At 62.8% G+C, this 113,900-nt stretch carries 109 protein-coding genes, 2 tRNA genes and 1 pseudogene (2 of these 112 running past the window's edge); 62 read left to right on the top strand and 50 right to left on the bottom strand.

The annotated features are described in order from the left end of the window. From BM045_RS11980 to BM045_RS11990, 3 genes are all read left to right on the top strand, one after another. Nucleotides 1-140 carry the end of an aspartate-semialdehyde dehydrogenase gene (locus tag BM045_RS11980; RefSeq protein ID WP_092183580.1) on the top strand. 904 nt of this gene lie to the left of the window's left edge, so the window shows 140 of its 1,044 coding nt (coding positions 905-1,044); its start codon lies beyond the left edge, outside the window; the stop codon is at nt 138-140. 441 nt (nt 141-581) lie between these two features. Beyond that, complete coding sequence (locus BM045_RS11985) at nt 582-1,463, top strand: EamA family transporter (protein ID WP_092183582.1); 882 nt, start codon at nt 582-584, stop codon at nt 1,461-1,463. After that, nucleotides 1,463-2,341 carry an EamA family transporter gene (locus BM045_RS11990; RefSeq protein ID WP_092183584.1) on the top strand — a complete coding sequence of 293 codons (879 nt, stop codon included), beginning with the start codon at nt 1,463-1,465 and terminating at the stop codon, nt 2,339-2,341. Before BM045_RS11985 ends, BM045_RS11990 begins: the two co-directional genes overlap by 1 nt. Before the next feature lie 30 nt (nt 2,342-2,371). Here BM045_RS11990 and BM045_RS11995 read toward each other — a convergent pair whose 3' ends face one another. From BM045_RS11995 to BM045_RS12005, 3 genes are all read right to left on the bottom strand, one after another. Continuing rightward, nucleotides 2,372-2,665, bottom strand: coding sequence for an EF-hand domain-containing protein (locus BM045_RS11995; RefSeq protein ID WP_092183586.1), 294 nt, complete (start codon nt 2,663-2,665; stop codon nt 2,372-2,374). Nucleotides 2,666-2,746: 81 nt separating this feature from the next. After that, complete coding sequence (locus BM045_RS12000; protein ID WP_092183588.1) at nt 2,747-2,995, bottom strand: hypothetical protein; 249 nt, start codon at nt 2,993-2,995, stop codon at nt 2,747-2,749. Nucleotides 2,996-3,382: 387 nt separating this feature from the next. Continuing rightward, nucleotides 3,383-4,024: a carbonic anhydrase gene (locus BM045_RS12005; protein WP_092184167.1), complete on the bottom strand. Its 642-nt coding sequence runs from the start codon at nt 4,022-4,024 to the stop codon at nt 3,383-3,385. Between the two features lie 50 nt (nt 4,025-4,074). Between BM045_RS12005 and BM045_RS12010 the strand changes: the two genes are divergently transcribed. Next, nucleotides 4,075-4,281, top strand: coding sequence for a DUF1737 domain-containing protein (locus BM045_RS12010; RefSeq protein WP_092183590.1), 207 nt, complete (start codon nt 4,075-4,077; stop codon nt 4,279-4,281). Between the two features lie 78 nt (nt 4,282-4,359). Here the strand turns inward: BM045_RS12010 and BM045_RS12015 are convergent, their stop codons facing one another. After that, the gene (locus BM045_RS12015) at nt 4,360-4,932 is read right to left on the bottom strand and encodes an NUDIX domain-containing protein (protein ID WP_092183592.1); all 573 of its coding nucleotides are present in this window, start codon (nt 4,930-4,932) and stop codon (nt 4,360-4,362) included. 126 nt (nt 4,933-5,058) lie between these two features. On the opposite strand from BM045_RS12015, the gene BM045_RS12020 reads away from it, so the two are divergent. The 6 genes from BM045_RS12020 to BM045_RS12045 all read left to right on the top strand — a co-directional run bounded on the left by BM045_RS12020 (nt 5,059) and on the right by BM045_RS12045 (nt 9,317). Further along, nucleotides 5,059-5,409: a hypothetical protein gene (locus BM045_RS12020; RefSeq protein ID WP_092183594.1), complete on the top strand. Its 351-nt coding sequence runs from the start codon at nt 5,059-5,061 to the stop codon at nt 5,407-5,409. Between the two features lie 193 nt (nt 5,410-5,602). Next, complete coding sequence (gene sdhC / locus BM045_RS12025; RefSeq protein WP_092183596.1) at nt 5,603-5,989, top strand: succinate dehydrogenase, cytochrome b556 subunit; 387 nt, start codon at nt 5,603-5,605, stop codon at nt 5,987-5,989. Continuing rightward, complete coding sequence (sdhD, locus tag BM045_RS12030; protein WP_170848485.1) at nt 5,989-6,381, top strand: succinate dehydrogenase, hydrophobic membrane anchor protein; 393 nt, start codon at nt 5,989-5,991, stop codon at nt 6,379-6,381. The genes sdhC and sdhD overlap by 1 nt, the downstream gene beginning before the upstream one ends. A gap of 4 nt (nt 6,382-6,385) precedes the next feature. Beyond that, nucleotides 6,386-8,197 (top strand): succinate dehydrogenase flavoprotein subunit, encoded by a 1,812-nt coding sequence (gene sdhA, locus BM045_RS12035; protein ID WP_092183600.1) that lies wholly within the window; start codon nt 6,386-6,388, stop codon nt 8,195-8,197. Continuing rightward, the gene (locus BM045_RS12040; protein ID WP_092183602.1) at nt 8,197-8,484 is read left to right on the top strand and encodes a hypothetical protein; all 288 of its coding nucleotides are present in this window, start codon (nt 8,197-8,199) and stop codon (nt 8,482-8,484) included. Before sdhA ends, BM045_RS12040 begins: the two co-directional genes overlap by 1 nt. Nucleotides 8,485-8,531: 47 nt before the next feature. Continuing rightward, nucleotides 8,532-9,317, top strand: coding sequence for a succinate dehydrogenase iron-sulfur subunit (locus BM045_RS12045; protein ID WP_092183604.1), 786 nt, complete (start codon nt 8,532-8,534; stop codon nt 9,315-9,317). Between the two features lie 353 nt (nt 9,318-9,670). Here BM045_RS12045 and BM045_RS12050 read toward each other — a convergent pair whose 3' ends face one another. The 3 genes from BM045_RS12050 to BM045_RS12060 all read right to left on the bottom strand — a co-directional run bounded on the left by BM045_RS12050 (nt 9,671) and on the right by BM045_RS12060 (nt 12,939). Beyond that, entirely contained in the window at nt 9,671-10,807 is a 1,137-nt protein-coding gene (locus tag BM045_RS12050) for a hypothetical protein (RefSeq protein WP_139198783.1), read from the bottom strand. An 86-nt stretch (nt 10,808-10,893) separates the two neighbouring features. Then, nucleotides 10,894-11,832, bottom strand: coding sequence for a DMT family transporter (locus BM045_RS12055; RefSeq protein WP_092183608.1), 939 nt, complete (start codon nt 11,830-11,832; stop codon nt 10,894-10,896). 96 nt (nt 11,833-11,928) lie between these two features. Beyond that, nucleotides 11,929-12,939, bottom strand: coding sequence for a tyrosine recombinase XerC (locus BM045_RS12060; RefSeq protein ID WP_244522977.1), 1,011 nt, complete (start codon nt 12,937-12,939; stop codon nt 11,929-11,931). On the opposite strand from BM045_RS12060, the gene BM045_RS12065 reads away from it, so the two are divergent. The 10 genes from BM045_RS12065 (at nt 12,938) to BM045_RS12110 (ending at nt 24,659) form a co-directional block, all read left to right on the top strand. Next, nucleotides 12,938-13,927 carry an omptin family outer membrane protease gene (locus tag BM045_RS12065; RefSeq protein WP_170848486.1) on the top strand — a complete coding sequence of 330 codons (990 nt, stop codon included), beginning with the start codon at nt 12,938-12,940 and terminating at the stop codon, nt 13,925-13,927. The genes BM045_RS12060 and BM045_RS12065 overlap by 2 nt on opposite strands. An 86-nt stretch (nt 13,928-14,013) precedes the next feature. Then, nucleotides 14,014-16,182, top strand: coding sequence for a primosomal protein N' (locus tag BM045_RS12070; protein ID WP_092183614.1), 2,169 nt, complete (start codon nt 14,014-14,016; stop codon nt 16,180-16,182). A 60-nt stretch (nt 16,183-16,242) separates the two neighbouring features. After that, nucleotides 16,243-16,515, top strand: a complete 273-nt coding sequence (locus BM045_RS12075; protein WP_092183615.1) for a BrnT family toxin — start codon at nt 16,243-16,245, stop codon at nt 16,513-16,515. Further along, nucleotides 16,499-16,777, top strand: a complete 279-nt coding sequence (locus tag BM045_RS12080; RefSeq protein WP_092183617.1) for a BrnA antitoxin family protein — start codon at nt 16,499-16,501, stop codon at nt 16,775-16,777. The genes BM045_RS12075 and BM045_RS12080 overlap by 17 nt, the downstream gene beginning before the upstream one ends. A gap of 453 nt (nt 16,778-17,230) precedes the next feature. Further along, nucleotides 17,231-17,791: a F0F1 ATP synthase subunit delta gene (locus BM045_RS12085; protein ID WP_092183618.1), complete on the top strand. Its 561-nt coding sequence runs from the start codon at nt 17,231-17,233 to the stop codon at nt 17,789-17,791. Next, complete coding sequence (atpA, locus tag BM045_RS12090) at nt 17,791-19,326, top strand: F0F1 ATP synthase subunit alpha (protein WP_092183620.1); 1,536 nt, start codon at nt 17,791-17,793, stop codon at nt 19,324-19,326. The genes BM045_RS12085 and atpA overlap by 1 nt, the downstream gene beginning before the upstream one ends. A gap of 125 nt (nt 19,327-19,451) precedes the next feature. Next, the gene (locus BM045_RS12095) at nt 19,452-20,339 is read left to right on the top strand and encodes a F0F1 ATP synthase subunit gamma (RefSeq protein WP_092183622.1); all 888 of its coding nucleotides are present in this window, start codon (nt 19,452-19,454) and stop codon (nt 20,337-20,339) included. A gap of 21 nt (nt 20,340-20,360) precedes the next feature. Next, nucleotides 20,361-21,800: a F0F1 ATP synthase subunit beta gene (gene atpD / locus BM045_RS12100; protein ID WP_092183624.1), complete on the top strand. Its 1,440-nt coding sequence runs from the start codon at nt 20,361-20,363 to the stop codon at nt 21,798-21,800. A gap of 59 nt (nt 21,801-21,859) precedes the next feature. Next, nucleotides 21,860-22,285, top strand: coding sequence for a F0F1 ATP synthase subunit epsilon (locus BM045_RS12105; protein WP_092183626.1), 426 nt, complete (start codon nt 21,860-21,862; stop codon nt 22,283-22,285). 211 nt (nt 22,286-22,496) lie between these two features. After that, nucleotides 22,497-24,659, top strand: a complete 2,163-nt coding sequence (locus BM045_RS12110; protein ID WP_092183628.1) for a methyl-accepting chemotaxis protein — start codon at nt 22,497-22,499, stop codon at nt 24,657-24,659. On the opposite strand, the gene BM045_RS12115 is transcribed toward BM045_RS12110, so the two are convergent. From BM045_RS12115 to BM045_RS12195, 17 genes are all read right to left on the bottom strand, one after another. After that, nucleotides 24,656-25,342: an aspartate/glutamate racemase family protein gene (locus BM045_RS12115; RefSeq protein WP_092183630.1), complete on the bottom strand. Its 687-nt coding sequence runs from the start codon at nt 25,340-25,342 to the stop codon at nt 24,656-24,658. The genes BM045_RS12110 and BM045_RS12115 overlap by 4 nt on opposite strands. Then, nucleotides 25,339-25,875, bottom strand: coding sequence for an RNA pyrophosphohydrolase (locus BM045_RS12120; RefSeq protein WP_092183632.1), 537 nt, complete (start codon nt 25,873-25,875; stop codon nt 25,339-25,341). Before BM045_RS12120 ends, BM045_RS12115 begins: the two co-directional genes overlap by 4 nt. 9 nt (nt 25,876-25,884) lie before the next feature. Continuing rightward, the gene (locus BM045_RS12125; RefSeq protein WP_092183634.1) at nt 25,885-27,009 is read right to left on the bottom strand and encodes a divergent polysaccharide deacetylase family protein; all 1,125 of its coding nucleotides are present in this window, start codon (nt 27,007-27,009) and stop codon (nt 25,885-25,887) included. A 91-nt stretch (nt 27,010-27,100) separates the two neighbouring features. After that, nucleotides 27,101-28,528 (bottom strand): S41 family peptidase, encoded by a 1,428-nt coding sequence (locus tag BM045_RS12130; protein WP_092183636.1) that lies wholly within the window; start codon nt 28,526-28,528, stop codon nt 27,101-27,103. Nucleotides 28,529-28,535: 7 nt separating this feature from the next. Next, complete coding sequence (locus tag BM045_RS12135; protein ID WP_092183638.1) at nt 28,536-29,945, bottom strand: murein hydrolase activator EnvC family protein; 1,410 nt, start codon at nt 29,943-29,945, stop codon at nt 28,536-28,538. Between the two features lie 108 nt (nt 29,946-30,053). Then, nucleotides 30,054-30,536 (bottom strand): 23S rRNA (pseudouridine(1915)-N(3))-methyltransferase RlmH, encoded by a 483-nt coding sequence (gene rlmH, locus BM045_RS12140; protein ID WP_092183640.1) that lies wholly within the window; start codon nt 30,534-30,536, stop codon nt 30,054-30,056. Nucleotides 30,537-30,587: 51 nt separating this feature from the next. Next, entirely contained in the window at nt 30,588-30,971 is a 384-nt protein-coding gene (gene rsfS / locus BM045_RS12145) for a ribosome silencing factor (RefSeq protein ID WP_244523001.1), read from the bottom strand. Between the two features lie 187 nt (nt 30,972-31,158). Next, the gene (locus BM045_RS12150; RefSeq protein ID WP_348271248.1) at nt 31,159-31,800 is read right to left on the bottom strand and encodes a nicotinate-nucleotide adenylyltransferase; all 642 of its coding nucleotides are present in this window, start codon (nt 31,798-31,800) and stop codon (nt 31,159-31,161) included. A 6-nt stretch (nt 31,801-31,806) separates the two neighbouring features. Then, complete coding sequence (locus tag BM045_RS12155; RefSeq protein ID WP_092183644.1) at nt 31,807-33,087, bottom strand: glutamate-5-semialdehyde dehydrogenase; 1,281 nt, start codon at nt 33,085-33,087, stop codon at nt 31,807-31,809. Beyond that, complete coding sequence (proB, locus tag BM045_RS12160; RefSeq protein ID WP_092183646.1) at nt 33,074-34,216, bottom strand: glutamate 5-kinase; 1,143 nt, start codon at nt 34,214-34,216, stop codon at nt 33,074-33,076. The genes BM045_RS12155 and proB overlap by 14 nt, the downstream gene beginning before the upstream one ends. A 160-nt stretch (nt 34,217-34,376) precedes the next feature. Beyond that, a complete protein-coding gene (gene obgE / locus BM045_RS12165; protein WP_092183648.1) occupies nt 34,377-35,420 on the bottom strand; it encodes a GTPase ObgE in 1,044 nt (347 codons plus the stop codon). After that, the gene (locus BM045_RS12170) at nt 35,417-36,007 is read right to left on the bottom strand and encodes a GNAT family N-acetyltransferase (RefSeq protein ID WP_170848487.1); all 591 of its coding nucleotides are present in this window, start codon (nt 36,005-36,007) and stop codon (nt 35,417-35,419) included. The genes obgE and BM045_RS12170 overlap by 4 nt, the downstream gene beginning before the upstream one ends. Then, entirely contained in the window at nt 36,004-36,522 is a 519-nt protein-coding gene (locus BM045_RS12175; RefSeq protein WP_092183652.1) for a GNAT family N-acetyltransferase, read from the bottom strand. The genes BM045_RS12170 and BM045_RS12175 overlap by 4 nt, the downstream gene beginning before the upstream one ends. Before the next feature lie 227 nt (nt 36,523-36,749). Next, nucleotides 36,750-37,016: a 50S ribosomal protein L27 gene (rpmA, locus tag BM045_RS12180; RefSeq protein WP_092183654.1), complete on the bottom strand. Its 267-nt coding sequence runs from the start codon at nt 37,014-37,016 to the stop codon at nt 36,750-36,752. A gap of 11 nt (nt 37,017-37,027) precedes the next feature. Further along, entirely contained in the window at nt 37,028-37,570 is a 543-nt protein-coding gene (rplU, locus tag BM045_RS12185; RefSeq protein WP_092183655.1) for a 50S ribosomal protein L21, read from the bottom strand. Nucleotides 37,571-37,810: 240 nt separating this feature from the next. After that, nucleotides 37,811-38,581: an MBL fold metallo-hydrolase gene (locus tag BM045_RS12190; protein WP_092183657.1), complete on the bottom strand. Its 771-nt coding sequence runs from the start codon at nt 38,579-38,581 to the stop codon at nt 37,811-37,813. Between the two features lie 82 nt (nt 38,582-38,663). Further along, nucleotides 38,664-39,116, bottom strand: a complete 453-nt coding sequence (locus tag BM045_RS12195; protein ID WP_092183659.1) for a gamma-glutamylcyclotransferase family protein — start codon at nt 39,114-39,116, stop codon at nt 38,664-38,666. 122 nt (nt 39,117-39,238) lie between these two features. On the opposite strand from BM045_RS12195, the gene BM045_RS12200 reads away from it, so the two are divergent. After that, a tRNA-Ser gene (locus tag BM045_RS12200) sits at nt 39,239-39,328 on the top strand. 18 nt (nt 39,329-39,346) lie between these two features. Here BM045_RS12200 and BM045_RS12205 read toward each other — a convergent pair. From BM045_RS12205 to BM045_RS12215, 3 genes are all read right to left on the bottom strand, one after another. Further along, on the bottom strand, nt 39,347-40,465 hold the full coding sequence (locus tag BM045_RS12205; RefSeq protein ID WP_092183661.1) for a PLP-dependent cysteine synthase family protein: 1,119 nt from the start codon (nt 40,463-40,465) through the stop codon (nt 39,347-39,349). A gap of 93 nt (nt 40,466-40,558) precedes the next feature. Beyond that, entirely contained in the window at nt 40,559-40,933 is a 375-nt protein-coding gene (locus tag BM045_RS12210) for a YciI family protein (protein WP_092184171.1), read from the bottom strand. 68 nt (nt 40,934-41,001) lie between these two features. Beyond that, complete coding sequence (locus tag BM045_RS12215; protein ID WP_244522980.1) at nt 41,002-41,868, bottom strand: EamA family transporter; 867 nt, start codon at nt 41,866-41,868, stop codon at nt 41,002-41,004. Between the two features lie 277 nt (nt 41,869-42,145). On the opposite strand from BM045_RS12215, the gene BM045_RS12220 reads away from it, so the two are divergent. Genes BM045_RS12220 through BM045_RS12235 form a run of 4 tightly spaced genes read left to right on the top strand, consistent with a single transcriptional unit; the run spans nt 42,146 to nt 45,861 of the window. Next, nucleotides 42,146-43,207 (top strand): aldo/keto reductase, encoded by a 1,062-nt coding sequence (locus BM045_RS12220; RefSeq protein ID WP_092184174.1) that lies wholly within the window; start codon nt 42,146-42,148, stop codon nt 43,205-43,207. Continuing rightward, on the top strand, nt 43,200-43,883 hold the full coding sequence (locus tag BM045_RS12225) for a fumarylacetoacetate hydrolase family protein (RefSeq protein ID WP_244522981.1): 684 nt from the start codon (nt 43,200-43,202) through the stop codon (nt 43,881-43,883). The genes BM045_RS12220 and BM045_RS12225 overlap by 8 nt, the downstream gene beginning before the upstream one ends. After that, entirely contained in the window at nt 43,883-44,971 is a 1,089-nt protein-coding gene (locus tag BM045_RS12230) for an ATP-dependent DNA helicase (RefSeq protein WP_092183665.1), read from the top strand. The genes BM045_RS12225 and BM045_RS12230 overlap by 1 nt, the downstream gene beginning before the upstream one ends. Beyond that, a complete protein-coding gene (locus tag BM045_RS12235; protein WP_092183667.1) occupies nt 44,968-45,861 on the top strand; it encodes a transglutaminase family protein in 894 nt (297 codons plus the stop codon). The genes BM045_RS12230 and BM045_RS12235 overlap by 4 nt, the downstream gene beginning before the upstream one ends. Nucleotides 45,862-45,886: 25 nt before the next feature. Here BM045_RS12235 and BM045_RS12240 read toward each other — a convergent pair whose 3' ends face one another. Next, a complete protein-coding gene (locus BM045_RS12240) occupies nt 45,887-46,723 on the bottom strand; it encodes a transglutaminase-like domain-containing protein (RefSeq protein ID WP_092183669.1) in 837 nt (278 codons plus the stop codon). Nucleotides 46,724-46,971: 248 nt separating this feature from the next. Here BM045_RS12240 and BM045_RS12245 point away from each other — a divergent pair. Continuing rightward, nucleotides 46,972-48,741, top strand: a pseudogene (locus BM045_RS12245) (cation:proton antiporter); the annotation flags it as partial. Between the two features lie 699 nt (nt 48,742-49,440). Beyond that, complete coding sequence (locus BM045_RS12250) at nt 49,441-49,869, top strand: RrF2 family transcriptional regulator (protein ID WP_092183673.1); 429 nt, start codon at nt 49,441-49,443, stop codon at nt 49,867-49,869. Nucleotides 49,870-50,094: 225 nt separating this feature from the next. On the opposite strand, the gene purU is transcribed toward BM045_RS12250, so the two are convergent. The 5 genes from purU to BM045_RS12280 all read right to left on the bottom strand — a co-directional run bounded on the left by purU (nt 50,095) and on the right by BM045_RS12280 (nt 55,375). Further along, nucleotides 50,095-50,949, bottom strand: coding sequence for a formyltetrahydrofolate deformylase (gene purU, locus BM045_RS12255; RefSeq protein ID WP_092183675.1), 855 nt, complete (start codon nt 50,947-50,949; stop codon nt 50,095-50,097). Between the two features lie 306 nt (nt 50,950-51,255). Beyond that, nucleotides 51,256-52,065 (bottom strand): ABC transporter permease subunit, encoded by an 810-nt coding sequence (locus tag BM045_RS12265; protein ID WP_092183679.1) that lies wholly within the window; start codon nt 52,063-52,065, stop codon nt 51,256-51,258. 1 nt (nt 52,066) lies between these two features. Further along, nucleotides 52,067-53,014: an ABC transporter permease subunit gene (locus tag BM045_RS12270; RefSeq protein WP_092183681.1), complete on the bottom strand. Its 948-nt coding sequence runs from the start codon at nt 53,012-53,014 to the stop codon at nt 52,067-52,069. Continuing rightward, entirely contained in the window at nt 53,011-54,159 is a 1,149-nt protein-coding gene (potA, locus tag BM045_RS12275; RefSeq protein WP_092183683.1) for an ABC transporter ATP-binding protein, read from the bottom strand. Before potA ends, BM045_RS12270 begins: the two co-directional genes overlap by 4 nt. A 133-nt stretch (nt 54,160-54,292) precedes the next feature. After that, nucleotides 54,293-55,375, bottom strand: coding sequence for a polyamine ABC transporter substrate-binding protein (locus BM045_RS12280; protein ID WP_092183684.1), 1,083 nt, complete (start codon nt 55,373-55,375; stop codon nt 54,293-54,295). 420 nt (nt 55,376-55,795) lie between these two features. Between BM045_RS12280 and BM045_RS12285 the strand changes: the two genes are divergently transcribed. Genes BM045_RS12285 through BM045_RS12300 form a run of 4 tightly spaced genes read left to right on the top strand, consistent with a single transcriptional unit; the run spans nt 55,796 to nt 58,545 of the window. After that, nucleotides 55,796-56,743 carry a pseudouridine-5'-phosphate glycosidase gene (locus tag BM045_RS12285; protein ID WP_092183686.1) on the top strand — a complete coding sequence of 316 codons (948 nt, stop codon included), beginning with the start codon at nt 55,796-55,798 and terminating at the stop codon, nt 56,741-56,743. Further along, on the top strand, nt 56,740-57,624 hold the full coding sequence (locus BM045_RS12290) for a carbohydrate kinase family protein (RefSeq protein WP_092183688.1): 885 nt from the start codon (nt 56,740-56,742) through the stop codon (nt 57,622-57,624). Before BM045_RS12285 ends, BM045_RS12290 begins: the two co-directional genes overlap by 4 nt. Before the next feature lie 58 nt (nt 57,625-57,682). Next, complete coding sequence (locus BM045_RS12295) at nt 57,683-58,186, top strand: hypothetical protein (RefSeq protein WP_092183690.1); 504 nt, start codon at nt 57,683-57,685, stop codon at nt 58,184-58,186. A 2-nt stretch (nt 58,187-58,188) separates the two neighbouring features. Beyond that, the gene (locus BM045_RS12300; protein WP_170848508.1) at nt 58,189-58,545 is read left to right on the top strand and encodes a DUF1304 domain-containing protein; all 357 of its coding nucleotides are present in this window, start codon (nt 58,189-58,191) and stop codon (nt 58,543-58,545) included. On the opposite strand, the gene BM045_RS12305 is transcribed toward BM045_RS12300, so the two are convergent. Continuing rightward, nucleotides 58,542-59,939: a M20/M25/M40 family metallo-hydrolase gene (locus BM045_RS12305; RefSeq protein ID WP_092183694.1), complete on the bottom strand. Its 1,398-nt coding sequence runs from the start codon at nt 59,937-59,939 to the stop codon at nt 58,542-58,544. The genes BM045_RS12300 and BM045_RS12305 overlap by 4 nt on opposite strands. A 181-nt stretch (nt 59,940-60,120) precedes the next feature. On the opposite strand from BM045_RS12305, the gene BM045_RS12310 reads away from it, so the two are divergent. The 5 genes from BM045_RS12310 to BM045_RS12330 all read left to right on the top strand — a co-directional run bounded on the left by BM045_RS12310 (nt 60,121) and on the right by BM045_RS12330 (nt 66,011). Then, nucleotides 60,121-60,885: a FadR/GntR family transcriptional regulator gene (locus tag BM045_RS12310; RefSeq protein WP_244522982.1), complete on the top strand. Its 765-nt coding sequence runs from the start codon at nt 60,121-60,123 to the stop codon at nt 60,883-60,885. A 3-nt stretch (nt 60,886-60,888) separates the two neighbouring features. Further along, nucleotides 60,889-62,820 carry a DUF5054 domain-containing protein gene (locus BM045_RS12315; protein ID WP_092183696.1) on the top strand — a complete coding sequence of 644 codons (1,932 nt, stop codon included), beginning with the start codon at nt 60,889-60,891 and terminating at the stop codon, nt 62,818-62,820. A gap of 201 nt (nt 62,821-63,021) precedes the next feature. Then, the gene (locus BM045_RS12320; protein ID WP_092183698.1) at nt 63,022-63,966 is read left to right on the top strand and encodes a Bug family tripartite tricarboxylate transporter substrate binding protein; all 945 of its coding nucleotides are present in this window, start codon (nt 63,022-63,024) and stop codon (nt 63,964-63,966) included. Continuing rightward, nucleotides 63,963-64,448 (top strand): tripartite tricarboxylate transporter TctB family protein, encoded by a 486-nt coding sequence (locus BM045_RS12325; RefSeq protein WP_092183700.1) that lies wholly within the window; start codon nt 63,963-63,965, stop codon nt 64,446-64,448. The genes BM045_RS12320 and BM045_RS12325 overlap by 4 nt, the downstream gene beginning before the upstream one ends. Before the next feature lie 15 nt (nt 64,449-64,463). Further along, nucleotides 64,464-66,011 (top strand): tripartite tricarboxylate transporter permease, encoded by a 1,548-nt coding sequence (locus BM045_RS12330; RefSeq protein ID WP_092183702.1) that lies wholly within the window; start codon nt 64,464-64,466, stop codon nt 66,009-66,011. A 70-nt stretch (nt 66,012-66,081) separates the two neighbouring features. On the opposite strand, the gene BM045_RS12335 is transcribed toward BM045_RS12330, so the two are convergent. From BM045_RS12335 to BM045_RS12360, 6 genes are all read right to left on the bottom strand, one after another. Continuing rightward, the gene (locus tag BM045_RS12335) at nt 66,082-67,512 is read right to left on the bottom strand and encodes a sensor histidine kinase (protein WP_092183704.1); all 1,431 of its coding nucleotides are present in this window, start codon (nt 67,510-67,512) and stop codon (nt 66,082-66,084) included. Between the two features lies 1 nt (nt 67,513). Next, a complete protein-coding gene (locus BM045_RS12340) occupies nt 67,514-68,593 on the bottom strand; it encodes an ABC transporter substrate-binding protein (protein WP_170848488.1) in 1,080 nt (359 codons plus the stop codon). Nucleotides 68,594-68,600: 7 nt separating this feature from the next. Continuing rightward, the gene (locus tag BM045_RS12345) at nt 68,601-69,275 is read right to left on the bottom strand and encodes a response regulator transcription factor (protein ID WP_092183708.1); all 675 of its coding nucleotides are present in this window, start codon (nt 69,273-69,275) and stop codon (nt 68,601-68,603) included. A 70-nt stretch (nt 69,276-69,345) separates the two neighbouring features. Next, nucleotides 69,346-69,771, bottom strand: coding sequence for an arsenate reductase (glutaredoxin) (gene arsC / locus BM045_RS12350; RefSeq protein ID WP_092183710.1), 426 nt, complete (start codon nt 69,769-69,771; stop codon nt 69,346-69,348). Continuing rightward, a complete protein-coding gene (locus BM045_RS12355) occupies nt 69,768-70,448 on the bottom strand; it encodes an aquaporin (RefSeq protein WP_092183712.1) in 681 nt (226 codons plus the stop codon). The genes arsC and BM045_RS12355 overlap by 4 nt, the downstream gene beginning before the upstream one ends. Further along, on the bottom strand, nt 70,448-70,801 hold the full coding sequence (locus BM045_RS12360) for an ArsR/SmtB family transcription factor (RefSeq protein WP_092184178.1): 354 nt from the start codon (nt 70,799-70,801) through the stop codon (nt 70,448-70,450). Before BM045_RS12360 ends, BM045_RS12355 begins: the two co-directional genes overlap by 1 nt. Before the next feature lie 289 nt (nt 70,802-71,090). Between BM045_RS12360 and BM045_RS12365 the strand changes: the two genes are divergently transcribed. Continuing rightward, the gene (locus tag BM045_RS12365; protein ID WP_348271249.1) at nt 71,091-72,182 is read left to right on the top strand and encodes an MFS transporter; all 1,092 of its coding nucleotides are present in this window, start codon (nt 71,091-71,093) and stop codon (nt 72,180-72,182) included. A gap of 273 nt (nt 72,183-72,455) precedes the next feature. Here the strand turns inward: BM045_RS12365 and BM045_RS12375 are convergent, their stop codons facing one another. From BM045_RS12375 to BM045_RS12390, 4 genes are all read right to left on the bottom strand, one after another. Next, nucleotides 72,456-73,931, bottom strand: coding sequence for a site-specific integrase (locus BM045_RS12375; RefSeq protein ID WP_139198784.1), 1,476 nt, complete (start codon nt 73,929-73,931; stop codon nt 72,456-72,458). 66 nt (nt 73,932-73,997) lie between these two features. Next, nucleotides 73,998-74,073: transfer RNA gene (locus BM045_RS12380), tRNA-Ala, on the bottom strand. 51 nt (nt 74,074-74,124) lie between these two features. Further along, a complete protein-coding gene (locus tag BM045_RS12385; RefSeq protein ID WP_092183717.1) occupies nt 74,125-75,138 on the bottom strand; it encodes an SDR family oxidoreductase in 1,014 nt (337 codons plus the stop codon). A gap of 71 nt (nt 75,139-75,209) precedes the next feature. Continuing rightward, nucleotides 75,210-76,211 (bottom strand): Gfo/Idh/MocA family protein, encoded by a 1,002-nt coding sequence (locus tag BM045_RS12390; RefSeq protein WP_092183719.1) that lies wholly within the window; start codon nt 76,209-76,211, stop codon nt 75,210-75,212. Between the two features lie 101 nt (nt 76,212-76,312). On the opposite strand from BM045_RS12390, the gene BM045_RS12395 reads away from it, so the two are divergent. After that, nucleotides 76,313-77,284: a zinc-binding dehydrogenase gene (locus tag BM045_RS12395; protein WP_092183722.1), complete on the top strand. Its 972-nt coding sequence runs from the start codon at nt 76,313-76,315 to the stop codon at nt 77,282-77,284. Nucleotides 77,285-77,480: 196 nt separating this feature from the next. Here BM045_RS12395 and BM045_RS12400 read toward each other — a convergent pair whose 3' ends face one another. Beyond that, the gene (locus tag BM045_RS12400) at nt 77,481-78,287 is read right to left on the bottom strand and encodes a siderophore-interacting protein (RefSeq protein WP_092183724.1); all 807 of its coding nucleotides are present in this window, start codon (nt 78,285-78,287) and stop codon (nt 77,481-77,483) included. Between the two features lie 182 nt (nt 78,288-78,469). On the opposite strand from BM045_RS12400, the gene BM045_RS12405 reads away from it, so the two are divergent. Further along, nucleotides 78,470-78,991, top strand: coding sequence for an HPP family protein (locus BM045_RS12405; protein ID WP_092183726.1), 522 nt, complete (start codon nt 78,470-78,472; stop codon nt 78,989-78,991). On the opposite strand, the gene BM045_RS12410 is transcribed toward BM045_RS12405, so the two are convergent. After that, entirely contained in the window at nt 78,982-80,295 is a 1,314-nt protein-coding gene (locus BM045_RS12410; protein WP_092183728.1) for an NAD(P)H-dependent oxidoreductase, read from the bottom strand. The genes BM045_RS12405 and BM045_RS12410 overlap by 10 nt on opposite strands. Nucleotides 80,296-80,495: 200 nt before the next feature. On the opposite strand from BM045_RS12410, the gene BM045_RS12415 reads away from it, so the two are divergent. The 5 genes from BM045_RS12415 to BM045_RS12435 all read left to right on the top strand — a co-directional run bounded on the left by BM045_RS12415 (nt 80,496) and on the right by BM045_RS12435 (nt 84,656). Next, on the top strand, nt 80,496-80,786 hold the full coding sequence (locus tag BM045_RS12415) for an STAS domain-containing protein (protein ID WP_170848489.1): 291 nt from the start codon (nt 80,496-80,498) through the stop codon (nt 80,784-80,786). Further along, a complete protein-coding gene (locus tag BM045_RS12420) occupies nt 80,783-81,151 on the top strand; it encodes a response regulator (RefSeq protein WP_170848490.1) in 369 nt (122 codons plus the stop codon). The genes BM045_RS12415 and BM045_RS12420 overlap by 4 nt, the downstream gene beginning before the upstream one ends. Before the next feature lie 35 nt (nt 81,152-81,186). Continuing rightward, nucleotides 81,187-83,565, top strand: coding sequence for a chemotaxis protein CheA (locus BM045_RS12425; protein WP_092183732.1), 2,379 nt, complete (start codon nt 81,187-81,189; stop codon nt 83,563-83,565). 80 nt (nt 83,566-83,645) lie between these two features. Beyond that, the gene (locus tag BM045_RS12430; protein ID WP_092183734.1) at nt 83,646-84,134 is read left to right on the top strand and encodes a chemotaxis protein CheW; all 489 of its coding nucleotides are present in this window, start codon (nt 83,646-83,648) and stop codon (nt 84,132-84,134) included. A 117-nt stretch (nt 84,135-84,251) separates the two neighbouring features. Then, nucleotides 84,252-84,656 carry a VOC family protein gene (locus tag BM045_RS12435; RefSeq protein ID WP_092184181.1) on the top strand — a complete coding sequence of 135 codons (405 nt, stop codon included), beginning with the start codon at nt 84,252-84,254 and terminating at the stop codon, nt 84,654-84,656. A gap of 54 nt (nt 84,657-84,710) precedes the next feature. On the opposite strand, the gene BM045_RS12440 is transcribed toward BM045_RS12435, so the two are convergent. Further along, nucleotides 84,711-85,064 (bottom strand): hypothetical protein, encoded by a 354-nt coding sequence (locus BM045_RS12440; protein ID WP_092183736.1) that lies wholly within the window; start codon nt 85,062-85,064, stop codon nt 84,711-84,713. 208 nt (nt 85,065-85,272) lie between these two features. Here BM045_RS12440 and BM045_RS12445 point away from each other — a divergent pair, with 208 nt between their 5' ends. The 17 genes from BM045_RS12445 to BM045_RS12525 all read left to right on the top strand — a co-directional run bounded on the left by BM045_RS12445 (nt 85,273) and on the right by BM045_RS12525 (nt 111,040). Further along, nucleotides 85,273-85,821 carry a chemotaxis protein CheD gene (locus tag BM045_RS12445; RefSeq protein ID WP_170848491.1) on the top strand — a complete coding sequence of 183 codons (549 nt, stop codon included), beginning with the start codon at nt 85,273-85,275 and terminating at the stop codon, nt 85,819-85,821. Nucleotides 85,822-85,979: 158 nt separating this feature from the next. After that, a complete protein-coding gene (locus BM045_RS12450; protein ID WP_092183740.1) occupies nt 85,980-87,497 on the top strand; it encodes a methyl-accepting chemotaxis protein in 1,518 nt (505 codons plus the stop codon). Nucleotides 87,498-87,536: 39 nt separating this feature from the next. After that, nucleotides 87,537-88,385 carry a CheR family methyltransferase gene (locus BM045_RS12455; RefSeq protein WP_092183742.1) on the top strand — a complete coding sequence of 283 codons (849 nt, stop codon included), beginning with the start codon at nt 87,537-87,539 and terminating at the stop codon, nt 88,383-88,385. Next, nucleotides 88,382-89,431 (top strand): protein-glutamate methylesterase/protein-glutamine glutaminase, encoded by a 1,050-nt coding sequence (locus BM045_RS12460; protein WP_092183744.1) that lies wholly within the window; start codon nt 88,382-88,384, stop codon nt 89,429-89,431. The genes BM045_RS12455 and BM045_RS12460 overlap by 4 nt, the downstream gene beginning before the upstream one ends. A gap of 126 nt (nt 89,432-89,557) precedes the next feature. Next, nucleotides 89,558-89,947 (top strand): response regulator, encoded by a 390-nt coding sequence (locus BM045_RS12465; protein WP_046140872.1) that lies wholly within the window; start codon nt 89,558-89,560, stop codon nt 89,945-89,947. Between the two features lie 234 nt (nt 89,948-90,181). Then, nucleotides 90,182-92,650 carry a methyl-accepting chemotaxis protein gene (locus BM045_RS19175; protein ID WP_092183745.1) on the top strand — a complete coding sequence of 823 codons (2,469 nt, stop codon included), beginning with the start codon at nt 90,182-90,184 and terminating at the stop codon, nt 92,648-92,650. A gap of 196 nt (nt 92,651-92,846) precedes the next feature. Beyond that, a complete protein-coding gene (locus tag BM045_RS12475) occupies nt 92,847-94,925 on the top strand; it encodes a methyl-accepting chemotaxis protein (protein WP_244522983.1) in 2,079 nt (692 codons plus the stop codon). 207 nt (nt 94,926-95,132) lie between these two features. Beyond that, complete coding sequence (locus BM045_RS12480) at nt 95,133-97,220, top strand: methyl-accepting chemotaxis protein (protein ID WP_092183747.1); 2,088 nt, start codon at nt 95,133-95,135, stop codon at nt 97,218-97,220. 288 nt (nt 97,221-97,508) lie between these two features. Continuing rightward, complete coding sequence (locus tag BM045_RS12485; protein ID WP_170848492.1) at nt 97,509-99,536, top strand: methyl-accepting chemotaxis protein; 2,028 nt, start codon at nt 97,509-97,511, stop codon at nt 99,534-99,536. Nucleotides 99,537-99,767: 231 nt separating this feature from the next. Next, complete coding sequence (locus BM045_RS12490) at nt 99,768-101,786, top strand: methyl-accepting chemotaxis protein (protein WP_244522984.1); 2,019 nt, start codon at nt 99,768-99,770, stop codon at nt 101,784-101,786. Between the two features lie 180 nt (nt 101,787-101,966). Then, nucleotides 101,967-104,414, top strand: a complete 2,448-nt coding sequence (locus BM045_RS19180) for a methyl-accepting chemotaxis protein (RefSeq protein ID WP_244522985.1) — start codon at nt 101,967-101,969, stop codon at nt 104,412-104,414. 360 nt (nt 104,415-104,774) lie between these two features. Beyond that, nucleotides 104,775-106,532 carry a methyl-accepting chemotaxis protein gene (locus tag BM045_RS12500; protein ID WP_092183753.1) on the top strand — a complete coding sequence of 586 codons (1,758 nt, stop codon included), beginning with the start codon at nt 104,775-104,777 and terminating at the stop codon, nt 106,530-106,532. A 179-nt stretch (nt 106,533-106,711) separates the two neighbouring features. Next, entirely contained in the window at nt 106,712-107,086 is a 375-nt protein-coding gene (locus tag BM045_RS12505; protein ID WP_092183755.1) for a methylglyoxal synthase, read from the top strand. Nucleotides 107,087-107,265: 179 nt separating this feature from the next. Then, nucleotides 107,266-108,048: an ABC transporter ATP-binding protein gene (locus BM045_RS12510; protein ID WP_244522986.1), complete on the top strand. Its 783-nt coding sequence runs from the start codon at nt 107,266-107,268 to the stop codon at nt 108,046-108,048. Then, complete coding sequence (locus BM045_RS12515; protein WP_092183759.1) at nt 108,048-108,752, top strand: ABC transporter ATP-binding protein; 705 nt, start codon at nt 108,048-108,050, stop codon at nt 108,750-108,752. Before BM045_RS12510 ends, BM045_RS12515 begins: the two co-directional genes overlap by 1 nt. Before the next feature lie 3 nt (nt 108,753-108,755). Then, on the top strand, nt 108,756-109,760 hold the full coding sequence (locus tag BM045_RS12520; protein ID WP_092183761.1) for a branched-chain amino acid ABC transporter permease: 1,005 nt from the start codon (nt 108,756-108,758) through the stop codon (nt 109,758-109,760). Continuing rightward, nucleotides 109,757-111,040, top strand: coding sequence for a branched-chain amino acid ABC transporter permease (locus BM045_RS12525; RefSeq protein ID WP_092183763.1), 1,284 nt, complete (start codon nt 109,757-109,759; stop codon nt 111,038-111,040). Before BM045_RS12520 ends, BM045_RS12525 begins: the two co-directional genes overlap by 4 nt. Before the next feature lie 53 nt (nt 111,041-111,093). Here BM045_RS12525 and BM045_RS12530 read toward each other — a convergent pair whose 3' ends face one another. From BM045_RS12530 to BM045_RS12540, 3 genes are all read right to left on the bottom strand, one after another. Continuing rightward, nucleotides 111,094-111,654 (bottom strand): dihydrofolate reductase family protein, encoded by a 561-nt coding sequence (locus BM045_RS12530; RefSeq protein WP_092183765.1) that lies wholly within the window; start codon nt 111,652-111,654, stop codon nt 111,094-111,096. Nucleotides 111,655-111,710: 56 nt separating this feature from the next. Next, nucleotides 111,711-112,127 (bottom strand): VOC family protein, encoded by a 417-nt coding sequence (locus tag BM045_RS12535; RefSeq protein ID WP_092184187.1) that lies wholly within the window; start codon nt 112,125-112,127, stop codon nt 111,711-111,713. 77 nt (nt 112,128-112,204) lie between these two features. Next, the gene (locus BM045_RS12540) at nt 112,205-113,407 is read right to left on the bottom strand and encodes an ABC transporter substrate-binding protein (protein ID WP_092183767.1); all 1,203 of its coding nucleotides are present in this window, start codon (nt 113,405-113,407) and stop codon (nt 112,205-112,207) included. Nucleotides 113,408-113,636: 229 nt separating this feature from the next. Between BM045_RS12540 and BM045_RS12545 the strand changes: the two genes are divergently transcribed. Beyond that, nucleotides 113,637-113,900: the beginning of a glycine betaine ABC transporter substrate-binding protein gene (locus BM045_RS12545; RefSeq protein ID WP_092183769.1), read on the top strand. Its footprint extends 759 nt past the window's final position; the window shows 264 of its 1,023 coding nt (coding positions 1-264); its start codon is at nt 113,637-113,639; its stop codon lies beyond the right edge, outside the window.

The raw sequence follows: 113,900 nt of genomic DNA on the forward strand, positions 1-113,900 counted from the left end.
TCCGCGAAGACAATACGGTCGAGAACGGTCTGGCCATGTGGGTTGTCTCGGACAACCTGCGCAAGGGCGCCGCGCTCAACACCATCCAGATCGCGGAAGAGCTGATCGCCCGCGGGCTGAAGTCGCGCCTGGCGGCTTAGACCCAACGACTGCCACAACCAAGGTGTCACCCCCGGCCTTGAGCCGGGGCCCACCCTGAGATGCCCCCACGGCCGCAAGGTCGATCGTACGAGCCACCTTGCGGCTGCGGCACGATCTCGAGATGGATCCCGGCTCAGGGCCGGGATCCATCGCGTTTTGCCGGTCGGTCTTGCGTTAAACCATCACCCCCCCTCAATCCCTCCCCATTCAGGGGAGGGAAGCCTTCGCTCAGCGGTCACTATTCTTTCTTATCCCTCCCCCTTGTGGGGAGGGTGGCCCCGAAGGGGTCGGGTGGGGGTTGTCTTAGGGCAAGAAGGTACCGTGTTTTGCAGGGCCGCCCTGCGTCGAACCATCTCCCCCATCCGCCCAATCAGAGACTAAGGCTTGGCTCCGCTTCGTTTCTCCGCCAAGGAGAGCGGAGGCCCAACCCAGGTTCCCCTATGCTCTCCCCTCGCGACCTTATCCTGGCGCTGCTCTCCGTTGTCGTCTGGGGGCTCAATTTCGTTTTCATCAAATGGGGCGTCGAAGAGGTGCCGCCGCTGCTGTTGACCGGGCTGCGCTATCTCTGCGCTGCGCTGCCCATGGTGTTCTTCATCAGGCGGCCGCAGGTCAGGTTCTCGATCCTGCTGGTTTATGGCCTCGCCATCGGGTTTGCGCAGTTTGGTCTGCTGTTCTCGGCTATCAAGCTGGGCATGCCGGCGGGTCTGGCCTCGCTGATCATCCAGACCCAGGCGTTTTTCACCATTGCTTTGGCCATGCTGTTTCTTGGCGAAAAGCTCGGGCGCTGGCAGGCGATCGGCGCTTTGGTGGCTCTGGCCGGCATTGGCGTGATCGCCTCCGAGCGCTTCGAGATCACGGCTCTGGTGCCGCTGCTGATGGTGGTGCTGGCGGCGTTTTTCTGGGGCGTCAGCAATATCGCGTCGAAGAAAGCCGGGCAGATCGACATGCTGTCTTTCGTGGTCTGGGGCAGCGTGGTGCCGATCCTTCCGCTGTTTGCGCTGTCTTTCGTGGTCGAAGGCCCGAGCGCCATTGGCACGGCGCTCAGCCACATCAGCCCGCGCACGGTCGGCGTCGTGCTGTTCAACGGTTATGCCGCAACGGTGATTGGTTTCGGCATCTGGAGCTATCTCCTCAAGCGCTATCCGGCCGGGCTGATCGCGCCGTTTTCGCTGCTGGTGCCGGTCGCCGGCATGGGCTTTGCCTATCTCTTGGTCGGGGAGGTCATCACCTCCATTGAAGTTGTCGGCAGCCTGCTGGTCTTTGCCGGTCTCCTGGTCAATGTCTTTGGACCGCGCCTGTTTGCCCGGATGAAAGCCGCCTGATGCCGATACGTCACGTTCTGCTGGCCTTGCTCGTCGTTGCCATCTGGGGCTTTAATTTCGTTGTCATCAAGCTGAGCGTCGAGGCGCTGCCGCCGATCCTGGCCGCCGCGCTGCGCTTCCTTGCTGCGGCCTTGCCGGCGGTGTTCTTCATCCGCCCGCCCAAGGCGCCGTTCCGGCTGGTCGTGCTCTATGGGCTGGCCTTCGGCTTTGCGCTTTATGGCTTTCTCAACCTGGCGCTGGCCTGGGGCATGTCGGCGGGTCTCTCGTCGCTGGTGCTGCAGACGCAGGCCTTTTTCACCATGGCGCTGGCCTTTGCGCTGCTGGGCGAGCGACCGAGCCGCTTTCAGGTCATCGGTGCCTTGGTGGCATTTGGCGGCATTGGGGTCATTGCGCTCGAGCGCATTGCGGCGACGGAGCTTTTGCCACTGTTGATGGTGATGTTGGCGGCACTGAGCTGGGGCGCGGCCAATGTGCTGACCAAGAAGGCCGGCAAGGTCAATGCGGTCAGCTTTACCGTCTGGGGCGCATTGGTGGCGCCGCTGCCGCTGCTGGCGCTGTCGCTGCTGATCGAGGGGCCCGCAACGGTCTGGAGTGCGCTGGGCAATTTCGGCTGGTCCGATGCCGGCCTGATCGCCTTCCTCGCCTATCCGGCGACGCTGTTGGGCGGGGCGATCTGGGCCTGGCTGCTCGGACGCCATCCGGCGTCTGTCGTCGCGCCCTTTACCCTGCTGGTGCCGATCTCCGGCCTGCTGTCGGGCTACCTTGTGCTCGGCGAGGTCATCACGCCCGTCGAAATTCTGGGCGCCATGCTGGTGATCGTCGGACTGGTCATCACAGTGCTGCGACGGGCACCACGCGCCATTCTGCCCGCAGCATGAAAATGGCCGCCCCAAGGGGCGGCCACCAAATTATTGCGGTGCAGGCACAGCTGCCGGATCGAGCGGTGCTGCCGGAGCCGCCGGTGCTGCCGCCGCCGGCGGTTGCACGCTGTTGAGTTCCTCGACGCTGAGCCCGCCGCTGCCATCGGCATCGGCCGCATCGAACTCGGCCTGGCTCAGGTCCGGCCAGACCACCTGCAATTCGGCAAAGCTGAGCTCGCCACTGGCGTCGGTATCGACATCGGCAAAGGTGGTCGGGGTCTGGGCGATAGCGGCCGCGGTGGCGAGGCCGAAGGCGGCAAGGGTCAAAGCAAGCTTATGCATCAAAGTCTCCGAAAATATCTGGCCGGTCAGCGGCCGAAAAACAACAGCCACCCCCGAATGGGGTGGCTTGAGCGTCAGCGCCTAGCTGGCAGGCGCAGCGGCAGCAGCCGTCAGCGCGGCATATTCTTCGGCCGACAGCTCGCCATTGCCGTCCACATCGGCTGCGGCAAAGGCTTCGGCGGTCAGGTCGGGCCAGGCCACCTGCGCTTCGACAAGCGACACGCCGCCGCTGACATCGCCATCCACCGTGGTGAAATCGAGCGCGGTCTGGGCATAGGCTGCGCTCGACAGGCCAAGCACGACGAGGGACGACAGGATGATCTTCTTCATGGGAGGTGAGCTCCAATGTTGGGGAGATAAAAGCGGCAACCGGTTAGCCGGTCCCCGACGGGTTGCTCTCCTGCAGCCCGTGAGAAACACAATGCTTGCGCAATGTGTCTCGCCCGGGTTCCAAAATCGGCGCGGAACGGGAAATATCTGGGCAAATTATGGGCGCCCCGCCCAATGTATAAACGTCAAATTATGCGCAAGTTCTGAGCGCTTGAACAGTTCTAGACTGGCAGTTCTATCGACGTTGTTACTTGGCTTTGCTACGGCAATCTGGCCGTCACGCGGAAGAATTGACTCATCTCGAGCCATGACGACAATCACGCAACCGTGAGGCAGCGGCATGAACACTTCACGCGCGCGTCATCGCAAGTTCAAATGGCTAAAAAATCAGAAGTCGGGGCGGATGAAGTCGCCGCTTTCGCTGTTCATCACCCAGAGCTCGCCGGTCGAAATATCGAACCAGGCGCCATGCACGGCGATTTTCCCAGCGGCTTCCAGCTCGGCCACATAGGGGAAGGTGCGCAGGTTCTGGATCGAATTGCGGATGGAGATGCGCTCCAGCGCCGTCTGCTGTTCGGAGGCAGTCATCATGGAATTGGTGCCGAGCTGGCCGGGCAGGTCGCCCAGCATGCTCATCCACTTGCCGATGAAATCGCCTTCATCAAGCGCTTTGTGGTCGGGGTTGAGTGCCGCCTTGATGCCGCCGCAGCGGCCATGGCCCATGATGACGATATTGGCGATGTTGAGCGCCTTGACGGCAAATTCGATCGCCGCCGAGGTGCCATGCTGGCCGCCATCGGGCTGGTAGGTTGGCACCAGGTTTGCCACATTGCGCAGCACGAACAGTTCGCCCGGCTCGGCATCGAAGATCATTTCAGGCGCCGCGCGGCTGTCGCAGCAGGCGATGATCATGGTGGTGGGGGTCTGTCCGGACGCGGCCAGTTCGCGATAGCGATCTTTCTCGCGGACGTAACGGCCGGCCATGAAATTGGCGTGGCCCTTGAGCAGGTGATCGGGAAAGCTGTGCATGGACATTGGATTATCGCTAAGCTCTGACAAGATCAACACCGGGAACACCCATGCTCATCTACCGCTTCCTCACCGGCGAAGACGATTCCAGCTTCTGCCACAAGGTCACCAAGGCGCTCAGCGAAGGCTGGGCCCTGCACGGCTCGCCCAGCTATGCCTTTGACGCCGCCGCCGGCAAAATGAAATGCGGCCAAGCCGTTACGCGCATGGCCAAGGACCAGCCCTATGATCCGGACAAGAAGCTCGTCGACTTCTGACCGGCCGAAGGCAAAATCGCTTCAGTGGAGCGATTTTAGGTCGGAAGGCCATGAGGCTATGCCCGAATGGCGAGCGGGCTATCTAAGCCGCAGCGCCAGTGCCTGCAGCATCATGATGGTTTTGGCATCGGAAATCTCGCCGGTGCCGATCATCGCCATGGCGGCGTCGAAGCCCAGCTCGAACACCTCGATATCCTCGCCCTCCTCGATCAGCCCGCCGCCATCATTGACGGTCTGCCCCGGCGTATAGTCGGCCAGGTAGCAGGCGCATTTTTCGGTCAGCGAGCCGGGGCTCATATAGGCGTTGAACAGGAAGACCAGATTTTCCGGCGCGTAGCCGGTTTCCTCCACCGCCTCGCGATACGCCGCCAGCGCCGGCGCTTCGCCATCGAGCAGGCCGGCCGGAGCCTCGATCAACCAGGCCGGATCGCCATTGAGATGCGGGGGCAGGCGGAACTGCCGGGTTAGGATCACCGTCCGGGCCGTTGGCGCATACATCAGCACGGCAGCGGCGCTGCCGTGGTCATAGATTTCGCGGGTGATCGTCTGCGCCGTGCCGTCGCGACGGCCATGCGTCACCGTGTAATTGTCAAAGCGCCCCCAGTTGTGCGCCAGCTCGGTCACGCTATCGATCTTGATGGTCTCGTCCATGCCCGGCTCCCGATTGCCTCTCCCCTATGCCGGAAAGCGCTGGTCGCGGCTACCGCATCTGGCGCACGCCTGCCTTGGATCGGCCATGCTGGCTTGGTTGAGCAGCGGTTCATCGGAGATTTCGACATGTGGCGCTTCATCCTGCTCCTCGCACTCATCCCGCCTGCCACAGGGCAGGAAGCGCCGACCGATTGGCCCGAGCAGAAATGTGCTGCCTATGCCGCTGCCTGGTCGCAAGCCCTCGACGCGTACGGCAGTGACCAGATGAATTACGCCTTCATGGCCGGAAACGAGAATTTCATCGCCAGCGGCTGTGCCGACCGCGCCGAGATTTGCCCGCGATCCGCGCAGGAACTCGACATCGCCAATGCCCTGACCCTCGCGCTGATGAACGCCGGCACGGCCAGCACCTTCCTGCCGTTCAAATGCCCACAGCCGGAATCCGCCGCTGACGGCTGGACCGGGCCGGGCCTCTGACCGGCGCTTCTCACCGCAAACGATTGGGACCACCTGCCGCATGCGCCCCTCGCACATCCCGTTCGTCTAGCGAACAAAGTGCGGAATGCGCCAAAAGTCTCACGGCAGTGCTTTGATTTTGTAACACTTGAGCGCTAGAAGTCTCGAACCATTCCAAACTGCAAGCGGCTCAGCCGCGCGCCAGCGAGGCTTCATGACGGTTCGCTCCCGCCCTCTATCGCCCCATCTCCAGATCTATCGCTGGACCATCACCATGGCCATGTCGATCGCCCATCGCGGCACCGGCATTGCCAATTATGTCGGCACGATCCTTCTGGTCGCCTGGCTCGCCGCGGCCGCCTGGGGGCAGGAGCCGCTCAATGGGATCAATGCCGTCTATGGCTCGTGGTTCGGCCAGCTGGTGCTGTTCGGCTATACATGGTCGTTGATCCACCACATGCTCGGCGGTATCCGCCACTTCATCTGGGATTTCATCATCGGCATGGAGCCCGGCCAGCGCGAAATGCTCGCCTGGGCAAACCTGATCGCTTCCGTCGTCCTGACCCTTCTGGTCTGGACCCTCTTTGTCTGGATGGCATGATGCGCGAACAGATCATTACCCGCGACGTCGTCGCCAATCCAAAGTCCGTCTATGGCGACAAGCGCGCCTCGACCCGCCATTTCTTCACCCAGCGGGTCACCGGCGCGATCAACATCGCCTTCCTGGCTCTGCTGCTTTTTGTCGTGGTGCGCCTGGCGGGCCAGGATCGCGTCGACATGGTTGCGGTGATCGGCAATGCCTGGATCGGCCTGCCGCTGGCGCTGCTGCTGGTCATCGTGGCGATCCACATGCGCAACGGCATGCGTGACACGCTGGAGGACTATTTCCATGGCCGCACCTACAGCCTCTACATGATGCTCAACACCATGTTCTGCCTCGCCGTCGGCGTGGTGGGCGTCGTTTCCATTCTCAAGCTCGTCTTCTGGGGTTAGCCGCATGGCCAATTACGAACTCATCGACCACGAATTCGACGTGGTGGTGGTTGGCGCCGGTGGCGCGGGCCTGCGTGCCACCCTCGGCATGGCCGAGCAGGGCCTCAAGACCGCCTGCATCACCAAGGTCTTCCCCACCCGCAGCCATACCGTGGCGGCGCAGGGCGGCATTGCGGCGTCGCTGCAGAATATGGGTCCCGATAGCTGGCAGTGGCACATGTATGACACCGTCAAGGGCTCCGACTGGCTCGGCGACAATGACGCTATGGAATATCTGGCGCGCGAAGCCCCCGCCGCTATCTATGAGCTCGAGCACTACGGCGTGCCGTTCTCCCGCACCCAGGATGGCCGCATCTACCAGCGCCCCTTCGGCGGCCACATGACCGAGTTTGGCGATGGCCCGCCGGTTCAGCGCACCTGCGCCGCCGCCGACCGCACCGGCCACGCCATCCTGCACACGCTCTATGGCCAGAGCCTGCGCAACAATGCCGAATTCTATATCGAATATTTCGCCCTCGACCTGATCATGGGCGAGAATGGCGAGTGCCAGGGCGTCATCGCCTGGAAGCTCGATGACGGTACTTTGCACCGTTTCCGCGCCAAGCTGGTGGTTCTCGCCACCGGTGGCTACGGCCGCTCCTATTTCTCGGCCACCTCGGCCCACACCTGCACCGGCGACGGCAATGGCATGGTCGTCCGCGCCGGCCTGCCGCTGCAGGATATGGAATTCGTGCAGTTCCACCCCACCGGCATCTATGGCGCCGGCGTTCTCATTACCGAAGGCGCGCGCGGCGAGGGCGGCTATCTGACCAATTCGGAAGGCGAGCGCTTCATGGAGCGCTATGCCCCGAACGCGAAAGACCTTGCCTCGCGCGACGTCGTCTCCCGCTGCATGACGCTGGAAATCCGCGAAGGCCGCGGCGTCGGTCCCAACAAGGACCATATCTACCTGCACCTCGATCATCTCGATCCGAAAGTGCTGCATGAGCGCCTGCCGGGCATTACCGAATCGGCCAAGATCTTTGCCGGCGTCGACCTGACCCGCGAGCCGATCCCGGTGCTGCCGACGGTGCATTACAACATGGGCGGCATCCCGGCCAATTATCATGGCGAAGTGCTCGATCCGACCCCGGACAATCCGGACCGCGTCGTTCCCGGCCTGATGGCCGTGGGCGAGGCGGCCTGTGCCTCGGTGCATGGCGCCAATCGCCTCGGCTCCAATTCGCTAACCGACCTTGTGGTCTTCGGCCGTGCTGCGGCCATCCGCGCCGGCAAGGTGATCGACCGCGAAGCGCCGATCCCCGGCATCAATGCCGCCGAAGACGCCAAAATCCTCGCCCGCTTCGATCGTCTGCGCAATGCCTCGGGCAGCCAGTCGACCGCCAAGCTGCGCGACGAGATGCAGCGCACCATGCAGACCGATGCGGCGGTGTTCCGCACCGATGCGACGCTCAAGCAGGGCGTCGCCAAGATGAGCGAAATCTATTCGCGCCTGCATGATGTGGCCGTCACCGACCGCTCGCTGATCTGGAATTCGGACCTGGTGGAAACGCTGGAACTGGAAAACCTGATGGCCTGCGCCATGGTCACCGTGGTCTCGGCCGAAGCGCGCCATGAAAGCCGCGGCGCCCATGCCCATGAGGACTATCCGAGCCGCGACGACGAAAACTGGCGCAAGCATACGCTGAGCTGGATCGACATCGAGAGCGGTGCGGTCAAGCTGGGCTATCGCCCGGTGCATGTCGATCCGCTGACCCCCGAAAGCGAAGGCGGCATCGACCTCAAGAAGATCGCCCCCAAGGCGCGCGTCTACTGATGCGCGGCCTGGTTCTGGTTTCCGCCCTGCTGCTGGCTGCAACACCGGCTTTCGCCGCTGCCCCCACCGACGCGCAGAAGGCCGAGTTCTATTCGGTCTGCGTCGGGATCAGCAGCAATGCCGAGCTGTGCACCTGCAAGGCGGATGCTGCGATGACACTGATCGACGAGCGCTTCATGGGCGTGGTGATCGCTTCGATGAAGGGCTCGACGCCCAAGTCGGACGATTACGTCGCCTACAATACCTACGTCGCCAAATCGAACCAGATCTGCAAGCCGAACTACTAGGTTTTCGCGCCGGTTGAGCGGCGTGTATTGAAAAGGAAGACCGACCCATGGTCGAACTGATGCTCCCCAAGGCCGACCGTCCGACCAAGGGCAAGACGTGGCCCAAGCCAGCCAATGCCAAGCGGCTGCGCGAGTATCACATCTATCGCTACAATCCCGATGAGAGCGCCAATCCGCGCATCGACACCTACTTTGTCGATCTCGACGATTGCGGTCCGATGATCCTCGATGGCCTGCTGTGGATCAAGAACAAGGTCGATGCGACCCTGACGCTGCGCCGCTCCTGCCGCGAGGGCATCTGCGGCTCCTGCTCGATGAATATCAACGGGCTCAATACCCTGGCCTGTACCAAGGGCATGGATGACTCGTCCGGCCCGATCAAGATCTACCCACTGCCGCATATGCCGGTGGTCAAGGATCTGGTGCCTGACCTCACCCTGTTCTACGCCCAGCACCGCGCCATCGAGCCCTGGCTCAAGACCACCTCGCCGACGCCGGAAAAGGAATGGACCCAGTCGGTGCCGCAGCGCGCCAAGCTCGACGGGCTCTATGAATGCATCCTCTGCGCCTGCTGCTCGACCTCCTGCCCGAGCTATTGGTGGAATGGCGAAAAGTATCTCGGACCGGCAGCCCTGCTGCAGGCCTATCGCTGGTTGATCGATTCGCGTGACGAGACCACCCAGGAACGCCTCGACGACCTCGAAGACCCGTTCAAGCTCTACCGCTGCCACACCATCATGAACTGCGCCAAGGTCTGCCCCAAGGGGCTGAACCCGGCCAAGGCAATTGCCGAAATCAAGAAGATGATGGTCGAGCGCAAGGTCGCTGCGTAAGCGAATTGGACTGGTCTGAAGATTGGAAACCCCGGCGCTTGCGTCGGGGTTTTTGTTTGGGTGGCTTTTGAGATCATCGTGGCTCCCATCACCCCACCCGACCCCTGCGGGGCCACCCTCCCCATTCAGGGGAAAGAATTGAGAGTTCAGCGGTCTCGATCTTTCTTATCCCTCCCCCTTGTGGGGAGGGTGGCCGCTGTAGGCGGTCGGGTGGGCACGATGAGAACAAAAACGGCGGGCCAAGGCCCGCCGTTTTCAATTCAAATTCAAACGCTCCCGCCATTCGGCCATAGGCCTCATGGCCTTCTCGCCTCAAATCGCGCCACTGGCGCGATTTGCCCTACGGGACGGCTCTAAGCATCTTCCTTGAGCACGATCGTGCCAGCTTCATAAGCCGCCTTGCAGTCGACGCTGTCGTGCTCAAGATCGCTCTCCAGCAGCGTTGCCGCAGCGCCCGGGCCTTCGAAGCGCGGGTCGTCGCACTGGTCGTCGTCGGCATAGTCCGAAGTGTTGTCGCCGAAGTCGATGGCCTTGCTGTCATAGGGCGCGCCGGCGGCATATTCCGGGGTGTAGACGGTGCGGATGGTCACCTTGCCCTCGGCCTCCAGCGCCTTGCAGTCGCTGGCGTCGCCATACATGTCTTCGGTCAGCAGCTTCTTGTCGGTGCCGGTGCCGGTAAAGCGCAGGTCGTCGCATTCGCCGTCATTGGCCCACTTGCTCCAGTCGGCGCCATAGTCGAAGGCGGCAACCGGCTGGGTGGTGGAGCCGCCATTGAAGGTGGCGGTGCCGGCGGCAACGGCGGCGCGGCAGTCGGTAGCGTCATGGCCGATGTCGGCGTCGAGCAGTTCAGCGGCAACGCCGGTGCCCGAGAAGCGCGGATCGTCGCATTCCTGGTCCTTGGCCCATTCGCTGGTGTCGTCGCCGTAATCGATGGCCTCGGCGACGTCAGCCGTCCCGGTGGCCAGCGTCACGGTGCCGGCCTCATAGGCGGCGCGGCAGTCGGTGGCGTCCTTGCTGATATCGGCATCGAGCAGTTCATCGGCCGAGCCGGTGCCGGTGAAGCGCGGGTCATCGCATTCGCCATCATTGGCCCATTCGCTCGAATCATCGCCGAAATTGATGGCGTTGATCGGGGTGGCGATGGCGATGTCGGAGGGCGAGGTCGGAATGTCGCCTTCGCCGGCCAGAGTTACCGTGCCGGCCTCGAAGGCGGTGCGGCAATCAGTGGCGTCCTTGGCAATATCAACGTCCTCGAGCTCCTGGGCCGAACCGGTGCCGGCGAAGCGCGGATCGTCGCATTCGCCGTCATTGGCCCAATGGCTGGAATCATCGCCGAAGTCGATATCGCTGTCGGCAGAGGTTGAGGCCGTCGTATTGGCCGGCGGTGGATTCTTGTTGTCGAGCTTTTGCGCCATGGCCGGCGTCGCCAACCCGGCGGCCAGCGCCAGGGCGAAAGCGGCGCTGCCGAGGATCTTGTGCATTGCGTTCATCGGTTGTCCCTTCCCGGTGGAGCGTGCAGTCGTGGCGGCAGATTACAGCGGCTTTACGGCACGCAAAAGTGATTGTGGCGAAACAATCAACTCATTGCCTGTTTTGCCCGCCGTTCGGCCCGCGTGAACAGCACCGAGCCGAGCAGCACCAGCGCCGTGCCCAGGCCATGATAAAGCGTGAAGGGCTCCGACAGGATGACAACGGCGAGCAGGATTGTCACCACCGGACCAAAGGCCGCCGTCGAGGCGGTGGCACGGGCGCCGATGCGGGACATGCCGGCATTCATCAGAAAGCTCGGCAGCACCGTGCCGAAAATCCCCAAGGCGAGGCCGTAACCCCAAAGATGCGGCGTCAGCGCCAGATAGCTTTGCGGCCCCGCCAGGATCAGGTTCTGGGCAATGGCGCAGATGGCCGCGGTGGACATGCCGATGCAGGTGAAGAGCCCGGCGCCGATCACCAGCATCTGCCGCTTGGCGAGATGCTGATAGAGCGCAAAGGTAATGGCCGAGCCCAGCACCAGCAGCGTTCCGGCCAGCAGCCCGTCCGGATTGACCACCAGGTTCCAGCCAAAGATCACTAGGAGCCCGGCATAGCTGATCAGCATCGAGGGCACGACGCTCCACACCATACGGTCGCGGAAGAACCAGACGCCGAACAGCAGCACGAAGAAGGGATAGGTGAACAGCACCAGCCGCTCATATTGCGCCGAGACGTAGTTGAGGCCGAGGAAGTCGAGATAGCTCGACAGGTAATAGCCGAGGATACCGACGGCCATGCTGGCCAGCACGATCCTTGGCGTCAGCAGCGCGCGCAATGTGGTCTCGCGGCGCAGCAGGGTGACGAGGATCACCAGATAGACCGGAAGCGCGACGATCATGCGCAGGCTGAGCAGCATCTCGGTCGAGACGCCTTCGCCATAGGCCAGCTTGATGAAAATGCCCTTGGTGGAAAACAGCACCGCGCCTGCCACGGCAAAACTATAGCCGAGCGGGTCATTGACGGTGGGAGAGGGGGCTTGGGCCATTTGCCTTGATAGGACCGGCCGCCGAGCTCGTACAAGTCCGGAGGGCCGATATCCGTTCACCCGTTCCGGCGCTCAATGTTAACAGTGTGCTAACACTTAGCCGCGCGGATGGGCCTTGCGATAGCTTTCCAGCAGGCGGTCGGTATCGACGGCGGTATAGATCTGCGTGGTCGAGAGACTGGCATGGCCCAGCAGTTCCTGGATGGCGCGTAAATCCCCGCCGCGCCCCAATAAATGGGTGGCAAAGGAATGTCTGAGCGCATGTGGCGTGGCCGAGGGCGGTAGCCCGAAAGCCGAGCGCAGGCCCTCCATGCGCAGCTGGATGATGCGCGGCGACAACACGCCGCCCTTGACCCCGCGAAACAGCGGTTCATCGCTCTCAATCTTGAACGGCGACAGGCTGTTATAGAGGTCGATCGACTTGCGCACCGCCTCAATCAGCGGCACCAGTCGCACCTTGCCGCCCTTGCCGGTTACCCGCAGCACCTGGGCTTCGAGATCGCTGCCGGTGACCGCCAGCGCCTCGGAAATTCGCAAGCCGGCTCCGTAACATAGCGACAGCACCGCCATGTCGCGGGCCGCCACCCAGGGCTCCTCGTCCCTGTCGACGGAGGATGAAATGGTGCCCCGTGCCTCGGCCACGGTCAGCGCCTTGGGCAGGCTCTTGGGCAGTTTGGGCGTGCGGATAACATTGAGCGCCTCGCTCCGCAGCACGCCCTCGCGCTCCAGATAACGGAAGAAACTCTTGAGCGCCGACAACACCCTGGCCAGCGAGCGCGACCCCAAAGTCTCGCTGCGCCGCTGCGCCATGAAGGCGCGAATATCGGCGCCGCGCAGCTCTTTCAGCGTCGCCAGCGTCACCGGCCCACCGGCATGACCGGCTAGAAAGCTCAGGAATTGATCGACATCGCGGCCATAGGCTTCGAGCGTATTGCCCGCAAGCCGGCGCACCGAGCCGAGCTCACGCTGCCAGCCGGCAAGCTGGGCACGGACAAAAGCGTCGGTGGCAAAGGCGGAATCGACCATGAAGGCAATGTGAACCGGCGTGGTAAACCCCGCCTTAACTCGGATGGACGATGTTGGCTTATCCAGTGGAGTCGGCAGCATGGGCACGTTTCAGACCGCGACAATCACCCTTGCCGCCCTGCTCGTGGCAAACTCGGTCGCTTTTGCGCAGTCGCCCGGCCAGTGGAGCAATCAGCCGATCGGCCGGCTCGGAGAGGCCGCCAGCTACACCAGCCCGGACGAGACCCTGCGCCTCGATGCCAGCATTGGCGCGGCCTATATCGAGGGCAGCGAAAAGGTCTTCATCGGCAATTACACCCTCAGCCACCTGATCTGGCAGAGCACCGCGCCGATTCTGCGCGGCAGCGTCGCCCTCGAGGTCGGCAACGGTTTCAGCGTCAAAGCCGAAGGCGCCACAGCCGGCTTTGGGCGCAGCTATATGGAAGATTATGATTGGACGCGCGGCGACGACACGTTCAACAACTGGTCGCACCGTAGCCAGCATCCCGACACCAATCTCGACCATTATTACACCGGCGGCGCCTCGCTGGGCTATGAGCTGGTCCGCGACAATAGAGCCGTGGTGCGGGCGCATGGCGGCTTCAAATATACCGATGTGAAATGGTCCGCCTACGGTGGCAGCTACGTCTACAGCAATCCCGGCTTTCGTGACGATGTCGGCTCGTTTGCCGACGGCACGCCGGCTATCGCCTACCGTCAGCAGTTTCCGGAACTGTTTCTCGGCATTGATGGCGAGGAGCGTTATGGCAATTTCCGCGTCGGCGGCCTGCTGCGCGGGGGCATGACGTTCCTGTCGACGGCCACCGACGAGCATTGGATGCGTGACCTGCGTTTCGTCGATACGCTTTATGTCGCCCCGACATTCACTGCGGGCGTCGATCTGGGCTTCGCGCTGGGCCGCAATGCCGAACTGACCCTGGCAGCGCGCTATGACCAAGTCTTCGAAGCGCGCGGCGACACGACCTATTCCTACATCTCGAGCGGTGCATCACGCGGATCGGCAGCTGGAGCGGCTGGCGGCGGGATGCGCAGCGCCGAGATCACAGCCGGCCTGCGCGGTACCTTCTAGCCGCCCTGTCGATATCGTGAAGACTGTCCGGCTTTGGCAGAATCACTTGCGCTCCCTATGTTCGAATGCGAACAGAACGGGCACAAATGGAACATCGTCCAGACATTGTCGCCGTCATGGTGGGGGTCGCCGTCGAGGGGCCCTATAGCTATCGCGTTCCGCCCGGCATGGCGGTGACGCGCGGCTCGATCGTGGCTGTGCCTTTGGGGCCGCGGCTGATCCAGGGCGTGGTCTGGGGACCGCCCAAGGATATGGTGGCGCACAACAGGTTGCGCGACATCGCCCATGCCTATGAGGTGCCGCCGCTTTCCGAAGAGCTGCTTAAACTGGTCGACTGGATCGCCAAATATACGCTGGCCGCGCCGGGCCAGGTGCTGCGCGCCGTGCTGCGTTCCACGGAAGCGCTCGATCCACCCAAACCGGTGGTCGCCTATCGCCGAACCGGCCGTGAGCCGGAGAAGCTGACGCCGGCACGGCTGCGGGTGCTCGATGCCCTGATGGACGATCTGGCCTGGCCGAAATCTGCGCTGATCGGGGCAACCGGCGTTTCGTCGTCGGTGATCGACGGGCTGGAGCGGGCAGGCGCGGTGGAAAAGCTCGAGATGCCGCCGCCGCCCGTGGTGGAGCGGCCGGACCCCGATACCGATATCGCCGTGCTGTCCGAGGCGCAGAGCCAGGCACTCAGGCAGATTATCGCGCTCGATCCGCATCAGTTCGGCGTGGCGCTGCTTGATGGCGTCACCGGCGGTGGCAAGACCGAAGTGTTTTTCGAGGCGGTTGCCGACACGCTGCGGGCGGGCCGGCAGGCGCTGATTCTCCTGCCCGAGATCGCGCTGACCAACACGTTCATTGCCCGCTTCACCAAGCGCTTCGGCACGCGGCCGGCCGAATGGCATTCCGACATGACGCCGCTGCAGCGGGCCCGCGTCTGGCGCGGCGTGCTGGATGGTACGGTGCGGGCTGTGGTCGGGGCGCGCTCGGCGTTGTTCCTGCCGTTTCGCGAACTGGGCATGCTGGTGCTCGATGAGGAGCATGATGGTGCCTACAAACAGGCTGATGGCATCACCTATCATGCCCGCGACATGGCTGTGGTGCGGGCACATCTGAGCAATGCGCGGGTGATCCTCTCCTCGGCGACGCCATCGGTCGAGACGCGCAACAACGCCAATGTCGGCCGCTATGCGCATGTGCTGCTGACCAGCCGCTTTGCCGAAGCGTCCATGCCCGACATCACCGCCATCGACATGCGCATGGATGGGCCGGACAAGGGCCAATGGATTTCGCCGCTGCTGGCGCGCGAAGTGTTTGCGGCAATGGATCGCGGCGAGCAGGCGTTGTTATTTCTCAACCGGCGCGGCTATGCGCCGCTGACGCTCTGCAAGTCCTGCGGTCACCAGTATCAATGCCCTGATTGCTCGGCCTGGATGGTGGAGCATCGCTTCCGCGGCATCCTCATGTGCCACCATTGCGGCCATGAGGTGCGGACGCCAAAGGTCTGCGGCAAATGCGGAGATACGGAGAGCCTTGTTGCGGTCGGCCCCGGCATCGAGCGGGTCGCCGAGGAGGCCGCCGAGCGTTTTCCGAATGCACGGCGGGTCATTTTGTCGTCCGACATGGGCAGCAATGCCCAGCTACGCGAGCGATTCTCGGAAATCGAACGCGGCGAGTTCGACCTGATCATCGGCACCCAGCTGGTCTCCAAGGGCCACCATTTCGAAAAGCTCTCGGTGGTCGGTGTGCTCGATGCCGATCTGGGCCTCGCGCATGGTGATCCGCGTGCTGCGGAAAAAACCTTCCAGATCCTGACGCAGGTGGCGGGTCGCGCTGGCCGGGCATCGAAAACCGGCAAGGCGTTCCTCCAGACCTATCATCCCGATCACGCGGTGATGAAAGCCATGGTGAGCGGCGACCGAGAGGCCTTCTACGCCCACGAATTGATGGCGCGCGAAGCCGGCGGCTTGCCGCCGTTCGGACGTCTGGCGGCGCTGATCGTCTCGGCTAATGAGCATGACGTGGCGATGAATTTTGCCAAGAGATTGCTGTCCGCTGCCCCCATGGCCGATGGCGTTCGCCTGTTCGGCCCGGCCGATGCCCCGGTGGCCATGGTGCGCGGCCGCCATCGCGTGCGGCTGCTGGCGCAATCGGGGAAAGATTTCGACCTTTCCGGCTATGTCCGCTTCTGGCTGGGTTCTGCGGAGAAGGTGACCGGTAATCTGCGGGTGCAGGTGGACATTGATCCGATGAGCTTTATGTAGGGTTTTCGTATATACAAAAATTGACGACGCGTAACGGACGGACTACATTGAGGGGGCTCGATGGACTTCGAATGGGACGAGACGAAGAACGCGACGAACAAGGTCAAGCACCGGGTGGACTTCTCATTGGTCCACCAGTTCAAATGGCATGACGCCATAATCGAACCCGATGCACGGTTCGACTACGGAGAAGATCGTTTTCTGGCTCGCGGCTATGCTGAGGATGGTCTGGGATATTCGATTGTCTTCACATTCCGCGGACCGGTGATCCGTGTGATCAGCATTCGAGAGTTCAACAGGAAGGAGGAACGTCGCTATGGACGACCAAAATGAGAAGCGCCGTTATGGCGTTCCCGACGATGAGAATCCTGAACTGACTGAAGACGCGATCCGGCGGTCGATTCCCGCAAAGCAATTCTTCGCCGAGCGCGGCTTGCCCATGCCTGGGCGGCCAAAAGCCGAGACACCAAAAGTGGCCGTGAGCTTGCGGCTGGATCAGGACGTCGTGGATGGCTTCAAGGCAGACGGTCCGGGTTGGCAGACGCGGATGAATGCGGCGTTGGCGGAGAGTCTGAGGCAGAAGAAGTCCGCGTAGAGCTACGATCCTGCCACTCGAGGATAGCTCTCATGGCCTCCGCCGCTAAAATCCTTCCGCTGGAAGGATTTGCCGCGTAGCGGTCGGCTTCGTGCCATTCGGCCATAGGCCTCTTGGCCTTCGAGCCTAAATCCGCGCCACTGGCGCGGATTTGCCGCAAAGCGGCTGGCTTCCCGCCACTCGAGTATAGCTCTCGCGGCCTTCTCGCCTCAAATCGCTCTACTGGAGCGATTTGCCCTTTGGGACGGCTCGAAGCCTGCGACACTTTCGCCGCATTTGAATCACGCCCCCACGCCTTGCATGCCGCGCCGGGCTTGTGCTAGAGCGAGCGCGACTTTGAGGGGGTGTCCGGACGTCCCCTTTTCCAGACCAGACCAAGCGTCGGCACCGCCCGGGTTTCCTGAGGGATATTGGGCGGATAAGCAGGCAGGCAAACAAGAGGGTATAGCGGCATTGGCAGCGCAGAATTCAGTGCTTACCCAGATCGCCCGGCCATATGCGTCGGCTCTGTTCGATCTCGCTGCGAGCGAGAACCAGTTGGCATCGGTCGAAACGTCGCTTTCTGACGTTTCCCGCCTGATCGGGGAAAGCGCCGACTTCGCGCGCTTCCTGCGTTCTCCCGTCATCACCAGCGATGACAAGGCCGGCGCGCTCGATGCCGTGCTGGCCAAGGCCACGACCAATCCGCTGGTCGCCAATTTCCTCAAGCTCGTCGCCAAGAATGGCCGGCTGTTTGCGCTCGACGCCATCATCACCGGCTTCCGCGAACTGGCTGCCACGGCGCGCGGTGAAGTCACCGCTGACGTGACCTCGGCTGCGCCGCTGACCGGCGAGCAGGTCAAGTCGCTTTCCGCGACGCTCAAAGCCAAGATCGGCAAGAGTGTCACGCTCAACCAATTCGTCGATCCGTCCTTGATTGGCGGCCTTCAGGTGAAGGTCGGCAGCCAGCTGATCGACAGCTCCCTCAAGACAAAACTCGCTGCGATGAAGATCGCCATGAAAGAGGTCGGATAATGGACATCAAAGCCGCGGAAATTTCTGCGATCCTCAAGGACCAGATCAAGAATTTCGGCCAGGAAGCCCAGGTTTCCGAAGTCGGTCAGGTGCTCAGCGTCGGCGACGGTATCGCCCGCGTCTATGGCCTGGACAATGTGCAGGCCGGTGAGCTCGTCGAGTTCCCGGGTGGCATCAAGGGCATGGCGCTCAATCTCGAAACCGACAATGTCGGTATCGTGATTTTCGGCAACGACCGTTCCATCAAGGAAGGCGATGTCGTCAAGCGCACCGGCTCGATCGTGGACACCCCGGTTGGCCTCGGCCTGCTCGGTCGCGTTGTCGACGGTCTGGGCAATCCGATCGACGGCAAGGGCCCGATCGTTCACACCGAGCGTCGCCGCGTCGACGTCAAGGCGCCGGGCATTCTGCCGCGCAAGTCGGTGCATGAGCCCATGTCGACCGGCCTCAAGTCGATCGACGCGCTGATCCCGATCGGCCGTGGCCAGCGCGAGCTGATCATTGGCGATCGCCAGACCGGCAAGTCGGCCATCATTCTCGACACTTTCCTGAACCAGAAGCCGGCCCACGACGCCAATGCGTCCAACACCGACAAGCTGTTCTGCATCTATGTCGCGATCGGCCAGAAGCGCTCGACCGTGGCCCAGTTCGTGCGCCAGCTCGAAGAATCCGGCGCCATGCAGTATTCGGTGGTGATCGCGGCAACCGCATCCGATCCGGCGCCGCTCCAGTATATCGCGCCCTTCACCGGCTGCGCGATCGGCGAATTCTTCCGCGACAATGGCATGCATGCCGTTATCGCCTATGACGATCTGACCAAGCAGGCCGTTGCCTACCGCCAGATGTCGCTGCTGCTGCGTCGTCCGCCGGGCCGTGAAGCTTACCCGGGCGACGTGTTCTACCTGCATTCGCGTCTTCTCGAGCGCGCTGCCAAGATGAACGAAGAGCATGGTTCGGGCTCGCTGACCGCTCTGCCGGTTATCGAAACCCAGGCCAACGACGTGTCGGCCTATATCCCGACCAACGTGATCTCGATCACCGACGGCCAGATCTTCCTCGAAACCAACCTGTTCTTCCAGGGTATCCGTCCGGCCGTGAACGTCGGTCTGTCGGTGTCCCGCGTCGGTGGTTCGGCTCAGATCAAGGCGATGAAGCAGGTTGCCGGTTCGCTCAAGGGCGAGCTGTCCCAGTACCGCGAAATGGCGGCTTTTGCCCAGTTCGGTTCCGATCTCGATGCCTCGACCCAGCGCCTGCTGAACCGTGGTGCGCGTCTGACCGAGCTGCTCAAGCAGCCCCAGTTCTCGCCGCTCAAGACGGAAGAACAGGTTGCGGTGATCTTTGCCGGCGCCAATGGCTATCTCGACTCCATCCCCGTCTCCAAGGTCGGTGACTTCGAAAAGACCGTGCTGTCTGCCCTGCGTGGCAAGTATGCCGATCTGCTCAAGACCATCGCGACCGACAAGCAGCTCAGCGACGATACCCGCGCCAAGCTCAAGTCGGCTCTCGACGAGATCAAAAAGACCTACGCGGCCTAAGGCCAGTCGCGCGCTTTGCCTGAGAGGTGGATGCCACCTCTCGCCAGCAGGGCGCACCAAACAATGAGCTGGACCTCATTCGTCGTTCCCAGAACGCGAATGGCTCCTGAGGAGACGACAGGCCGATGCCTTCGCTAAAGGACCTCAAGAACCGGATCGACTCGGTCAAATCGACCCAGAAGATCACCAAGGCCATGCAGATGGTCGCGGCGGCCAAGCTCCGTCGTGCCCAGGAAGCGGCTGAAGCGGCCCGTCCCTATGCCGAGCGCATGGGCAAGGTGCTCGCCTCGCTTGGCGCTGTCTATGAAGGCCAGTCCGATGCCCCCGTGCTTTTGGCCGGTACGGGCAAGGACCAGGTGCATCTGCTGGTCGTCGCGACCGGCGAGCGTGGTCTGGCCGGCGGCTTCAACTCCTCGATCGCCCGTCTGGCGCGCGAGCATGCTGCCAAGCTGATCAGCCAGGGCAAGACGGTCAAGATCCTGACAGTCGGCCGCAAGGGGCACGACATCCTGCGCCGCCAGTATCCCGAACTGATCGTCGATACCTTCAACTTCCGCGAAATCAAGCAGGTCGGGTTCACCCAGGCCCAGCAGGTTGCGGAAAAGGTGCTGGCAATGTTTGCCGCTGGCGAATTCGACGTGGCAACGTTGTTCTTTGCCAAGTTCGGCTCGGTGATCAGCCAGGTGCCGACCGCCCGCCAGATCATTCCGGCCAAGCTGGAAAAGATCGAAGGCGAAGGCGCAGCTGCTTCCTCGACCGTGCCCTATGAGTACGAGCCGAGCGAAGAAGCCATCGTCGAAGACCTGTTGCCGCGCAATATCTCGGTGCAGATCCTGCGCGCGCTGCTGGAAAACTCCGCCTCGTTCTACGGTGCGCAGATGTCCGCCATGGACAATGCCACCCGCAACGCCGGCGAAATGATCGGCAAGCTGCAGCTGAGCTACAACCGCCAGCGCCAGGCCCAGATCACCAAAGAACTCATCGAAATCATTTCGGGCGCGGAAGCGCTCTAACCGCATAGCGAGGACGAACAAATGGCAGACAAAAAGGCCGGTCGCGTATCGCAGGTCATCGGCGCCGTCGTCGACGTCGTTTTCGACGGCCACCTGCCCGCGATCCTGAACGCACTTGAAACCACCAACAACGGCCAGCGTCTGGTCCTGGAAGTGGCGCAGCACCTTGGCGAAAACGCCGTGCGCACCATTGCCATGGACACGACCGAAGGTCTGGTTCGCGGCGCCGAAGTGACCGATCTGGGTACCGCTATCTCGGTGCCGGTCGGTGAAGCGACCCTCGGCCGCATCATGAACGTCATCGGCGAGCCGATCGACGAAGCCGGCCCGATTGCTGGCGAAGTGAAGCGCGAAATCCACCAGGAAGCCCCGGCCTTTGCCGAGCAGAACCCTGAATCGCAGGTGCTGGTCACCGGCATCAAGGTCGTCGACCTGATCGCTCCTTACGCTCGTGGCGGCAAGATCGGCCTGATGGGCGGCGCCGGCGTGGGCAAGACCGTTCTGATCCAGGAACTGATCAACAACGTGGCCAAGGCACACGGTGGTTATTCGGTGTTCGCTGGCGTGGGTGAACGCACCCGCGAAGGCAACGACCTGTACCACGAAATGATCGAATCCGGCGTGAACAAGGATCCGTCTGAGAACGGTGGCTCGGCCGCCGGTTCGAAGTGCGCCCTGGTGTTCGGCCAGATGAACGAGCCCCCGGGTGCCCGCGCTCGCGTGGCCCTCACCGGCCTGACCATCGCCGAGAACTTCCGCGATCAGGGCCAGGACGTGCTGTTCTTCGTGGACAACATTTTCCGCTTCACCCAGGCCGGCGCCGAAATGTCGGCTCTGCTGGGCCGTATTCCTTCGGCCGTGGGTTACCAGCCGACGCTGGCGACCGACATGGGCGCGATGCAGGAACGCATCACCACCACGAACAAGGGTTCCATTACCTCGGTTCAGGCTGTGTACGTCCCCGCCGACGATTTGACCGATCCGGCACCGGCAACCTCGTTTGCCCACTTCGACGCCGTGACCGTGTTGAACCGCGCGATCTCGGAAAAGGGCATCTACCCTGCCGTTGATCCGCTGGCATCCAACTCGCGCATCCTCGATGCCAACGTTGTCGGCCAGGAGCACTATGAAGTTGCTCGTCGCGTCCAGGAAGTGCTGCAGAAGTACAAGGCGCTGCAGGACATCATCGCGATCCTGGGCATGGACGAGCTGTCCGAAGAGGACAAGCTGGTCGTGGCCCGCGCCCGCAAGGTCGAGCGCTTCATGTCGCAGCCCTTCGACGTGGCTGAAGTCTTCACCGGTTCGCCCGGCGTGTTCGTGCAGCTCGAAGACACCATCAAGGGCTTCAAGGGCCTGGTGGCCGGCGAGTATGATCACCTGCCGGAAGCCGCCTTCTACATGGTCGGCACCATCGAAGATGCCGTCAAGAAGGCCCAGAAGCTGGCTGCCCAGGCTGCCTAATCTGCCAATCAGGCTCGCTGCACGCGGCGAGCCTCTTCCTCCGCTAAGGGACCAAAACAATGGCTGAAGGCCTCAAGATCGAGATCGTGTCGCCCGAGCGGCTGGTGCTGTCGGAAGTCGTGACCTCGGTCACCGTGCCCGGTACCGAAGGCTATTTCACCGTGATGGCCGACCATGCGCCGTTCATGACGACGCTGCGGAGCGGTTTCATCACCGTTTCCGGCCTCAACGGCCGCGACGAGATCTTTTTCGTCAAGGGCGGCTTTGCCGATGTCTCGCCGGAAGGCCTGACGATCCTTGCCGAGCAGTCCGCACCCTTCTCCGAATTCGATCATTCGGACCTGCAGACCCAGATCAAGGCTGCCGAGGCCGAATTGGCCAAGGCCGAAACGCCGGATGACAAGTCCTATGCGCAGGAAATGGTCTCGGGTCTCCTAAACCTGGCGCTCGAAGCTGGCCAGCTCAACGGCGTGCATATCCACTAATGCACTGTCAGCATTGAATTCTAAAACGCCCGTAGCATCCGCTGCGGGCGTTTTGCTTTGTACGAAATCGCACCGATTGCCTAATATTTGTGCAAGTCATTGGTATGATTACGCAATTTGCCGTCATCAACACTCGATTAAGGAAAAACCTGCAGTCTGCCCCTGGGAATACGTAATGCGCCGCGCGGCGCTATGACCATTGGGGGCGCAAATGGTTTCTGTCTTGGGCAATATTCGGCTGACCTTTGCCATCGCGGCCATGGCCGTCTGCTCGATCGCCATTGCGATCGGCGCGGTGCTTTTGGGGCTGTTCATCAGCCTCTCCAACACGGCCAGCACGGATGCGGTGAATGAAGTGGCCAGCGCCACGCGCATCAGTTCGGAAATCCTTCAGGTCAACTTGCCCAGTCTCGAGATTGCCTCCGACGAAGTCGGCAATGTCGCAGCGCTGACCATGCGCTCCATGCCGCGCTTCCGCAGCCACGATGTGATCGACACCGTCGCCCGCGTCTCGGGCCAGAATGCCGCCATCTATGTCTACAATACCGAGGTCGGCCCCGACCTTAATATCGGCACGTCGAGCCTGCTGAAAGCCGATGGCCAGCGGCTGCTCGACGCCCCGATCCTCGCCGGTACACCGCTGTTTGACTCGATGATGGCCAACCAGCCGGTGCATTCGGAAGAAAACATCAATGGGGTCGGTTATTTCACCCTCTATCAGCCGATCGCCATGGCCGATGGCACGGTGATCGGTGCGCTGATGATCGCCGTGGCGCGGGCGCCGATCGAGGCGGTGGTCGGGCAGAACCTGATCATGCTGGTGGCCGTCGGTGGCGCCGCCCTGTTGCTGATCGGCCTGCTGGCCCTGGCGCTGTCGCGCCTCCTGACGCGGCCCATTCCACGCCTCTCCGATGTGATGAGCGCCGTCGCCCAGGGCGATCATGGCGTCGATGTGCCCTATACCGAACGCCGCAATGAGATTGGCGCCATGGCGCGCGCCGTGGAAGTGTTCCGCGCCAATGCCGAACGTGTCGCAGAACTAGGCGAAGAGACCAGCCGGCACCTGCGCGAAGCGGCCGACCATACCGGCCAGCTCGATGCCATCTCCATGTCGCAGATCGTGGTGGAATTCTCCACCAGTGGCGACGTGCTGGCGGCCAACGAGAATTTCCTCACGCTGTTGGGCTATCGCCTGACCGAGATCATCGGCCATCCCAATGCACAATTCCTGTTCGACACCGATCCGGCCTCGCCGGGCTATCGCCAGTTCTGGCTTGATCTGGCTGCCGGAAAATTCAAGAGCGGCGAATATCGCCGCCGTACCAGCGATGGTCGCGAAGTGTGGATCCAGAGCACGTTCACGCCAATCCTCGGCCTCGATGGCGCGCCCTATAAGGTCGTGCAGTTTGCCACCGACGTCACCGCCCGTCGCCAGGCCGTGGCAGCCGTCGGCGCGGGCCTCAAGCAATTGGCCGAGGGCGATCTCACCGGCCAGATCGAGATCCAGTTTCAGCCCGAATTCGAAGACCTGCGCCATGCCCTCAACGGCACGGTGACGCGCTTTGCCGATGTGGTCGGCCAGCTCCGTACCACCTCGCGGGCGCTGAAGGCCGCGACCGGCGAAATCCTCTCCGGCGCCAATGACCTGTCCGATCGCACCACGCGCCAGGCGTCCACCATCGTCGAAACTACGGCCGCCATGGGGACGCTGGCCGGCACCGTCGCCAGCAATGCCAGGATGGCGCAGGACGCCGCCGGCAAGGCCTCGGCCGTTTCGCGCTCGGCCGCCGAAAGCGGCACGGTGATGGCTCGCGCCAATGACGCCATGGAGCGGATCACCCAGTCGTCATCCAAGATCTCCAACATCATCGGGCTGATCGACGACATCGCCTTCCAGACCAACCTGCTCGCGCTCAACGCCTCCGTCGAAGCCGCTCGTGCCGGTGATGCCGGCAAGGGCTTTGCTGTGGTGGCCGTTGAGGTCCGCCGCCTGGCGCAGTCCGCGGCTTCTGCCTCGGCTGATGTGAAGCTGTTGGTGGAACAGTCGGCCAGCGAGGTCAAAAACGGCTCCCAGCTGGTCTCTGACGCCGCCGGGCGCCTGTCGGATATGCAGGTGGCCGTCGAGCAGAACAGCGCGCTGGTGGAAGCCATTGCCCGTGCCAGCGGCGAGCAGGCGTCTGCCATCGATGAGGTTTTGGTCTCGGTGCGCCAGCTCGACGAGATGACCCAGCACAATGCCGCACTGGCCGAAGAAACCAATGCGGCGCTGGAACAGACCGAGGCGCAGGCGCAGACGCTCGACATGATCGTCGATGTCTTCGTGCTTGAGGAGCCGGCCAGGGTGGTTTCCCTCAACGGGCGGCGCGTGGCTTAAGCCAGCGCTGCCGTCACCAGCGCCTTGGCGTGCAGGTCGGTGGTGTCATAGACCGGCAGCGGGCTATTGCTATCGTCGATCAGCATGGCGATCTCGGTACAGCCCAGGATCACTGCCTCGGCGCCGCGCGCGGCGAGGCGTTCGATCGCCGTCACATAGATGCGGCGCGATTCCTCGCGCACAATGCCGAGGCACAGTTCTTCATAAATGATGCCGTTGAGATTGGTGCGATCCACCTCGGGGATGAGCGAGGTGAGGCCCCGGTCGGTTAGCCGATCGCGATAAAAGCCCATTTCCATGGTGAAGCGCGTGCCCAGCAGGCCCACGGTCTCGAAGCCGTCGCTGAGCAGGGCCTCGCTGGTTGGATCGGCGATATGCACGAAAGGTACGCTGATCGCCGCGGTTATCTGTTCGGCCACAATGTGCATGGTGTTCGTGGCGAGGCCGATGACATCGGCGCCGGCCCGTTCCAGTCCGCGCGCAATTGTTGCTAGCTCGTTTCCGGCGCCATCCCAGTCACCGGCGGATTGCATCGCGGCGATCGGGGCAAAATCCACCGAGTGAACGATGACTGGCGCCGAATGCAGACCACCAAGCCGTGTGGCGGTTTCCTGGTTGAGCACGCGATAATAGTGGGCGGTCGATTCCCAGCTCATGCCGCCGATCAGGCCGATGGTTTTCATGCGTGCGTGAAACGCTGTGGAATATCGGAAAAGGCTTCGACGACCTTGTCGTAGGCATCCTTCTTGAACGGCACGATCAGGGCCGGAACACGGGTCAGCTTTTCCCAGCGCCAGGCGTCGAATTCGGCCTTGTGCTTGCCGCCGCCCGGGGTCAGCACGTCGATCTCGGCTTCCTGGCCGGTGAAGGCAAAGGCGAACCAGCGCTGGCGCTGGCCGCGATATTTGCCCTTGAGCGCCGTGCCGAGCATGTCATCAGGCAGGTCGTAATAGATCCACTCGGGCGCTTCGGCGAGCAGGCTCACCGAGCCGATATTGGTTTCTTCATGCAGTTCGCGCAGAGCGGCGCGCAGCGGGTCCTCGCCCTTGTCGATACCGCCCTGCGGCATTTGCCACGGCGCGCCCTGCTGGGCGCTCTTTTCCGGATCGTCATTGCCCTTGCGGCGGCCGATGAAGACATTGCCGTCCTGGTTGAACACGGCGATGCCGACGCAATCGCGATAGGGCAGGGAGTCACGGCTGGGACGGGCTGGCATGGCAGATCTCTATTTCATCAGGGCGCTGGCAGGCACCAGTGCAATTCCCTTGGCCTCGAGGTCGCGCGACCATTCCGAGATGGCGGTGACCGAGATGGGCAAGGCGCTGACAATACCGATTGCGTGCCCGTTCTCCAACGCCTTGGCCTCAAGGCTGGCAAGCGCCTGGAGGATGGCCTGGCGCGAGGGATTGGTGTCGATGACGAGGTCGGCGCGCGAGAAGGGAACTTTGTTGCCTTCGGCCAATTGTGGTGCCAGCGAACGATTGGATGAGCCATCGTCGATATAGCCGAGGCCGCGCGCGCCGAGCTCTTCCATGACCGGCGAAAAATCGGCGGCCGAGGCGGTAAAGCGGGCGCCCATGTTGTTGATCACCCCGGCATAGCCGCCAAAGCGCGACATCAGCCAGAACAGCTTGTCGAGATTGGCGCGCGTCGGCTCGCCGGTGAGAAGGGTTTGCGGGCCGGGATCGTTCTGCGGGAAATCGAACGGCTCGAGCGGGATTTCCAGCAGCACTTCGTGGCCGGCCGCGCGCGCGGCGGCGACGGTCGTGGTAAGCGTCTTGCCATAGGGCGCAAAGGCCAGGCTCACATCGTCGGGCAATTGGTCGATGGCATCGAGCGAGCCCTGCTCATTGATGCCGAGACCGGTGACGATGATGGAGACCTTTGGACCGGTATCGGCCACGGCCGCATCGACCGGCCGGGCATAGGCGGCAAAGGGGGTGAGGCCGGTCGCGGCAATGCGCGGGATCGGGCCGTCGCTGGTTTCTTCGCTGAGGTCGGGCAGGGCGCCGAACAGGTCTGGCAGGCCGGTGATGGAATTGCCGCCCGTGGTGCCCTCGGGCACGGCGGTAATGGAACTGCCAGCGGGAAATTGCTGCGGATCGGCCGTGATGGTCACCGGGCCGGTGGCGACCTCATTGGCAATCTGGTTGCTGTTGCGCGTCGAGGTGATGGCGACCTCTTCGCTGGGCCGACCGCCATTGGGATCATTGGTCAGCACCAGGCGCAGCACGAAGCCTATGGCAATCAGGGCCAGCAGACCAAACAGGGTGCGCGCGATGGGAAAGTGCGGCCGCTGTCCCGGCTTGCGCTTGCGCCCGGTCAGCGGGGTCGAAAGGTCATTGGCCATAGCTCAGATCCGCCTGAAGACAGCAAGGGCGAGGCAGCGAATCAGCGGCCTCGCCCTTCTCTAGTTCATAGCACAGCAGGCTTTGCTGGCCTCATTCGGCCTTGGGCGGGAAGGCCTCGTTGGTCTCCTCGCCCATCACCAGCTTGATCGCATATTGCAGCTGGGTGTCGTCTGCCTTTTCGGCCGGGACATAGACCGAGGAGCCGACCGTGGTCTCTTCCTGGCCTTCGATCTTGATGTGACCGGCAAGGCCGGCCTCGCCGATGATCTCGTCCTTGCCCTGGAATTCCTCGGGCACGACCTGCTTGATCTCGATATCGGGCGTAATGCCCAGAGCCTGGATCGAGCGATTGTTGGGCGTGTAGTAACGCGCCGTGGTCAGCCGCATGGCGCCATCAGGGCCGAGCGAGATGATCGACTGGACCGAGCCCTTGCCGAAGCTGCGGGTGCCGACAAGCGTGGCGCGCTTGTGGTCCTGCAGGGCACCGGCGACGATTTCCGACGCCGAAGCCGAACCGCCGTTGATCAGCACGACCAGCGGCACGTCGGCAAGCTCGGCGTCCAGCGTATCGGGCTGGGCGTCATAGCGGGCGCTTTCCTCGGCAATACGGCCGCGAGTCAGCACGACCGCACCCTGCTTGAGGAAGGCGTCAGCCACATAGACCGACTGGTCGACGAGGCCGCCCGGATTGTTGCGCAGGTCGAGGATGATGCCCTTGGGCGCCACGCCGTCGCGCGCTGCATAGATATCCTTGATGGCCTTTTCGATGCCGACGAAAGCCTGTTCCGAAAAGCGCGACAGGCGCAGCAGGGCAACGTCGCCCTCGCCTTCCTTCTCGCCGCCTTCCATGCTCCAGCGTACGGCGCGCATGGCAATGGTGGCACGGGTCAGCTCGAAGTCGATTGGATCGGTCACGCCTTCGCGGGCGATGGTGATCTTGACCGAGGTGCCGAGCAGGCCGCGCATCTTGGCGACGGCGTCATCGAGGGTCAGGCCCTGTACCGAGACGTCATCGATGGCGATGATCAGGTCATTGGCCATGATGCCGGCCTTTGCCGCCGGGGTGTCGTCGATCGGGGAGACGACCTTGACGATGCCCTCTTCCATGGTGACTTCGATGCCGAGGCCGCCGAACTCGCCCGAGGTGTCCTCGCGCATGTCGTCATAGTCGGCGGGGGGCAGATAGCCGGAATGGGGGTCGAGCGAGGTCAGCATGCCCTGGATGGCGGCACGGATCAGCTCCTGCTCATCCGGCGGATCGACATATTCGGCGCGGATGCGATCAAAGATTTCGCCGAACAGATTGAGGTCGGCATAGATCTCCAGCGGATCGCGTGGCGCGGCCGCGTTTTCCTCGGCCGTCGGCTCGGGTGCTTCGCCACCGGGCGCCGGCTCGGCAGGCGGGGCCTGCTGTTCGGCGGGGGCCGGTGCGGGTGCCGGTTCCTGGGCAATCAGCAGGCCGGCAGGCAGCGACAGCGCCACGACGATGGCGAGCGTGCTTAGGGGAGTCAGGCGCATGAGGGTTCTATCCACTCTGTGTCGGGTTGGCCCACCAACCGGTCGGATCGATGGGCTCGTTGTTTTGTCGAAGTTCAATATAGAGGGTCGGCTGGGCGACGCCAGCATTGGTGGTGACCGAACGGCCAATTGTGCGTGAACCCATCGTGCCCAGCGGCATGCCCATCTGCACGAATTGGCCGATGTCGACAGAGACCGTATCGAGGCCCGCCAGGAGTGCGGTGTAGCTCTGCCCGGTATTGAGAATGACGATTTGGCCGTAATTGAGGTAAGGGCCCTTATAGAGCACCCAGCCATCGGCTGGCGCCACCACCTGCGCATCGGCGCGGGTGACCACGGAAATGCCCTGGCTGATGCCGCCAAAGCCATCACCGGAGCCGAATTCGACGACATTGACGCCATTGGTCGGCATGGTCAGGTAGCCGCGGGCGGCGCCAAAGGGAATGGCGGGTTCGGTGCGAGCGGTATTGGCCAGCGCCACCTGGATCTGCTGGGCGCTCATCACCGGCGCGTCGGGATCGACGGCCGCATCGGCTGCAGCGCTGGCGGTCGAGACCGAGCTGGCACGGTTCGACAGGCTGCCGATCAGCTCCTGCAATGTCGTCGCCCGAGCCGCCAGCGCCACCGCTTCGGCTTCCTCGGCCGCCAATTCACCGCTGCGCGTCTCAATGCCCTGGCGGCGCGCGGCGATCAGCGTGGCAATGCGCAGCTGCTCTTCCTCGAGCACCTCATGATTGGCCTTGAGCGTGGCTTCCTCGGCTAGGGCCTGCGTCTTGATGGCGGTCAGCTCGGTCAGGTCGGCGGTCACCGCGTCGGCCTTGGCGCGCAATTGCGGCACGATGGCCGCGATCAGCATGGCGCTGCGGGCCGAACCGAGGGCATCATCCGGATCGACGATCAGCGGCGGCGGCGGATTGAGCGAAATGCGCTCCAGCGCCGCCAGCACATTGGCCACCTCGGCATTAGAGCCATCCAGCCGTCCGCGCACTTCCAGTTCGGAAACGATCAGTGTCGACAGGCGATCCTCGACATCGGCGACTTCGATCTCGGCCAATTTCACGCGCTGCGCCGCGGCGATCAGCGCCGCATTCTGGCGGGTGCGATCGCCTTCCATTTCGGCAATCTCGGCTTTGAGCGCATCGATCCGCTCCTGGCTCAGCGACAGCGAGGCTTCCAGTGCATCGAGATCGGCTTGGGTGGGGACGGCGGGGCCAGTGGCTGGGGTTGCGGCGGGCGTGGTCGTCTCTCTCACCGTGCCGCGCAATGGCACATCGACTGGGGCTTCCGTCGCGGGTGCCGTGGGCGCTGCAGCATCTGGTGCCGTCTCTGACTGAGCCAGCAAAGGCAGGCTTGCACCGCCCGCCAGCAGCAGGCTGGCCAGCATCAAACCCACGATCTTGCCCGGCCTCAAAGCCATGCGCTCTCCAGCAAGGGTGCCACGACCCCGAATCAATAGCCGCACCTTAGCAAGCCGCCGGAAAACCGGAGGTTAACGTTGCTTAACCATGACGTGATTGGGGAGGGTTTAATCGCCCCGGTGATAGGGGTGTCCGCTCAGGATTGTCGTGGTTCGATAGAGCTGTTCCGCCAGCATGATACGCACCATCTGATGTGGCCAGACCATGGGCGAAAAGCTCAGCACCAGGTCAGCCGAGGTGACTAAGGCCGGATCGATGCCGTCGGCGCCGCCGATGACGAAGCTGACGGCCGGGCGGCCGTCGTCACGCCAGCGCAGGATTTGCTTGGCAAAGGCTTCCGAGCCTATGGATTTGCCGCGTTCGTCAAGCGCCACCACGATGCCGTCGGGCAAAGCGGCGCGCAGGGCCTTGGCCTCGTCAGCCTTGCGGCTGGCCGAGGATGAGGCGCGCGATTCATTGAGTTCGATCACGTCGAAATGGGTCAGCGCTAGCGGCTTGCCGCCGCCGGTCGCACGATCGAGATAGCGGGAGACCAATTCCCGCTCCGGCCCGGCCTTCATTCGGCCGACGGCCGCGATCGTCATGCGCATCTCGCCGAAACCTCGTGGTTCGCACGGCTCACCATGAGGTTTGCGGCGGGACTAGTGCGCGTCAGCGGCGAAGTCGGCCTGCCACATCTTTTCGATGCTGTAGAAATCGCGCACTTCGGGACGGAAGATATGGACGATGACATCGCCCGCATCGACCAGCACCCAATCGCAGAAGGGCAGACCTTCGGTGCGGGGCTTGCCATAACCAGCCTCGCGCACCGCATTGACCAACTGGTCGGCAACGGCGCCGACGTGGCGCTGCGAGCGACCTGAGGCGACGACCATATGGTCGGCCAGCGAGGACTTGCCGGTGATATCTACGGCGACGATCCCCTCGGCCTTTGCATCGTCAAGGGATTCAAGGATCACATCGATCAGGGGGCGTTCCGGATTGGCCTTGATGGCCTCGGGAGCGGTGACGGTATTTTCGGGCATCGTGGCCATCAGCAATGGCCTTCCGCCCATGACAAAGCATGGGTCATGCGTAGGATCAGCGTCCTTGGTTGTGGATCGGAATGTGCAGGCGTTCTGTAAAACGGCAAGCAGTCAGTTCCAGTATTGATGATTATCATCACAGGCTCTCAATATGCACTCTTGATGACAATTTCGCAAGATTGGGCCTTCACTTTGGCTTAACGTGTTGCCGCCTTGCCCGGATGGCCGATGACGAGAGCGGCGATTGCCGCCCGTGCAGATAGACCCAGGCGCGCGGTTTGAGCAAAGCCAGACGGGGCGCATCGTCCTCGTCGACCCGCCAGCGCGACAGGTAATTGGCGGCCATCGAGGCTGGCGCCTTGCGGCTGGAGCCCGGCCGCACATAGACCGCCATGGGCACCATGGCGGCAATATTGCGCCAGCGTTCCCAGCGGTTGAAGTCGACCAGATTGTCGGCACCCATGATCCAGACAAAGCGCCGGTCGGGCATGGACTCGGTCAGGAAACGGATGGTCTGCCAGGAATAGGTGAAGCCGTGGGCGGCTTCGAAGCCGGTGACGCGGACTTTTGGGTTGGCGATGAACTGGCGCGCGGCGATGACGCGATCTGCCAGCGGGGCCAGATCCTTGTGGTTTTTCAGCGGATTGCCCGGGGTCACCAGCACCCAGATGGCGTCGAGTTCAAGCCGGCGCAGCATTTCCTCGATGACCAGGACATGGCCCTCGTGGATCGGGTTGAAGCTGCCACCAAACAGCCCGATCCGCATGCCGGCGCCGGAAGGCGGAAGCTCGGTTATTCCAGCGATACGAATGGGATGGCGCAGGGTCAAAAGCTGTCAGGGTCTCGTCTGGCCATTGCCGCGGATGCGGTATTTGAAGCTGGTCAGCTGTTCGACGCCGACCGGACCGCGCGCGTGCATCTTGCCGGTGGCAATGCCGATCTCGCCGCCAAAGCCGAATTCGCCGCCGTCGGCAAACTGGGTCGAGGCATTGTGGACGAGGATTGCACTATCGATCTCGTTGAAAAATTTTTCAACGGCGACAGGGTCTTCGGCAATGATCGCCTCGGTGTGGTGGCTGGAATAATGCTCGATATGGGCGATGGCTGCTTCGACCGAGTCCACGATCTTTACCGAGATGATGGCGTCCTCATACTCGGTCTTCCAGTCCTCTTCAGTGGCCACTCGCGTTAACGGACTGTTAGCATTGACGGTCGCATCGCCGCGAATTTCGCAGCCTTTGGCCATCAGGGCGTCAAGGATCGGGGTGAGGTGCGTGGCGACGACGTCCTTGTGCACGAGCAGCGTCTCGGCCGCGCCGCAGACACCGGTGCGGCGCATCTTGGCGTTGAGGGTGACGTTGACGGCTTTGTCGAGGTCGGCCGACTTGTCGATATAGACATGCACCAGTCCCTCGAGATGGGCGAAGACGGGCACGCGGGCTTCATCCTGGACGCGGGCGACCAGGGTCTTGCCGCCGCGCGGCACGATGACGTCGATATTGCCATCAAGACCGCGGAGCATTTCTCCCACGGCGGCCCGGTCGGTGGTCGGGACCAGTTGCAGGCATTCGACCGGCAGGCGCGCGGCGTGGAGGCCGTCGAGCATGCAGTCGACGATGGCCTGGCTGGAATGAAAGCTGTCGCTGCCGCCGCGCAGGATGACGGCATTGCCCGACTTGATGGCCAAGGCGCCAGCATCGGCGGTGACATTGGGGCGTGATTCAAAGATCACGCCGATGACCCCGAGCGGGGTGCGCACGCGCTCGATATGGAGGCCGTTCGGGCGATCCCACTCGGCAATGATCTGGCCGACGGGATCGGGCAGGTCGGCAATGGTTTTCACCGCTTCGACAATGCCGTCGATGCGGGCGTCGGTCAGCAGCAGGCGATCGAGGAAGGCCTTGGAAATGCCCTTGGCTTCGGCAGCCGCCATATCCTTGGCATTGGCGGCAAGGATCGCCTTGCGATGGGCATTGATGGCGCCGGCGGCGACGGTGAGCGCGGTCTGCTTCTGCTGCGGCGTGGCAATGGCCAGCGCCTTGGCGCCGAGGCGGGCATTGCGGCCGATCTCGGCCATGATCTCGGTGACGGCAGGTTTGACTTCAGCCAGGCTCATGTTCCGTCTCCTCCTGGGTGCCGACCAGCACCATATTGTCACGATGCACCAGCACGGCGCGATTGCCGGCGCCAAGCAGTTCCACCACCGCATCGCTGCGCTTGCCCATGACGAGGCGCGCCTCGTCGCTATCGAGCCCGACGAGGGCGCGAGCAATTTCCACCCCATCCTGGTTGCGGATGGCAATGGCATCGCCGCGACCGAAGTCGCCGGTCACCTTGGTAACGCCGATCGGCAGCAGGGATTTTCCGGTCAGCAGCGCGCGCGCCGCGCCGGCATCGACCTGCAGTGTGCCTGATACGGCCAGCGTGCCCATGATCCAGCGCTTGCGTGCCTGGGCCCGGCTCTGAGCTGGCAGGAACAGCGTGTGGCGGCCGCCCTCGGTGAGGGCCTTGAGCGGATGATCTTCGGTGCCCTTGGCAATGATCATCGCCGTGCCGGCTTGCGTCGCAATCTTGCCGGCTTCGACCTTGGTGGTCATGCCGCCGCGCGACAGGTGGCTGGCGGCGCCGCCCGCCATGGCTTCGATCGCCGGGGTGATCTGCCTGATAACCGGCAGATGCTCGGCATTGGGGTCCTTGGCCGGTGGAGCCGTGTAGAGCCCGTCGACGTCGGAGAGCAGCACGAGGCAATCGGCCTCGATCATCGTGGCGACGCGGGCCGACAGGCGATCATTGTCGCCATAGCGGATTTCGGCGGTGGCGACCGAGTCATTCTCGTTGATGATCGGAATGGCGCCGAGACCCAGCAGCGTCGCGATGGTCGTGCGCGCATTGAGATAATAGCGCCGCTCTTCGGTGATGTTCGGGGTGATCAGTATCTGGCCGGTAACGATCTGGTGCCGGCCCAGCGCCTCGGCCCAGGCCTGGCTCAGGGCAATCTGACCCGCACTGGCGGCGGCCTGGCTCTGTTCCAGCGTCAATGCGACGGCCGAGAGGCTCAGCAACCCGCGCCCCAGCGCAATCGCGCCCGAGGAGACGATGACCACTTCGCAGCCACCGGCCTGCAGCGCGGCGATATCAGCCGAGAGCCCCGCCAACCAGTCAGCGCGCAGCTTGCCCTGCTTGTCGACAAGCAGGGCCGAACCGATCTTGATGGTCAGGCGCTTATAGGGCGCGAGGGCGTTCATCTGTCCAATAGCTCGATCTGATCCCCTCTCCCCTGAGGGGAGAGGGTTAGGGTGAGGGGTTCAGCGGTCGTGACGAGATAAGTGGTTTCAGCCTGCGCTGAACCCCTCACCCGGCGCTTCGCGCCGACCTCTCCCCTCAGGGGAGAGGTGAAGAGGGCCATCAAGGCGCCCAATTGGGTTCCACTTTCCGGCGAGCGGCTTCCAGCTTGGCGGCCTTTTCGGCGTCCAGCGTTTCGATCACGCCATAGAGCACCATGTCGGTACCCTGGCCGGTGACGCCGGAGACCAGCAGCACGTCGGCCTTGCTGATCTTCTTGAGAACCTTGACCTTTTCCTTGAGCTCTTCAGGATCGATGGCGTCGATCTTGTTGAGCACGACGATTTCGGGCTTTTCGCCCAGCCGTTCGTCATAGGCGGCCAGTTCGGTGCGGATGGTCTTGTACGCCGTCTTGATATCGTCCTGGGTGCCATCGATCAGATGGATCAGCACGCCGCAGCGCTCGATATGGCCGAGGAAGCGATCACCAATGCCGGCGCCTTCGCTGGCACCTTCGATCAGGCCCGGAATATCGGCCAGCACGAAATCGCGCTCACCAATGGAAACCACGCCCAGGTTGGGATGCAGCGTCGTGAATGGATAGGCGGCGATCTTGGGCTTGGCGGCCGAGACAGCGGCCAGGAATGTCGACTTGCCGGCATTGGGCAGGCCGACGAGACCAGCATCGGCAATCAGCTTCAGCCGCAGCCAGATCCACTTTTCGACGCCCGGAATGCCCGGATTGGCATGGCGCGGCGCCTGGTTGGACGAGGTCTTGAAATGAGCATTGCCGAAGCCGCCATTGCCGCCGCTCAACAAAACGGTGCGCTGGCCGACTTCGGTCATGTCGGCGATCAGGGTTTCGTTGTCGTCCTCGAAGACCTGGGTGCCGACGGGCACGCGCAACACCAGTTCTTCGCCATTGGCGCCGGCCCGATCCTTGCCCATGCCATGGGTGCCGGTCTTGGCCTTGAAATGCTGCTGGTAGCGATAATCGATCAGCGTATTGAGGCCGTCGACGCATTCAATGACAATGTCACCGCCGCGCCCGCCATTGCCGCCATTGGGGCCGCCGAATTCGACAAATTTTTCGCGCAGGAAGGAGACGGCGCCGCCGCCGCCATCGCCCGAGCGCACATAGACCTTGGCCTGGTCAAGAAACTTCATTTTTTCTGGCCTTCCAGAGATTCAGCTGCCGCGTTTCCGAACTGCAAGACCGGATCGGGGTTTTGCTGGAAACGCGCACGCGTCAATTTGGTGTCGATATGCTCCACCTCGGCGCCGCGCGCAAGGCAGAGCAGGGTTGAGCGCCCGGTTTGGGTAAACCCGAGCTTGGTTTGTATGGCGAGTGAGGCGTGGTTGAAGTGAAACACGCCTGAATAGATGGTGTCTGCATCGGTCACGTCAAAAAACCACTCGAGACTGGCCAAAACCGCTTCCGTCATGATGCCGCGACCCCAGAAGGGCTGGCCCAGCCAATAGCCGATGATCGGGCCCTGCGGCCCCATGTGGAAGCCGACATGGCCGGCAAAGCCTTCGCCGGGCAGGTCGATGGAGAAATTGGTCTCTTCCACGGGCAGGCTGGGCTTTCGGCTACCCAGCCAAGCTTTCGCATCGCTGAGGTGATAAGGAAATGGCACGCGGGCCAGATTGCCGGCCACGGCAAAATCATTGAGATAGCGCGCAATGAGCTCGGCATCGCCGACCTGGGCCGGACGCAGGGTAAAGTTTGGCGTGCGCAGGGTGATGTTCATCGGCGCACCCGCGTCTGCCAGTCCGTGCGCGACAGGCGGCTCACCACATGGTCCACATTGTTCTGCTGTGCCTGGGAGAAACGCATTTCGCGCCCTGTCGAAACAAAGCCGAGCTTGTGCTGCACGGCAAGGGATGCCGCATTGTTGTAATGGGCGCTCGATGTCACGGCATCGGCGGCGCATCCGTCAAAATGCCAGTCGAGCAGCGCCGTTGCCGCTTCGGTCATATAGCCGCGGTTCCAGTGCGGACGGGCCAGCCAGAATCCCAGCTCATTGAGCAGGGAAATGCAGCCGATCAGGCCCTTGCCGGGCAGGTCGATGATCAGCAGCGACTTTTCCGGCGTTGCCGGCCGCGCCTGACGCAGCCAGTCGATGGCCATGCCCAGGGTGTAGGGATAGGGGACGGCGGTCAAAAACTGCGCCACGTCATATTCTCCCACGCCCAGCGCGTAGCTGGGGGCATCATCCAGGGTCGGTTCGCGCAGGATCAGCCTCTTGGTCCGGATCGGGGTCATCTGTCGTGGCTCCGCAACAGCAGCATGTTGGTCTGGGCGGCTACGGTTTTGCGGGTGATGACGGTGGCGACGGCGGCGATACGGGCGGTGATCATTTGCTTGAGGTCTCTCAGGGACGAAATGCGAAAAGGGGAACCGGCGTACCGGTTCCCCTTGATCTATTTCGCCTTGTCGCGAACTCGAGCCGGGGAACAGGTCACCGGCTGGGTTCGAAAGGACCTGCCGGGTTATTCGGCGGCCTTTGCCGGGTCGACGGAAACGAAGACCTGCGAATTTGCACGGGTGCGGAACGACACGGCGCCGTCGACGAGTGCAAAAATGGTGTGGTCCTTGCCCAGGCCAACGCCGGTGCCGGGGTGCCACTTGGTGCCGCGCTGGCGGATGATGATGTTGCCGGCGACGACAGCTTCGCCACCAAACTTCTTCACGCCAAGACGACGGCCAGCGGTATCACGACCGTTGCGGGATGAACCGCCTGCTTTTTTGTGTGCCATGGTCTAGCTCCTTATTCCTGATCGGCCTTGGGTGCAGCCTTCTTGGCTGGGGCCTTCTTCGCCGGCTTTTCAGCGGCGGTGTCTTCAGTGCTCTCGGCAGCGGCCTTCTTCGGCGCAGCCTTCTTGGCAGCCGGAGCCTTGGCTTCAGCGGCGTCGGCCTTGGGGGCCTTTGCCGTCTTGGCCGGAGTGGCTTCGCTCACGCTTTCGGTCGTCTGGGCAACGCCGGCAGCCTTGATGGTCGGCTGTGCGCCGCCGGTCAGGATTTCGGTGATGCGCACGGTCGACAGCAGCTGGCGGTGGCCGTTGCGGCGACGGTAATTGTGGCGACGGTTCTTCTTGAAGATGATGACCGTCTTCTGCTTGCGGGTCTCAAGCAGCTCGGCGGCGACAAGCGCGCCTTCGACCAGCGGCAGGCCAACTTCGCCATCAACCATCAGAACCTGGTCGAAAGTGACGATGGTGCCGGCTTCGGCATCGAGCTTTTCAATCTTGAGAACGTCGTTGGCGGCAACCTTGTACTGCTTGCCACCGGTCTTGATCACGGCGAAAGTCATAGCTTAACCGAGTGCGTCAAACGCCCGGTCCCTTTGTGTCGCGCTCTGTGGCGCCGCAGGTTTTGAGCCCAGTGAGCCCTGCGGTCTTCGAACAGTCTGCCGGAAATCCGGCGGGCAGCCTCGAACAGCGTTTTCAAACAAAGAAAAGCGCGCCAGGAGGCCCGGCGCGTGTTTCAGGTCGGGCTTATCGTGGCAAATGGCCCGAGAGTCAAGAGATTGTCATGATCGCCCGATCACACTTCAGGCGTTGGGATACCAGTTGCGCAGGCGCAATTCAGTGTCCGGGCCGATACGCTTTTCGATGATCGACAGGTCGCTGTCGCCATAGTGGTAGGGATAGGCAATGCGGGGCTTGAAAACGTTGAGCGCTTCCACGGCCTGGTCCGGGGTCATGGTATAGGGCAGGTTGACCGGCAGGAAGGCGATCTCAATATTCTTGAGGGCCAGCATTTCCTCTGTCGGCTCGGTATCGCCCGCCACGTAGACCTGCTTGTCGCCCAGCGTCAGCACATAGCCATTGCCGGTGCCGACCGGGTGATACTGCATGCGGTCGGCGGTGACATTGTGGGCGGCAATCGCCCGCACCGGAAGGCCGTTGAGGCTGGTGTCATCGCCATTGACGATCGCCGAAGCATTGGCCTTGAGGCCTTCGGGCAGCTTGTCGAAGACTTCCTGGCTGGTGAGGATCGGCGCGTTACCGGCAATCGCCTCGAGTGTTGGAATGTCGAAATGGTCGCCATGGCCATGGGTGATCAGGATGGCCGTGGGGGCAGGCAGGCCTTCGTAGAGCGCGGCGCCGCCGACTGGATCGACATAGATAATCTCGCTGCCAAAGCCGAGCAGCAGGCTGGCGTGGTCGACTGGATGCACCACGATATCGCCGTCATCGGTTGAAATCACATCGCCCTCCAGCACGGCACCCTGTGCCCAGGCCAGTTGTAAATGTGCGGTGGCAAGCGTGGCAACGGGCAATGCTGCCATGCCCAGGATCACGTCACGACGTCTGGTCATTTGAAAACTCCTTGCGGTCAGCCCTGCGCCATTCCAACGCCAGCTAAGCTAAAGGGTTCTGAGACCAACGTAATTGTGAAAATTACGGATCGTATGCGGCCGCGAGCCGCTGCCGGGCGGCGCGGGCCGCGGCCGTCTCCTCGGCAATCACCGCGGCTTTGTGAAGCCGTGTCCACTGCTCCAGTGACCAGGGCGGGCTATCCGCGGCAATCGTCATGACGGGCAGATAGGCGTCGGCTGTGACACCCGTGCCCTCGACATGCACCCGCAGCGCTGCGCGGCGGTATTCGTTGCCTTCATAGGCATCGAGCGCGGCACGATCCTCTGTCGTTGCGTGGTGCAGCAACAGCCCTGGCGCCGTCGCTCCGGGGCGGGGCACCAGCGCCGGATAGACCCGGCCGGGAAAGTAGACGGCGGCATAGCCGTGCGCCACGGCGGCAACCAGGTCATCGGCGGGGATTGTCCGGCCAAGAGCGGCGGCGAGGATATCGGGGTCGCGCAGGGTGCCGTAGAAAAACACGGGGGTACGGGTCACGGTGGGTGTGCACCAAGTGCCAGCATATTGCTGAAGGGGTGTTGCAGGCTGACAAAGGCTATGTCATAAGCCCGCCCGTGTCGACCGGCCGCATCCTTTCGGGGATGCTGAAACGACCTCGCGGAGAGGTGGCAGAGTGGTCGAATGCACCGCACTCGAAATGCGGCATGGGGGCAACTCCATCGGGGGTTCGAATCCCTCCCTCTCCGCCATTCTTCCCCCTGAGACTACTACGCTGCCAGATGCGCCCGCGCTTCGCAGGGCATCAGCAGCTGTTGCGGAAAACCGCGGCCGGCGATGACGGCTTCGATCATTGCCGTCGCCGGGGCGATATCCAGCCCCTGCGCTTCTAGCCAGGCGTCATTGAAATAGCTGTCGGCATAGCGTTCGCCGCTGTCGCAGATCAGGGTTACCAGTGATCCGGTTTCGCCGGTGCGGCGCATGGCGTCGGCGGCCCAGAGCAGGCCGATGAGATTGGTGCCGGTCGAACCGCCGACGCGGCGGCCAAGCAGGCGCGACAGCACGCGGCTGGCGGCGATCGAGGCCACATCGGGGATGCGGATCATGTCGTCGACGACTTCGGGAATGAAGGATTTTTCGACGCGCGGCCGGCCGATGCCTTCGATGCGCGAGGGGCGCGGGCAGCGAATGGTGCGGTCGCTGGTGGCCCAGCCGGCATAGAAGGCGGAAAATTCCACGTCGGGCACGCAGAGCCGGGTCGGCAGGCCGCGATAGCGGATATAGCGGCCCAGCGTCGCCGACGTGCCGCCAGTGCCGGCGCTCATGACGATCCAGGAGGGCACGGGATGGCGCTCGGAGGCCATCTGCTGGAAGATGGATTCGGCGATATTGTTATTTCCACGCCAGTCGGTTGCCCGTTCGGCAAAGGTGAATTGGTCGAGGTAATGGCCGCCAGTATCCCGCGCCATAGACTCGGCCACTTCGTAGATGGTGGAGCCGTCCTCGACCATATGCACGCGTCCGCCATGCCGGGTGATGGCTTCGATCTTGCTCGTGCTGGTGCTGCTGGGCAGCACGGCGCAGAAGTCGAGGCCGAGCAGGCGGGCGTAATAGGCTTCGCTGACGGCGGTGGAGCCAGAGGAGGCTTCCACCAGCGGCGTGCCCTGATGGATCTGGCCGTTGCAAATGCCATAAAGGAACAGCGACCGCGCCAGGCGATGTTTCAGGCTGCCGGTCGGATGCGAGGATTCGTCCTTGAGATAAAGGTCAATGCCGGCAAAGCCCGGCAATGGCAAAGCGATCAGATGCGTATCGGCCGAACGCCGGCCTTCAGCCTCCAGCAGGGCGATTGACCGCGCCGACCACTCTCGATCCATTTTGCGTGACATTGACGTATCCGGGCATGATGTTCTGTCAGATGTTATTCTGACGCAAATTCATGCCAAGTCAACATCCATCGGTAGTAATCTGTTCCGGCTAGTTTAACGCGTGATCTCGCTTGGGTTGAACAGGCCGACCGGGCGGATTTCATAGGAGCCGACACCGGGATTGGCCTTGGCCAGATCCCTGGCGAAGTCCAGGGCCTCGTCGAGCGTGTCGCAATCGGCGAGGTAGAAGCCGAGAAACTGCTCCTTGGTCTCGGCAAAAGGGCCGTCGATCACCAGCGGCTCGCCGGAGGTCTTGCGCAGGGTGGTGGCCGCGCTGGTCGGCAGCAGGCGGGCGACCGGGCCGAGCCTGCCCTTGGCCCTCATGGCGTCCTGCACCTTGCCCAGCCGGGCCATGCAGGCGTCGTCCTCTTCCTGGGTCCAGGTGGCGACAGCGTTTTCATCATTGTAACAGAGCACGGCATAAAGCATTTCGGGCATCTCTCGTCAGGCGAACGCGGCGCGATTATGCCGGAAACCGGTCAAGCCGCCAGAGGCATTTACGCCACTGGAGCCGGCGTGTTGCGGGCAATGGTGACGGTGGCGCCGAGCGAGGCGACAATGATGGCGATGATGCCGCCGAGCTGCCAGGGGTTCAGCACCTCATTGAGGATGAGGAAGCCGGAGAGGGCGCCCAGCGCCGGCTGGCCGCTCATCAGGATGCCGAACAGGCGCGACGGAATATGCGGCAGGGCAACCATGTCGAGCGCATAGGGAATGGCGCTGGAGAGCAGCGCGACAGCCAGGGCCACGGGCAGGATGGCCGGGTCGAGCATGGCCGTGCCGGCCGTGGCAATGCCGAAGGGCAAAGCAATCACGGCGGCAATGGAGACGCCCAGCGCCGTGATATGCGGGCCGCCACCAATGCCGGCGCGCTGGCCGAAGATGATATAGCCGGCCCAGCAGGCGCCGGTGGCCAGCGCCAATAGCACGCCGGGCAGGCCAATCTCGCCGGAGGACTGGCCGAGCGGTAGCAGTAGGGCAAGGCCGGCAACGGCCAGGATGATCCAGGCAAAATCCAGCGGCTTGCGCGACCCGGCCAGCGCCACGGCCAGTGGACCGGTGAATTCGAGAGCCACGGCCACGCCGAGCGGAATGGTCTGGATCGCTGCGTAAAAGAACAGGTTCATGGCGCCCATAACCGCACCATAGGCGAGGACGAAACGCCATTGGCGGCGGTCCAGCCGATGCCGCCACGGTCGAAAGATCCCCACCAACACGATCGCGGCCAGCGTCAGCCGCAAGGCCGTCGCACCGGCCGGCCCAACCGCTGGAAACAGGCCCTTGGCGAAGGACGCCCCGGTCTGGGTGAACACCATGCCGATGGCAACAAGGACGACGGAAAAGACGACGGATTGCGGCCGCACGGCATGGGCTTTCGAGGTGAGGCGTGGGTGTTAGCAGGGTTTGCCACTTGGTGTCACTCGGCGTCTCAGTCGACACCTTCCCCCTTGCGGGGAGGGATCAAGGGAGGGCGGTTGACCCAAATATCGGGGCTCTCACACCCCCTCCTAGCCTCCCCCATCAAGGGGGAGGTACGGATCCAGTTCGCGGCGCATTCAATTCCAGCGGGAGGGGCGAAAAGATTGACCCGACTCTCAATCCTCTTTAGCCCTATCGACCGGGAACAAAGGAGGAATGGCGATGGAATATCGGTATCTCGGACGCTCGGGCCTCAAGGTCTCGGTGCTGACCATGGGGACCATGACCTTTGGCGGTACGGAACAGGTCGGCAATAGCGACCAGGCCGATGCGACGCGCCAGATCGACATGTGTCTCGACGCGGGGATCAATCTGCTCGACACGGCCAATGTCTATAATGCTGGCGTGTCTGAGGAAATGATCGGCGTGGCGCTGAGCGAGAACGGCCGCCGGCAGAAGGCGCTGGTCGCGACCAAGGTTCGATTCAAGATGGGCGATGGGCCCAATGAGATCGGCCTTTCCCGCCACCATATTATCGAGCAGTGCAAGGCTAGCCTGAAGCGCCTGAAGACCGATGTCATCGATCTCTATCAGGCGCATGAGTGGGATGGGATGACGCCCATCGAGGAGACGATGGAAGCTCTCGACACGCTCGTGCGCCATGGCCATGTCCGCTATATCGGCTGCTCCAACTATTCCGGCTGGCATATTTCCAAGGCCTTGGCGGCGGCAAAGGAGCGCCAGGGCGAGCGTTTCGTCAGCCAGCAGATTCACTACACGCTCCATTCGCGCGAAGCCGAATATGAGTTGGTGCCGATTTCCCAGGATCAGGGCCTCGGCATCCTAATCTGGTCGCCTTTGGCGGGCGGGCTGCTGTCGGGAAAATATCGCCGCGACGGCGGGCCGAAGTCGGGCCGGCATGTCGGCGGTTTCCGCGAGCCGCCGGTGCCCGATTGGGAGCGGCTCTATGACATTGTCGATGTCGTGGTGGCGATTGCCGAAGCGCGCGGTGTATCCGGCGCACAGGTGGCTTTGGCCTGGGCTTTGGGCCGGCCGGGCGTTACCTCGGTGATCATCGGTGGGCGCAGCGATGCGCAGTTCCAGGACAATCTGGCGGCGGCTGATCTCAAGCTCAGCGCGGACGAGCGGGCGCGGCTCGATGCCGTCAGCCAGCCGCCTTTGCTCTATCCTTATTGGCACCAGACCTTTACTGCCAATGACCTGATGGGTCCGGTGGACCGTGACCTGCTCACCCCTTATGTGGAAGAATTCAAGCGTGGCTGATTTCCTGTTTGAGCCTCATGCTCCCGTCTCCATTCCGATCGCTCGTGGCGGCTTGTTCGCCGTGCGCCGCGTTTATTGCGTCGGCCGCAATTACATCGAGCACATCAAGGAAATGGGCAATGACACGCGCGATCCGCCGTTCTTCTTTGCCAAGCCGGCCGATGCCGTCGTGGTCGGAGGCGCCGCCATTCCCTATCCGCCCAAGACCGAGGATTTCCAGCACGAGATCGAGCTGGTCGTCGCCATCGGCAAGGACGGTGCCGACATTGCCGTGAGCGATGCGCTGGATCACGTCTATGGCTATGCCGCCGGGCTCGACATGACCCGCCGCGACCTGCAGGCCGTGGCCAAAAAGGGTGGACGGCCGTGGGAAATGTCCAAGGCATTCGACTTTTCCGCGCCGATCGGAACGATCGAGCCAGCCAGCGCCATCGGCCATCCCGACAAGGGCGCCATCCGCTTTTCGGTCAATGGCACAGTGCGCCAGACGGGCGATCTCAATGAGCAGATCTGGAATGTCAGCGAAGCCATCGCCTATCTCAGCCAGTTTGTCACGCTGAAGGCCGGCGACCTTATCATGACCGGGACCCCGGCCGGCGTCAGTGCGGTGCAGCGCGGCGATGTGCTGGAAGGCAGTATCGAAGGCGTGGGCTCTGTAAAGACGACGATCATCTGATGCCAGTCTGGTCGCCCCAGCAGGACGCCGCGCTCTCGGCCGTTTCGGCCTGGCTCAAGGACAAGAACGGTCCGCAGGTGTTCCGCCTGTTCGGCTGGGCCGGCACGGGCAAGTCTACGCTGGCGGTGCATTTGGCGCAGGATATCCGCAGCGTCAAATATGCCGCCTTCACCGGCAAGGCGGCGCTGGTGATGCGCAAGCGCGGCTGCAAGGGCGCCCAGACGATCCACTCGCTGATCTACACGCTGGTCAGCGAGAATGACGGCGAGCCGCGCTTCGTGCTGGATGACGAAAGCCCGGCCGCCGATGCCGACCTGATCGTTATCGACGAAGTGTCGATGGTGGACGAACAGCTGGGCCGCGACCTGCTGAGCTTTGGTGTGAAAGTGCTGGTTCTGGGTGATCCGTTCCAGCTGCCGCCGGTGCAGGGGGCGGGCTTTTTCACCGCCGACGAGCCGGACATGATGCTGACCGAAATCCACCGGCAGGCCGCGGACAATCCGATCATCCACCTCTCCATGCAGGTGCGCGAAGGCGGTTTCCTCGAGCGCGGCACTTATGGCGAGTCCATCGTCGTCGGTCGCGACAGTGTTGACCGCAACGCGGTGCTGGAAGCCGATCAGGTGCTGGTCGGCCGCAACAAGACGCGGCTGCAATATAATGATCGCCTGCGCGAGCTCAAGGGCCTGCCGTTCCATGAGCCGGTGCTGGGCGACCGTATGGTCTGCCTGCGGAACAATCCGCGCAAGAAACTGCTCAACGGGCAGATCTGGATCGTCACCGAGGCGACGCGGCGGACCAATGGCAAGTGGTCGTTGCTGCTCGGCGCCGACGAGGGCAAGGGCGAGGCCAAGGTTCTCACGCACAAGGCGTTCTTCTCAGGCGAGGAAGACGCCATGAGCTGGCCGGAACGCCGGCAGTTCGACGAATTCACCTTTGGCTATTGCCTGACCGTGCACAAGGCGCAGGGCAGCCAGTGGGACAATGTCTATCTGTTCGACGAAAGCTTCGTGTTCCGCGAGGAGCGGGCGCGCTGGCTCTATACCGGCATCACCCGCGCCGCCGAAAAGATCACGGTCGTTTCGTGACCCTGCTCTCCGTGAGGCACGAGACCGTCTATCGCTATGCGCGCGCCGTGCAGTTCGGCGAGCACCGCATGCTCCTGCGCCCACGCGACAGCATGGAGCAGACGCTGGAAAGCTTTGGTCTCGCCATCCGCCCCAAGCCGGCCGGCCTGCGCTGGATCCATGACGTGTTCGGCAATGGCATTGCCATCGCCAGTTTCGACGAGCCGGCGGAAGAGCTGCGCATTGTCGCCACCATGGTGCTCGACCATACGCCCGAGCTGACCCCGGCCTTCGAGATCGAGACGCGGGCCAAGACCTATCCCTTTGACTACGGCGACGTCGATGCGATCGACCTTGCGCCCAACCTGCGGCGGCAGTTTCCCGAGGAAACCGAGGTCGATGTCTGGGCCAGGCGGTTTCTCGATCCGCGCGGTGTGACGCTGACCGGGCACCTGCTTGCGACAATGACCTTGGGCATCAAGGAGAGTTTCAAATATCTCCGCCGCTATAACCCCGGCACGCAGCGGCCGTCGGTCACGCTTTCGACCCGGGCCGGCACCTGCCGCGACTTTGCCCTGCTGATGATCGAAGCGGCACGCTCGCTCGGCCTCGCGGCACGGTTTGTCACCGGCTATCTCTATTCGCCGGCCCGCGACGACGGCACCAATCGCGGCGGCGGCGCCACCCATGCCTGGGCCCAGGTCTATCTGCCAGGCGCCGGCTGGGTCGAATTTGATCCTACCAATGGCATTATCGGCACGCGGGATTTGATCCGCGTCGGGGTGGCCCGCGAGCCGCGCCAGGCGATTCCCATTTCCGGTACCTTTATCGGGAAGAAGGAAGATTATCTCGGCATGGAGGTCGAGGTCGTCGTCGAGCGGGTGGTGAGCCTGCAGGATGGGATGGGATGACGACTGTCCCGTAGGGCGGCCTGCTTTAATCCCGCGTGACGCTCACGGCATCCGTCGTCCATTCTTCCGCCTTGTCGCCATTGATGGCTTCGCTCCACACCCGGATCGGCTGGGACAGCACCTGGCCGTAGATCGTGGCAAAGGCCGTGTCGGCGGCGTCGCGGCCGGTGCCGATGCGGACCATGCCGTCGAGCGTTGCCATCCGGGTGGCGTCGAACAGATACCAGCGATCGCCGAGATAGGCTTCGAACACGGCATGGAAATCCTGCGGCTCGAGCTGCCAGGCGTAGCAGGAGACAAAGCGGGCCGGGATGCCCAGGGCACGGCAAAAGGTGATGCCGAGATGGGCGAAGTCGCGGCAGACGCCGGCGCGTAGCGAGAAAGTGTCGGCGGCGGTGGTCGTCGTGTCGCTGGTGCCGAACAGATAATCGACTTCGCTGTTGATCCAGTTGCAGATTTCCACGACGCGGCCGAAGCCCGGCTCGATATTGCCGAACTGGCGCGTGGCGAAGCGCGCCAATTGGTCCGAAGGGCAATATCGCGAGGGGTTGAGGAAGGGCAGGGTGTCGAGCGGCAGGGTGGCGACGGGCACTTCGTGGATCACCGCTGGGGCGCGATGCAACGGGTCGAGCTCGATCTGCGCCTCGTAGCGCAATTGCACCATGCCCTGCGGCACGGTGAGGCGAAGGTAGCGATTGCCGCTTTCCTCGGAGGTTTTTTCGTCGGCAGCATAGTCGGGCGTGATGGTCAGGGTCTCGCTGACGACGCGCTGGCGGCCGCCGCGCATGGCCTCGATGTTGAAGATCAGCGTGGCGCTGTCGGCCACGTCATAACCAATCTCGCAGCCTACCGAGAACCTCATATGCGCCCCTTTGCCCTAGCGTGCGTTAACCCCGCCACGGGCGGTAAGTTCCCTGTAGCCGAGTTCCGCTACAGCGTCATAACAAAGACAAGTTTGGACTGGCTTTTGCGAGCGTGAAGTCTTGCGGCCAAATGGTCAAAATTGCTGATATTTTCGGTTTCGCTGCTGCTTGCGCATCACGGTGCCGTGTCCCATCTTGGCAGTGAGAGTTCACCACAGGTTCTGTTCCAGCCCATAGCGGAGGCAAAATGCACCACGACACCCCCCTGATCACAACGATCGTCGCGGGTCTGGTGCTGGCCTTTATTTTCGGCATGATTGCCAACCGGCTGCGCATGCCGCCGCTGGTCGGCTACCTGTTTGCCGGTATTCTGGTCGGGCCGAATACGCCCGGCTTTGTTGCAGACCAGGCGCTGGGCGCCGAACTGGCCGAGCTGGGCGTCATCCTGCTGATGTTCGGCGTGGGCCTGCATTTCTCGCTCAAGGACCTGATGAGCGTTCGCGCGCTGGCCATTCCGGGCGCGCTGGTGCAGATCGCTTTTGCTACACTACTCGGGCTTGGCCTTGCGCTGCTGCTGGGCTGGGGCGTTGGCGCCGGCCTGCTGTTCGGTCTGGCACTTTCCGTCGCCTCGACCGTGGTGCTGCTCAAGGCGCTGCAGGATCGGCGTCTGGTCGAGACCGAGCGCGGGCGCATTGCGGTGGGTTGGCTGATCGTTGAAGATCTGGCCATGGTTCTGGCGCTGGTGCTGATCCCGGCCATCGCGAGCCTTAATGGCACCGATACCGGCATTCACGATCCCTTTGTCTCCTTTGTCGAACGCCTGGTCGGTGGTTCGGTCGGCATCTGGGGCGTGTTGGCGCTGACCGTTGTCAAGCTCGCTGCTTTTGTCGGCTTCATGCTGGTGGTTGGCCGCCGGGTTATTCCCTGGGCGCTGCATGGCACGGCGCATACCGGCAGCCGCGAACTGTTTCGTCTCGCGGTTTTGGCGATCGCATTGGGCGTGGCGCTGGGCTCGTCCGTGCTGTTTGGCGTGTCGCTGGCGCTGGGCGCCTTCTTTGCCGGCATGATCCTTTCTGAAAGCGAGCTGTCGCATCGCGCGGCGCAGGAAACCCTGCCACTGCGCGACGCTTTTGCCGTGCTGTTTTTCGTCTCGGTCGGCATGCTGTTCGACCCCAGCATCATCATCACCAATCCGCTACCGGTCCTCGCCACGGTGTTCATCATCGTGGTCGGCAAGTCGCTGGCCGCCTTTGCCATCGTGCTGCTGTTCAAGCGACCGGTGGGCACCGCGCTGACCATTTCGGCCTCGCTGGCGCAGATCGGCGAATTTTCTTTCATCCTCGCCAGCATGGGCGTGTCGCTGGCCATCCTGCCGCCCGAGGGACAGGACCTGATCCTCGCCGGTGCACTGATTTCCATCGTGCTCAATCCGGTGGTGTTCTTCGTGCTCGACCGGCTCAAGCCGCGCATCGAGGCGCGGGCCGCTCAGCGCCATGGCGAGCCTGCCGTGGCCGATGGCCTGCGGATCGAGCCGGGCGAGATATCGGCGGCGGCTTCTGGCCCGATAACCACCGATATTCCGTCGCAGCCGGCGATTGATAGCGGCGCGCATGGCGCCGATGACGATGTCGATGCGCCGACCAAGCTCAGCGATCACACCGTGCTGGTCGGCTATGGTCAGGTCGGCCGCGTCGTGGCCGATGGGCTCAAGGCCCAGGATGTGCCGGTGCTGGTGATCGAGGATTCCGATCAGGATGTACGTGCGGCGCGCGAGGCGGGCCTCGAAGTGCTGTTCGGCAATGCGGCCAGCAGCCATGTGCTCAAGCTGGCCAACCTGACCCAGGCGCGCTCGCTGATGGTGGCCATTTCCAATGGTTTCGAGGCCGGCTCGGTCTGTGAAAGCGGCCGCAAGCTCAACCCGTCCATCCGCATCATCACCCGCGCCTATTCGGAAGAAGAGGACGCCTATCTGCGCAATCTCGGCGCCAATATCGTCATCCGCGGCGAGCGTGAAATCGGCATGGGCATGCTGGCCTATGCCCGTGGCGAGCGCGAGGACAAGGCGCCGGAAGCGGCACCGGTCGAGGTGAAGCTGCCACAGGGCGAAAACCTGCTGGAGAAGGTGGCGGGTGTGCCGGTGGTCGAGGCGGCGGTCGTTGGGAGTGCGGTTGCGGTGGCAGAGCCAGCTGCAAGCGAGCCGGAGGCAGCAGTGGTTGTTGCGCCCGACGCCGAAGCGACCGCCGAGGTTGTGGTTGTCGAAGACGCCATTGAGCCAGCTGCAGAGGTTGCGGCCGATCCCGTTGTAATCGACGCCGTCGAGTCCAGTGCGTCCGAAGCGGTGATCATCCTGCCGGCCCCCGAGCCTGCCGTGGAAGAAGCGGCTAGCCTTGAGAGCGTTGTGGCAACGCCATCGGTTGGCGAGGCTCCGGCCGAGATCGATGAGGTCGTGGTGCTTGAAGAGCCCACGGTCGAAACACCCGAGGTTGTTGCCGAAGAGGAGGCCGAGCTCGAAGAGCAGGAAGAGGCTGAGGTCAATGAGGGCGGGATTGCGCCGCCGGAGCCGGAGGCCGATGCCGAGCCCAAGCCGGATGACAAGCCCGTGGTGCCGCCGGTTGTGCCGGAGCCCAAACTCTAGGCTTTGCCAAAAATTTAGGGAGCCGGGCCTAGAGTTTCAGGCGGTCGCGCGGCACAGTGCGACCGGGGGTAATGCAGCTCGATGATTTCGCAAAAAGCCAAATATGCGCTGCGGGCGCTGGTGTCACTGGCCCGCTCGGGCCGTGACCAGTCGATGATGATCGGCGAAATCTCCAAGCAACAGTCGATCCCCAAGAAATTCCTCGAACAGATCCTGCTGGAGCTCAAGCGCGCCGGCTTCGTCGCCAGCCGCCGTGGCCGGGCGGGGGGCTATATATTGCTCAAGGCGCCCGACGAAATCATGTTCGGTGAGGTGTTGCGGCTGATCGACGGGCCGATTGCGCCTTTGCCGTGCTTATCGAAGATCGCCTATCGCAAATGCGAGGATTGCCGCGACGAGGCGGCGTGCGAAATCCGCCATGTGTTCGAACGGGTCACGCTGGCGACGCGGGCGGTGCTGGACCAGACGAGCCTGGCGGATTCGCTCAGGCTGGAAGATTTGCCGGTCTAAGCACCGGCCCGCAGGGCAAAATCGCTCCTGTGGAGCGATTTTAGGTGATCAGGCCATGAGGGCTATGCCCGAATGGCCCAGCTGTCCCGCAAACACGTCATCCTTCTGCCCTTAAAGAGGAGGGATTGAGTCAGCCCCTCATCCGGGCCATTCGGCCGTAGGCCTCATGGCCTTCTCGGCTAAAATCACGCCACCGGCGTGATTTTGCTCTCGGCCGTTTCGAAGCTACCCAAACACCACCGTCTTGCGCCCATTCAGCATCACCCGGTTCTCCAGGTGCAGTTTCACCGCCCGGGCCAGCACGCGAGATTCGATATCCCGCCCCGCCGCCACCAGGTCATCCGGGCTCATCGCATGGGTGACGCGGGCGGTTTCCTGCTCGATGATCGGGCCTTCGTCGAGGTCGGGGGTCACGTAGTGGGCGGTGGCGCCGATGATCTTGACGCCGCGCTCATGGGCCTGGTGATAGGGCTTGGCGCCCTTGAAGCTGGGCAGGAACGAGTGGTGGATATTGATCACCTGGCCGAACAGGCGGGTCGATAGATTGTCACTCAGCACCTGCATGTAGCGGGCCAGAACGACGAGATCGGCGCCGGTTTTCTGGATCAGGGCAAGGATCTGCTCTTCCTGGGCGACCTTGGTTTCCTTGGTCACCGGCAGCAGATGGAATGGAATGCCGGCGTCTTCGGCGATCTTCTGCGCATCGGGGTGGTTGGAGATCACCGCCGCAACCTCGGCGTCGAGCCAGCCGACGCGGATCTGATACAGCAGATGCAGCAGCGTGTGGTCGAATTTGGAAACCAGGATGACGATGCGCTTCTTGCGGCTTTCCTCGGTCAGCGCGGTCTTCATCGAAAAGCGCTCGATCGGCGATTTCAGGGCGCGTTCAAGGGCTTGGCGGTCGACGCCTGCGGGCGCGGTGAAGGCCAGGCGCATGAAGAAGCGACCTGTTTCCTGATCCCAGAACTGGTTGCTCTCGGCAATATTGGCATTGAGCGCCGCCAGTTCGGTGGTGATGGCAGCGACAATGCCCGGCCGGTCGGCGCAGGACAGGGTGAGGACGAAATTGGCCGAGGACATGCTTGAAGCTCCCGAATTCTGGCCAGCGGTATCAATGGCTTGAGCGCTGTCGTCAAGAAGCAAAAAGGGCCGCCCCGATTGGAGCGGCCCTTCCTGAGTAGTATCGGCCTCGAGTGCCGAGGAGATGGTGCTAGCCGAGATCACTCCCAGTCATCACACGATATCCAAAGCCTTCTTCGAGTACCAAAATCTCAAACGACACTGGATCACCTCCTTCACGTTGGTTGAACATGACAGAAGCATGAACCTGTTTTTTGGCTCTGTCCAGTCACGCATTTTTCAGCTTGATGAACGGATTTTGAACGCCTAACGACGGGCCTTCCGGGGACGATTGCGCAGCTGGATCGCGGTGGCGATGATGACGCCGGTGGCGACGATGCCGACGATGATGGTGGCCAGCGCATTGACGTCCGGCGAGACACCGAGCTTGACCTTACTGAAGATCACCATGGGCAGGGTCGATGAACCCGGACCCGAGACGAAGCTGGCGATGACCAGGTCGTCGAGCGACAGGGTAAAGCCGAGCAGCCAGCCCGAGACCAGAGCCGGGGCGATGATGGGCAGGGTGATGTCAAAGAAGGTGCGGAGCGGGGAAGCGCCGAGATCCATGGCCGCCTCTTCGACGCTACGGTCGAAGTCGGACAGCCGCGACTGCACCACGACGCAGATATAGGCCATGGCAAAGGTCGAATGGGCGATGACGATGGTCAGCATGCCGCGACCCGCCGGCCAGCCGAGCAGGCTTTCCATGGCGACGAAGAGCAACAGCATGGAGAGGCCGGTGATGACGTCGGGCATGACCATGGGGGCCGAGACCATGCCGGAGAACAGTGTGCGGCCGCGGAAGCTGCGGAAGCGCACCAGGGCGACGGCGGCCAATGTGCCCAGCACCAAAGCGATGGTGGCGCTGATGGCGGCGATCTGCAGACTCAGCCAGGCGGCACCCAGCATCTGCGGGTCGTTGAACAGTTCGCCATACCATTTGGTCGAAAAGCCCGACCAGACGGTGACCAGACGGTTCTCGTTGAAGGAGAAGACCACCATGGAAATGATCGGGGCATAGAGGAAGCTAAAGCCCAGGGCTGCCGTGATCGGCAAGAACCAGCCACGCCGCATGTTACTTCTCCACCACGGCGTTCTGCGCCTTTTGCAGCAGCATGATCGGCACCACGACCACGGCCAGCATGGCTACGGCGACTGCGGCAGCGCGCGGCCAGTTGGTTGCCGAGAAGAACTCGTCCCACAGCACGCGGCCGATCATCAGCGTTTCGGGGCCACCCAGCAGCGCCGGAATGACATATTCACCGACCGCCGGAATGAAGACCAAGAGCGAGCCGGCCAGAATGCCGGGCAGCGACAGGGGGAGCGTGATCGAGATGAAGGTCTGCCACGGCCGCGAGCCGAGGTCGGCCGAGGCCTCGATCAGCGACGCGTCCAGCTTCACCAGGGTCGTATAGAGCGGCAGGATCATGAAGGGCAGGTAGCTGTAGATCAGCCCGACATAGACCGCGAAATCGGTCTGCATCATCACCAGCGGCTCGATGCCGAAGAGGCCGAGGAACTGATTGATCAGCCCATTGCCGCGCATGAAACCTGTCAGCGCATAGATGCGCAGCAGGAACGAGGTGAAGAAGGGCAGCACCACCAGCATCAGCAGCACATTGCGCCAGGGATCGGGCGCACGGGCGATGGCATAGGCCATGGGATAGCCGACGATCAGTGTGATCACCGTGGCGATGAAGGCAATGCGGATCGAGCTGAGATAAGCCGCGACATAGAGGCTGTCGCTGAACAGCTTGATGTAATTGTTGAGATGCAGCGTCAGCTGCACCGTGCCGTCTTCGGTCGTCAGCAGTGGCGAATAGGGCGGGCGGCCGAACTGCTTGGTGGCCAGCGAAATGCCGAAGACCACGGCCAGCGGAATGAGGAAGAACACCAGCAGCCACAGCACCGGCGCGATCAGCACCAGCGCCTTGCCGGAAATGCCAACCTTGGCGAGGCCGCGCTCGACGGCCTTCCAGGGTTTCAACCGCCGTGGCGGCGGGATGGTGGGTTCGTAGCTCATACCGTCAGCACCGAACCCGACGTGTCGTTCCAGGTGACATAGACCGGCTCGTCCCAGCTGATCGAATCGGGATTGCCACGCACCGTATTGGTCTGGGTGACGCGCAGGCGCTTGCCGCTGTCGAGCAGAACCTGGTAAACGCTCATGTCGCCGAGATAGCCGATGTCTTCGACCATGCCATGGGTGACATTGGCGCCATTGAGGCCTTCGGGCTTGTCGCGGCTCAGCATCATCTTTTCCGGACGGATCGCCCACCAGAGGGTCTGGTCGGGGGCGCAATCGACGCCATGGCCGACATAGATGTCGCAGCCCAGCTCGGTCGAGCGGATGCGGACATGGCCCGGCTCGTCCTCGGTGACGACGCCTTCGACCATGTTGACCGAGCCGATGAAGCCGGCGACGAATTTGGAATTGGGGAATTCATAGATATCGGTGGGCTCGCCGATCATGGCGATCTCGCCCTGGTTCATCACCCCGATACGGGTAGCCAGCGACATGGCCTCTTCCTGGTCGTGGGTCACGACGATGAAAGTGACGCCCAAAGTCTCTTGGATTTTGACCAGTTCGAACTGGGTTTCCTCGCGCAGCTTTTTGTCCAATGCGCCGAGCGGCTCGTCGAGGAGGAGAAGTTTCGGACGCTTGGCGAGGGCGCGTGCGAGGGCCACGCGCTGGCGCTGGCCGCCGGAGAGCTGGTGCGGCTTACGGGCGCCATAGTCCTGCAGCTTGACCAGGGTCAGGAGCTCGGCGACGCGCGCAGCGATCTCCTCCTTGCCGAGGCCGTCGCGCTTGAGGCCATAGGCAATGTTCTGCTCGACATTCATATGCGGGAACAGCGCATAGGACTGGAACATCATATTGACTGGGCGGTTATAGGGCGCGACCTGGGTCATGTCCTGGCCGTCGATCTCGATCGTGCCAGAGGTGGGGATTTCAAAGCCGGCCAGCATGCGCAGGAGGGTCGACTTACCCGAGCCTGAGCCGCCCAAAAGGCAGAAGAGTTCGCTGCGATAAATGTCGAGCGAGACATCGGAAACCGCCGCCACATCACCAAAGCGCTTGGTGACATTGCGGATGCGCACGAAGGGCTTGGCTGCCGGATCGCGCCAGGGCCGGGTATCGACTGCAAGATTGGGCTTCTTGGCCATGGCGCTTCTTGAAACTCTGCTGGGGCGGTCATCGGCCGCGGTGGTATCGCGCTTCCGGCCGGGGCCGGAAACCTCCGTTTATTGGGGCTTCCCATAGGGAAAAGGGGCGGCCGTGGCCACCCCCAATTTGCGTTTACTGGCCGGTTTTGACGCGGGTCCAGGTGCGGGTCAGAACCTCTTCATAATCCGGGCTATGCGCCTTCATGGTGAAGGCATTGGCCAGGGTTTCGGCAGAGGGGTAGATGGACGGGTTGGACTTCACTTCTTCATTGACGAATTCCAGCGAGGCCGGGTTGGGGTTGGCGTAGAACACCGTATTGGTGATGTCGGCCACGACCTTGGGCTGCAGTATGTAGTTGATGAACTTGTGCGCATTGTCGGGATGCGGCGCATCGGCGGGAATGGCCATGAAGTCGAACAGGGTCGGCGCGCCTTCCGATGGGATCAGGTAGCTAACTTCGGTGCCTTCGGCGGCATTGTCGGCGGCGATGAACATGTCGCCCGAATAGCCCATGGCGAGGCAGATTTCGCCATTGCCGAGGTCGTCGATATACTGGGACGAGTGGAAGTAGCGGACCGACGGCTTGATGGCGTTGAGCAGTTCTTCGGCCTTGGCCAGGTCTTCTTCGCTTTCCGAATTGGGATCGAGGCCGAGCACATGCAGCGCCGTGCCGACGACTTCGGACGGGCTATCCATCACGGCGACGCCGCAGGAGGCGAGCTTGGCGACGGTTTCGGGATCAAACAGCAGGTCCCAGCTGGTCGGCGGCGTATCGGTGCCCAGAGCTTCGGCGACCTTGGCGACATTGTAGCCGAGGCCAATGGTGTTTAGCATATAGGGCACGCCATGGGCATTGTCGGGATCGACAATGGCGGCGGTGGCGAGCGATGCCGGATCGAGATTGCCGAGGTTGGTCAGCTTGGCCTTGTCGAGCGGCAGGATCAGGCCGGCGAGAATCTGGCGTTCGAGGAAATTGCCCGAGGGCACCACGATGTCATAGCCGGCCGAGCCAGCCAGCAGCTTGGCATCGACGATCTCGTTATTGTCGTAGACGTCGTAGTTCACCGCAATGCCGGTTTCCGCGGTGAAATTGGCGATGGTGTCTTCGGCGATATAGTCGGACCAGTTGTAGACGTTGAGCACGGGCTCTTCCTGGGCCAGCGCGGGGCTGGCAACCATGAGGGCGCCGAGGGCAAGGGCGAGCGATGGCTTCATCTGGTGGGCTCCTGTTCGGTGTTGGTCTTTTGGGCTTTGCGACCTGGGCCGCAATGGGGTTGCGCGCAAGCGCGGACGATCAGGCGCGGGCGCTCATCTTTGAGGGCCCGTTGCGGTGCGGTCCTGAACTGAAAGTGCAGCAAGAGAGCGCTCAAAAGCGCTGGGGCGGCTGGCTGAGATGGGCCCGGTGCCGGGCGCGTATCGATCGCTGGCAAAACTGCGATCAACAAGGATGGTCTGCAGCGAAGTGCCCTTTCCACGCTGGCGTTTATGAGGGCAACCTAGAACCAAATTTCCGGGGGGACAAGCGCTTGGGGCCAAGTTTTCATTGGGGTTGACGCCCTGCGGCAACAAGGCGCAAAACCCGCGCCAACGGGGCCGCGACCGGTCCATAAACCCATTATATCAGCGAGTGATCCGATGAGCGCCAAGGCCTACCTGTCCATCAGCCCCGAAGTGAAGAAGGCTCTGGCCGAAGGCAAGCCGGTGGTGGCGCTGGAATCCACCATCATCACCCATGGCATGCCCTATCCGCAGAACCTCGCCATGGCGACCAATGTGGAACAGGTGATCCGCGACAATGGCGCGGTGCCGGCGACCATCGCCATCATGGACGGCCGCTTCTGCGTCGGCGTATCCGGCGAAGATCTCGAACGCCTGGCCCAGACCGGCGGCACCGCCGCCAAGGCCAGCCGGCGCGATGTGTCGGCGCTCTTGGTCAAGGGCGAGATTGCCGGCACCACGGTTGCCACCACGATGCAGATCGCGGCTTTGGCCGGCATCCATGTGTTTGCCACTGGCGGCATTGGCGGCGTGCATCGCGGCGCCGAGGATACATTCGATATCTCCGCCGACCTTGAAGAGCTGAGCCGCACGCCGGTCTGCGTGGTCTGCGCGGGTGCCAAGTCGATTCTCGATATCGCCAAGACCTTGGAAGTGCTCGAGACCAATGGCGTACCGGTGATCGGCTATGGCACCGAGGATTTCCCGGCCTTCTGGGCGCGCCAGAGCGGCCACAAGGTCGACCATCGCTTCGATGACGTCGCCGATATCGCCAAGGTGGTCGCCATGCAGAGCGACCTCGGCATGGGCGGCGTGCTGGTGGCCAATCCGATCCCGGAAGGCGATGCGCTCGACCCCGCCGCCATCGAGGCACGCATTGCTGAGGCCATCCGTGGCGCCGAACAGGAAGGCGTGTCGCGCAAGGCGCTGACGCCATTCCTGCTGAAGCGCATCTTCGAATTGACCGATGGCAAGTCGCTGGTCGCCAATATCGCGCTGGTGGAAAACAATGCCAAGGTGGCGGCCGGGATCGCCGTGGCTCTCGCCAAGGGCCAGGCGCCCAAGCCGGCCGTCCGCCGCGCATGAGCAAAAGGGTTCTCGTCGTCGGCGACGTGATGACCGATGTCATCGTCATGCCGGAAGGGCCGATCGTCAAAGGCAGCGACCGGCGGGCCACGGTGCGCAGCCGGCCCGGCGGCTCGGGCGCCAACCAGGCCGTCTGGCTCGGCGCCATGGACGCCCCGGTAGTGTTCGCCGCCAGGGTCGGGGCCGACGACCTGCATATGTACGAGAACTATTTCCGCGGCTCGGGGGTGATCCCGATGCTGGCGGGAGACCGCGAGCTGCCATCGGGCGTGCTGGTGACCATTGTCGATCCAGATGGCGAGCGAAGCTTCCTGACCGACCGGGGGGCCAACCTCAATCTCAGCGCGGCGGACCTGCCGGGCAGCATGCTCGACGACATCGGCATGGTTATGGTGTCTGGCTACAGCTTCTTTGCGCCGGGACCCCGTGCCGCCGTGCAGGCGCTGTTTGCCGAGGCGCGGGCGCGGGGGATTGCGGTGGCGGTAGATCCGGCATCTGTGGGGTTCCTGGTCGAGGTGGGCCCGGCCGAGTTCTTGAACTGGACGCGCGGCGCCACGGCGATCTTTTCCAACGAGAGCGAAGCCGAAGCCCTAACCGGGGCAATTGGGTATGAAGCGCAGCTGCGCGCCCTCGGCGACTATTACGACACGGTGCTGATCAAGCGCGGCGCATCGGGAGCGGCGATCGGCGGGCGCGATGGCGTGCGGGTGGAATTGCCGGCGCCCAGCGTGTCCGTTGTCGATACCACCGGCGCTGGCGACGCCTTTGCGGCAGGGTTTATTGCCGCGCACTTATCCGGCGCGGACGAGGCAGGCGCCTTGGCGCGGGGCATTGCGGCAGGATCAAAGGCCGTGCAGTCGATCGGCGGGCAGCCGGGATAGTCTGCCGCATCCCTGCTGCAATCTGGACTATTGTGAACGGGCCTTGAGGAGAAACACCATGAACCGCTTTGTTGCCGCAAGCCTGCTTTGCCTGACACTGACCGCGCCGGCGCTCGCCGATGGCAAGGTCTATGTGCAATTGCCGACGTTCGGCCCATTCGAGGGTAATGAGGCCGAGGACCTGCTGTATCATCTGGTGGTGGCCAACATCGTGTCGTCGAACTGCGCAGGTTATGAGGTCACGGACGCCGAGTGGTCGCTGCTGACCGATTCGGCTGATCTGGTCGCCTATGGCGAGCTCAAGCTCAGTACCAATGACTTCGACAACCTGTTCTACGATCCGGCCTTCGACCTGCTCGACGACCCCACGACCTGCGAGACGGAAGGACCGGGGGTCGAGCCAATGCTGGCCGAGCTGGTGCAGCTGGGCGGCTCACGCGAGCCTCTGCCCGACCAGGACAAGGCCTATACCGAGTGGCGGGCGCTGATGGATAGGATACAAGCTGAGGCTGCGGCATCGCATGCCGACGCGCCCCCAGCTGGAAAGACCAAGACCAAGTGAACCTGATCGCCGCCATTCTCGTCGCCCTCGTGGGCCTGCTGCATGTCTATATTCTGGTGCTCGAGATGTTCTTGTGGACCGGCCCGCGCGGGCAGAAAGCCTTCGGGCTGACGCCGGATTTTGCCAGGGCGACGAAATCGCTGGCGGCCAATCAGGGACTGTATAACGGCTTCCTTGCCGCCGGCCTGTTCTGGTCGGTGCTGCATCCGGTGCCCGAATTTGCCTGGCAGATCGCGGTATTTTTCCTGGCCTGCGTTGCCGTGGCGGGCATTTACGGCGCGGCGACGGCCAGCCGGAAGATCCTGTTCATCCAGACCCTTCCAGCCGTGATTGCGCTGCTCGCCGTGATCTTCCTCTAGCCGGCGAGGCTCGCCAGCACCCGCACCCAGGAACGGATGCCGCGGTGGTAACTGTCGAGATCGTATTTCTCGTTTGGCGAATGGATCTGGTCGTCGATCTGGGCAAAGCCGATCAGCAGCGTGTCTAGGCCAAGGATGCGCTTGAAATCGCCGGCGACGGGGATCGAGCCGCCTGAGCCGGTGATCACCGCCGGCTTGCCCCATTCGGCCGATAGGCCGGCCAGCGCCTGGCGCAGTTGCACGCCGTCGTCGGGCACAGTGATGGCCGGCGAGCCGCCGTGGGCGTGGAAGGTCACGGTGCAGTCGGCCGGGATCAGCGCTTCGACATGCTTGCGGAAGGCGGCGCGGATTTTTTCCGGCTGCATGCCCGAGACCAGGCGGAAGCTGATCTTGGCGCTGGCCTTGGCCGGGATGACAGTCTTGAAACCGTCGCCAGTATAGCCACCGATCATGCCATTGATTTCGCAGGTCGGCCGTGCCCAGAGCATTTCCAGCACCGAGCGGGATTGCTCGCCCGCTGCAATCGACAAACCTGCCTCGCCCAAGAATTCGGCTTCGTCGAAACCAAGGCCTGCCCATTGCGCCTTGAGCGCCGGAGAAATCTCGGCGACGTCGTCGTAAAAGCCGGGCAAGGTCACAGAGCCGTCGGGGGCGCGGAGGCTGGCAATGATCTCGGCCAGCACCTGATTGGGATTGCGTGCCGCATTGCCGAACATGCCGGAATGCAGGTCCTTGTTAGCGCAGCTGACCACGATTTCTTCGGCCACGAGGCCGCGCAGCATGGTGGTGATGGAGGGCGTCTGCCGATCCCACATGTCGGTGTCGCAGACCAAAGCGATATCGGCGGCACCGAGTTCGGCCTTGTTGGCCTCCATGAAGGGCGGCAGGTTCTTGCCACCGCTTTCTTCCTCGCCCTCGAGCATGAAGGACACCTTGATCGGCAGCGCGCCCGTCACGCTCTGCCAGGCGCGGCAGGCCTCGATGAAGGTCAGCATCTGGCCCTTGTCGTCGGAAGCGCCGCGCGCCACGATGATCTTGCGGCCCTTGTCGTCGGTCTTGATCTGCGGATCGAACGGGTCGGAATGCCAGAGCTCCAACGGGTCGACCGGCTGCACATCGTAATGGGCGTAGAACAGCACATGCGGGCCGGGCTGGTCGGGGCCATGCGCCACGACGACCGGATGGCCGGGCGTCGGGCGGGCCGCTGCGTCAAAGCCGAGGCCTTTCAGCTCGGCGACGATCCAGTCCGCCGCCTTCCGGCATTCGGCGGCATAGGCCGGATCGGTGGATATCGACTTGATGCGCAGCAGTTCGTAAAGCCGCTCGAGGCTCTGCTCGAGCCCGGCATCGACGCTGGCAAGCACGGCATCAATCTGGGCGGTGACTTCGGTCATGGAGCTGATTCCTTTTGGCGGCCACCCTCGCCAATGACACCGTCCATGTCCAGCCGGACCAGCCACCATTCAAAGGATGCTGGTCTGAGCCGAATGTCGACTGCTCCAAGCGGCCACCGGCAATATTGTAATACTTATCGGCCCATGCTTAGGTCACGCCGCATCATGAGGGGGCAGGATATTGGCGATACGGCCGGACCAGGATAGCACGACCGCAGGGCTCATCGCCTCGATCGCCGGGCGTATTCCGTCGCGTAACCTGCATTCACTAGTGCTCTGGCAATTGGGCGTTGCTATCGTGCGTGGCGATTTTGCCGAAGGCGCCATCTTGCCATCCGACACGGAACTGCTGGCGAAATTCTCGGTGTCGCGCACCGTGTTGCGCGAGGCGCTGAAGACCCTCGCCGCCAAGGGGATGATCGAGGCGCGCGCCCGTATCGGCACCCGGGTTTTGCCGCGCTCGCGCTGGAATCTCTTCGATGCCGACGTTCTCGCCTGGCATTTCGAGGCAGGCCCGGATGTGGATTTCCTGCGCAGCGTCGCCGAAGTGCGCATCGGTATCGAGCTGGAATCAGCGGCGCTGGCCGCCGAACGGCGCAGCGACGAACAGGCTGGCCATCTGGTCGCCATGGCCGACGCCATGGGCGAAGCCACCACGGCCGAAGAATTCGCCCGCGCCGACCTGGCTTTTCACCGGGCAGTGGCCGAAGCCTCCAACAACCCCTTCATGGCGTCGATCAGCACATTGGTCGAAGTGGCGCTGACGGCGGTGTTCACCATCAGCTCGCCGGTCAGCGACAAGGCCAAGCTCGCCCAAACCGCTGCCGCCCATGGCGCCATCGCTGAGGCGATCCGAACCGGCAATGCCGAGGCCGCCCGCAACACCATGCGTGCCGTGATCAGCGATGGTTTTGCGCGGTCGGCCGAGCGGATGGCGACGAAATAGCCAATGCCCGATAAACGCATTCATCTCGTCTTCAAGACGCATCTCGACATCGGTTTCACCGATCATGCGGCGCGCGTGCGGCGGCAATATCATGAGCAGTTCATCCCGCAGGCCATCGCCACGGGGGAGCATTTCTTTGCCGAAAATCCGCAAAATCCGGCTTTCATCTGGACCACGGGCGCGTGGCTGATCTGGGATCACCTCAACAGCCAAGACGCTGAGCGCGTCAGGCGCCTCGAACGGGCCATAGAGCGCGGCTTGATCGCCTGGCACGGACTGCCGTTCACTACTCATACCGAGCTCATGTCGCCGGCGCTGTTCAGGGCCGGGCTGAGCTATGCCCGCGAGCTCGACCAGCGCTTTGGCAGGATCACCACGGCCGCCAAGATGACCGACGTGCCGGGCCATACCCTGGGCATGGTGCCGCTGCTGGCCGAGGCGGGCATTCAGTTCCTGCATCTTGGCGTCAATACCGCCAGCCCGGTGCCCGATGTGCCGCCGATCTTCCGCTGGCGGGCGCCCGATGGTGCCGAAGTCGTGGTGATGTATCAGGCCTCCTACGGGGCGACGGATTTCCCCGCCGGTCCCGATGTGGGCCTGAGCTTTGCCCATACCAATGACAATATCGGTCCACAAAGCGTCGGCCAGACCGTCGAGGCGCTGCGGGCGATCCGGCATGAGCATCCCGATGCCGAGATCACGGCTTCGACGCTCGATGCCTTTGGCGCCGAAATGTGGGCCCGGCGCGCGCAGTTTCCGGTGCTGGAGCAGGAGATCGGCGATAGCTGGATCCATGGCACGGCGAGTGATCCGCTCAAGCTGGCGCGGTTCCGGGCACTGCAGCGGCTTTGCGACGGCTTCGACGTGTTGACGCCGCAGCGCCTGGCCTTTGGCCGCGGGCTGACGCTGGTGGCCGAACACACCTGGGGCGTCGATATCAAGACTTACCTGCGCGACGACAAGGCCTGGGATCGCGTGGATTTCGATGCGGCCCGCCAGACCGACTATCGTTTTGCCTATGCCGAGCAATCCTGGGCCGAGCAGCGCGGCTATATCGACATGGCGCTGAAGCAGCTTGAGGGCCACGACCGGGGCCGAGCCGATATGCTGCTCGCAGAGCTGGTGCCGTCCGAACCGGTGACGCCACAGGCTGGGGTGCAGTTGCAGGACAAGGGCTGGATCGCCGCGCTGGATGCCGCAAGTGGGGATATCACGCGCCTGACGTCACCGGAGGGTCTGGTGATCGAGGGGCTGGATGGGTCGCTGCTGGGCTATCGCCATCAGAGCTATGACTGGATGGCGTTGCAGCGCCATCTCGACAGCTACCTGCAGCATCGTCTCGAATGGGCCATTCTCGACCATGACAAGCCGGGGCTGCAGCATGCCCGGACGGCGCGGTCGGCAAGCTTCAAACCCAACCATCTCGGGGTGAGCCCGGGCGGTCATGTCGCCATTTCGGAACTCGATCTGGAAGCGCGCGAGCAACTGGGCGGCCCGGCGCGGCAAGAGCTGAGCATTCGCGGACTTGATGCGCAGCGCGTCGAGGTGACGCTGGTGCTACGCGACAAGCCGGCCAACCGCATGCCGGAGGCGGGTTTCCTGACGCTCACGCCGGCCGGCGCCAATGGCTGGGCACTGCAGAAGTTGGGCCTGTGGAATGCGGCGGAGAATGTGGTGCGGCGTGGTGGCGGGCAGTTGCAGGCGGTTCAGGCTGTCCGAGCCCGGATGGACCCGACAGAGCTGACGATCACGCCGCTGGACGCAGCTCTGGTGGCGCCTGCTGCGGCGGGGTTAATGCCGTTTCAGCCCGATGTGCCGGACTTCGCGCAGGGCATTGCCTTCAATCTCTACAACAACAAATGGGGCACCAATTTCCCGATGTGGTGGGAGGGCAGCGTGGTGTTCCGGGTGATCCTGGACCTTGGGGCGGCCTAGATGAGGCAGGAAAGCCCGCGTGTTCAGCGGCAAAAGTCCCGTATTTCCGATCCGCGCTGCAGCATGTAGAGTGGCATGGCCGAGGAGGAAGATCGGCGACGAGACACACCAATGGGCCCGGCCTGCGACGACAGGACCATGACAGGATCGCGCCCTAGACTGCGAGCAGACGCAACGACGTCATGCTCATTGGGAGGATTTATGAATAAGCTGTTTCTCGCGGCACTGATTTCGGGTGCCTTGGCTCTGCCGACCTATGCGGCGGATTATACGATCATGGCGCCGGCTGCTCCTGGCGGCGGCTGGGATCAGACTGCCCGCTCGATGCAGGAAGCCCTTCAGGCTGAAGGCATTTCCGGCAATGTGCAGGTCACCAACGTTCCTGGCGCCGGCGGCACGATCGGCCTCGCCCAGTTCGTCAACCAGTCGACCGGCAATCCAAATGCGCTGATCGTCGGCGGCTATGTGATGGTCGGCGCCGTGCTGACCAATGCGTCGCCGGTGTCGCTTGCCAATGTCACGCCGATCGCCCGGCTCACCGGTGAATCCGACGTGATCGTGGTTCCGGCGGCATCCGAGCTCCAGACTGTCGACGACCTCACTGCCAAGCTTAAGGCCGATCCCGGTTCGGTTTCGTGGGCCGGCGGCTCGGCGGGCGGCGTCGATCACATCGCGGCCGGCCTGTTTGCCAAGACCGTTGGCGTCGACCCTACCCTCGTTAACTACATCGCCTTCTCGGGTGGTGGCGAAGCACTGGCAGCTGTCCTCGGCGGTCAGGTGACCGTCGGCATTTCGGGCCTTGGCGAATTCGACGCCCAGATCAAGTCGGGCGACCTGCGCGCGTTGGCGACCACTGGTTCGGCCCGTCTCGAAGGTTCGGACATCCCGACCCTTGGCGAAGCCGGCGTTGACCTCGTTGTCGAAAACTGGCGCATGGTTGCCGCCGCGCCCGGCATCACCGATGAGCAGAAGACCGCCATCACCGCGGATGTCGAAAAGCTTGTGACCTCGGCGACCTGGAAGCAGACGCTCGAGACCAAGGGCTGGCAGGACATGTATCTTTCCGGCGCCGACTTCGACACCCAGCTTGCCGCTGACATCGATGCGACGTCCGCTATCCTGAAAGACATTGGCCTGGTGCAATGAGCCTCGGCGAACCAAACCTTTCGCGCCGCCCTGATGGGGCGGCGCTTTTCATAGCGCTGCTGCTGGCCGCGATTGCGGCCGTCATCATCTGGCAGACCTCGATGATGCGCGTGCCGCCGATCCAGGCCAGGGTTGGCCCGCAGGTGTTTCCCTATGTGATCGCCGGTGGCCTGATCCTTTTGGCGATCGGGACCGCGCTGTCGGCGTGGCGCGGCCAGTTCCCGGCGCGCGAAAAAGACAATTATGGCCCGATGCTGTGGATCATCGGCGGACTGATTGGCCAGATGCTGTTGCTCGGCTGGGCTGGCTTCTCGATCGGGACCGCGGTGCTGTTTGCCTTTACCGCAAAGGGTTTCGGTCGTGGTCCGCTGTGGCAGACGCTGCCGATCGGCCTCGTCCTCTCCTTTGTCATCTGGTTCATCTTCTCGCGCGGCCTGCAGCTCTCGCTGCCCATGGGTCCGCTCGAGCGCCTCATTCCTTGATCGAAAGCCGCTGAAATGGATACTTTCGGCCTTCTCGCAGACGGTCTGCTCGCCGCGCTGCAGGTCCACAACCTGCTCTATGCGCTGATCGGCGTCACCCTTGGTACAGCCGTGGGTGTGCTGCCCGGTATTGGGCCGGCGCTGACCGTGGCGCTGCTGCTGCCTGTCACCTACCGACTCGACGCCACCGGCTCGCTCATCATGTTTGCCGGCATCTATTACGGCGGCATGTATGGCGGCTCGACCACGTCCATCCTGCTCAACACACCCGGCGAAAGCGCGTCGATCGTCACCGCGCTCGAAGGCAACAAGATGGCCCGTAAGGGTCGGGGTGGTCCGGCGCTTGCCACCGCCGCCATCGGCTCGTTCATTGCCGGCCTGATTGCCACTATTGCGCTGGCGTTCCTTGCCCCCTGGGTGGTCAAGGCGGCATTGGCGTTCGGTCCCGCTGATTATTTCGCGCTGATGGTGCTGGCCTTTGTGACCGTTTCGGCGGCCTTTGGCGATAGCGCGTTGCGCGGCATCACTGCTCTGTTCATCGGCCTTGGCCTCGGCGTCATCGGCATTGATCTGCAGACTGGCCAGGCGCGCCTCGCCTTTGGTATTCCCGACCTGCTCGATGGCATTGAGGTGACGACATTGGCCGTGGCGCTGTTTGCAATCGGCGAGACGCTGTCGATTGCCTCGTCACGCAGCCAGATCAAGGAAGAAGTGCTGGCCGTCAAAGGCTCGGTCTGGATGACGCTGGAGGACTGGAAGCGGTCCTGGCCGGCCTGGTTGCGCGGCACCGTTATCGGCTTCCCCATCGGGGCGATGCCGGCTGGCGGCGCGGAGATCGGTACATTCTTTTCCTATGCCGCTGAAAAGCGCCTCTCCAAGCACCCCGAAGAATTTGGCCATGGCGCCATCGAAGGCGTCGCCGGGCCCGAGGCTGCCAACAATGCTTCAGCTGCCGGCACGCTGGTGCCGCTGCTGACGCTGGGCCTGCCGACCTCGGCGACGGCCGCCATCATGCTGGCCGGCTTCCAGCAGTTTGGTCTGCAGCCCGGTCCGCTGCTGTTTGCCAATAATGCGCCACTGGTCTGGTCGCTGGTTGCCAGCCTGCTGATCGCCAATTTCATGCTGCTGGTGCTGAACCTGCCGCTGATCGGTCTTTGGGTGAAGCTCCTGACCATTCCCAAGCACTGGCTCTATGCCGGCATCCTGACCTTCGCCACGCTAGGCACGCTCGGCGCCAATGGTGCCCTGTCCGGTCGGCTGGGTCCGATCCCGTTCTCGTTCGAGCTGCTGATCCTTCTGGCCTTCGGCCTGCTCGGCTATGGACTACGCCGTTTCGGCTATCCTATCGCGCCCGTGGTGATCGGCCTTATCCTGGGACCGCTGGCCGAGCAGCAATTGCGCCGGGCGCTGGCCATCAGCCAGGGCGATCCGCTGGTGCTGGTGCATTCACCCATCGCCATCACGCTTTATGTCATCGCCGCCATCGCGCTCTTGCTACCCATTTTCCTGCGGATGCGGGGCAAGGGCGAGGTGCTTGGGCAGTTGGCTGCCAACGAAGACTAAGGCTTGTTCCGATGCGAGACATGCCCGGGTGCCTGATGGTGCCCGGGCGCTTTCTTGCCTGCGCGGCGGCCTAGGCGGAGTGCTTTTGGTCAGCGTCCTGCAGCAGCTTGTTGATGACGCTGCGGCCGACCACCGGCAAGGCGATGCCGACTTCCAGACCGTGGGGCTCGGCATTGCGCAGCTTCAACACGCCGCCATGACCTTCGACCACGCGTTTGACGATGGAGAGGCCAAGGCCCGAGCCGACCGTGCTGGCGCTATTGGCGCCGCGCTTGAAGCGCTGCTGCACTAGAGGCTGTTCGGCTTCTGGAATGCCGGGTCCCTGATCAAGCACGGTGATGGCCAGCGTGCTGGCCACCAGTGATACGCCGATCTGGACCCTCCCGTCGGAATAGGTCAGCGCGTTGTCGACCACGTTGCGCAGCATTTCGCGCAGCGCAAGACGGTCGCCGCGTAGCTGGCTCCGCTCGGCTTGTGGGGTAATGCTGACGCTGACACGCCCGGCGAGATCGGGGTCGAGACGCTGCAGCACGTCGTCGATCACCGCGGATATGGGCGTGGTATCGGCCTCCTGGTTCTCCAAGCGATGCGAGATGGTCGCTTCCATCAACAGCTGCGACACCAATTGGCTGGCCTGCACCGCCCCGACATGGATCTTGGCAACGCGCCGGCGCAGGGCATCGGGATCGGGCTCGTCCATGGCCACCTCGGCCTGGGCGCGAAGCGAGGCCAGCGGCGTGCGCACCTCGTGGGCCGCTTCGGCGACAAGGTCGGTCAGGCGTTCCATGGTGCTGCCCAGCCGCGCCATGAAGGCGTTGAGACCCGAGACCAGATGACTGACTTCGGTGGGCACCGGGATATTGACCGGCGACAGATCATGCGGCGGCCTTGTGCGCAGCTCGGCCTCGAGATCGCCCAGCGGGGCAAACATCCGGCCAATGCCGAACCACACGAGCGCCACCGCCAGCAGCGTCATGGCCAATACCGGAATGACGGCATTGCTGAGGATTTCGGCTGCCAGGGCGCCCCGCTCGGTCTTGGTTTCGGCAACCCGGATGGTGACCCAGCCGGTGGCGCTGGCCGACGAGACCAGCCGGCCAACGCTGGCCACCCTCAGATGTTCGCCGCGGTAGATGGTCTCGACAAAGGTCGGGTCGGCGGAGGTGGTCTCGGGCAATTCGTCGGCCAGGCCGGCATAGCCGGTAACCGGTCGTCCAGCCGGGTCTTCCACCACGTAGAAAATGCGGTCCTGGCCGGAAAACATGGCGAAGGAGGCAAACGGCAGTTCGACGATGACCGCATCGTCCTCGAGCTGCACCGCGCCGGCAATGGTCAGCGCCGAGGCTGCCAGAAGGCGGTCGAAGGCCTGGTTGGAGGCGCGCACGGCATATTCGCGGATGAAGACGATCAGGATGACCGATGCCGCCAGCAGCAGCACTATGGCCAGCGCCAGAATGCGGCGGCGGATCGAAAAGGTCTTCAGCGCTCCCGATAGTGCCATGTCACTGCGGCTCCAGCCGGTTCATGACGCCGCCCGGCGAGACGATCTCGAACCAGGTGGCGAGGAACCGGTCGCGCCGCTGCTGGTCGAGCGACACCAGAAGGCTCGGACCAATGGCGATCGGCTGCAGGGCGCCGCCACCGCGCGCGGCAATCGACCGGCTGGTGAAGCCGCCATCGAAATCGCCGATGATGGAGCCCAGCGCCGTCGCACCGGCGGCAATGGCCTGCCCGTCCGGCGACAGGGTGAAATCGAGGAACAGCTTGCCGAGGTCCGGGTGCTTGGCCGAGCGCGGAATGATGATGGAGCGGGACAGCACCAGCACATAGTCGTCCGGCACCACCACTTGGACGGTATCGTTGGCAGCGCCCCGGGCCAGGGCATAGGAGCCCAGCACATTATAGGCCAGGGCCAGCTGACCGGTTTCGATGGCATCGATGATGCGCGGGCTCGATCCGCTCAGGCGCACCTTGGCTCGTCCGAAGGCGCTGGCAAGACGCCAGAAGTTGGACGAGATGAACTGGTCATTGGCGGCCAGCATATAGCCGACGCCACTGTCGCCGATATCATAGGTGGCGATACGGCCCGCAAACCGCTCGGTCTGGTTCTCCAGCAGTTCGGCCAGCTTGAGATGGGTGCGCGGCACTTCGTCGGGCGCGATCAGTTCGGGATTATAGACGATGACGGCCGGTTCGAAAGTGAAGCCGAACACCTCGTTGCGCCAATGCGCCCATTCCGGCAGCGCCGGCAGATAGGGCGAATCATAGGCCAGCGCAAAGCCGTCATTGGCCAGTTTCAGCTGCAGATCGGCGGCCGACGAGACGATGATGTCGGGGTCCAGCGGCAGGGTTCCGGCCACGACACCCTCGAACAGAGGACGGGTGTCGGTCTCGTCATACACGACGGTGATGTCGCCATGCAGCTTCTGGAAGCCCTCGATGAAGTGGCGGAACAGCGGTTCGTCAGTGGTGCCGACAATGGTCAGCACGGCACTGGCCTCGCCATCGGGCGCGGCATAGGTGGTCGCTGCCGTGGCGGGTCCGCAGGCCACAAGAACGGCCAGGGCGCACAGCCCCGACAAGTGGACGCTAGGCCTCATTGCGGCTGACGGCCTTGTAGCCGACCCCTCTGGCCGTGCTGATTTCGAGATCGGCGCCGGCCAGCTTGCGCCGCAGCCGCGAGATGTAGAGTTCAAGGGCATTGGTCGAGACGTCATTGTCGAGGTTGAACAGCTGGTTCATCAGCCGCTCCTTGGGCACGACCTTGCCCAGATTGGCCAAGAGGATTTCCAGCAGCCTGAATTCGCGCCGGCCCAGATCGACGTCCTGGCCATGGATGGCGACGGTGCGGCCCGCCAGATCGACGCTGACATTGCCGACGTTGAGCACGCTGGTGGTCATGCCGCTGGTGCGCCGCATCAGTGCCCGCAAGCGGGCTTCGAGCTCGCGCAGATCGAATGGCTTGACCAGGTAATCGTCGGCGCCAAGATCGAGCAGGCTGACCTTGTCGTCGATTTCGGACCGCGCGGTCATCACCAGGATGGGTGCATCGAAGCCGGCCTTGCGCAGCAGCTTGATGAGCTCGAAGCCGCTCTTGTTGGGCAGCATGAGGTCGAGCGCCATGGCGTCGAAATTTTCGCCGACGATGGCCGGTAGCACCTCGGCGCCATCTTTCACCCAGGTCACCGAGTGTCCGGCCTGCGTCAGCCGGCTGTGCACGGCATCGCCCAGGTCGTCATTGTCCTCGACCAGCAATATCTGCATCCGCTCCTCCGTGCCGGTTGCATCTACCAGACATCCTCGCGGTTCAGTATCATCTCTTGCCCCGAACTTGTCAGGGGGTCTTGGCAGCGCCCGGTACAGGCTGGCGAATAACCTCGCCGTCTTCCTTGGTGAACGGGCCGATATCCGGGTTCTCCAAGATCGCCAAGACAAGCTCGGATGGACGACAAAGGCGAACACCTCGAGCAGTGACGACGAAGGGCCGGTTGATCAGGATGGGATGGAGCAGCATGGCGTCGAGCAGTTGATCGTCGCTCAGGCTCGCATCACTCAAGCCCAGGGCTTCGTATGGGGTGTCCTTCGTGCGGATCGTCTCACGCACCGTCAGGCCCGCTTCGCTGATCAGCCAGACCAGCCGCTCGCGAGTTGGTGGCGTTTGCAGATATTGGATGATCTCGGGCTCAACACCGCTCTGCCTGATCATCGCCAGCGTGTTGCGCGAGGTGCCGCAGTCCGGGTTGTGGTAGATGGTCGTCATGCAGGGCGTCCCTGTTGGATTTGCGGTTGCAGCCAAGAGGCGAGGGCCAGACCGGCGAGGCCTCCAACGATTTGTGCGGCAATGAAGGCCGGGACATCGATAAGGGCAATGCCTGAGAAGCTATTGGTGAAGGCCCGCGCGACGGTCACTGCTGGATTGGCGAATGATGTTGACGCGGTGAACCAGTAGGCTGAGCCGATGTAAAGGCCAACGAGCGCGGGCAAGGAAGCCTTGTTGCGTTGCCCCAGCAGGACCACCAGAATCAGCCCGAGGGTCGCCACGACCTCGGCAAGCCACTGCGAAACGCCGGTTCGCTCATGGCCCGAGAGCGTCAGGGGCACAACCGCGAACATCGCATGGGCAACGGTCACCCCAGCCATCCCACCGACCACCTGCCCTGCCATGTAGAGGGCTGCCATCTTGCCGCTGATCTCACGCCGCAGCATGAAGACCAGCGTGACCACAGGATTGAAGTGAGCGCCCGAGACGGGCCCCAGCAGGCTGATCAAGACCACCAGCATGGCTGCGGTTGGCAGTGCATTGCCGAGAAGGGCCAGGCCAGAATCCTCGGTCAGCCTTTCGGCCATGATGCCGGCCCCGACCACGGTGCTCACCAGCAGCCCAGTCCCCAGCGCTTCTGCCGCTATCTTTCGCAGGTCTTCCAACCGTATCGGCATCAGGGTTGACCCCGCTCCGGGGCGCAACAGGCAGCAGCCGTGAGGGCAGCGGGAGCGCAGACATCGGGGTGTCCCTGGCAGCAGTCTCGCATCAAGAACTCGACCAGGCCCGAAAGGCCGCCGAAGTTGGCGGTATAGATGATGCAACGCGCTTCGCGCCGCGACTGCACCAGGCCGGCACGCTCAAGGTTGCTGAGGTGGAAGGAGGCGCTGGACGACGAGGCACCCACGGCCTCACCAACAGCGCCAGCAGCCAGCCCGTCAGGCCCGGCAACCACCAGGACCCGAACCATCTGGAGACGGGTCGGCTGGGATAGAGCCCCGAATGCATCAAGGGCTTGCGCTTCGTCGATTTTCATTTCAACATCTCAAGAATGATTGAAATGAAGATATCCAATGATGCGCGACAACGCCAGCCCCCGACCATGACGCTCGCTTCACAGCCAGCGGCAAAGCAGTTTGCGGCATGCTGCGCCCCTCCCACCTCTGCGCGCCGCTGATCATGACCAGACAAGCCGGCGAAGGCGTCGGGCGTATCGTAGCCGCATTGGGGCTGACCCAGATCATCGGTTACGGAACGCTCTATTACAGCTTCGGTGTCCTTGCGCCGAGCATGGCCAGCGATTTCGGCTGGTCGCAGGAGTGGGTCTATGGCGTGCTGTCGGTCTCCCTGCTGCTTGGCGGTCTCGTGGCTCCCATCTCCGGCAGGCTGGCCGACCGCCATGGTGCTGGCACCGTCATGTCTTGGGGTTCGGTGCCGCGTCCCTTGCCCTTGTCTTATGTGCCCTGGCACCCGAGCGTATCAGCTTCGTCGTGGGGCTCGCAGCCATGGAGATCGCGTCCAGTTTCGTCCTCTACGCAACGGCATTCGCCGCCCTGGCGCAAGCCTCAACCTCGGGCGCTCAACGCAGTATCACGCACCTGACGCTCATCGCGGGGTTCGCATCGACGGTGTTTTGGCCGCTCACCAGCTGGCTGCACCAGCATATGAGCTGGCGTGAGGTTTATCTGCTCTACGCCCTGTTGAACCTGATGGGCGCCCTGCCGGTGCATCTGTGGCTGGGAAGGGTGGTCCGCAGACGCAGGTCATCGGCCAGGTCCGAGCAGGCACAGAAGGCAGCGCCGGCAGTCCAGGGTCGGGAGCGGTGGGCCATGCTGATGATGCTGGCGGCATTCGCGCTACTGGGCTTTGTGGCATCAGCCATCACGGTCCACATGGTGCCAATGCTGGCTGCGCTCGGCCTCGGTGGTGCCGCTGTTGTCGTCACCACGCTGTTCGGGCCATCGCAGGTGCTCAGTCGGCTTGTTAACATGCAATTCGGGCGCGGCCTTGCCCCGCCGGCCCTTGCCCTCCTCGCGGCCGCCATGCTCCCGCTGGGCCTCGCGCTGCTTGCCGTCGCAGCGCCGTGGGCCCCGGGTGCGGCGGTGTTTGCAATCCTCTTTGGCTTTGGCAATGGCCTCTCCAGCATCGTCTCCGGCACCCTGCCGCTCATGCTGTTCGGCGCGGCGGGCTATGGCGCAAGGCTGGGCTGGATAAGCTCCGCCCGGCTTGTAGCCTCCGCTGCCGCCCCATTGGCGTTCTCCATGGTGGCCTCGGCCGCCTCGGTGAAGGTCGCGGTGTGGTTCGTGGCCCTGGTGGGCATTGCCTCCGCGGCGGCCTTCGGCGCGATCTGGCTGGTGTTCGGCCGCAAGTCGGAAATGGTGGAGCTGAGCGGGGCGTCCACCATCGTCTGAGAAGCCCGGATTGCTTGGGTTCTGTAGGATGGGTGGTGGAACAAATGTCCCACCTTGTATGTCCACCTATAGCGGCAAACTAACTTCACGCCAATGTTGAACCAGCCTTGCCCTTGTTCAGAGCACCAGGGAAATCCCCGACGAGTGATCTACACCACCCTTTCTAGCGCCGCTAAAAGTAGCACCGGGCGGAAGCCGCTACGGTTGTAGGTCTTCAGGGTAGTTGTTCCTGGCTCGTGTCCGACAATAGCCATGATGTGGGCTTGTGATACGTCAGCGGCAACTAGCTTGCGAACCATGGTGTGGCGTAGACTGTGGAAGGTTAGTTTTGATGCCCAATTCAGGTAGCAGAGCTTCGTTCACCCACCGACCGAGGTTACGCCCATAGCCGTTGGATTTGGTGTATGTGAGCTGGGGAAAGAGCATTTCGTTTCCTCTGCGCTGCTTTATGCGGTCCACATAGCCGAGAAAACCGTACTCGATCAGCTTGGAATGAATGGGTACAATCCTCGCCGACGCATCGTTCTTTAGCTGCTTCTTGGTGCCGGGCTTTTGGTTGATGTCAAAACACCAAATACCGTCGATCTGCCGTACGTCCTCTAGATGCAATTGAGCAATTTCATTGAGACGCGCACCAGTATGAATGCCGATCAGAGTACCCCACTTGTGGTGTTCCTCCGATGACCCGGCTTTTGCCTGCGCCGCTGAACTGATTGATCGGAGCTGATCGTCGGAAAATGACACGCGGGGTGGCTCAGCATTGGCCTTGTCGGTCCGAAGCGCTAGCCCATCGAACGGGTTGTTGTCGCTGTAGCCATTCCGCTTAGCCCACCCGAACAACGTGCTGTAGGTCTGCAGGTACTTGTTGATTGTCAAAACGTGGAGGGTGCGAACTCCCGGCGTGTTCAGCACCTCTGACAAGGGCCTGCCGCGCGTAGCTCTGAGCTTGTTTCTGTTCACGGGGTAGGCAATCAGCGTGTCTCGCACTGTGCGAGCTTCCGTCCGACCTATGTTTCCAACTGACACCTCTTTGTGCAAAACCTCGTACAGCAGATCGAAATGTTCGGCCTTTTCAAGCTCAGTCTTATCTACCCACTGGCGCTCGATTTTTGCGAACTTCCAGAACTCATCGACCAGAGCTTGCAGGGTGAGCTGGCTAGCCCCGGTAGTCTCTGCCTGTTTGGGGGAACTTTGCTCAGAAACTTGGTCGAACTCAAACAACTCTGCGGCTTCACTGTAGGCCAACACAGCTTTTGCCCAGTCCCTATGACCCTGCTTATAGCTGCGCTTGAAAGCCTCAAAGGGTGGGGTGCCAATCTCAATATCCAGGCCAAATTGCGTCGCGAACCTTGCAGCCTCGATATCATCGTGAGCCGGGCTAAGCGCCCCGTGCTTTAACTCGTCATCCAACAGGCCGACCGTCCACCCAAACCCCTCCTTCATTTCGTCGGACAGCGGGCCAGCAACATCGATTGCGGCCCTAGAGCTGGCCAGCCAGCCGCCGAAGTAGTCGGCGAGCACCCTGCGTAGGTCTTTATGGTCCATGTGCCGATGCAGGCCCTTCTCAGTGACGTTTCGGGCTAGATAGCTCATGGCCATTGCAAGCTGCAAGGCTGGCCGGGGCTCGCGTGTCCGCAGCGATATTTTGAAGGATGACGCCTGACCGGCCGATTTGGAGTTACGAGGCAGCGCCCAGCGAAAATAGAATATGCCGTGACGGGAGCGCTGTAGATAGGTCGGATTGAACAAGCCGATGTCCCACTTGGATGTCCCACCAAGCAAAACCGGTAGCTAAGTCCTTGATTTTCATCGGAATGGTGGAGCTGAGCGGGATCGAACCGCTGACCTCGTCATTGCGAACGACGCGCTCTCCCAACTGAGCTACAGCCCCGTCCCGATTGATTGAATATGGCGTTTTTTGCTGGCGCGGCAAGAGCTGAGGTCAGAGCAGTTTGTGGGTGACGAGGCTGTTGCCGGTGGCGATCACCGCGTCGGCGGCGGGGATCAGTGGACGGCCGAGGCGTTGGGCGCCGCGCTGGCCGTCGACGCGCTTGGGTGCGGCCAGTTCGTGCTTGTTGTCGCGCAGGGCGCGGTTGAACAGGGCGAAGACATCGACCAGCCAATTGGGGATCTGGGCACGGGGAATGCGGCGGGTGGGGAAGGCGGGGCGCAGCATGTCGGCGAGGTCGCGCATGGAATAGGCGCCGACCGAGGCGATGCAGCGCTGGCCGGCGGCAGCGGGATTGGTCATGGCGTCGACATGCAGCGCCGCGACGTCGCGCACGTCGACGGCCGACATGGTGAGACGGGGCAGGGCGGGCAGCTTGCCGCCCAGCAGCAGGCGGATAACATCGGCCGAGGTCCCGGGATCCTCGTCGAGCAGGGGGCCGAAGATGGCGGCGGGATTGATAACAGCAAGATCGTCGTGGCGGGAGGCGCCGTCCATCAAGCGCCAGGCTTCGCGTTCGGCCAGGGTCTTGGATTTGGGATAGGCGCCGGTCTGCGAGCTATCGACATTGGTCCAGTCGGCCTCGGTCAGCAGGCGGGAATAGTCGGCATGGCCATATTGGATGGCGGCGATGGAGGAGGTCAGCACCACGCGTTCGACTTTGGCGGCCAATGCGGCCTGGATGGCGCGGCGGGTGCCTTCGACGGCTGGGCGGATCAGCTCGTTGGGGTCTTTCGGGACGCTGAGCACGAAGGGCGAGGCGGTGTGCTGGAGATAGCGCACATCCTGCATGGCCTCGGCCCAACCGTCATCCTTGAGCAGGTCGAGGGTGGTAAATTCGAGGCGGGAAGTGTCCGCGCCGGCCTTGACCAGCGTGTCGCGGACCTTGTCGGCTTTCGACAGGCTGCGGACCGAGCCGCGCACGAGATAGCCGGCATTGAGCAATTGCAGGGCGACATGGCCGCCGAGAAAGCCGGAAATGCCGGTGACGAGGACGCGGTCGGTCATGCTGGTTTCCTTTTGCCGTGTCCGTCTAAAGTGGGGCGGCTGGGCCCCGGATCAAGTCCAGAGCCGGTCAATCAGACTTCGGCCCAGCGGCCGGTTTTGTCGCTGGCAAAGATCGCGTCGATGACTTTCATCGAGGCAATGGCATCCTCGACGCCCCAGAGCAGCGGCGTCTCGCCGAGTACGGCCAAGGCGAAGGCTTCTGCCTGTTCGGTATATTGATCGACGGCGGGCAGGATTTCTCGGCGGGCCAGCGAGCCGTCGATCGGGCTGCCGGTATCCACGGTGATGGCGGTGCGCTCATTGGGCGGGGCGTTGAAGGGGATGATGATCTCGAGCTTGCCCTTGGTGCCGAAGACCTGGACGCGTTGATGCGGCACGGTCTGGGTCGAGCAGGTGAAATTGAGCTGCCGGCCATTGCCGAAGTCGGCCATGACGCTGGCCAGCCGATCGGTGCCGAAATTTTCGTCGCGCTCGACCAGGGAGACGACGCGTTTCGGTTCGCTTTCGAACAGATAGCGTGCGGCAGTGATCGGATAGCAGCCGATATCCATGATGCCGCCGCCGCCGATATCGGCCTGGTTGCGGACATTGTTGGGGTCGGCGTTGAAATAGGTGAAGACCGCATTGATCGAGCGGATATCGCCCAATTCGCCGGAGCGGATGATCTCGCGGGCGCGGCTCCACTGCGGGTGGAAGCGGATCATGAAGGCTTCCAGCACCAGGATATTGGCCGGAATGCTGCGCAGCGCTTCGGCGTCGGCGGCATTGAGCGCGATGGGCTTTTCGCACAGCACATGCTTGCCGGCCTTGGCCGCAGCGACGGTCATCGGCACATGCAGGTGATTGGGCAGGGGATTGTAGATGGCGTCGATATCGGGATCGGCGAACAGGTCCTCATAGGAGCCATAGGCCTTGGCGATGCCGAGCTGGTCGGCGGCGGCGCGGGCCTTGCTCAGGTCGCGGCTGGCGATGGCGACGACCTCGGAATGGGCCGAGCGCTGGATGGCCGGCGTCACCTTCTGCATGCCGATATTGGCGGTGGACAGAATGCCCCAGCGGATCTTTTTGGTCATAGTCGTGCTCCCTTTGCTTGAGAGGTTTAGCCGCGAGGAGGCCGGTTGCAAAGCCCGGCTCAAGGGTCCACATCGGGCGCTTAACAACCACAGGTGTTTCAATGCGCAGTGTCAGCTATGCCCAATTCGGCGATGCAACCGAAGTCCTCGAACTGGTGGAGCGCGATCTGCCTGAGCCGGGCAAGGGGCAGGTGCGGATCAAGCTGCTGCTGTCGCCGGTGCACAATCATGACCTGATGACCATCAAGGGCGTCTATGGGATCAAGCCGGAATTGCCCTCGGTGCCGGGTACCGAAGCGGTCGGCGTGGTGGATGCGCTGGGAGAGGGCGTCGAGAATCTCGTGGTCGGGCAGCGGGTGATGGGCGGGGCGAGCGCGGCCTGGGCGGAATATTATCTCAGCGATGCGGCGCGGCTGATCCCGGTGCCGGACAGCGTCGATGACGCGACGGCCTGCCAGCTGATCTCCATGCCGCTGAGCGCCAAGATGCTGCTGGCCGATCTTGATGTGAAGGCCGGTGACTGGATCATCCAGAATGCCGCCAATGGCGCGGTGGGCAAGCTGCTCAACCAGTTTGCCGGGGAAGCGGGCGTGCATGTGGTGAACCTGGTGCGGCGCGATGGCGGCGTGGCGGAAATGACGGCGCTGGGCATTGGTAATGTGGTTTCGACCGAGCGCCAGGATTGGCGCGATGCGGTCAAGGCGCTGACCGGTGGCGCGCCGATTGTGCGCGGGCTGGATTCGATTGGCGGTGATGGGCCGGAGGCTTTGCTCAGCGTCATGGCGGAGCGCAGCGAGGTGGTGTCGTTTGGTAATTTGTCGGGAAAGAAGCTGACGCTGTCGTCGGATATGATCCTGTTCAAGCAGGCTGTGGTGCGCGGCTTCTGGGGCGCCAAGCCGCGGGCCAGTGCTGAAGCCATTGGCCAGATGATCGGCGAGCTGGTGACGGCTGCGGCCAAGGGCGAGTTGAAGCTGGTGGTGGATGGGGTGTTTGGGCTCGATCAGGCGCGGGAAGCGGCGCGAGCAAGTGGCGAGCCGGGTCGCAAGGGCAAGGTGGCGATTAAGGGGGCTTAAGGTCGGACACCAGAATACCTTCCACGGTGCCTAACCCACCCCCACCCGACCCATTCGGGGCCACCCTCCCCACAAGGGGGGAGGGATAAGAGGCATTGAGTTCGCTGTAGGTCGGCTTCCCTCCCCTGAATGGGGACGGATTGAGGGTGGGGTGATGGTTGGTCACCGTGTCCCTTGTAACCGCAGGCTGATGGCCCTAGTGCGGCTCTTTCGCATCCGCTTCGCCGAGCAGCCAGTAGCCGGCGGCTTTGATATATTCGGGGTTGAAGCTGCGGGTCTCGATCAGGTGGGCCTTGACCGCTTTGCTCATGCTGCTTTCGCCGGCGATATAGGCATAGGCGTCGCCGGCCGGAAAGCTCAGGGACTTGATGGTGTCGAGGATCAGGCTGGTGGTCCCGGCGGGACGGCCGTCGCGATAGACATAGGTCAGCGAGAGGTTGGCCGCGGTCTCGAAACTCTGTTCTTCGGCGGCGCTGTCGACTTCGATGACGGCGACAATCTTGCTGCCGGCAGGCAGTTCCTCGATGCGGCGGCCCAGCGCCGGCAGGGCGGTTTCGTCGCCCGCCAAGAGGTACCAGTCATAGGCTGGTGGCACGACCAGCGAGCCGCGGGGGCCCGCGATGAGGAGCGTCTGGCCGACAGCGGCCTGTGCCGCCCAGCCGGAGGCCGGGCCATCGCCGTGCAGCACGAAGTCGAGGTCGATCCAGCCCTCGGCGACGCTCCAGTAGCGCGGGGTGTAGTCGCGCATTTCCGGCCGCTGGCCCTCGGCGAATTCGGCGCCGCGTTCACCAATCGGCACGATGTGCGGGGCAACGCCCTCGGGGAAAATGAAGACCTTGATGTGATCGGCATGGCCGACCGAAGCGAAGCCTTCGAGGTCGCCGGTGAGGCGGATGCGGCGCATCAGCGGGGTGATGTCGGTGACCGAGACCACGTCGAGCAGCCGCATTCGGGTGTCGTGGCGAACGCGTTGCGGGGCGCGGGGATCGATCGTCTCGGACATGCTGGCTAATTCCTGAATTGTTCAGTCAGGAATTACTCTGCTCCGTTGCGGCGATCAAGGCTCATCGAGGATTGTTTGGCTCACAGGCAGTTAAAGGCGCTGCGGAAATCAGAAATCCGGCAATGCGGCTTTTCAGGCGCGATGGTGCGGCCTATAGGTCGCGGCCCTAAGGTCGGATCCAAATGCACAATCTTCTCGCCCGTTTCCTGATGCGCCACGAGCCCCGCAAGGACTGGCGTGTGCATGCCAAATCGGCCTCGGCGACGGCGGCCAGCGTGACGCTGATCGGCGGCTTGGCGGCAGCGACGGGCCTGCCATTGCTATTGGCGCCGCTGGGGCCGACGGCGCTTTTGATTTTCGGACAGCCGGAGAGTGCGGGCGCGCAGCCGATCAATATCCTTGCCGGCTATCTGATCGGCACGGTGATTGCGGTGGGCGCGCTGCTGTTCGGGCCCGAGCCATGGTGGGTGGCGACGCTCTGCGTCGGGCTGACCATGCTGGTCATGCTGGTGCTGCGCGTCACGCATCCACCGGCCGCGGCCGTGCCGCTGCTGGTCTATCCCGGGCCGGTCGATCCGCTGACGCTGTTTGGCGTGCTACTGATCGCCTGCGTGATGCTGGTGGTGCTCGGCGTCGTGCTGCACCGGCTGCCGCCTAAGCGGCGCTATCCATTGCCGATCCGACAGGAGATCGATCAGGAATAGAGCATCTTGTCTTGCTCGGCGCGCAGGGCAAACAGGCGCGTCGAGGTATCAGGCTGGCTGTTGGCCGTGGTCAGCAGTTCGCCCTTCTTGACCGGGGCGGTGACCTTGCCGCCTTCGAGCAGGCCAACCGGGAGAGCGCCGGCGGCACGGCTGTCGGTGATGGTCATGGTATAACTGCGATAGCAGGTTTCGCCGATGGCATCGAAGGTCTCGCCGGGCAGCAGATCGCGCTTGGCGACGGCGCAGACTTCAGCGACCGGGCGGGCCAGCGGCACCATGTCGGGCTTGCCATAGAGCATGATGCGGGCGGCGGTCAGCGGCACTTCGAGGCTGGTCAGGTGGTAGGGGCGGAAGAAGCTGTAATAGGGGCCGTGGCCGATGTGGAGGTCATCCATGCGCTCGATGATGCGCGGATGCTCCGCCTTGACGATGACGAAGACGCCGGGGGCGACGCCCTTGCCGACGGTGAAATCAACGACGCCCATCTTGTTGAGGATGCCGCCGTCTTCCTTGGGGATCAGCACCTTGGCCATATCCTCGCGATCGGCCTTGGGGCCATGCATGCCCGGCACGTCGGGCACGAGGCCGGTGGCATTAGCGATGGCGCACATTTCCACCATGGTCTTGGATCCGTCGACGAATTCGACCAGCATGCGCGGGTTCATGTTTCGGCGGGTGGCTTCCTCGCGATAGTCGTCTGGGACGGCATCGTGCCAGAGCGGATTGTTCTTGCCCTTGCCGGCGGCGACAATGGGCAGGCCGAGGGCGGAGACGAATTCGATCAGCTCCATGCAGGAGCTTGGTTCATCGCCGGCGCCGACGGAATAGATCACGCCGAGACGGTCGGCCTGGGCCTTGAGATAGGGGCCGATGGTGACGTCGGCTTCGACATTCATCATCACCACATGCTTGCCATGCTCCATGGCGGTGAGGACGTAATCGGCGGCCACGCCGGGCTTGCCGGTGGCGTCGATGACGACGTCGATATTCTCGGTAGTGACAAGGGTTTGCGCCGAGGTGATTGCGATCTTGCCGGCCTCGATGGCGGCCAAAGCCTGGGCCGGCGTATCGGCCTCGCGGCCCTTGCTGTCGTCACCATAGGCGATGGTCATGGCATCGAGCGCGGTATGCGGGCGGCGGGTGGCGATGGCCGCCATTTCGATGCCCTTCATGAGCGACATCTGGGTCACCAGATCGGTGCCCATTTCACCCGAGCCGATGACGCCGACACGGATCGGCTTGCCGGTTTCGGCGCGGGCCGCCAGATCGCGGGCGATGCCGGTCAGGGCGATGGATGAGGTCATGATAGGGTCCGATCGAGATTGCGCGTCACCGGTTAACTCTCTGCCGGGCGTTCCTGCAAGGGGTCAGGTTGTAGATCGTTCCTGCGCCAAGATAAAAGGTTCCTGACGAAGTAATGCAGAAGCTCATCAAGGTTAGCACTTCTTAAACCGTTCCCATGGAGACTGGCGCCTGGAGAAAACTCCGGGGGCAAGCATCCATCATGGTCAGCAAGACCAAGAAATCAGTCGCATTGCCGGCGATCATCGACCTCGATGCGCTGGATGGTATCCGCGACGGCCTGATCGATGCGATCGAGGAGGGGCCGGTCACCGTGACCGCCGACGCGGTCGAACGCGTCTCGACCAACGCGCTGTTCATGCTGATCAGCGCTGCCGAGACCGCCCGCAAGAACAATTTTGAGTTTGCTATCGAGCAGCCGAGCGCGGCGATGACGTCCGCGATCGAGCGACTGGGTCTGGACGCCCAGTTTTCGGGAATGATGAGAGGATGAAGACGTTGCGGGTTCTGACGGTGGACGATTCGAGGACCATCCTCGCCATGCTGCACCACACCCTGAGCAATGCCGGGTTTGAAGTGCTGCAGGCCGAAGACGGCAAGCAGGGCCTGGATGTGCTCAAGACCGAGCAGGTCGATGTGGTGATCACCGACATCAACATGCCGGTGATGGACGGCATCGAATTCATCAAGCATGTGCGGGCGACGGGCAATCACCAGAGCCTGCCGATCCTGATCCTGACCACCGAAACCAGCCAGGACAAGCGCGACCAGGGCAAGGCCGCTGGCGGCACCGGCTGGATCGTCAAGCCATTCGATCCTGAAAAGCTGATCTCGGTGATCCACCGGGTCGTTCATTAAGTCTTACTGAACCCAGAAGGGTTGGACGTGTCCGCATGAGCGATCTCGACGATTTCAAAGCCACCTATTTCGACGAGTGCTCCGAACTGCTCAACGAGCTGGAGGAGCAGTTCTCCGCTATCGAGGCGGGCGAACGCGATGCGGACCGGCTCAACGCCGTGTTCCGCGCCATCCATTCGGTCAAGGGCGGCGCCGGGGCCTTCGGCTTCTCGGCGTTGGTGGGCTTTGCCCATGCCTATGAGACGCTGCTCGACTATGTGCGCGACGGCCGCATCGAGATGAGCGACGACGTCGTTACCCTGTGCATCCGCGCCAATGACATCGTCGCCGATCACGTCAAGGCGGCCCAGACGGGCGAGGCGCTGCCGGCCGATTATGGCATGGAAGAAAAAGACCGTTTCGACGCGCTGGCCCGTGGCGAGCGCGGTGGTTCGGATGACGACGAGGGCGGCGAGCCGATGGACGCCTTCGACATCGAATTCGTACCGGTGATGGTCAAACTGGGCGGCGATGAGGCCGAGGCCGACGAAGCCGAGGCGGATGACGCATTCGACGCGCCGCCGATGCAGGTCGAGCCCGGCCATTGGGAAATCCGCTTCACGCCACATCGCGCGCTCTATGCCCGCGCCAATGATCCGCTGCTGCTGTTCCGCGAATTGGCAGTGCTCGGCGATATGCATGTGCGCGCCGTGCTCGAAGAAATGCCGTCGCTGGCCGAATTCGAGCCGTTTGCGGTTTATTGCTCCTGGGAAATCACCCTGGTTTCGCCTTCGGTCACTGAGGCGATGATCCGCGAAGTGTTCGAATTCGTCGATGGCGATTGCGATATCGCGATTGCCCAGCTCGGCGCTGCTGCAGGCTTCGATATTCCGGAGCCGGTGGTTGCGGCAAAGCCTGCGCCCAAGCCGGTGGTTCTGACCGCCGACTCCGATCCGGCCGACCTGTTGGCGCTGGCCGATGATGAAGTGGCCAACCTGCTCGATTTCAGCCGCGACAGCGATGTCGCCGTGGTCCCCAAAGCCGACTTCACACCCGAACCGGAACTGGCGCCCGTCACCGTGCAGGACACTTTTGAAGAGGCGCCGGGCCTGAGCTTTGCCGAACTGGCCGAAACCATTGCCCCAAGTCCGGTTGCCAAGCCGCCGGTGCAGACGGCGGCCGTGACGCCGCTGCGCGCTGCGGCGCCAGCCGCCTCCAGCGATGGCGAAGAGAGCAGCGGCGGCAGCCGCAATGTGGGCGTGCAGTCGATCCGCGTCGATCTCGACAAGGTCGATCGCGTGGTCAACATGGTGGGCGAGCTGGTCATTACCCAGTCGATGCTGACCCAGCAGATGGATGAGACGCTGCGCGCTCGCTATACCGAGCTAGTGCGCGGTCTCGAAGTGCTGGCGCAGACCACTCGCGGGCTGCAGGACTCGGTGATGGCGATCCGCGCCCAGCCGGTCAAATCGGTGTTCTCCCGCATGCCGCGCCTGGTGCGCGAGCTGGCGACCAAGACCGGCAAGAAGATCAAGCTCGAGACGATCGGTGAGAACACCGAAATCGACAAGACGGTGATCGAGCAATTGTCCGATCCGCTCACCCACATGGTGCGCAATTCGGCCGACCACGGCATCGAAACGCCGGACAAGCGCCTGGCGCGCGGCAAGAGTGAAATTGGCACCATTCGCCTCTCGGCCGAGCAGGCCGGCGGCAATATCCTGATCATCGTCGAGGACGATGGCGGTGGCATCAACCGCGAGCGCGTACTGCAGGTAGCGCGCGACAAGGGCGTGGTGGCGCCGGACGTCAATCCGACCGACGAGCAGATCGACCAGTTGATCTTTGCGCCGGGCTTTTCGACGGCAAGCGAAGTCAGCGACATTTCCGGCCGCGGCGTCGGCATGGATGTGGTGCTGTCCAATATCAAGAAGATCGGTGGTTCGGTGCATGTCCGTTCGTGGACCGGCAAGGGCACGCGCATGACCCTGCGCCTGCCGCTGACGCTGGCGGTGCTCGACGTCATGCTGGTCAAGGTTGGCGTCTCGCCCTATGTGGTGCCGCTCTCCTCGATCGTTGAAACCATCCAGTGTTCGCGCGCCGCTTTCGAGCGGGTGCCGAGCGGTGGCCAGGTGCTGCAGGTGCGTGGCGAATATGTGCAGGTCATCGACCTGGCGCAGCGCTTTGACATGCCATCCGAAACCGATCCGGAAAACCGCTTCGTGGTGCTGTGCGAGGCCGAAGGCTCGGCCAAGGTGGCGCTGATCGTCGACGGGATCATTGGCCAGCAGCAGGTGGTGATCAAGTCGCTGGAAGAGAATTTCGAACGCGTGGACGGCATTGCCGGCGGCACGATCCTGGGCGACGGCAATGTCGCGCTGATCGTGGACGTGCAGGGCCTCAAGACCACGATGGTTCACAAGAACGCGGCCTGATCGCCGCACTAGTCAGAATGCGGCTCGCGGGCCGTTTGTAAAAGCGTAGCCGGCCAGAAGGACGGCAGAAAGGCACTAGAATGGAAGCGCTCGGTTTGCGTGACGACATGGGCGACAAGTCGGCCATTGCCGCCCAGAATTCCCTGCAGTTGATCGCCTTCTCGATCGGCGAACAGACCTATGGCGTCGAGATCACCACGGTGCGCGAAATCCGCGCCTGGGATGGCGCGACCCCACTGCCCAATACCCGCGAATTCGTGCGCGGCGTGATCAACCTGCGCGGCACGATCGTGCCGATCTTTGATCTGCGCGCCCGCTTTGGCGATGGCAAGACCTCGCCCACCAAAAACCACGTCGTGGTGGTGATGAGCGTCGGCGACAAGTGGGTCGGCATCCTGGTCGATGCGGTCAGCGACATCCTGACCGTGTCCAAGGATGACATCCATGTGGTGCCGGAAGGCAATTCGGTCGATACCGAACTGCTCAATGGTATTGTCACCCATGATGGCCGCATGGTCGGGCTGATCGACCTGCATGCCGTGGTGTCGGGCGCCAAGATGGATGCCTGAGGTATCTCCAACAGTTTGAATTGAGAAGGGCGCCGCGAGGCGCCCTTTTTGTTTGGCGGGAACGGTTTGCAGCACAGTGGAATTGATCTGGCAGTTCCACGAATGGAGACCAGCACCATGCTCGACCACACCGGAATTGTCGTGACAGACCTCGCGAAGGCCCGGCGCTTTTACGATGCGATTGCCAAGGCGCTCGGCCTCGGCACCACGACCAACAGCGACGAGTCCTTCCTATTCGGAAAAAGCGCCGAGGAGCCGATACCCTATCTGTGGATCGGCACGCTGCGGCCGAGCTATTGGGTCGAGGGCTCACGCGCCGGGATCAACCAGATGCACGTGGCTTTCGTGGCCGAGAGCAAGGCGATGGTGGATGAATTTCATCGCGCCGCGATTGCCGCGGGTGGTGTGGATCACGGCAAGCCCGGTCCACGCGAGGGGGCCGGCGATTACTATGGTGCCTTCGTGCTCGATCCGGATGGCAATAATATCGAGGCGTGTGTCCGGGGCGCAGCGGCACGCTAGGCCAAAAGAAAAGGCGCCTTACGGCGCCCTCTGTTCCAGCTTTGGCTGCTCGACCTAAAACAGGTCGACGTCGCCGTGGCTCTGGTGGGCGGCGATGCCCGAGAGCGAGGGGACGCGCAATTCGTCCAGCGTCAGGCTGCACCAGATTTCGTCATAGACGCTGTCTGGTGCCGAATGGGGCAGCAGGGCGAACTGGCGGACGGCCAATGCCATATTGTGGCAGCGCTGCTCGATACGATCCTGGCCCTGCAGGGCGGTAATGATCATCTGCGTGGCTTCGCGCACGCTCGGGTCCTTGCTGATCGACTTATCGGCCAGGAGTTGCAGCGCCTCGGTGATGCCTTCCAGCATCGAGGACGTCTGGCGCGCCGTCTCATCGAGTTCTCTCGCGAGTTTCTGCAGTGACATTGAGTGTGAAATCCTAGCCCCGATCCAGATATCCTATAGTAGTATTTCTAAAGCTCTCCTTGCCGTTTCCGGGGGCTTTGCAGTCCTCGCGCAGCGTGGTTAGCAATTGGCTAACGAGTTTTCGGCTACCATCGCGATGACTACGCTTTGGGGTTGTACATACCAAATGGCACTGCCGAATTCCTTACCCCCCGAGTTCGATCGCGGGGTGGTCACGACCGTCCACCAAGGCGACTGCCATGTTTCGAACGAAACCGACCTGACCTATTCGACGGTCTTGGGCTCCTGCATCTCGGCCTGCGTGCGCGATCGGGTCGCCAATGTCGGCGGCATGAACCACTTCCTGCTCGCCGAACAGTCGGGATCGGCCAAGGATCGCTACGGCGCTTCGGCCCGCTATGGCGCCTTCGCCATGGAGCAGTTGATCAACAAGGTGCTCACCAAGGGCACCGGCAAGAAGGCCAATCTCGAAATAAAAGTGTTTGGTGGCGGCAAGATAAACTCGGCGCTGGATGATGTGGGCCGCAAGAATATCGAATTCGTGCGGCAGTTCCTCGCCGATGAAGGCTATGCGCTGACCGGCGAAGACCTCGGTGGCAATTATGCCCGCCGCGTGCTGTTCAAGCCGCATTCCGGCCGGGTGTTCGTCAAGCGTCTCGACAGTGATGTTGGTACCAATGTGGCCCGCGAGGAAGCGGCCTTTGCCAAGCGGCGTGTTGTGGTTGCGGCACCGGTGGATGACATCGAACTATTCTGAACTTGCCGTGCCAAACAGGGACGGAAATTCATGTTCTGGCAAGCGGGCTTAGCAAAGTCTTACGCATTGGCAATAGTTTATAGGTTTGGTTAACCATTACCGGGCTAGGGTCCGGTCATGTTGCAACCGTCCTTGCTGATTTGCGGATCAGGCGCGTCATGTCCAGCCTGCGTCTAGCGCTGATCGCGGCCATACCGTGGCTCGGCGCCGTGGCGCTGGCGGCTGGACTATTGCCGGCGCTCGGCTCGGGCGTGGTCTGGCTGCTGAGCGTTGCTGCGCTGATGCTGGTGGCGCTGTCGATCATGCTCACTCTCGCCATTCGCCGCAGCCGGCAGGACAGCCATACGCTGACCATGCTGGCTTTGGCGGCCGGCCTAACAGCGCGAGCCGACGAAGTTCTGACCATCGATGGCATTATCCTGCGGCTGAGCAAGCGGCTGGAAAAGGCGCATTTGTTCAAGAGCACTATTGCAGGCCTGCAGCAACCGGCGCTGGTGGCCGACAATACGGGTGTCATCATCGCCGTCAGCCATGGCGCGACGGCGTTGGCCAAGGGGGCCGTGGAAGGCGCGACGCTCGATGCGCTGTTTGGCGCCGGTTATCTCGACAGCGGTGGCGGAGCGCCCGAGGAAAGCATGGTCACGCTGGGCGGCGGGCGCTTTGTCGTCAAGCGCCAGACCGTCGCCATGGGCTGGTATCTTTTCGAGCTGATGCCGGCGGGTCTTTACATTGAAGACGACGATCTCGATGCCTTTGTCGGTGCACTGGCCGGCGGGCAGACCGGGTTCCGTTTCGCCAAGGCTTTGGCCACGTCGCATCCGGCGCTGGTGGCGCTCAACAAGGGCATGGCCACGATCGATCATGGGCTGCGCCAATTGGAGGACGTCGCGGCCGGCGGCGACCTGCCCGATGCGCTGGATGGTCCGTTGGGCGCTTTGGCCGTGCGGCTCGATGATTTTACCCGCGCCGTGGCCGAGCAGCTCGATGAAGAGCGCGGGTTGCGTGAGGGTCTTGAGCAGCGCCTGGCTTTGGTCGGCACGCTGCTCGATGATTTCGAAGTGCGCGCGGCGCAGTATAGTGCGCAGAGCGAGGCCAATCGCGGCGATGTGGGGATGACCGGCAAGGCGCTGGCCGATGGCACCGGCCGCTTGCAGCAGGCGCGAGTAATCGGGCGAGCGGCGCAGGACGTGGCCGGCGAACTGGATCTAGCGGCACGGCGCACCCAGGCGCTGGTTGGCGATATCGACCAGATGACCCAGGACGTCGACAAGATGGTGCAGGCCATCGAGGATGTTTCCTTCCGCACCAATCTTCTGGCGCTCAACGCGGCAGTCGAGGCGGCACGGGCCGGTGAAAAGGGTGCGGGCTTTGCCGTGGTGGCCGATGAAGTGCGGCAGCTGGCGCAGATTACCAATCGTTCCGCCAAGGATATCCGCTCCGTGGTCAAGCGCGGCCGCGCACAATCGGAGACCGGAATAATGGAAGCCGAGAGTTTGCAAAAAATGATCGCAGGCCTCGACAGTCATTTACGCAATCTAAGCAATGAAACCGATACAATTGCTTTGACACTGGACGAAGGTGAAGCGGCGCTGCGGCGTCTCACCGGGCGAATGGCGTCGTTCGGCGAAGGTGTGGAGCGTATTCCGGCTCCCCTCCCCAAGCGAGCGAGGGCCTGACCCCAGCTTCGGACCGGTTGGCGAATTGGGGTGCACCGCATGGAACAGGGAGAAATCTCCCTTAGCGACCGCGAGTTTTCGCGGATCAAGAGCCGGGTCTATCAGGTAGCCGGTATCTCGCTGAGCGATGCAAAACGAACCCTGGTGATTTCGCGTCTCAGCAAGATCGTGCGGGCGCTGGGACTGCCGGGCTTTGACGCCTATATCGATTATCTCGAGCGCGGCGGCAGTGCCAGCGACGGGCAGGACTTCGTCAATGCGCTGACCACCAACCTGACGCGCTTCTATCGCGAAGACCACCACTTCGATCACCTGCGCAGTTACATCGGCACGCTGATCAGCGAAAAGCCGCGCGGCACACGGCTGCGCATCTGGTCGGCCGGCTGCTCGACAGGGCAGGAGCCCTATACGATCGGCATGGATCTGCTGGCTGCCTTTCCCGAGCTGAAACGCTGGGATTTCAAGATCCTTGCCACCGATATCGATACCGCCGTCATCGCCAAGGCGGCGGCCGGGGTCTATCCGGAGAACGAGCTCAACGGGCTCAGCGCCGAACGCGCCCGCCTGCTCGACAAGGGTGGCGACGGCACCATCCGCATTCCCGCCGCTGTCCGTGAACTCGTCTCGTTCAAGCCGCTCAATCTGATCGGGCCAGCCTGGCCGATGAAGGGGCCGTTCGACGCCGTGTTCTGCCGCAATGTGGCGATCTATTTCGACAAGCCAACGCAGGGCGAAGTGTTTGGCCGGCTTGGCAAGCTGCTGGCGCCAGAGGCCTTCCTCTATATCGGGCATTCGGAAAACCTCGGCTCGGGCGGCGACGGCTTCCGGCTGGTCGGCAAGACGATTTATCAATCCAAGCAGAAACTCAACAAACGAGAAGCAGCATGAGCATCAAGGTCCTGGTCGTCGACGATTCGGCGCTGATCCGCGAAGTGCTGACGCGCATGCTGTCCCGCGATGGCGATATCCATGTGGTCGGCACGGCAACCGACCCGATCGATGCGCGCGAAAAGATCAAGGCGCTCAACCCCGATGTGGTGACGCTTGATATTGAAATGCCCAACATGAACGGGCTGCAATTTCTCGACAAGCTGATGCGCCTGCGGCCGACGCCTGTGGTGATGGTCTCGACCCTGACCAAGAAGGGGGCCAGCGAAACCTTGCTGGCACTCGAACTGGGTGCGGTGGATTTCGTCGCCAAGCCGAGCGCGGAATTCGAAGGCGGGCTCGATGCCTTTGGCGCCAACCTGCGTGACAAGATCCGGGCGGCTGCCAAGTCGGATGTGCGTGGCCGTTCGGCCGGTCGTGCCGATGCGCCCAAGGTCGCGGTGCGCACGGCGGCGGCGCCGAGCGGTGCGCTGATCGCGATCGGTGCTTCGACCGGTGGCGTCGAAGCGATCCGTGCGGTGCTCAGCCAGATGCCGGTGGATTGCCCGCCGATCGTCATCGCCCAGCATATGCCGCCGGGCTTCACCAACCGCTTTGCCGCGCGTCTCGACGAAATTTGCGAACTGACTGTAGTGGAAGCGGAAGACCGCATGGTGCTGCAGCCGGGCCATGCTTATGTGGCCAAGGGTGACTATCACCTGCGGGTCGAGCGTTCGTCGGGCCAGCTCAAGACGCGGTTGACCCATGACGAGCTGGAAAGCGGTCATCGCCCCAGCGTCGACGTGCTGTTTGAATCTGTGGCCAAGGTGGTCGGGCCAATGGCGGTCGGGGCGATCCTCACCGGCATGGGCCGCGATGGCGCACGTGGTCTCAAGCTGATGCGGGATGCCGGTGCCTATACCGTCGGCCAGAGCCAGGCCTCGGCGCTGGTCTATGGCATGCCGCGCGTGGCCTTCGAAGAGGGTGCCGTGGTCGAGCAGGCGCCGATCGAGGCGATCGCCGGCCGGCTCGCCAATGCGCTGGTCCGCATCAAGTCCGCCGCCTAAGTACAATCCCTAATCAGTCCCGGACAATCTGGGGCTGTCGATTGATAGATTTGTAACGCTTACTGCCTAGTGTTCCAGCGAAGTCCGAGGTCAGAAGACCCCGAGCGCCAAGAAGGTGAATACGACATGCCAAAAGCCAGCGCTGTCAGCGTTCTCATCGTTGATGACCAGCAGTCCATGCGGGGTATCTGCAAGTACATCCTGACCCAGCTCGGATTCAAGGACATCATCGAGGCCAAGAGCGGCCGCGATGCCTTGGGCAAGCTGGAAAAGGCCAATGTCGATCTGATCATTTCCGACTGGAACATGGAAGATATCGACGGGCTGACCCTGCTCAAGGTAATCCGCAAGCACCCCCGCACCCAGGCCATGCCCTTCATCATGGCGACCGGCCGTTCCGACAAGGAACAGGTGAAGGAAGCCATCTCGTTTGGCGTCAACAATTACATCATCAAGCCCTTCGATGCTTCGACCATGAAGAAGCGCATCGAGGCGGTGATCGGTGCGCTGAGCTAAGCGCCTCTCACACCATGAAGTTTTGCAAAGGGTCACCCTCGGGTGGCCCTTTTGCTTTGTGCTGCTGAAAAATAAGGCAGCCGTAACCTGTGGTTAAGCCAAAATCTGTATCGTTTGCATTTATCGGTCAGGCATATTGCTTGGGAGGGCGATCGCTGCGGGGCTGCGTCAGAGGCGCAGTATCGATGCCTTCGGGAGAGGCATGCAGCGGTCCGGGACGGGTTGGAGGACCCAATGGCATTTCAGTTGAAGATTGCGCAGAAGCTGCCGCTGGCGCTGGTGGGTTCGGCGCTGCTGGTCAGCGCTGGCGTGGGTCTCGCCAGCTATCAGATCGGGCTGGGCACCGTGCAGGATCAGCGCAATCAGTCGATGGAAGCGTCCCTTACGACGGCCGTGTCGCTGGTCAGCGACTATTATGACAGTGCCGAGGTCGACCTCCGTCTCTTCGTGCAGCGCTCCGACACCGTGACGGCGATGAAGAACCTGACGCGCTCGCTGGAAGAGCTGCGCATGGGCCTCGCCGAGCGTGCCGCGCTTCAGCTGCAGACCGCCTATGTCACCGAAAACCCCGACCCGGACGATCGTGCTTCGGTCGACAGCGTCGGCGCCAAGGGCGCGACCTATGACGCGCCGCACAAGAGATTCCATCCCGGCTTCCGCACCCTGGTGCAGGAACGGCAGTATTCGGATGTGCTGCTGATCAGCACCGCGGGCGACGTGGTCTATTCCGTCGCCAAGAATACGGATTTCGCTACCAATGTGTTAACCGATGGTGACATGGCGGCGACCGGGCTGGGCGCGGCTTTTGCAGCCGCCAAGGACCTGCCGGACGGGCAGGCGGTGTTCGTCGATTATTCGAACTATGCCCCGACCGGGGTGGCTGAAAGCTTCATGGCCATGCCGGTCTACGAGAAGGAAGCGAGCACCGGCGTGATGGTGCTGGCCATTCCCAGTGATGTGCTGAGCGCCCGGATTTCGGCCTTGTCTGGGCTTGGGCTGACCGGAGAGGTGGTCGTGGTCGGCGAGGATGGCCTGCTGCGCACGGAATCCCCTCGCACCGAAGCGCCCGATGTGCTGCAGTCGACATTGACGTCGGACGTACTGGCGCGGGCCTTTGCCGGCGAAACCAGCGAAGGCATCAGCACGGATTACCGCAATGCGCCCATGGTGGTGCGGGCCGGGCCGGTCAGCGTTGGCGGCGTCACCTGGGCGGTCGCGGCGGTGCAGCCGGAGGACGAGGTCTACGCGCCGGTCAACAATATGCGCAACATGATCCTGCTGGTGGGCGGGGCGTTGCTGGCCATTGCTGCCGTGGCCGGATATTTCTTTGCCCGCTCGGTCAGCCGGCCGATCAGCCGCCTGACGACGACCATGGAGCAGTTGGCGGACGGAGATCTCGATGTCAAGGTGCGCGGCGCCGATGGCAAGGATGAGCTTGGCGCCATGGCGCGGGCCGTGGAAGTGTTCCGCGAAAACGGTCTCAAGGTTGCGGCGATGACCGAGGCCGAGGCGGTGCAGATCATCCGCAGCCAGGCCGAGCGTGCGACTATGATGCAGGACCTGCAGCGTTCGTTTGGCGCGGTGGTGGATGCGGCGATTGCCGGTGATTTCAGCGGTCGCGTCGAGGCCGAATTTCCTGACGACGAGCTCAATAACCTGGCCGGTTCTGTCAATACGCTGGTGGCGACCGTCGATCGGGGCGTCAGCGAAACCGGTGTGGTGCTGGCATCGCTGGCCGATACCGATCTCACCAAGCGGATGAGAGGCCAGTATCACGGCGCCTTCGCCCAATTGCAGGCCGATACCAATGCGGTGGCCGACAAGCTGACCGATATCGTCGGCCAGCTCAAGGACACGTCCGGCACGCTGAAGACGGCCACCGGCGAAATCCTGTCTGGCGCTAATGACCTCAGCGAGCGCACCACGCGGCAGGCGGCGACGATCGAGGAAACCTCGGCGGCGATGGAGCAGCTGGCGTCCACCGTGATGCAGAATGCCGAGCGAGCGCGCGAAGCCAGCGACGTGGCGTCTGCGGTCACACGCACCGCCGAAGAGGGCGGGCAGGTAATGCATCAGGCGACCGAGGCGATGGAGCGCATTACCCAATCGTCAGGCAAGATTTCCAACATCATCGGGCTGATCGACGATATCGCCTTCCAGACCAACCTGCTTGCTCTCAATGCTTCTGTCGAAGCCGCTCGCGCCGGCGATGCCGGCAAGGGCTTTGCCGTGGTGGCGGTGGAAGTGCGGCGGCTGGCGCAATCGGCGGCCAATGCCTCGTCCGAGGTCAAGGCCTTGATCGAACAGTCTGCGGGTGAGGTCAGGGGTGGCTCGCGCCTGGTGCTGGATGCGGCCAGCAAGCTCGAAGCCATGGTCGCCGCAGCGCGATCATCCAATGGCCTGATGAGCGGCATTGCCCGGGACAGTCGCGAGCAGGCCGGGGCGATCGAAGAGGTCAACACGGCCGTCCGCACCATGGACGAGATGACCCAGCACAATGCGGCACTGGTGGAAGAGATCAACGCGGCCATCGAGCAGACGGAGGCCCAGGCCAATGAGCTCGACCGGATCGTCGAGATTTTCATCACCGATGACCGGGCAGCGCTCTCAAACCATCAGCAGCATGGTTCACCTGTGCCGGTCAGAGCGGCGACGGACAGTGAGCGTGACGCTCGGCCCGAGCGCATTCTGGCCCGTGCTTGAGGGGCGAAGGGGCGGCGTCAGGCAAGTTGTCACGCAAAGGCTGAAAAAATAACTGCGGATTGCGCATTAATCCTCGTTCCGGGCCCTCCCGAGGCTTGGCGGAGAAGAATCGGTTAACCGCTGTGTCCTAACTTTGACGGAATTGATTGTGGATGCGCGGGAGTGAGCGCGTCCGGATCTTTGGGGGAAATGATCCATGCGTATGCTTACGGCCGTGTTCGGCAATATCCGGATGACCACGACAATTGCTGTTCTGGTGCTGGTCTCCATTATCGGGTCCATTGCTGCCGTATCGGGTGCCATCTACCTGAACCTGCATGCGCGCTCGATGGCTGACAGCACGCTGCAGCAGCAGACCAATCTGGCGGTAGCGGCGACCATTCTCGAGCGGCGGATTTCCGGTTCGGTGCTGAACTGGACCCCCGAAGGCACCATGGATGCCTTCCAGAGCTGGGCGGTGCCGCCCTTCTATGACACCGAAATCATCGACTCAGTGACCCGCGTCACCCAGCAGGATGCGACGATCTATGTGCTGGATTCGGCGACGCAGGTGCTGGTCGGCAAGACCACCAGCATTGCGGCGCCCGATGGTACCCGCGTTGCCGACCTCACCCTTGATGCCAGCAGCCCGGTGTTTGCCAGCCTGATGGCCGGCGAGCCCTTCATGGGACAGCTGCCGATCAATGGGGTGGATTATTTTGGCGCCCTGCAGCCGATCGAAAAGATGAGCGGCGAGGTGATGGGTGCGATCTTTGTCGGTACGCCGATGGCCGCGATCGAAGCCGCCGCCAACGGCGTGCTGGGCCTGATCCTGATGGTGGGTGGCGCGGTGGTCGTAGCGCTGGGCCTCGTCGGGTTTGTGCTCTCCAATGTCATCACACGGCCAATCCCCAAGCTGGCCCATTCGATGGAGACGATTGCCGAGGGCCACTACGATATCGACGTGCCCTATACCGGACTGGGCAATGAAGTGGGCGGCATGGCCCGCGCCGTGGAAGTGTTCCGCCAGAATGGATTGCGCGTTAGCCAGATGACCGAGGCCGAGGCGGCCCGGATCATTGCCGACCAGGAAAACCGGCAGCAGATGATGAGCGAGCTGCAATCGGCCTTTGGCGCGGTGGTGGATGCCGCGGTGGCCGGCGATTTCTCCAAGCAGGTTTCGGTGGAATTCCCCGATCCAGAACTCAATGCTTTGGCCGGTAGCGTCAACAATCTGGTGTCGACCTTCAATCGCGGCGTCACCGAAATTGGCCAGGTGCTGGGTGCGATGGCCGACACCGACCTGACCCAGCGTATGCATGGCGACTATGAAGGCGCCTTTGCCACGCTGAAATCCGACATCAATGCCGTGGCCGACAAGCTGACTGAAGTGATCGGCCAGCTGCGCCACACATCAGGTTCGCTGAAGACCGCGACAGGCGAAATTCTTTCGGGCGCCAATGATCTCTCGGAACGCACCACCAAGCAGGCAGCGACGATCGAGGAAACCTCTGCGGCGATGGAGCAGCTGGCATCGACGGTGATGCAGAATGCCCAGCGCGCCAAGGAGGCCAGCGCCAATGCCATGCAGGTCACCAAAACCGCCGAAGAGGGCGGTCAGGTGATGGATGCGGCAACCTCGGCGATGGAACGGATCACCCAGTCCTCGGCCAAGATTTCCAATATCATCGGCATGATCGACGATATCGCCTTCCAGACCAACCTTTTGGCGCTGAACGCCTCGGTGGAAGCAGCGCGTGCTGGCGATGCCGGCAAGGGCTTTGCGGTGGTGGCCGTGGAAGTGCGGCGGCTGGCGCAGTCTGCCGCGAGCGCTTCGTCGGACGTCAAGGCGCTGATCGAGCAGTCGGCCAATGAGGTCAGGACCGGCTCCAAGCTGGTCGGTGATGCAGCCGGCAAGCTCAAGTCCATGCTGGACGCGGCGCGGGGCAACAATGGCCTCTTGGAATCCATTGCCAATGACAGCCGCGAACAGGCTTCGGCCATCGAGGAAGTGTCCACGGCCGTCCGCACCATGGACGAGATGACCCAGCATAACGCGGCGCTGGTCGAAGAAACCAATGCGGCGATCGAGCAGACCGAGGCACAGGCCACGGAGCTCGACCGCATTGTCGAGGTGTTCCGCATCACCCAGCAGGAGGCGCCGGTTCGCGTTGCCAGGGCACCCACCCCGCCGGCTTCGGCTGCGCGCGGCCTGCAGCATCGGCTGGCCTCGGCATCGGCCAATCTCAAGAGCCACGGTAACGCCGCCATTGCGGCGGATTGGGATGAGTTCTGACGCTTCAACCGCTATACTATAGACCCCTGCGCCGGAGATGCGCGGAGGAGATTTATCAGTATAAATACTGATCTATTTGTCCGCTTGCGGACCAATAGAGAGCGTCCTGTCATGAATAACGCTTGGTTAATCCCCCGATGATAATTTCATCGGGCTGAACGCGCCTATTTTCTTAGGTGGCAGCATGGGTTTAATGGGGCCATTGGCATGCTGCAGCGCGCTGGACATATTCTGGGCAATATCAAGCTCACCACGATGATCGCCACGCTGGTGATTTCTGCCATCATCGTGTCGGTCGGGGTGATCCTTGCCGCAACCTATGTCAATTTGAGCGCATCGGCGCGCGAGAGCGCGGCAGAGGCGCAGGTCACCAGCCTCGAGATCGCCGCGACCGTGTTGCAGGGCAGCCTGCCGGGTGCCGAGGTCAAATGGACCGATGGCGGCGAGATTGCCGGTATTCACGCCTGGGCCATGCCGGCACAATTCATCGATCATACGATCGTCGATTCCATTGCCAGGATTACCGACGAAGCCGCAACGATCTTTGCCTGGGACGAGACGCAGCAAGATTTCATCCGCATGACGACAACGATTGTCGGCGCGGATGGCCAGCGCATTCTCGGTACGCCGCTGGGTCAGGCGAGCCCCGCCTATGCCGCCATGATGGCGGGTCAATCCTATTTCGGCGAGGCGACGATTGTCGGCAAGCCCTATTACACGGCCTATCAGCCCATTCTCGACCAGGCCGGCAAGCCGGTCGGCATCCTGTTCGTCGGGCTCGACCGTGGTGAGGTCGAGGCGGTGATCCACGATACCGTCAATGTGCTGCTGGTTGTCGGTGCCGTGGCGCTCATCGTGCTTGGCGCTATCGGTTATTTGATGTCGCGCCTGATGATGGCGCCCGTGCCGCGCCTGGCGCGCACCATGAAGGCCATTGCCAGGGGCGACTACGACACCGAAGTGCCCTTCACCGCTCGCGGCAATGAAGTGGGCGAGATGGCGCGTGCCGTGGAAGTGTTCCGCGAGAATGGCCTCAAGGTCAGCGCCATGAGTGACGAGGAGCGCTTGTCCAGCGAGCGCCGTGCTATCGAGCGCAGCGACATGATGGTGGCGTTGCAGGCAGCGTTCGGCGAAGTGGTCGATGCGGCCATTGCCGGCGATTTCTCCAAGCGCGTGCATGCTCAATTTCCGGATCGGGAACTGAATTCGCTGGCGCAGAGCGTCAACAATCTGGTCGAGACGGTCGATCGCGGCATTGGTGAAACCGGCCAGGTGCTCGACGCGCTGGCCAATACCGACCTGACCAAGCGCATGCATGGCGACTATCAGGGCGCTTTTGCCCGCCTCAAGACCGATACCAATGCGGTGAGCGAAAAACTGGCCGAAGTGGTCGGCAGCGCGCAGCATATCTCGGGCTCGCTGAAGCAGGCGACCGGCGAAATCCTCTCCGGCATGAACGACCTTTCCGAGCGCACCACCAAGCAGGCGGCAACGATCGAAGAGACCTCCGCTGCCATGGAGCAGCTTGCGGCCACCGTCGCCGACAATGCCCGCATGGCCGAAGACGCCAATGGCAAGGCGCAGTCGGTGTCGCAGAGTGCGGCGCAGAGCGGGCTCACCATGACCCAGGCCAACGAAGCCATGGAACGCATCACCACCAGCTCGGCCAAGATTTCCAATATCATCGGCATGATCGACGACATCGCCTTCCAGACCAATCTGCTGGCGTTGAATGCCTCGGTCGAGGCTGCCCGCGCTGGTGATGCCGGCAAGGGCTTTGCCGTGGTGGCTGTGGAAGTGCGTCGTCTGGCGCAGTCGGCGGCGAGCGCCTCGTCGGATGTGAAGGCACTGATCGAGCAGAGCGCGACCGAAGTGCGTGGCGGTTCACGCCTCGTCTCCAATGCGGCCGAACAGCTGGCGGCGATGCTCAACGCGGTCAACGAGAATGCCAGCCTGATGCAGGCCATCGCCCAGGCCAGCAAGGATCAGGCTTCGGCGATTGACGAGGTCACCATCGCCGTGCGGACGCTGGACGAGATGACCCAGCATAATGCGGCGCTGGTGGAACAGACCAATGCTGCCATCGAGCAGACCGAGGCGCAGGCTTCCGAGCTCGACAGGGTGGTGGACGTGTTCACGCTGGATGCTACGGTGAGCCGTGCGCCGACCCGCCAGATCGCGGCGGCAGCCCCGGCGGCTCCGGTGCGCAGTTCGATGCAGAAGGTGCGCTCGGCGGCCCAGTCCTATCTCAGCCATGGCAATGCGGCCATCTCCAGCGACTGGTCTGAATTCTAGAATTCATCAGTAAACGTCGAAGCAAAAAGGAGCGCCTTATGGCGCTCTTTTTATTTCCTGACAGTGGTTTAGTATTTTACCACGCATTAACCAGCTTCAGACAGTATCGAATTCGGACGCATCAATAACAACACGTGACCCTGCCGGGAATCGGGGTCGCATGAGGTAGCATGTCGTCCCACCCACCAATCTTGCTTGCCGTCAAAGCTCGCGGAGCCAGGTCTTGCCTGTTCGCTCGCGGCTCTTTGCCGTTCGGCCCCCATCTCAAACCGTCACCTGGAGCGCACCGTGACTAACCTTTTTACCGGCAGTATTGCCAGACGTCTGTATAGCCTGCTCTTCGTGTTCGCTTTGGGTTTCGTGGCCGTCGTCGGTTACCAGCTTTATGCGCTGCGGCAGAGCCTTGATCAGTTCAAGCGCACGGAGATCCAGTCAGTGGTCCAGTCCGGCGCCAGCATTGTGCAGAGCTTTTACGACCAGGCCCAGGCCGGCACCATGACGACGGAAGCCGCGCAGGCCGAAGCGCTCAATGTGCTGCGCAGCATGCGCTACCAGGGCGAGGAATATCTGTTCGTCGACAACTATGACTACGTCAACGTGATGCACAGCTACCAGCCGGAGAAGGAAGGCACCAACCGCAAGGAGGTTAAGGACGGCAATGGCAAGTTCTATCTCGACGAGATGATCACCGCCGCCAAGGCCCAGGGCTCCTATTTCGTCTCCTATGCCTTCAAGGACAAGGATGACACGTTCAAGGACAAGGTGACCTATGCCCAGGCGTTCGAGCCATGGGGCTGGGTGATTGCCTCGGGCGTGCTGATGACCACGGTGCAGGCGATCTTCTGGCAGGCCGCCATCACCAGCGCTCTGATCACACTGGGCGTGATGGTCGTGGTGCTGCTGCTGGGTGGCCTGATCGCCCGCGCCATCGGCAAGCCGATCAATGCGCTGACCGAAGACATGACAAGCATTGCTGCCAATGACTTCGATGTGGTGCTGGCTGGCCAGAACCGCCGCGACGAGATCGGCGCCATGGCCCGCGCCGTGGAAGTGTTCCGCGAGAACGGCCTCAAGGTTAGCCAGATGACCGAGGCGGAAGCTGCTCGCATCATCGCCGACCAGGCCGCGCGCCAGCAAATGATGAGCGAGCTGCAGGACGCTTTCGGCCAGGTGGTGGATGCCGCGATTGCCGGCGACTTTGCCCGCCGCGTCGAGACCGAATTCCCCGATGCCGAACTCAATGGCCTGGCACAGAGCGTCAATAGCCTCGTCGCTACCGTCGAGCGCGGTCTGGACGAAACCGGCCGCGTGTTGACGGCCCTTGCCAATACCGACCTGACCAAGCGCATGGACGGCGATTACCAGGGCGCTTTCGCGCGCCTCAAGACCGATACCAATGCGGTGGGCGACAAGCTGAGCGAAGTGGTTTCGCAGCTGCGCAACACCTCGGGTTCGCTGCGTACCGCAACCGGCGAAATCCTCGCCGGCGCCAATGACCTGTCCGAGCGCACTACTAAGCAGGCTGCGACGATCGAAGAGACCTCGGCCGCCATGGAGCAGCTGGCCTCCACCGTGCTGCAGAATGCCCAGCGCGCCAAGGATGCCAGCGTCAATGCAGCCGACGTGACCCGTACCGCCGAAGAGGGTGGTCTGGTGATGGAAAAGGCCAATGCCGCCATGGTGGCGATCGAAGCCAGCTCGGGCAAGATTTCCAATATCATCGGGCTGATCGACGATATCGCCTTCCAGACCAATCTGCTCGCCTTGAACGCTTCGGTGGAAGCCGCTCGCGCTGGCGATGCCGGCAAGGGCTTTGCCGTGGTGGCCGTGGAAGTGCGGCGCCTGGCGCAGTCGGCGGCATCTGCTTCGGCTGATGTGAAGGTGCTGATCGAACAATCGGCGACCGAAGTGGGGCTGGGCTCGCGCCTGGTTTCCGATGCGGCCGGTCGCCTCTCGGCCATGCTCGATGCCGCCCGCTCCAACAACCAGCTGATGGATGGCATTGCCCGCGAAAGCCGTGAGCAGGCCTCGGCCATCGACGAGGTCAATATCGCCGTCCGCACCATGGACGAGATGACCCAGCACAATGCGGCGCTGGTCGAGGAGATCAATGCGGCGATCGAGCAGACCGAGTCGCAGGCCAGCGCGCTGGACGAGATCGTCACCGTGTTCCACACCGGCGATCATTATGCCGCGCCACGCCGCACCAGCAATGTGGTTGCCGCACCGGTCAAGCCAGCTGGCGTCAAGCGCGCCGCACAGGCCTATCTCAGCCAGGGCAATGCGGCGATCTCCACCGACTGGAGCGAGTTCTAGCCGCTCGACTGCTCGTAAAATGAAAGGCGCCCTCCTCGCGGAGGGCGTTTTTTTATGTCCAGTCAACGACTTGGTGGACGACTTGCCGCAGCCCCCCATTCAGAAAATGTTAAACATGAATATGTCACGGCTGCTGTCGTATCGACAGGACTGACGCTGGTGCAATCGGCGGAGGAGCCCGGCCCAGTCGGTGTCATCCATCTAACGGTCCAGAATGGACTGGAGACACGAATGACCTGGCTTCTTCATCACGCAAAAATTTCATTCAAGATCGTTCTTCTGATCGCCATGCTGAGCATCGTCGGCATGGCCGGCGTGGCCATCATGGCCTTCAACTACAAGGCTGCCGACACGACCTACGGCGGCTATTTCAACGCCAGCATGAACCAGACGCTGGTGGCCCGCACCAATTCGAACCTGGCCTTCATGCTGTATGAGGCCAGCCATTACGCGGCGGTCTCGGCCGGCTCGCCTGAGCGGATCGCTACGCGCGCGGCCTTCGAAGTGCAGGTGGAAGACCTCAACCTGCGCTTTGAAGAAATCCAGACGCTGACCAATGCCTCGGCAGAGGTGCGTGACAGTTCCCGGGCGACGCTGGACAATATCATCAACATGCTGCGCAACGTGATGGACCTGGTCGATCGTGGCCAGGTTGTCGAAGCCAGCGACGTGCTGGCGCAGGCCGATACGACGATCGACGAATATGTGGCCTATGTGTCGGCGTGGATCGTCGAGAATGCCGCCATCATGGTGGCGTCGATCACCGAAATGAGCGCCGAGACCAACGGCATAATCACGACCGTATCGGCCGTGTTCCTCGGCACGATCGTGCTGGTGGTGCTGCTGGCCATGCTGGTGGCGACCCGTGGTATCACACGTCCGCTGGCGGCGCTGAGCCGAGCCATGGATGAGATCCGCGCCGCCAATTACGACGTGGAAATTCCTGGTCAGACCCGCCGCGACGAGATCGGGCCGATGGCCAAGGTCATCGTGACCTTTGCCGAGACTGGCAAGAAAATGAGCGCGATGACCGAGGCGGAAGCCGCGCGCATCGTGCAGGACGAAAAAAACCGCCAGCAGATGATGGCCGAGCTGCAGGATGCGTTCGGCGTTGTGGTCGATGCGGCGGTGGCCGGCGATTTTACCAAGCGCGTCACCGCCGAATTCCCCGATCCCGAACTCAATGCGCTGGCGCAGAGCGTCAACAACCTCGTTGGCACCGTGGATCGCGGTATCGGCGAGACCGGCCAGGTACTGGGTGCGCTGGCCAATACCGACCTGACGCAGCGCATGCAGGGCGACTATCAGGGGGCCTTTGCCCGTCTCAAGACCGATACCAATGCTGTGACCGAGACGTTGACCGAGATCGTCGGCAGCGCCCAGCATATTTCGGGCTCTCTGAAGCAGGCGACAGGCGAAATCCTCTCGGGCATGAATGACCTTTCCGAGCGCACCACCAAGCAGGCGGCGACAATCGAGGAGACCTCTGCCGCCATGGAACAACTGGCGGTGACCGTGGCGGACAATGCCCGCATGGCCGCCGATGCCAATGGCAAGGCGCAGTCGGTGTCGCAGAGTGCGGCGCAGAGCGGCGTGACCATGACCCAGGCCAACGAAGCCATGGAGCGGATCACCACCTCGTCGTCGAAGATTTCCAACATCATCGGCATGATCGACGATATCGCCTTCCAGACCAACCTGCTTGCGCTCAACGCCTCGGTGGAAGCGGCGCGGGCTGGCGATGCCGGCAAGGGCTTTGCCGTCGTGGCGGTGGAAGTGCGGCGTCTGGCGCAGTCGGCGGCGAGCGCCTCGTCGGATGTGAAGGCGCTGATCGAGCAGAGTGCGACTGAAGTTCGGGGCGGTTCGCGGCTCGTCTCTAATGCGGCTGAACAGCTTGCGGCCATGCTCAATGCCGTCAATGAGAATGCCAGCCTGATGCAGGCGATTGCTCAAGCCAGCAAGGAGCAGGCGTCGGCAATCGACGAGGTGACCATTGCGGTGCGGACGCTCGACGAAATGACCCAGCATAATGCGGCGCTAGTGGAACAGACCAATGCCGCCATCGAGCAGACCGAGGCGCAGGCCTCGGAGCTTGATCGCGTAGTCGATGTGTTCACGCTGAACAGCAGCAAGCGTAGCTCGGTTCGGCAGGTTCCGGCCGCAGCACCGGCGCAGAAGGTCAAGTCGGCGGCCCAGTCCTATCTCAGCCACGGCAATGCGGCGATTTCGGCCGACTGGAACGAATTCTAGTCTTAGAGCAATGCAGCGGCCCAGCTTCGGCGGGCCGCCGCATGACCCCTGTGCGATAGGGCCGGAAGCGGTTCCTTAACCATATGCTTTCTATGTTGGCCGCGCATCATGACCGCGGAAGAGGAGCTGCGGGCATGCCTTGGCGAAGGCAGCAGTGCCACAACTCCGGAAGACGACCTCATGACCAGCCAGCTCAAACTTGCCTTCAAACTGCCAGCCATGGTGGTAGCGATTGCTCTGGTCACCGGAGCGAGCCTGGCGCTGGCCGCCTATTTCACCTCCAATGCCATTGTCACCAGCCAGGCCGAGCAGCGCCTGACGGCGGCGAGCGCGAATGCGCGATCCTCGCTCGAAGCCTATCTCAAGGAAGTGGCCGAGGATCTGACGCTGTTCGCCGGGCGCGCGGAGATTGCTGCCAATATCGACCTGTTCTCGGGCGCCATGCGCTCGCTGAAGGGCCAGGGCGATCCGACGGCGCTGCTGCAGGACGCCTATATCACGCAGAACCCCAATCCGGTCGGCGAGCGCATGCTGCTCGACACTTCGGACAAGCTGCCGGTCTATGACCTGCACCATCGGAACCTGCATGCCGATTTCCGCGACCTGCTGGTCAAGCGCGGCTATTACGACATCTTCCTGTTCGATACCGATTTCAACAATGTCTATACGGTGTTCAAGGAAGCCGATTTCGCCACCAATTTCGCCGAGGGCGGCGGTCCCTGGGCCGATAGCGACCTGGGCAAGGTGGTGCGCTCCGCTATGGCCGCCGAAGAGGGCCAGGTCTTCCTCTCCGATTTCGCGCCCTATGGCCCCAGCGCCGGGGCACCGGCCAGCTTCATCGCGTCGCCAGTCTATGACCAGGGCTTTCTCATTGGCGTCATCGCCTTCCAGATGCCGACGGGCCGCATCGGCGAAGTGCTGGATCGCACGCTGGGCCTGGGCGATAGCGGGGAAACCTATCTCGTCGGCCAGGATGGGCTGGCGCGCAATGATTCCCCCAAGACCTCCGGCGATGACGTGCTGACGCTGTCGCTGCAGGGCGATGCAATAACGGCCGCCTTGGCGGGCACGGCAGGGCTGGGCGGCATGGCCCATCATGAGGGGCAGGCATTCGTTGCGGCCAGCCAGCCGCTGAACTTTGGCGGTGTCGACTGGGCAGTGGTGGCGCTGGAAAGCGAAGCCGATATTTCCGCGCCCTCCGCCGGGCTGCGCAATTCGCTATTGATCATCGGGTTGGTGCTGCTCGCGCTGGCAGCCATTGTCAGCGTCTTGATCGCCCGCACCATCACGCGGCCAATTTCGCGGCTGACCGATGCCATGGCCGAAATTGCCGGCGACAGACTCGACCTCGTGGTGCCGGGTCTCGAACGCTCCGACGAGCTCGGTTACATGGCCGAAGCGGTGGAAGTGTTCCGCAGCAATGGCATCAAGATGCGCGACCTGCGCACGGCCGAGCTGGACATGAGCGCCGAGCGCGCCAGCCAGGTTCTGATCATCGAGGGCCTGCAGAAGGACATCGGCAAGGTGGTCGGCGCGGCCATTGACGGTGACTTCACCGGCCGCGTGGCGACTGACCTCAACGATCCCGAACTGCGCTTGCTGGCGCAGAACGTCAACGACCTGGTGGAATCGGTTGATCGCGGGCTGACCGAAACCGGCAACGTGCTGGCCGCCCTGGCACGGGCTGATCTCAGCCAGCGCATGCAGGGTGATTACAAGGGTGCCTTTGCCCAGCTCAAGACCGATACCAATGGCGTGGCCGAGCAACTCGGTCAGATCGTCACGCAATTGCGCGGCACCTCGGGTGCGCTCAAGACGGCGACCAGCGAAATCCTCTCCGGCGCCAATGATCTCTCCGAACGCACCACGCGACAGGCGGCGACGATCGAACAGACCAGCGCCGCTATCGAGCAGCTCAGCCGCACCGTGGTCGACAATGCCGGCCATGCCGAAGAGGCCAGCCGCAAGGCGCGTGCCGTCTCCAATGATGCCGAAGCCAGTGGCGCGGTGATGGTCGAGGCGACAGCGGCGATGGACCGGATCACCCAGTCCTCTTCCAAGATTTCCAACATCATCGGGTTGATCGACGACATCGCCTTCCAGACCAACCTTTTGGCCTTGAACGCCTCCGTTGAGGCGGCCCGCGCGGGCGACGCCGGCAAGGGTTTTGCCGTGGTGGCGGTGGAAGTGCGGCGCCTGGCGCAATCGGCGGCATCGGCTTCGGCGGATGTGAAGGCGCTGATCGAGCAGAGCGCCAGCGAAGTGCAGGGCGGCAGCAAGCTGGTGGCGATTGCCGCCGAGCAAATCGCCAGCGTGCAGGCTGCAATCCGGACGAATGCTGCCATGCTTGATGGCATTGCGCGGGCCAGCCGCGACCAGGCCGCCTCGATCGACGAGGTGACGGTGGCGGTGCGGCAGATGGATGAAATGACCCAGCATAATGCGGCGCTTGTGGAGGAAACCAATGCCGCGATCGAGCAGACCGAGGCTCAAGCCTCCGAGCTTGATCGGGTGATTGGCGTGTTCACTTTGGGCGTTGCGCTACGTGATTTGCCGGAGCGCGACACTCATGCGCGAGGCATGATAAGCGGGTTGCGACAGGCCTTTGGGCAGCGCAAGGCCAGCTAAGTTACGGAAATATACGTATAAAATGGCATCCTCGGATGCCATTTTTTTTATCAGGCACCGGTTGTTGGATTTCCGTTAACCTTTGCAGCGCAGGGTCGCCATCGGGACGCAGATCAACTCAGCATTCGCCACCGGTGGGGACCTGTGGCGGCAGATGAACGATCGGCCATGGCCCAATCAGCAGCGAGATTGCAACCGCCAGTATCTGGCCCCATCGGGGCTGGCGGGTATCGGGCATGGTTTTGGGATTTCTGCGCGGGCGGCGCGCAGACCCCAACCAGCAGCGTCGAAAATCCTCAAGCAATTTTTCAAACCGGGCGCCGTAGAAGCGGCATGGGCAGAGGCTGGAGGGCCTTCTCGATGGGTATTTTCTCACGCAAAGATAGCGACGACCGGGCAAAAGTAGACGCCATCATGCGCAGCCAGGCGGTGATCGAGTTCAATCTCGACGGCACTATCATTACCGCCAATGAAAATTTTCTGGCAGCGCTGGGTTATGAGCTGAGCGAGATCGCCGGCCAGCATCACCGCATGTTTGTCGATCCAGCCGAGGCGCAGTCGCTTGAATACAAGCAGTTCTGGGCTGACCTTGCCGCTGGCAAGTATCAGGCTGCTGCCTATCGGCGCATCACCAAGAGCGGCCGCGAGATCTGGATCCAGGCAAGCTATAATCCGGTGTTCGACAAGGCCGGCAAACCGATGCGGGTGATCAAGTTCGCCACCGACATCACCGAGCAGAAAAACCAGGCCGCCGACCACGAGGCGCAGATTGCCGCGATTTCGCGGGCCCAGGCCGTCATCGAGTTCAACCTCGACGGCACGGTGCGGCAGGCCAATGAGAACTTTTTGGCCACGGTCGGCTACCGCATGGACGAGATTGTCGGCAAGCATCACCGCATGTTCTGCGACCCGGCCTATGCGGCATCGGCCGAATATGGCCAGTTCTGGGATCGCCTGCGCAGCGGCGAATATGTCGCCGCCGAATTCCAGCGCTTCGGCAAGGGCGGCCGGGAAGTGTGGATCCAGGCATCCTACAATCCGATCCTCGATGCCCAGGGCAAGCCGGTCAAGGTGATCAAGTTTGCCACCGACATTACCGAGCGCAAGCGCGCCGAGGGCATCATTGCCCATCTCAGCCAGAGCCTTGGCAAGATGGCCGATGGTGACCTCAGCGGCCGGATCGAGACCGAGTTTACCGGCGAGTACGAGCAGCTGCGGCTGGCCTTCAACAAGTCGATCGATCGGCTGCATGATATCGTCACCAGCCTGCAAAGCACGTCGCGCTCGCTGAAGAATGCGACCGGGGAAATCCTCGCCGGCGCCAATGACCTCTCCGAGCGCACCACCAAGCAGGCGGCGACGATCGAGGAGACCTCCGCTTCGGTCGAACAGCTATCGAGCGCTGTGCATGACAATGCGGCGCGCGCGGCCACTGCGAGCCAGAAGGCCAAGGCGGTTTCGACCAATGCCACCGAAGGCGGCGCGGTGATGGAACAGGCCAATGCGGCGATGACAGCGATCGAGACCAGTTCGGCCAAGATCTCCAACATCATCGGCCTGATCGACGACATCGCCTTCCAGACCAACCTTCTGGCCTTGAACGCTTCGGTCGAGGCGGCCCGCGCTGGCGATGCCGGCAAGGGTTTTGCCGTGGTGGCCGTCGAGGTTCGTCGCCTGGCGCAATCGGCGGCGCAGGCATCGAGTGAGGTCAAGGTTTTGATCGAAGCCAGTGCCAATGAGGTCAAGGCGGGTTCACGGCTGGTCGGGCAGGTGGCCAGCAAGCTGCAGGACATCCTGCAGGGCGCGCAGGAAAGCTCGTCCCTGATCGACTCGATTGCCCAGGCCAACCGGGAATCTTCGTCGTCGCTCGAAGAGGTGTCGATCGCGGTGCGGCAGATGGACGAGATGACCCAGCACAATGCGGCGCTGGTCGAGGAGACCAATGCGGCCATCGAGCAGACCGAGGCCCAGGCCAGCGAGCTCGATCATATCGTCGACATCTTCAAGATCGAGCAGGCCGCGCCGGTGCAGGCACCGCGGATTGCCGCGCCCAAGCCAAGGCCGGCGCTGCGCTCGGTCGGCAATACGGCGATCGCGCAGGATTGGGCCGAGTTTTAGGCCCCAGGCGAAACGCGTTTCGGACAGAGGTTTCCTCCCCTCATTGTCCGGAACGCCAGGGTTCTCCTGATGCTCCCTTCAGGCGAACCGCTAGGTGGTGGCTCCGCGTCCAGGCGGGGCCACTATCGTTTTTGCCTGCCATTGCCCTTGGGCGGTGAAGCGGGCATGAAGTCATCAGCATGGAGGGCGGCATGGCGCGCATCGGACTGGTGGCTCACGACGACAAGAAGGACGATCTCTGCGTGTGGGCCGAGCACCACAAGCACAAGCTCAGCCAGCATGACCTGTGGGGCACCGGCACCACCGGCAGCCGGGTGATGGCGGCGACGGGCATGAGCGTCGTTTTGCTGAAAAGCGGGCCGCTTGGCGGCGATCAGCAGCTCGGCGCCATGATCGCCGAGGGCAAGCTGGACGTGCTGATCTTTTTCATCGATCCGCTCTCGGCGCAGCCGCATGATGTGGACGTCAAGGCACTGACCCGGCTGGCGACGCTCTACGATGTGCCCTTCGCCAACAATAAATCCACAGCCGACGCAGTCCTCGCCTATCTCTGACCCATCGCCATTCGGGCACAGCCCTTATGGCCTTCTCCCCTAAAAACGCTCCACAGGAGCGTTTTTGCGCCAAGAGCGCCGTGTCGAAGTTGACCCATGCGTCACCTTATGCGCACATGCCTCAAAATAGCCCGGAATATGAACCGCGGGTAAATGGCATTAGGAACGGGACGGATTTGGTGTCCTCAGACTTGGTTATCGACGTTCGCAACGTCAGCAAACGCTTTGGCGGTCTCACCGCCGTCAACAACTGCTCGCTCTCGGTGCGACGCGGCTCCGTCACAGGGCTGATCGGGCCGAATGGTGCGGGCAAATCCACGCTGTTCAATATCGTGGCCGGCAATATCGTGCCCGACGAGGGCGCGGTGATCTTTGACGGCAATGACGTGACCGGCCTCAAGCCGCATCAGCTGTTCCGCACCGGCATGCTGCGCACCTTCCAGATCGCGCATGAATTCTCCAATATGACGGCGCTGGAAAACCTGATGATGGTGCCGGGCGACCAGCCGGGCGAATATCTAGGCAATGCCTGGTTCCGGCCGGGCCTCGCCAGGTCGCGCGAGACGGAAGTCCGCAAGAAGGCGCTGGATGTCATCGACTTTCTCAAGCTCGGCCATGTGCGCAACGAGCTGGCGGGCAACCTGTCGGGTGGCCAGAAGAAGCTGCTCGAGCTGGGCCGCACCATGATGGTCGATGCCAAGGTGGTGCTGCTCGACGAGGTTGCTGCGGGCGTCAACAAGACGCTGCTCAACGATCTCGCCTCTAACATCGAGCGGATGAATACCGAGCTGGGCTACACCTTCTTCGTCATCGAGCATGACATGGACCTGATCGGCCGGCTCTGTGATCCCGTGATCGTCATGGCGCAGGGCGAAAAGATCGCCGAAGGCTCGATGGAAGAAATCCGGGCCAATCCACAAATCGTCGAAGCCTATTTCGGCACTCCGGTCGAGGTGGCGTAATGGCATTGCTGGAACTCAAACACGTCGTCGGCGGATACGGCGGCGCGCCGATCCTCAATGGCGTCAACATGGCCATCGAGCAAAGCGATATCGGCGTCATCGTCGGCCCCAATGGCGCCGGCAAGTCGACGACGCTCAAGGCGATCTTCGGCCTGCTCAAGGTCACCGGCGGCACCATCGAATTTCTCGGCGAGAGCATCGCCAATTCACTGCCGGACAAGCTGGTGCCCCGGGGCCTGAGCTTTGTGCCGCAGGAAAAGAACGTCTTCACCTCGATGAGCGTCGAGGAAAATCTTGAAATGGGTGCCTTCACGCGGAAGGACGATTTTTCCGAGACCATGCAATGGGTCTATGAAATGTTCCCGGTGCTGGCCGAAAAGCGCCGCCAGCCGGCCGGCGAACTCTCCGGCGGCCAGCGCCAGATGGTGGCCATGGGCCGTGCGCTGATGAGCAAGCCCAAGCTCCTGATGCTGGACGAGCCCTCGGCGGGCCTCTCGCCGCGCTATGTGATCGAGATTTTCGAGACCATCGTGCGTGTCAACCAAGAGGGCGTCGGCATTCTCATGGTCGAGCAGAATGCGCGCCAGGCCCTGGCCTTCGCCTCCAAGGGCTTTGTGCTTGCACAGGGCCAGAACCGCTTCACCGGCACGGGCCAAGAGCTCATTGCCGATCCCGAAGTCGCCAAAAGTTTCCTCGGGGGCTAAGCCGTGACCGAACTCATTTTCTTCATCAACCAGGTGGTCATTTCCGGCGCCGTTCTGGGCTGCATCTATGCCCTTGGCGCTGTCGGCATCACGCTGGTGTTCGGCATTCTGCGCTTTGCCCATTTCGCCCATTCCGAGCTGATGACCTCGGGCGCCTTCTTTGCCTTCCTGCTGGCGGCGCTGTTTGCCAGCTGGGGCATTGTCACCCCGATCCCGCTGGGCTTCGTCGTCCTGCCGATTGCCATGGTCATGTCGGCGATTTTCGCGCTGGGCATCGACAAGGGCTTTTACGCACCGCTGCGCAAGCGTGGTGCCAAGCCGGTGATCTTGCTGATTGCTTCGATCGGCGTGACGCTGATGGTGCAGGGTCTGATCCGCCTGTTCTTCGGCGCCGGCTCCTATTCGTTCTTCGAGACCGAGACCAAGGATGTGTTCCGCGTCGATCTGGCCTGGCTCGGCTCGACCCGGCCGCTGGTGATCACCGAACCGCAATTGCTGATGATCATCGTGACGGTGGTGTCGGTGCTGGCGCTGCACTTCTTCCTGACCCGCTCGCGGCTGGGCAAGGCGATGCGCGCCATGGCCGACAATGCCGATCTGGCGCAGGTCTCGGGCATCAATACCGCGCTCGTGGTGCGGGTAACCTGGATTGTCGCCGGCGCCTTGGCCTGCATGGCCGGCACCATGCTGGCGCTGGACGTGACGCTGAAGCCCGATCTCGCCTTCAACATCATCATCCCGATCTTTGCTGCCGCTATCGTCGGTGGCCTCGGCCAAGCCTATGGCGCCATCGCCGGTGGCCTGCTGATAGGCTTTGCCGAGTCGCTGGCGGTGTTCAACTGGACCATGGTGCTGCGGCCGCTCAATGGCGTGCTGCCCGAATGGGCGCAGCTGCCGGCGACGCTGTCCTTCGTTCCGACCGAATATAAGCTGACCGTGGCTTTCGTCATTCTCGTCGTGGTGCTGCTGGTCCGGCCCACGGGTATTTTCAAGGGAGCTTCGTCATGATCCGGCGTTCTCTCACGCTGTTTGCTGGCCTGTTCGTGCTGATCCTCGTGATCGGCTGGGCCATGGGCCTGCCGTTTACTTCATCGCGTCTGGTGGAGGCGGCGGCCTATTCGCTGATCGCTTTGGGTCTCAATATCCAGTGGGGCTATGGCGGGCTGTTCAACTTCGGCATCATGGGTTTCCTGATGCTGGGCGGCTTTGCCGTGACCTTCATCTCCTATCCGGTCAATCCGCAGTTCTGGGGCTCCGATGGCCCCTGGATGCTGGGCCGGGCGCTGATCGCTTTCGCGGCCGGCGCATTGCTGGTCTATGGCGCGCGGCAGAGCGACAAGATCGGCATCAAGGGCGGCTGGAAGACCTTTGTGACCGTGCTGGCGTGGTTTGTCGCCTATTGCGTCTATCGCAGCCAGATCGATCCGGCTGCCGCCTATATCGAGGCCAATGCCGGCTTTGTCGGCGGGTTGGGTGGCCATCCGGTGCTGGGCTGGCTGTTCGGCGGCGTGCTGGCGGCGGTGATCGCCTTCATCGTCGGCAAGATCGCGCTGGGCCTGCGCACCGACTATCTCGCCATTGCCACGATCGGCATTTCGGAAATTATCCGGGCGCTGATCAAGAACATGGACTGGCTGACCCGCGGCACGCTGACCGTGTCGCCGATACCGTGGCCGACGCCATTGCCGCAGGCCTATCAGGCGTCGGGCTCCGACCAGTTCAGCTCGCTGTTGCTGGCCCGCGGCGGCTTCCTGCTGCTGGCGCTTGCGGTGCTGGGCATTGCGATCTGGCTGATCTCGCGCGCCTATGCCGGGCCGTGGGGCCGGATGATGCGCTCGATCCGCGACAATCACATCGCCGCCGCTTCCATGGGCAAGAATGTCACGGCGCGGCAGCTGGAAATCTTCGTTTTCGGCTCGGTGCTGATGGGCATTGGCGGCGCCATGCTGGTCAGCTTCACGCAGATTTTCGACCCCTCGAGCTACCAGCCGATCAACCACACTTTCCTGATCTGGGTGATGATCATCGTCGGCGGCGCCGGCAACAATTGGGGCGCGGTGTTTGGCGCTATCCTGATCTGGCTGGTCTGGGTGGTTTCCGAACCGCTGGCCAAGGTGATCTTCGATTTCGTCAGCTACTGGTCGACCAATGTCGGCTGGGGCGCGATCCCCGAGATCGAATCCCGCTCGGCCCAGATGCGCGTCTTCGTGCTGGGCCTCGTGATCACCATAGCGCTCAGATACGCGCCCAAGGGCTTGATCCCCGAAGTGGTGCGACGCGACGCCTAGCTGATCCAGATGCCTATCAGGGGCTCGTCTTCGGACGGGCCCCTTTCGTTTGCCTATCGTTTCGCCTCATAGGTCAGCGCTATGGCGCCGGAGGCGAAGGTGCGCTGGGCGGTGAGCTTGAGGTCGATATAGGACGGCAGGCCGGCAAACAGGGTCGGGCCGTGGCCGGCAATGCGCGGGTGGACCACCAGAATGTAGTCGTCGATCAGGCCCATTGCGGCAATCTGGCCGGCAAGGTTCACCCCGCCTAACGAGATGACACCGTCCTCCTCGCGCTTGAGCTGCTCGATGGCCGTCTTGAGATCACCCTCGATCAGCCGGGCATTCCAGTCGACCTGATTGAGGGTGGTGGAAGCGACATATTTCCGGGCGGCATGGATAGACTGGGCGAAGGGCAGCACCCAATCGGCCATGTCCGCGGGGACGGTGCCGCTTTCGGCCATCGGCCGCCAGGCGCCTTCCATCATCTCATAAGTGATGCGGCCATAGAGCAACGCGTCGGCTCTTGTGACCACATCGGCCCAGAACTGGTGCATTTCCGGATCGGGAACGCCGGCCCGGTGATCGCAGCAGCCATCCAGCGTGATGTTGATCGAATATTGCAGTCTGGCCATGACGTCCTCCCATCACTGCGTTCAGGCTAGCAAACCGGCTCAAGACTGCAAGCGGGCTAGCCCGGCATGCTGATGGTGCCGTCTGCGGCGATGGGGAAGTCGGGGTTCCAGGCGATCTCCCAGAGAAAGCCATCCGGGTCGGCCAGATAGGCGACGCGGCCGCCCCAGGGCATGGCGCGGGCTGGGGCGGTGATCGACGCGCCAGCTGTCACGAGTTTTTTGACCAAGGCATCGACATCGGCTTCCTGCCGCACATTGTGCGAGAGCGAGAAGGCGCCGGGCCCCTTGCGGTCTGGCGTGCCGGCATCCTTCGCCAGGTCCGGATAGAGCGACAGGATCAGTCCGCCGAGCTGGAAGAAGGCGACGCCCTCGGCCTCCTTCATTGAACGCTTCCAGCCCAGCGCCTCGTAGAAGGCGATGCTGCGGGCGAGATCGGTGACGGCGAGGGTGACGAGGCTGACGCGCGGTTCCATGAGCATGCTCCTTGCCAGCCTCAACGAAAAAGGCCCGGGATCGCTCCCGGGCCCTTCGAACATTCGAGCCGATCAGATCACTGAATCAGGCCCTTTTCGACGAACTTGCCGCCTTCGACGGCGAGTTCGACGATGATGCCGTCAACGTCGCCAGCGGCGTCGAAGTCGAGCGCGCCACCGGCACCTTCATAGTCGATGTCGGTGCCGGCCTTGATCAGCTCGACAGCCTTGGTCCATTCGCCGGGCAGGATCTTCTCGCCGGGAGCCGAAGCGACTTCGCGCAGGGCGGCCGAGAGGCCGTCACGCGAGGCCGAACCGTTCTTCTCGATGGCGAGAGCCAGCAGGAAGGCGGCGTCATAGGCCTGGGGGGCATAGGTCGCGTTGGCGACGAAGCCGTCATTGGTGAAGGCGTTGTAGATGTCGACGGCAGCACCGGTCGGGGCGCCGGCGCGGGTGGCGATCAGGCCTTCGACAGCAGCAGCGTCGATGCCGGAGAGCAGGTCGTCGCCAACCATGCCGTCGCCACCAACATAGGTGGTGAAGTTGCCGGATTCGACGGCCTGACGCAGCACGGTGTTACCCGAAGCGTTGGCATAGGCGAGGATCACCAGGTTCTGCGAGGCGGTCAGGTTGCCCAGCTCGGCGCGGTAGTCGGCCTTGCCTTCTTCATGGGCGACATTGGCAGCCACGGTGCCGCCGCCGGCGGTGTAGGCAGCCGACAGGGCATCGGCGAAGCCTTTGCCGTAGTCATTGTTGACATAGGTGATGGCGATGTCCTTGACGTCCTTGGCCAGCAGCAGCTGGGCCAGCTTGACGCCCTGCAGCGCGTCGGACGGGGTGGTGCGGTAGACAAGGTCACTGTCTTCCAGCGTGGTCAGGGCCGGAGCCGAAGAGGCCGGCGAGATGAACACGACATTGCCCGAGAGGCCCGAGCCGTTGAACGCGCCGATGGTTTCACCGGTGCAGAGTGCACCGACGACACCGACGACGTTGTCCGAGTTGATGACCTTGTCGGCAGCGGCGGCAGCGGCCGTCGCATCGCAAGCGCCGTCAGCGGAGATGAGCTTGAGCTCGCCGCCCAGGATGCCGCCCTGCTCGTTGATCTGCTTCACGACCAGCTCGGCGCCGGCGAAGATCGGCGGGGTCAGGGATTCGATCGGGCCGGTGAAGCCACCGATGAAGCCGATGGTAGCACCGGTGTCCTGTGCGATGGCGGGCGCGGCGACGGCGAGCGTCGAAGCGGCAACGGCCAGAGCCAGGGTGTTCTTGAGATTGAGCATATGTGTCCCTCTGCTGGGTCGCACCGTCGAGAGGCCCTTGCCCGAGCCAGTCTTTCGAACGGAACGACACGATAAGGAGGCGCAACCCGCGCCTCGCTGGAGGGGACTGTTGCACATTTGTTGAGCCGGAGTCACCGGGAATTGATAGGGATATCCGGGCTCTGCTGCGGTTGCTTAACGAGACAGTGTTTTGCATAGAGTGGAGCGGTTCGGTGAGGGAGAGATCAGCATGACGGCAGGGCTTTTACGCGCGGCAATGCTGATGGTCGCAACGCTTGCCGCAGGGCCGGCCCTAGCGCAATTCACCGTGCTCGATCAGGCGCAGGATGCGGCAGGCCCACCGGCAATTGTGGCCGAGCCTGAGCCGATCTGCGGCACGCAGCCCTTGACCGTGGCGCGCATGGCCTGGCCCTCGGCCGAATTGCTGGCTGAAATCCATGTTCGCCTGCTGCGCCAGGAGTTTGGCTGCGAGGCTTCCACTGCGCCGGGCGAT

Source organism: Devosia sp. YR412, assembly GCF_900110945.1.
Taxonomy (GTDB): domain Bacteria; phylum Pseudomonadota; class Alphaproteobacteria; order Rhizobiales; family Devosiaceae; genus Devosia.

Bases quoted from the DNA above. Each gene is read 5' to 3' on its own strand.
- BM045_RS11985 (WP_092183582.1), top strand. From the start codon at position 582: ATGCTCTCCCCTCGCGACCTTATCCTGGCGCTGCTCTCCGTTGTCGTC.
- BM045_RS11990 (WP_092183584.1), top strand. From the start codon at position 1,463: ATGCCGATACGTCACGTTCTGCTGGCCTTGCTCGTCGTTGCCATCTGG.
- BM045_RS11995 (WP_092183586.1), bottom strand. From the start codon at position 2,665: ATGCATAAGCTTGCTTTGACCCTTGCCGCCTTCGGCCTCGCCACCGCG.
- BM045_RS12000 (WP_092183588.1), bottom strand. From the start codon at position 2,995: ATGAAGAAGATCATCCTGTCGTCCCTCGTCGTGCTTGGCCTGTCGAGC.
- BM045_RS12005 (WP_092184167.1), bottom strand. From the start codon at position 4,024: ATGCACAGCTTTCCCGATCACCTGCTCAAGGGCCACGCCAATTTCATG.
- BM045_RS12010 (WP_092183590.1), top strand. From the start codon at position 4,075: ATGCTCATCTACCGCTTCCTCACCGGCGAAGACGATTCCAGCTTCTGC.
- BM045_RS12015 (WP_092183592.1), bottom strand. From the start codon at position 4,932: ATGGACGAGACCATCAAGATCGATAGCGTGACCGAGCTGGCGCACAAC.
- BM045_RS12020 (WP_092183594.1), top strand. From the start codon at position 5,059: ATGTGGCGCTTCATCCTGCTCCTCGCACTCATCCCGCCTGCCACAGGG.
- sdhC (WP_092183596.1), top strand. From the start codon at position 5,603: ATGACGGTTCGCTCCCGCCCTCTATCGCCCCATCTCCAGATCTATCGC.
- sdhD (WP_170848485.1), top strand. From the start codon at position 5,989: ATGCGCGAACAGATCATTACCCGCGACGTCGTCGCCAATCCAAAGTCC.
- sdhA (WP_092183600.1), top strand. From the start codon at position 6,386: ATGGCCAATTACGAACTCATCGACCACGAATTCGACGTGGTGGTGGTT.
- BM045_RS12040 (WP_092183602.1), top strand. From the start codon at position 8,197: ATGCGCGGCCTGGTTCTGGTTTCCGCCCTGCTGCTGGCTGCAACACCG.
- BM045_RS12045 (WP_092183604.1), top strand. From the start codon at position 8,532: ATGGTCGAACTGATGCTCCCCAAGGCCGACCGTCCGACCAAGGGCAAG.
- BM045_RS12050 (WP_139198783.1), bottom strand. From the start codon at position 10,807: ATGAACGCAATGCACAAGATCCTCGGCAGCGCCGCTTTCGCCCTGGCG.
- BM045_RS12055 (WP_092183608.1), bottom strand. From the start codon at position 11,832: ATGGCCCAAGCCCCCTCTCCCACCGTCAATGACCCGCTCGGCTATAGT.
- BM045_RS12065 (WP_170848486.1), top strand. From the start codon at position 12,938: ATGGGCACGTTTCAGACCGCGACAATCACCCTTGCCGCCCTGCTCGTG.
- BM045_RS12060 (WP_244522977.1), bottom strand. From the start codon at position 12,939: ATGCTGCCGACTCCACTGGATAAGCCAACATCGTCCATCCGAGTTAAG.
- BM045_RS12070 (WP_092183614.1), top strand. From the start codon at position 14,014: ATGGAACATCGTCCAGACATTGTCGCCGTCATGGTGGGGGTCGCCGTC.
- BM045_RS12075 (WP_092183615.1), top strand. From the start codon at position 16,243: ATGGACTTCGAATGGGACGAGACGAAGAACGCGACGAACAAGGTCAAG.
- BM045_RS12080 (WP_092183617.1), top strand. From the start codon at position 16,499: ATGGACGACCAAAATGAGAAGCGCCGTTATGGCGTTCCCGACGATGAG.
- atpA (WP_092183620.1), top strand. From the start codon at position 17,791: ATGGACATCAAAGCCGCGGAAATTTCTGCGATCCTCAAGGACCAGATC.
- BM045_RS12095 (WP_092183622.1), top strand. From the start codon at position 19,452: ATGCCTTCGCTAAAGGACCTCAAGAACCGGATCGACTCGGTCAAATCG.
- atpD (WP_092183624.1), top strand. From the start codon at position 20,361: ATGGCAGACAAAAAGGCCGGTCGCGTATCGCAGGTCATCGGCGCCGTC.
- BM045_RS12105 (WP_092183626.1), top strand. From the start codon at position 21,860: ATGGCTGAAGGCCTCAAGATCGAGATCGTGTCGCCCGAGCGGCTGGTG.
- BM045_RS12110 (WP_092183628.1), top strand. From the start codon at position 22,497: ATGGTTTCTGTCTTGGGCAATATTCGGCTGACCTTTGCCATCGCGGCC.
- BM045_RS12115 (WP_092183630.1), bottom strand. From the start codon at position 25,342: ATGAAAACCATCGGCCTGATCGGCGGCATGAGCTGGGAATCGACCGCC.
- BM045_RS12120 (WP_092183632.1), bottom strand. From the start codon at position 25,875: ATGCCAGCCCGTCCCAGCCGTGACTCCCTGCCCTATCGCGATTGCGTC.
- BM045_RS12125 (WP_092183634.1), bottom strand. From the start codon at position 27,009: ATGGCCAATGACCTTTCGACCCCGCTGACCGGGCGCAAGCGCAAGCCG.
- BM045_RS12130 (WP_092183636.1), bottom strand. From the start codon at position 28,528: ATGCGCCTGACTCCCCTAAGCACGCTCGCCATCGTCGTGGCGCTGTCG.
- BM045_RS12135 (WP_092183638.1), bottom strand. From the start codon at position 29,945: ATGGCTTTGAGGCCGGGCAAGATCGTGGGTTTGATGCTGGCCAGCCTG.
- rlmH (WP_092183640.1), bottom strand. From the start codon at position 30,536: ATGCGCATGACGATCGCGGCCGTCGGCCGAATGAAGGCCGGGCCGGAG.
- rsfS (WP_244523001.1), bottom strand. From the start codon at position 30,971: ATGCCCGAAAATACCGTCACCGCTCCCGAGGCCATCAAGGCCAATCCG.
- BM045_RS12155 (WP_092183644.1), bottom strand. From the start codon at position 33,087: ATGAGCCTGGCTGAAGTCAAACCTGCCGTCACCGAGATCATGGCCGAG.
- proB (WP_092183646.1), bottom strand. From the start codon at position 34,216: ATGAACGCCCTCGCGCCCTATAAGCGCCTGACCATCAAGATCGGTTCG.
- obgE (WP_092183648.1), bottom strand. From the start codon at position 35,420: ATGAAGTTTCTTGACCAGGCCAAGGTCTATGTGCGCTCGGGCGATGGC.
- BM045_RS12170 (WP_170848487.1), bottom strand. From the start codon at position 36,007: ATGAACATCACCCTGCGCACGCCAAACTTTACCCTGCGTCCGGCCCAG.
- BM045_RS12175 (WP_092183652.1), bottom strand. From the start codon at position 36,522: ATGACCCCGATCCGGACCAAGAGGCTGATCCTGCGCGAACCGACCCTG.
- rpmA (WP_092183654.1), bottom strand. From the start codon at position 37,016: ATGGCACACAAAAAAGCAGGCGGTTCATCCCGCAACGGTCGTGATACC.
- rplU (WP_092183655.1), bottom strand. From the start codon at position 37,570: ATGACTTTCGCCGTGATCAAGACCGGTGGCAAGCAGTACAAGGTTGCC.
- BM045_RS12190 (WP_092183657.1), bottom strand. From the start codon at position 38,581: ATGACCAGACGTCGTGACGTGATCCTGGGCATGGCAGCATTGCCCGTT.
- BM045_RS12205 (WP_092183661.1), bottom strand. From the start codon at position 40,465: ATGTCACGCAAAATGGATCGAGAGTGGTCGGCGCGGTCAATCGCCCTG.
- BM045_RS12210 (WP_092184171.1), bottom strand. From the start codon at position 40,933: ATGCTTTATGCCGTGCTCTGTTACAATGATGAAAACGCTGTCGCCACC.
- BM045_RS12220 (WP_092184174.1), top strand. From the start codon at position 42,146: ATGGAATATCGGTATCTCGGACGCTCGGGCCTCAAGGTCTCGGTGCTG.
- BM045_RS12230 (WP_092183665.1), top strand. From the start codon at position 43,883: ATGCCAGTCTGGTCGCCCCAGCAGGACGCCGCGCTCTCGGCCGTTTCG.
- BM045_RS12240 (WP_092183669.1), bottom strand. From the start codon at position 46,723: ATGAGGTTCTCGGTAGGCTGCGAGATTGGTTATGACGTGGCCGACAGC.
- BM045_RS12250 (WP_092183673.1), top strand. From the start codon at position 49,441: ATGATTTCGCAAAAAGCCAAATATGCGCTGCGGGCGCTGGTGTCACTG.
- purU (WP_092183675.1), bottom strand. From the start codon at position 50,949: ATGTCCTCGGCCAATTTCGTCCTCACCCTGTCCTGCGCCGACCGGCCG.
- BM045_RS12265 (WP_092183679.1), bottom strand. From the start codon at position 52,065: ATGCGGCGTGGCTGGTTCTTGCCGATCACGGCAGCCCTGGGCTTTAGC.
- BM045_RS12270 (WP_092183681.1), bottom strand. From the start codon at position 53,014: ATGAGCTACGAACCCACCATCCCGCCGCCACGGCGGTTGAAACCCTGG.
- potA (WP_092183683.1), bottom strand. From the start codon at position 54,159: ATGGCCAAGAAGCCCAATCTTGCAGTCGATACCCGGCCCTGGCGCGAT.
- BM045_RS12280 (WP_092183684.1), bottom strand. From the start codon at position 55,375: ATGAAGCCATCGCTCGCCCTTGCCCTCGGCGCCCTCATGGTTGCCAGC.
- BM045_RS12285 (WP_092183686.1), top strand. From the start codon at position 55,796: ATGAGCGCCAAGGCCTACCTGTCCATCAGCCCCGAAGTGAAGAAGGCT.
- BM045_RS12290 (WP_092183688.1), top strand. From the start codon at position 56,740: ATGAGCAAAAGGGTTCTCGTCGTCGGCGACGTGATGACCGATGTCATC.
- BM045_RS12295 (WP_092183690.1), top strand. From the start codon at position 57,683: ATGAACCGCTTTGTTGCCGCAAGCCTGCTTTGCCTGACACTGACCGCG.
- BM045_RS12305 (WP_092183694.1), bottom strand. From the start codon at position 59,939: ATGACCGAAGTCACCGCCCAGATTGATGCCGTGCTTGCCAGCGTCGAT.
- BM045_RS12315 (WP_092183696.1), top strand. From the start codon at position 60,889: ATGCCCGATAAACGCATTCATCTCGTCTTCAAGACGCATCTCGACATC.
- BM045_RS12320 (WP_092183698.1), top strand. From the start codon at position 63,022: ATGAATAAGCTGTTTCTCGCGGCACTGATTTCGGGTGCCTTGGCTCTG.
- BM045_RS12325 (WP_092183700.1), top strand. From the start codon at position 63,963: ATGAGCCTCGGCGAACCAAACCTTTCGCGCCGCCCTGATGGGGCGGCG.
- BM045_RS12330 (WP_092183702.1), top strand. From the start codon at position 64,464: ATGGATACTTTCGGCCTTCTCGCAGACGGTCTGCTCGCCGCGCTGCAG.
- BM045_RS12335 (WP_092183704.1), bottom strand. From the start codon at position 67,512: ATGGCACTATCGGGAGCGCTGAAGACCTTTTCGATCCGCCGCCGCATT.
- BM045_RS12345 (WP_092183708.1), bottom strand. From the start codon at position 69,275: ATGCAGATATTGCTGGTCGAGGACAATGACGACCTGGGCGATGCCGTG.
- arsC (WP_092183710.1), bottom strand. From the start codon at position 69,771: ATGACGACCATCTACCACAACCCGGACTGCGGCACCTCGCGCAACACG.
- BM045_RS12355 (WP_092183712.1), bottom strand. From the start codon at position 70,448: ATGCCGATACGGTTGGAAGACCTGCGAAAGATAGCGGCAGAAGCGCTG.
- BM045_RS12385 (WP_092183717.1), bottom strand. From the start codon at position 75,138: ATGACCGACCGCGTCCTCGTCACCGGCATTTCCGGCTTTCTCGGCGGC.
- BM045_RS12390 (WP_092183719.1), bottom strand. From the start codon at position 76,211: ATGACCAAAAAGATCCGCTGGGGCATTCTGTCCACCGCCAATATCGGC.
- BM045_RS12395 (WP_092183722.1), top strand. From the start codon at position 76,313: ATGCGCAGTGTCAGCTATGCCCAATTCGGCGATGCAACCGAAGTCCTC.
- BM045_RS12400 (WP_092183724.1), bottom strand. From the start codon at position 78,287: ATGTCCGAGACGATCGATCCCCGCGCCCCGCAACGCGTTCGCCACGAC.
- BM045_RS12405 (WP_092183726.1), top strand. From the start codon at position 78,470: ATGCACAATCTTCTCGCCCGTTTCCTGATGCGCCACGAGCCCCGCAAG.
- BM045_RS12410 (WP_092183728.1), bottom strand. From the start codon at position 80,295: ATGACCTCATCCATCGCCCTGACCGGCATCGCCCGCGATCTGGCGGCC.
- BM045_RS12415 (WP_170848489.1), top strand. From the start codon at position 80,496: ATGGTCAGCAAGACCAAGAAATCAGTCGCATTGCCGGCGATCATCGAC.
- BM045_RS12420 (WP_170848490.1), top strand. From the start codon at position 80,783: ATGAAGACGTTGCGGGTTCTGACGGTGGACGATTCGAGGACCATCCTC.
- BM045_RS12425 (WP_092183732.1), top strand. From the start codon at position 81,187: ATGAGCGATCTCGACGATTTCAAAGCCACCTATTTCGACGAGTGCTCC.
- BM045_RS12430 (WP_092183734.1), top strand. From the start codon at position 83,646: ATGGAAGCGCTCGGTTTGCGTGACGACATGGGCGACAAGTCGGCCATT.
- BM045_RS12435 (WP_092184181.1), top strand. From the start codon at position 84,252: ATGCTCGACCACACCGGAATTGTCGTGACAGACCTCGCGAAGGCCCGG.
- BM045_RS12440 (WP_092183736.1), bottom strand. From the start codon at position 85,064: ATGTCACTGCAGAAACTCGCGAGAGAACTCGATGAGACGGCGCGCCAG.
- BM045_RS12450 (WP_092183740.1), top strand. From the start codon at position 85,980: ATGTCCAGCCTGCGTCTAGCGCTGATCGCGGCCATACCGTGGCTCGGC.
- BM045_RS12455 (WP_092183742.1), top strand. From the start codon at position 87,537: ATGGAACAGGGAGAAATCTCCCTTAGCGACCGCGAGTTTTCGCGGATC.
- BM045_RS12460 (WP_092183744.1), top strand. From the start codon at position 88,382: ATGAGCATCAAGGTCCTGGTCGTCGACGATTCGGCGCTGATCCGCGAA.
- BM045_RS12465 (WP_046140872.1), top strand. From the start codon at position 89,558: ATGCCAAAAGCCAGCGCTGTCAGCGTTCTCATCGTTGATGACCAGCAG.
- BM045_RS19175 (WP_092183745.1), top strand. From the start codon at position 90,182: ATGGCATTTCAGTTGAAGATTGCGCAGAAGCTGCCGCTGGCGCTGGTG.
- BM045_RS12475 (WP_244522983.1), top strand. From the start codon at position 92,847: ATGCGTATGCTTACGGCCGTGTTCGGCAATATCCGGATGACCACGACA.
- BM045_RS12480 (WP_092183747.1), top strand. From the start codon at position 95,133: ATGCTGCAGCGCGCTGGACATATTCTGGGCAATATCAAGCTCACCACG.
- BM045_RS12490 (WP_244522984.1), top strand. From the start codon at position 99,768: ATGACCTGGCTTCTTCATCACGCAAAAATTTCATTCAAGATCGTTCTT.
- BM045_RS19180 (WP_244522985.1), top strand. From the start codon at position 101,967: ATGACCAGCCAGCTCAAACTTGCCTTCAAACTGCCAGCCATGGTGGTA.
- BM045_RS12500 (WP_092183753.1), top strand. From the start codon at position 104,775: ATGGGTATTTTCTCACGCAAAGATAGCGACGACCGGGCAAAAGTAGAC.
- BM045_RS12505 (WP_092183755.1), top strand. From the start codon at position 106,712: ATGGAGGGCGGCATGGCGCGCATCGGACTGGTGGCTCACGACGACAAG.
- BM045_RS12515 (WP_092183759.1), top strand. From the start codon at position 108,048: ATGGCATTGCTGGAACTCAAACACGTCGTCGGCGGATACGGCGGCGCG.
- BM045_RS12525 (WP_092183763.1), top strand. From the start codon at position 109,757: ATGATCCGGCGTTCTCTCACGCTGTTTGCTGGCCTGTTCGTGCTGATC.
- BM045_RS12530 (WP_092183765.1), bottom strand. From the start codon at position 111,654: ATGGCCAGACTGCAATATTCGATCAACATCACGCTGGATGGCTGCTGC.
- BM045_RS12535 (WP_092184187.1), bottom strand. From the start codon at position 112,127: ATGGAACCGCGCGTCAGCCTCGTCACCCTCGCCGTCACCGATCTCGCC.
- BM045_RS12540 (WP_092183767.1), bottom strand. From the start codon at position 113,407: ATGCTCAATCTCAAGAACACCCTGGCTCTGGCCGTTGCCGCTTCGACG.